Genomic DNA, 113,933 nt, shown 5'->3' on the forward strand with positions numbered 1-113,933 from the left:
CTTCCTGATTATGTAGACGTACCGGGTTGTAGTACGCGACGGCATAGTTACAATTTAAAAAATATGCAGCAATACAATTAGTTGTGAATTTTGTTTCACCTTGCCAGTTCATAATGAAGATGAAATACGGGACAATGTGAAATGAGTGAATGAATTCACCATGCTGGCCGATGACGCCCGCGAGGGCGACGATAATACTTTTCAATTAGGGTTGATAATGAACTCCACCATTTGGCTGGCGCTGGCGCTGGTTTTAGTACTCGAAGGGCTCGGCCCGCTGCTCTATCCTCGCGCCTGGCGCAAAATGGTCGCCAGCCTGAGCCAGTTACCGGATAATTTATTGCGCCGCTTTGGCGGCGGACTTGTGGTTGCAGGGATTGTGATCTACTACATGTTGAGGAAATCGATTGGCTGATCAAAAAGTGGTCGGATTTGCCTTATTTTGGATGCAAAAAGTGCTGTAACTCTGAAAAAGCGATGGTAGAATCCATTTTTAAGCAAACGGTGATTTTGAAAAATGGGTAACAACGTCGTCGTACTGGGCACCCAATGGGGTGACGAAGGTAAAGGGAAGATCGTCGATCTCCTGACAGAACGGGCTAAATATGTTGTGCGCTACCAGGGTGGCCATAACGCAGGCCATACTCTCGTAATCAACGGTGAAAAAACCGTCCTCCATCTTATTCCATCAGGTATTCTCCGTGAGAATGTAATCAGCATCATCGGTAACGGTGTTGTGCTGTCTCCGGCTGCGCTGATGAAAGAGATGAAAGGTCTGGAAGACCGTGGTATCCCTGTTCGTGAGCGTCTGCTGCTGTCCGAAGCCTGCCCGCTTATCCTCGACTATCACGTGGCGCTGGACGTCGCACGTGAGAAAGCACGCGGTGCGAAAGCTATCGGTACGACCGGTCGCGGTATCGGCCCGGCTTACGAAGATAAAGTTGCTCGTCGCGGTCTGCGCGTTGGCGACCTGTTTGATAAAGCCACCTTCGCTGACAAACTGAAAGAAGTGATGGAATATCACAACTTCCAGTTGGTGAACTTCTACAAAGCAGAGGCGGTTGACTACCAGAAAGTGCTGGACGATGTCATGGCGATTGCCGACATCCTCACCGGCATGGTCGTTGATGTTTCCGATCTGCTGGATCAGGCGCGTAAGCGCGGCGACTTCGTGATGTTCGAAGGCGCGCAGGGCACGCTGCTGGATATCGACCACGGTACCTATCCGTACGTAACTTCCTCCAACACCACCGCGGGTGGCGTGGCGACCGGTTCTGGCCTGGGTCCGCGTTATGTGGATTACGTACTGGGTATCATCAAAGCTTACTCGACTCGCGTAGGCGCGGGTCCGTTCCCGACCGAGCTGTTTGATGAAACTGGCGAGTTCCTCTGCAAGCAGGGTAACGAATTCGGCGCCACCACCGGTCGTCGTCGTCGTACCGGCTGGCTGGACGCGGTTGCAGTACGCCGCGCGGTGCAGATTAACTCCCTGTCCGGCTTCTGCCTGACTAAACTGGACGTCCTCGACGGCCTGAAAGAAGTGAAAATCTGCGTCGGCTACCGTATGCCGGACGGCCGTGAAGTGACCACCACTCCGCTGGCTGCCGACAACTGGGAAGGTATCGAGCCTATCTACGAAACCATGCCGGGCTGGTCCGAAACCACCTTTGGCGTGAAAGAGCGCAGCGGTCTGCCGCAGGCAGCGCTGAACTACATCGCTCGTATTGAAGAGCTGACCGGCGTGCCGGTGGATATCATCTCTACTGGTCCAGACCGTACCGAGACCATGATTCTGCGCGACCCGTTCGACGCGTAATCACTCTCAAGGGGCGCCGTTCGGGCGCCCTTGTTTTTGCTGTTCGCCCGCCCCATTTCAAATAAATTAGCGGCCTGAGCGCTGGCTGGTTTATCATCAATAATAATGATGTCGCTCGACATACCCTGTTTTCTTTTCCCTGAGGTTTATGTGCAGTTAACGAGTTTCACCGATTACGGATTACGCGCGCTGATTTATATGGCGTCGCTGCCGGAAGGACGCATGACCAGCATCTCGGAAGTGACCGAGGTCTATGGCGTCTCCCGTAATCATATGGTTAAAATAATCAATCAGTTAAGCCGCATGGGCTACGTGACTGCCGTGCGGGGGAAGAATGGGGGCATTCGCCTCGGTAAACCAGCAGGGCAGATCCGCGTGGGCGACGTGGTGCGCGACCTTGAACCCTTATCGCTGGTCAACTGCAGCAGCGAATTTTGCCACATTACACCAGCCTGTCGTCTGAAACAGGCGCTAGCTGAAGCCGCGCAGAGTTTTCTCAAGGAGCTGGATAACTATACGCTGGCTGATTTGGTTGAGAAGAATCAACCGCTTTATAAATTATTACTGGTGGAGTGACGCCACTCTGCCGGAGATGACAACGGAGGAACCGATATGTCACAAGATCCATTCCAGGAACGCGAAGCTGAGAAGTACGCGAATCCCATCCCGAGCCGGGAATTTATCCTCGAACATTTAACCAAACGGGAAAAGCCTGCCAGCCGCGATGAGCTGGCCATCGAGTTGAATATTGAGGGCGAAGAACAAATAGAAGCGCTGCGCCGCCGCCTGCGCGCGATGGAGCGCGACGGTCAGCTGGTCTTCACACGCCGCCAGTGCTATGCGCTGCCGGAGCGTCTTGATCTCCTCAAAGGTACCGTTATTGGCCACCGTGATGGCTATGGATTCCTGCGCGTTGAAGGGCGCAAGGACGATCTGTATCTGTCGTCAGAGCAGATGAAAACCTGTATTCACGGTGACCAGGTGCTGGCCCAGCCGCTGGGTGCGGACCGTAAGGGCCGCCGCGAGGCGCGCATCGTTCGTGTGCTGGTACCGAAAACCAGCCAGATTGTTGGCCGCTACTTCACCGACGCTGGTGTCGGCTTCGTCGTCCCGGACGACAGTCGCCTGAGCTTCGATATCCTGATCCCGCCTGAAGATATTATGGGCGCGCGGATGGGCTACGTGGTGGTGGTCGAACTGACCCAGCGCCCAACCCGCCGCACCAAAGCGGTCGGGAAAATCGTCGAAGTGCTGGGCGACAACATGGGCACCGGCATGGCCGTCGATATGGCGCTGCGTACCCATGAAATTCCTTACGTCTGGCCGCCGGCGGTGGAAAAACAAGTTTCCGGCCTCAAAGAGCAGGTGCCGGAAGAGGCGAAAGCCGGACGCGTCGATCTGCGCTCTCTGCCGCTGGTCACTATTGATGGCGAAGATGCCCGCGACTTCGATGACGCGGTGTACTGCGAGAAGAAACGCGGCGGCGGCTGGCGTCTGTGGGTGGCTATCGCCGACGTGAGCTACTATGTGCGCCCTGGTACGCCGCTGGACGGCGAAGCGCGTAGCCGCGGGACGTCGGTCTACTTCCCGTCGCAGGTGGTACCGATGCTGCCGGAAGTGCTGTCGAACGGCCTGTGCTCGCTGAACCCGCAGGTCGATCGCCTGTGTATGGTGTGCGAGATGACGATTTCGTCAAAAGGCCGCCTGACCGGCTTTAAGTTCTATGAAGCGGTGATGAGTTCACATGCTCGCCTGACCTACACCAAAGTGTGGCATATGCTGCAGGGCGATCAGGAGCTGCGCGAACACTACGCGCCGCTGGTGAAGCATATTGAAGAGCTGCATAACCTCTACAAAGTGCTGGAGAGCGCCCGCGAAGAGCGCGGCGGTATCTCATTTGAAAGTGAAGAAGCTAAATTCATCTTCAATGCCGAACGCCGTATTGAGCGTATCGAACAGACTCAGCGTAACGATGCGCATAAGCTGATTGAAGAGTGTATGATCCTGGCGAACATCTCCGCCGCGCGTTTCGTTGAGAAAGCGCAGGAGCCGGCACTGTTCCGTATCCACGATAAGCCAAGCACCGAAGCGATTACCTCGTTCCGTACCGTGCTGGCTGAGCTGGGACTGGAGCTGCCGGGCGGCAACAAGCCGGAGCCGCGCGATTACGCCGAACTGTTGACCTCCATTGCCGATCGTCCGGATGCCGAAATGCTGCAAACGATGCTCCTGCGCTCCATGAAGCAGGCGGTCTACGATCCGGAAAACCGTGGCCACTTTGGCCTGGCGCTGCAGTCATACGCCCACTTCACCTCGCCGATTCGCCGCTACCCGGATCTGTCGCTACACCGCGCCATCAAGTATCTGCTGGCAAAAGAGCAGGGACATAAAGGGAATAGCACCGAGACCGGCGGCTGGCACTACAGCATGGAAGAGATGCTCCAGCTGGGCCAGCACTGTTCGATGACCGAGCGCCGCGCCGACGAAGCGACGCGTGAAGTGTCCGACTGGCTGAAGTGCGACTTCATGCAGGATCAGGTGGGCAACACCTTCTCCGGTGTCATCGCCAGCGTGACCGGCTTTGGCTTCTTTGTCCGCCTGAACGATCTGTTTATCGATGGTCTGGTGCATGTCTCCTCCCTGGATAACGACTATTACCGTTTTGACCAGGTTGGCCAGCGGCTGATCGGCGAGTCCGGCGGCCAGACTTATCGTCTGGGCGACCGCGTGGAAGTCCGCGTGGAAGCCGTCAACATGGATGAGCGTAAGATTGATTTCAGCCTGATTTCCAGCGAGCGTGCGCCGCGTAATGTTGGCAAAACCGCCCGTGAGAAAGCGAAAAAGAGTACCTCTGGCAAACCGGGTGGCCGTCGCCGCCAGGTGGGTAAACAGGTGAACTTCGAGCCGGATAGCGCGTTCCGCAAAGAAAAAGACCAGGCTAAAGCGAAGCCCAAAGGCGAGAAGAAAGCGAAAAAACCGTCGGCGAAAACACAGAAAATCGCCGCCGCGACCAAAGCCAAGCGCGCGGCAAAGAAGAAAATCGCCGAGTGATTGACGTCCCTTCACCCCAGCAGTCTGCTGGCGCAGAACGGGGTGAAGGGGACGGATAACAGAACCTAAAACGAGTACATCAATGAGTGAAATGATTTACGGCATCCATGCGGTGCAGGCACTGCTGGAACGCGCACCTGAGCGTTTTCAGGAAGTTTATATTCTGAAAGGCCGTGAGGATAAGCGCCTGCTGCCGCTGATCCATGCCCTGGAAGCGCAGGGCGTGGTGATTCAGGTGGCCAACCGCCAGTTCCTCGATGAGAAGAGCGAAGGCGCGGTGCATCAGGGGATCATTGCCCGCGTGAAGCCAGGACGTCAGTATCAGGAGAACGATCTGCCGGATCTGCTGGCGCAGCACGATCAGCCGTTCCTGCTGATCCTCGACGGCGTAACCGATCCGCACAACCTCGGCGCCTGCCTGCGTAGCGCTGATGCCGCTGGTGTGCATGCGGTGATCGTGCCAAAAGATCGTTCCGCTCAGCTGAATGCGACGGCGAAGAAAGTGGCCTGCGGCGCGGCGGAGAACGTCCCGCTGATCCGCGTGACCAACCTGGCGCGTACCATGCGTCTGCTGCAGGAAGCGGACGTCTGGATCGTCGGGACCGCTGGCGAAGCCGACCATACGCTGTTCCAGAGCAAAATGACCGGCCCGATGGCGCTGGTGATGGGCGCTGAAGGTGAAGGTATGCGTCGTCTGACCCGCGAGCACTGCGATGAGCTGATCAGCATCCCGATGGCGGGTAGCGTCTCCTCGCTGAACGTCTCGGTGGCCACCGGCATCTGCCTGTTTGAAGCGGTACGCCAGCGCAGCTAAGCTGAACCGTCGACGAATCCAAAAAAGCCATCCTCCGGGATGGCTTTTTTGTGACCGCTTTCGCGGGCGAGAATCCCCCTGGAAAACCATACTTATGGCTATCGCCATTGATGGAGGGAGACACGATGCACTGGCAAACGCACACCGTTTTTAATCAACCGACTCCGCTGAATAACAGCAATCTTTTCCTGTCCGATACCGCCTTGCGTGAAGCGGTGGTCCGCGAAGGCGCCGGCTGGGATGGCGATCTGCTCGCCAGCATTGGCCAGCAGCTGGGGACCGCCGAATCGCTGGAGCTGGGACGCCTGGCCAACAGTAACCCACCGGAGCTGCTGCGCTATGACGCCACTGGCGCCCGGCTGGACGACGTACGCTTCCATCCCGCCTGGCACCTGCTGATGCAGGGGCTGTGCGCGAACCGGGTGCATAACCTCGCCTGGCAGGAGGATGCCCGCGAAAGCGCGTTTGTGGCGCGTGCCGCCCGCTTTCTGCTTCATGCCCAGGTGGAGGCCGGGACGTTGTGCCCGATTACCATGACCTTCGCCGCGACGCCCCTGCTGCAGCACGCCCTGCCCGCGCCCTTTCGCGACTGGCTGTCGCCGCTGCTGAGCGACCGTTACGATCCCCACCTCGCGCCTGGCGGCCAGAAGCGCGGCCTGCTGATCGGCATGGGGATGACCGAGAAGCAAGGGGGCTCCGATGTGCTGAGCAATACCACCCGCGCGGAGAAAACGGCGGAAGGGTTTTACCGGCTGGTGGGACACAAGTGGTTCTTCTCAGTGCCGCAGAGCGATGCCCACCTGGTGCTGGCCCAGGCCCCCGCGGGACTGTCGTGCTTCTTTGTGCCGCGTCTGCTGCCCGACGGGCAGCGCAACGGCGTGCGTCTTGAACGCTTAAAAGAGAAGCTCGGCAACCGCTCCAACGCCAGCAGTGAAGTGGAGTTTTATGATGCCTGCGGCTGGCTGGTGGGCGAAGAGGGCGACGGCGTGCGGCAGATCCTCAGGATGGGCGGCCTGACCCGCTTTGACTGCGCGCTGGGCAGCCATGCCCTGATGCGTCGCGCCTTCTCGGTGGCGCTGTATCACGCGCTACAGCGTCAGGCGTTTGGCAAAAACCTGGTCGATCAGCCGATGATGCGCCAGCTGCTGGGGCAAATGGCGCTGCGTCTGGAGGGGCAAACCGCGTTTCTGTTTCGCCTGGCTCGCGCCTGGGACCGTCGGGAGGATGCCCGGGAAAGCGCATGGGTGCGCCTGTTTACGCCGGCGGCCAAGTTTGCCATCTGTAAGGCCGGCATCCCGTTTGTCGCCGAGGCGATGGAAGTGCTCGGCGGCATCGGCTATTGCGAGGAGAGCGAACTCCCGCGCCTCTACCGTGAGATGCCGGTCAACAGCATCTGGGAAGGTTCCGGCAACATTATGTGTCTCGATGTCATGCGGGTGCTCAGCAAGCAGCCGACGGCGATGGAGCTGCTGGCGGCAGAGTGCGCGGAGGTGAAAGGACAGAATCGCCATCTCGACCGCGCGTGGCGTCAACTGCAGCAGCTGCTGAGACGGCCCGCCGAAGAGCAGGGGAGAGAGATTGCCCGGCTGGTCTATCGTCTTGGCGCGGGGGCGCAGATGCTGCGCCACGCTTCGCCGCCGCTGGCTGAAGCCTGGTGTCGGATGATGCTCGACACCCGCGGCGGCATGCGTCTTGATGCGCCGACCCTCGACGACCTGCTGCTGCGGGCCATGGGGCGCGGGCGCCAGGCGCCTCAGGCGTAGAGAATGGCCTGTACGCGCCAGCTGTCCGGCTGTTGTTCTTCGTACATCTGAATAATGCGATACCAGGAGGCGCCTTGCTCGTCCGCTTTGCGGGCAATGGCGTGCTCCACATCCTGTTGGCTGCCGGAAAGATTAGTGACGGAGATCAGACCGATTTCATTCAGGCCAGTGACGCAATCCGCGCTGGCGAATTCGGCTGACTGCGCGGACGTATTGGCCGTCGCAGCGGTAAACAGCAGGCTGGGTAGGGTAAAAGATCGTTTCATCGTCAGCTCCATTTCACGTAGTCCCAAGGGCAGTCCGTTGCTAACGTCCTGCCAGGTGGCTGGCCGAACGTTATTATGCACAGGAGAACGTGAATGGACGCAAAGCTGTGTAAAGCAGATTTAAAGACGCCGCCTCGTCATCGACGATAGAGGATCGCCTGCGAATACCACTGGCCGGGTACCATGGTGTCATCGATCATGATGATGACGTAGTAATCGGCTTTGGCCGCTTCTGCTTTGGCCTTCAGCGCCGCTTCGACATCCATCGGCGAACCGTACATCAGCACACTCACCGTGGCCATTTTCTGCAGGCCAGCCGTCTGGTTACGCTGGATCTCCTGCGGATGGTCGGTGGCGGGCGGCGGGGCTTCCGGCGTTCCCTGCAAGGCACTACACCCGCTGAGGACGATAGCCAGTAACCACGGTGAAAACCTGCGCATAACCATATCTCGTTTCCTGATAGTGATAGTGTAGTGGTAGCCTTAACAGGATTGCCGGGGAATGTTCCCGAACTGTTATCTCTGACGCGATTTTCGAATGAAAATGTTGTGAAAGCGTAACCGGGTTCTCAACATTATGAATCGTAGCAAACTGGGTTGCCCGGTGAATGAATTTTCCCATGACGCCTTACCACGATAGAGAAGGGAGACGATAAATGATTGCACTAGAAATGCGCAACCTCGGCGGCGGTGAAATTTTGCATGCCTGCCCGCAGGAGAGTCTGAATAAACCCTTGCCCTGTATCGTTTTTTATCATGGCTTTACCTCGTCGAAGCTGGTCTACAGCTACTTTGCGGTGGCGTTGGCCGAGGCCGGATTCCGGGTGATCATGCCGGATGCGCCGGAGCATGGGGCGCGTTATCAGGGCGACGAGGCCGGGCGGATGCAGCGCTTCTGGCCGATCCTGCAGCAGAATTTCAGGGAGTTTCCCGCGCTGCGCGAGGCGATTATCGCCGAGGGATGGCTGGAGGGAGAGCGGCTGGCGGTGGCTGGCGCCTCGATGGGAGGGATGACGGCGCTGGGCATCATGACGCACCATCCCGAACTGAACAGCGTCGCTTGTCTGATGGGGTCGGGCTATTTTCGTTCGCTGTCGCAAACCCTGTTTCCCTCGCCTGGCTTTGATGCTGACAGTCTCCGCGAATGGGATGTCAGCCATCAGCTGGCGTCCCTTGCCCGGCGGCCGCTGTTGCTCTGGCATGGGGACGCTGACGATGTGGTGCCGCCGGAAGAGACCTTCCGTCTTGAGCAGGCGCTCCGGCAAGGCGATCTTACCGCCAGGCTGACCTGCGTCTGGCAAAAGGGCGTCCGCCATCGCATTACGCCAGAGGCGCTGGCCGCGACGGTCGCCTTTTTCCGCCAGCATCTTTAAACGCGGATCACGCTGACGCCCTGATCCTCAAGCTGTTTGAGGATTGCGGCATCAGCCTGTTTCCCGGTGATCACCACGTCAATTTGCCCGGCCTGGCTGAATAACATCCCGGCGCGCTCGCCGACCTTGCTGCTGTCGACCAGCACCGCCAGTTTGCCGACCACGTTGAGCATTTTCTGCTCGGCCATGGCGGTCAACATATCGGTTTTGTAGAGCCCTTCGGCGGTGAGTCCTTTGCCGCTGGTGAACATCCAGTGCCCGGCATACAGGCTGTTTTCGCTACCGTGGGGGCTGAGCGTGATGGCGTGGCTGCGGTTATACTGCCCGCCCATGATAATCACGCTGTCGTGCTCCTGATCGATCAGATAATTAGCCAGCGGCAGATAGTTGGTGATGATCTGCACCGGTTTACCGCACAGTTCCCGCCCCAGCAGAAAGGCGGTGGAGCCGCAGTTAATGACGATGCTTTCCCCCGGCGCGATCAGCTGCGAAGCGGCGCGTGCGATACGCACTTTTTCATCCAGATTTTGCGCCTGGTGGATGTTCATTGGCGTCCAGCGGGGGCGCTGCTCACTAATGGCTTCCGCGCCATTGCGAACCTTTTTCAGTTTGCCGCTTTCATCCAGCTTGTTGATATCACGTCGGGCGGTTGCGGGTGAGATCCCGAGCCGCGACATCACCTGCTCTACGGTAACAAACCCCGTTTGGGCGAGCAGATCCAGCAGAATTTGGTGCCTTTGCGCTTCCGTCATGAGCGAATCCGATTAAAAGTGAACGGCAAAGATGATATTTGAAATCATGTGAAAATACTAACCCTGCGGCGGGGTATTTCCGGCAGGCAGTGCCTGCCGGAGGCGGCTTACAGGAAGGATTTGAACGGCAGGTCCGGCTCAATGGTAAAGCAGTCATCGAAGCCGCGCGGGTAGTGATATTCGAAATTGTCTTTATCCAGCGGCCAGGTAAATTTGCCGCCGACCTGCCAGATAAACGGCTTGAAGCCGTACTTCAGACGATCCTTTTTCATCTCCCACAGGACGCGGATCTCCTGCGGATCGGCCTGAAAGTTTGACCAGATATCATGGTGGAACGGGATCACCACTTTAGCGTTGAGCGACTCCGCCATACGCAGGATATCGGCGCTGGTCATTTTGTCGGTGATGCCGCGCGGGTTCTCGCCATACGAGCCGAGGGCGACGTCAATTTGATGCTCGTTGCCGTGCTTCGCGTAGTAGTTGGAGTAGTGGGAATCGCCGCTGTGGTAGAGATTGCCGCCCGGCGTTTTAAACAGATAGTTGACTGCGCGCTGGTCCATGCCGTCCGGCAGCACGCCGGCGGCTTTTTGATCTGCCGGGAGGGTGATCAGCGCTGTGCGATCGAACGCGTCGAGCGCGTGGATCTCAATGTCTTTGATCTTCACCACATCACCGGGCTTCATGACGATACAGCGCGCTTTCGGTACGCCCCAGCCGATCCACAGGTCGACACAGGTTTTCGGCCCAATAAAGGGCACATCGGCCGGGCAGTTCTGCATCACGGCGGCGGCGACGTTGACGTCAATATGATCGTTATGATCATGGGTCGCCAGTACGGCGTCAATCTGGCGAATGGCGAACGGATCGAGCACGAACGGGGTGGTGCGCAGGTTCGGCTGCAGTTTCTTCACCCCCGCCATCCGCTGCATTTGATGGCCGGTTTTCATCAGCGGATTGCCGTGGCTCTGTTTACCGGTGCCGCACCAGAAATCGACGCAGACGTTAGCCCCACCCTCGGATTTTAACCAGATGCCGGTACAGCCCAGCCACCACATGGCGAAGGTGCCTGGCGCAACCTGCTCTTGTTCAATCTCTTCATTCAGCCAGCTACCCCATTCCGGAAAAGTGTTCAGGATCCATGATTCTCGGGTGATGGTTTGGACTTTACTCATCGCGGTCTTCCTCATGCATTTTCAAAAGTGATCAGTATTTGATTGGTTTTGATTTATGTTGTCACTGTGTTTTCAAGATTGCAATCTCGTTTTCCTGCATTTTTGCGAGGCGTCGCGCATAATTTCCGGGCTCCATCCGCTCAAATTGACGTTAGATGTTGTTTTATCTATATGATTTAAAAATGTTTATTTGTGTGTCTACGTACATAATTGGTAATGACCAGAGTGAAAGTGAGGATTATTGCGGCGTACGTCACATTTAATCAAATTCAATCTTGTTGTGATTATTTTTGATTATTAGAGTGAGGGCGACGACAACTGCTGAGCGACATGCGCGTTCAAAGCCTTCCTCTTCTGGAGTGTGTTATGGAGATCCTCTACAACATCTTTACCGTCTTCTTTAATCAGGTCATGACCAATGCCCCGCTGCTGCTGGGTATCGTGACCTGCCTTGGCTATATCCTGTTGCGTAAAAGCGTCAGCGTGATTATCAAAGGTACGATCAAAACCATCATTGGTTTCATGCTGTTACAAGCCGGTTCCGGCATCCTCACCAGCACCTTTAAGCCGGTGGTGGCGAAAATGTCAGAGGTCTATGGCATCAATGGCGCGATTTCCGATACTTACGCCTCGATGATGGCGACCATCGACCGGATGGGCGAGGCCTACAGCTGGGTAGGGTATGCGGTGCTCCTGGCACTGGCGCTGAACATCTGTTACGTCCTGCTGCGCCGCATTACCGGTATCCGCACCATCATGCTGACTGGCCATATCATGTTTCAGCAGGCGGGGCTGATTGCGGTCTCGTTCTTCATCTTTGGTTACGGGATGTGGACGACCATTATCTGCACCGCGGTACTGGTCTCTCTGTACTGGGGGATCACCTCCAACATGATGTTCAAGCCTACCCAACTGGTCACCGACGGCTGCGGTTTTTCCATCGGTCACCAGCAGCAGTTTGCCTCGTGGATTGCTTACAAAGTGGCGCCGTATCTGGGGAAAAAAGAGGAGAGCGTCGAAGACCTCAAGCTGCCCGGCTGGCTGAATATCTTCCACGACAACATCGTCTCTACCGCGATTGTGATGACCATTTTCTTTGGCGCGATCCTGCTTTCCTTCGGTATTGATGTGGTGCAGGCGATGGCGGGCAAAACCCACTGGACGGTCTATATCCTGCAGACCGGTTTCTCCTTCGCGGTGGCCATTTTCATCATTACCCAGGGCGTGCGGATGTTCGTCGCCGAACTGTCCGAAGCCTTCAACGGCATCTCGCAACGCCTGATCCCCGGCGCGGTGCTGGCGATTGACTGCGCCGCGATCTACAGCTTTGCGCCGAATGCGGTGGTGTGGGGCTTTATGTGGGGCACCATCGGCCAGCTGATTGCCGTCGGCATTCTGGTCGGCATCGGCTCTTCAATTCTGATTATTCCAGGCTTTATCCCGATGTTCTTCTCCAACGCGACGATTGGCGTTTTTGCCAACCATTTCGGCGGCTGGCGTGCGGCGCTCAAGATCTGCCTGGTGATGGGCATGGTTGAAATTTTCGGCTGCGTATGGGCGGTGAAGCTCACCGGTATGAGCGCCTGGATGGGGATGGCGGACTGGTCGATTCTGGCGCCGCCGATGATGCAGGGCTTCGCCTCCATCGGGCTGGCGTTTATGGCCGTCATCATCCTGATTGCACTTGCTTATATGTTCTTCGCCGGCCGCGCGCTGCGTGCCGAGGAAGACGCGGAAAAACAACTGGCAGAGGCCTCTGCCCAATAAGGAGTTCTGATTATGACCGTACGTATTCTGGCTGTGTGTGGCAACGGGCAAGGCAGTTCCATGATCATGAAAATGAAGGTGGATCAGTTCCTGACGCAATCCAACATCGACCACACGGTAAACAGCTGCGCGGTAGGTGAATACAAAAGCGAACTGAACGGCGCGGATATCATCATCGCTTCAACCCATATCGCGGGGGAGATTACCGTCTCCGGCAATAAACACGTGGTGGGCGTACGCAATATGCTGTCGCCGGCGGATTTCGGCCCAAAACTGCTGGAGGTGATTAAAACTCACTTCCCGCAGGACGTGAAATAAGGAGCGGCCATGAAACTTCATGAATCGCTGGCGCAGAACCACTCCATTCGCCTGCAGGCGGAAGCGGAAACCTGGCAGGAGGCGGTAAAAATCGGCGTCGACCTGCTGGTGGCCGCCGACGTCGTGGAACCGCGCTATTACCAGGCCATTCTCGACGGCGTGGCCGAGCACGGCCCCTATTTTGTGATTGCCCCCGGGCTGGCGATGCCGCACGGGCGGCCGGAAGAGGGCGTCAGGAAAACCGGCTTTGCGCTGGTCACGCTAAAAAAACCGCTGGTTTTCAACCACGAAGATAACGACCCGGTCGACATTCTGATCACCATGGCGGCGGTTGATGCCACCACTCACCAGGAGGTGGGCATCATGCAGATCGTTAACCTGTTTGACGATGAAGCCAATTTCGACCGTTTACGCGCCTGCCGTAGCGAGCAGGAAGTGCTGGATTTAATCAAAAACGCCACCGCGGCGGCTGTTTAAAAGGAACACCATCATGTCATTACCTATGTTACAGGTCGCTCTGGACAACCAAACGCTGGCCAGTGCCTATGAAACGACCCGCCTGATCGCCGAAGAGGTGGATATCATTGAAGTCGGTACTATTCTTTGCGTCGGCGAAGGGGTGCGTGCGGTGCGCGATCTGAAGGCGCTGTATCCGCATAAAATCGTGCTGGCGGACGCCAAAATTGCCGACGCCGGCAAGATCCTGTCGCGGATGTGCTTTGAAGCCAACGCCGACTGGGTCACGGTGATCTGCTGTGCCGATATCAATACCGCCAAAGGGGCGCTGGACGTCGCCAAAGAATTTAACGGCGATGTGCAAATTGAGCTGACCGGCTTCTGGACCTGGGAACAGGCGCAGGCATGGCGCGAGGCGGGTATTCAGCAGGTGGTCTATCACCGCAGCCGCGACGCACAGGCGGCAGGCGTGGCGTGGAGCGAGGCGGATATCAGCGCGATTAAACGTTTGTCCGATATGGGCTTCAAAGTGACTGTCACCGGCGGTCTGGCGCTGGAAGACCTGCCGCTGTTCGCGGGTATCCCTATTCACGTCTTTATTGCCGGGCGCAGCATCCGCGATGCCGCCTCGCCGGTGGAAGCGGCGCGCCAGTTTAAACGCTCTATCGCCCAGCTGTGGGGTTAAGGAGCGGTTATGTTGGCGAAATCCATTCCGCTCGGCATCTATGAAAAAGCGCTCCCCGCCGGGGAGTGCTGGCTGGAGCGGCTGCAGCTGGCGAAGGCGCTGGGCTTTGATTTTGTGGAAATGTCTCTCGATGAAACGGACGTGCGCCTTGCGCGACTGGACTGGAGCCCCGAGCAGCGTCTGGCGCTGGTCAAGGCGGTGGCTGACACCGGCGTCCGGGTACCATCGATGTGCCTTAGCGCCCATCGCCGTTTTCCGCTGGGTAGTGAAGACGACGCGGTGCGTCATCAGGGGCTGGAAATTATGCGTAAAGCCATCCAGCTGGCGCAGGATGTGGGGATCCGGGTGATCCAGCTGGCAGGCTACGACGTCTATTACCAGCAGGCGAACGATGAGACGCGCCGCCGCTTTCGCGATGGCCTGAAACAGAGCGTCGAAATGGCCAGCCGTGCCCAGGTCACGCTGGCGATGGAGATCATGGATTACCCGCTGATGAACTCGATCAGTAAGGCCTTAGGCTACGCCCATTACCTGAATAATCCGTGGTTCCAGCTTTACCCTGATATCGGCAATCTGTCAGCGTGGGATAACGATGTCCAGATGGAACTGAAGGCGGGGAGCGGGCATATCGTGGCGGTACACGTCAAAGACACGAAACCTGGCGTCTTTAAAAACGTGCCGTTTGGCGAAGGGGTGGTCGATTTTGAACGCTGCTTCGAAACGCTCAAGCAGACCGGCTACTGCGGACCGTATCTGATTGAGATGTGGAGCGAAACCAGCGCTGATCCGCTGGCGGAGGTGGCGAAGGCACGTGACTGGGTGAAGGCGCGGATGGCCCGCGCGGGCCTGATGGAGGCGGCGTAATGCAACAACTGAAACAGCAGGTGTTCGAGGCCAATATGGCTCTGCCGCGCTACGGTCTGGTGACCTTCACCTGGGGCAATGTCAGCGCCATTGACCGGCAGCGCGGGCTGGTGGCGATCAAGCCCAGCGGCGTCGCCTATGAGACCATGAAGGCGGACGATATGGTTGTCGTGGATCTTGAGGGCAACGTGGTGGAAGGGCTGTATCGCCCCTCCTCTGATACCGCCACCCATCTGGCGCTCTATCGTCGTTATCCCGACCTTGGCGGAGTGGTGCATACCCACTCGACGCATGCCACCGCCTGGGCGCAGGCGGGGCTGGCGATCCCGGCGCTCGGCACCACCCATGCGGACTACTTCTTCGGTGATATCCCCTGTACCCGGGCGCTTAGCGCACAGGAGGTGGACGAGGCTTACGAGCTGAACACCGGGCAGGTGATTATCGAAACGCTGGGCGCGTCGAATCCGCTGCATACGCCTGGGATCGTCGTCTATCAGCACGGGCCGTTTGCCTGGGGCAAAGATGCCCACGAGGCGGTACACAACGCGGTGGTGATGGAAGAAGTGGCGCGCATGGCGTGGATTGCCCGCGGCATTAATCCGCAGCTGCAGCCCATCGACAGCTGGCTGATGAAAAAACATTTTCTGCGTAAACACGGGCCAAACGCCTACTATGGGCAGAAGTAAACAGCGTGCTCCGGGGCTTTCACCGTCACGGTGAAGCAACTGGTCTGGCCCCGGAGCCGTTTTTAATCCTGACGATAGGCCGATGGCATCACGCGCATGCCGATGAGCGTGACCATACAAATTATCGCGCCGGCGTAAAACGTCGAGGCGGCGCCGAAGGTTTCCCACAGTACCCCTGCGCCGGTACTGGCCAGCAGCAGCGCCAGGCCGCTCATCAGGTTGAACATACCGAATGCCGTACCGCGTAGTTCCGGCGGCGCGGTATGCGCAACCATCGCTGCCAGCAGGCCCTGGGTCATTCCCATATGAATCCCCCACAGCGCGACGCCGAGCAGCAGCGTACTCCAGTGGCCGCTGAGCGCCAGCACAATATCGGCGAGGATCAGCACCAGCAGTCCCCACTGCAGCAGTTTGCTGTGGCTCATGCTGTCTGAGAGTTTACCGAACGGGTAAGCCGTGAGGCTGTAGACCAGGTTCATCGCCACCATCACCAGCGGGATGGTAAACAGCGGGATCTCCATCTGCTGGGCGCGCAGCACCAGAAAGGCTTCGCTGAAGCGGGCGAGGGTGAAGATGCTGCCGATGGCGACTACCCACCAGTAGGCGGCGGAGAGCTTTTTCAGGTTTTCGCGCTTCAGTGGATTGCTGCGTTTGTGTGCGATGGCAGATTTTGGCTCCTGCAGGCCAAACCCGAGCAGGAGAATGGAGAGCACGGCGGGAATGACCGCCACCCAGAAAATAGCGTGAAAATCGTTGGCCCAGATAAACATCAGCAGCACCGCCAGCAGCGGGCCGAGAAAGGCGCCAACGGTATCCAGCGCCTGGCGGAGCCCGTAGGCGGCGCCGCGGATCTCCGGCGGGGTGACGTCGGCAACCAGCGCATCGCGCGGCGCGCCGCGAATACCTTTCCCTACGCGGTCAATCATGCGGGCGCTAAACACCACTCCGGCGGTGGGGGCGATGGCAAACAGCGGCTTACTGAGCGCGCCCAGGCCGTATCCCAGCAGCGCCAGTCCTTTGCGCTTGCCGACATAGTCGCTGATTACGCCAGAGAAGACTTTCAGGATCAGGGCGGTGGCTTCCGCCAGTCCCTCGATAAGACCGATAATTATCACGCTGGCGCCGAGGGTGGTGGCCATAAACAGCGGTAAGAGGCTGTGGATCATCTCGGAGGAGACATCCATCAGCAGGCTGACGCCGCCGAGTACCCAAACGCCTTTGGGGATACGGCCTAAGGTGGCGAAACGCGGAACCATCAATCACTCCTGATTATCAAATGGCGAGTGGCTGATTAAATCAGGTTGCGATGGCGCTGATAAGTCGGTTTGTAAAATAATTCTCAATTGCGTTTAGGTGAAAACCTCGCTTCGCCCCTCGCAAGGAGAGGCGAAGAATCGGGCAGGCGTTAGCGGTATATCACCGCGCTGGCGCGAAGCGGGCCGTTGGTTTCGGGTTCGTGCATCAGGATAGGCTGAAAGTATTTCGCCCCCTGCGCATCGCTCATCTGGCTAAGGGCCTGCTCGGCCTCGTGCTCAGTGGCCATATTGTGATTGATATAGATAACGCCGAGGCTCTGCACGTCGTCCATGTTGCGGGCCTGACGTTCGGTGATTTGGATAGCTGCCAGCGCGTTGGCGCTGAAGAAAAGCGCAGCCATCATGGCGATGATTTTCAGTTTCATATACTACGCTCCTGACTGACAGTCCTGACGCTGACTCGGGGGCTCTCCTGTGGTCGTTTGGCTCTGATATAAGTGTAATCGCTGCGCGTTCGTCGCATGGCGACCTTTTCTGATGCAGTCGTTCAAAAAAATGCCGCTTCCTTTATTGGTTAATTTTAAATCACCCACTTAGCGCCACTTGGCGCTTAGTGCGAATTATTTGTGCAAATCCGCTTGTGTTCCTGGGGGGGCGCCATTAGAATGACGCGTCAATTTTTCAGCCGCCCTTTAACACGTTCCTTGCCTCCATGGGCCGCGGCTGACCCAGACAGGAGGCTGAATAATCCGTAAGGAGCAATTCGATGCGTCATTACGAAATCGTTTTTATGGTCCATCCTGACCAGAGCGAACAGGTTCCGGGCATGATCGAACGTTACACTGGTGCAATCACTGCAGCAGCAGGTACGATCCACCGTCTGGAAGACTGGGGCCGCCGTCAGCTGGCTTATCCGATCAACAAACTGCACAAAGCTCACTACGTTCTGCTGAACGTTGAAGCACCGCAGGAAGCGATCGATGAGCTGGAAACTAACTTCCGCTTCAACGACGCCGTTATCCGCAGCATGGTAATGCGTACTAAGCACGCTGTTACCGAAGCATCTCCGATGGTTAAAGCGAAAGACGAGCGCCGTGAGCGTCGCGAAGATTTCGCCAACGAAACCGCAGATGATTCTGAAGCTGGGGATTCTGAAGAGTAATCCTGATGACCAACCGTCTGGAGCTGTCCGGCATTATTTGCAGGACTCCACTTCGTAAGGTCAGCCCGTCAGGAATTCCTCACTGCCAGTTCGTGCTTGAGCATCGTTCAGTGCAGGAGGAAGCCGGTTTTCACCGGCAGGCATGGTGTCAAATGCCCGTTATTATTAGCGGTCACGAAAACCAGGCCATTACTCACAGTATAACGGTCGGTAGCGCAGTAACCGTTCGAGGGTTCATCTCTTGCCATAAGGCAAAGAACGGCTTGAGCAAAATGGTTCTGCATGCCGAGCAGATTGAATTGATAGATTCTGGAGACTAGCCATATGGCACGTTATTTCCGTCGTCGCAAGTTCTGCCGTTTCACCGCGGAAGGCGTTCAAGAGATCGACTATAAAGATATCGCTACGCTGAAAAACTACATCACCGAAAGCGGTAAGATTGTCCCGAGCCGTATCACCGGTACCCGTGCAAAATATCAGCGTCAGCTGGCTCGCGCTATCAAACGCGCTCGCTACCTGTCCCTGCTGCCGTACACTGATCGTCATCAGTAATCGGTCACGGTCCATTAATACGACTTTGAGAGGATAAGGTAATGCAAGTTATTCTGCTTGATAAAGTAGCAAACCTGGGTAGCCTGGGTGATCAGGTTAACGTTAAAGCGGGCTATGCTCGTAACTTCCTGGTCCCGCAGGGTAAAGCTGTTCCTGCTACCAAGAAAAACGTTGAATTCTTCGAAGCACGTCGCGCTGAACTGGAAGCCAAACTGGCTGACGTTCTGTCAGCTGCTGAAGCTCGTGCTGCGCAGATCAACGCCCTGGAATCCGTAACCATCGCGTCCAAAGCTGGCGACGAAGGTAAACTGTTCGGTTCCATCGGTACTCGCGACATCGCTGACGCTGTTACTGCAGCAGGCGTTAAAGTTGCTAAGAGCGAAGTTCGCCTGCCGAACGGCGTTCTGCGTAACGTTGGCGAGCACGAAGTGGACTTCCAGGTTCACAGCGAAGTATTCGCTAAAGTTATCATCAACGTGGTTGCTGAGTAATCGGCCTCTGACGTTCTGGTAACAACAAATCGCCGGCCTTGTGCCGGCGTTTTGCTTTTTAGCGCCTTTCATTTTGTTGCGGCGGCGTAACGCTTGCTGTCGTCTTCTTCGCTATCGCGCACGCACAAAGCTGCCGTTCGACTGGCGGGTAAACAGCACCTGCTGGCCGTTGCCGGTATCGATAGTGAGGCCGGTGACTACGCCGTTGGCGTTCTGCCGAATTTGCACCGTCTGTCCGCTCTGCAACGTGCTTAATGGTTTGCCAGCGCCTTCAACCTGCGCCATCGCGTAGACGTCGGTGGCCGGCAGCCCATGATCGCGGAACAGCTGGGCCAGGGTTTTGCCTGACTCGATGCGATAGGTCCGCCACTGCTGCTCAATGCCCGGTGCGGACTGCTGCTGCGAGGATTGATACGGTTGGGAAGCAGGCTGCTGCGTCTGCGCCTGATCTGGCTGCTCGTCCTGAATCGGCTCCGGGGCGACGGGCGCCATCTGATCGGCATCGCTCACGGTCGGCGTATTGGTGATCGGCGGGAGCGGAACGGCCTGATTGCCGCCAGCTTGCGGCTGGGACTGCGACTGAAGATTCAGGTTCGCTTCGCGGCTGTTTGTCGCCGGGCTTTGGCTATCGTCGGAAGGAAGAAGGATACCGATAATGACCAACAGGAAGCCTGCGATGATACCCCGGCGGTGCATCGGGGGAAGCGGGTCCAGGAGGCGAAAATGATCCGGGGCGTGCCAGATCTTCGCCAGGGTAGATGTCAGTTCAAAGCGCCCGGGCATGGCTTTCCTCCTGCTCCGCATATTTTTATCCTGCATATGAGTATAGATGGCTAACGTCCTGATGACCGGAACAAAGTAAAGTTAACCTGCTGCCACCTATTGTTTCTGTTTCGCTGAGATTTGTCATCATCCGCCGACAAAGTTTTACCCATTTCGCTATGGCTGTTATGCTTTCGCACGCTTTTCTCTTGATGTTTATCACCCAAAAAGGAACAAAGATGGCAACCCCAACTTTTGACACTATCGAAGCGCAGGCAAGTTACGGTATCGGCTTGCAGGTTGGACAACAGCTGAGCGAATCCGGCCTGCAGGGGCTGCTGCCGGAAGCGCTGGTAGCGGGTATCGCTGATGCGCTGGAAGGTAACCAGCCGCAGGTGCCGGTAGAAGCCGTTCACCGTGCGCTGCGTGAAATCCACGAGCGTGCTGACGCCGTACGCCGCGAACGTTTCCAGGCCATGGCCGCCGACGGCCAGAAATACCTCGATGAAAACCGCGAGAAAGAGGGTGTGAATAGCACCGAATCTGGTCTGCAGTTCCGCGTACTGACCCAGGGCGAAGGCCCGATCCCGGCACGTACCGACCGCGTACGCGTGCACTACACCGGCAAACTGATCGACGGCACCGTCTTCGACAGCTCCGTCGCCCGTGGTGAGCCTGCTGAATTCCCGGTGACCGGCGTGATTAGCGGCTGGATTGAAGCGCTGACCCTGATGCCGGTCGGTTCTAAATGGGAACTGACGATCCCGCACAACCTGGCCTACGGCGAACGCGGCGCTGGCGCGTCGATTCCTCCGTTCAGCACCCTGATCTTCGAAGTTGAACTGCTGGATATTATCTAAACAGCAGAGGCTTCCTCTTCCCCTGAGGTGGGGGAAGCCGCAAAAATAGCGTAAAATCCTTAAGTTAAAAATTAATTAGAATTATGTTTTGCATTCATCGCGTATGGGTGTATTTTTGTGAGCTATTTCGCGGTGGATGAGTGATATAACACTCACTTTAAACATAAAATTAACATTATATCTAAATCATAGTATTCATCCCTCCGATTCTTACCTAATATCGACTAGCCCTTGCTGGGGTTAATGACAGACGACGGGCCATCAGAGCCTGAACAACACAGACAGGTACAACAGGAAGAAATCACATGGTAGATCAGGTTAAAGTCGCTGCTATTGAGCAGGAGCCGACTGAACAATCGCTACGGCGAAATCTCACAAACCGACATATTCAGCTGATTGCGATTGGCGGGGCGATCGGCACTGGGTTATTTATGGGTTCTGGCAAAACTATCAGCCTTGCCGGGCCATCTATTATTTTTGTTTATATGATTATCGGTTTTATGCTGTTTTTCGTTATGCGAGCCATGGGCGAATTACTGCTGTCGAACCTCGAATATAAATCCTTCAGCGATTTTGCGGCCGATCTGCTGGGGCCGTGGGCGGGTTACTTTACCGGCTGGACCTATTGGTTCTGTTGGGTCGTCACCGGAATGGCGGACGTAGTGGCGATTACCGCCTACGCGCAGTTCTGGTTTCCCGGACTCTCCGACTGGGTCGCCTCGCTGGCGGTGATCCTGCTGCTGCTGGGCCTGAACCTGGCCACCGTCAAAATGTTTGGCGAAATGGAGTTCTGGTTCGCGATGATCAAAATCGTCGCCATTGTGGCGCTAATCGTCGTCGGCCTGGTGATGGTCATGATGCATTTCAAATCGCCGACCGGCGTCGAAGCCTCTTTCGCCCATCTGTGGAATGACGGCGGCTGGTTCCCGAAAGGGCTGAGCGGCTTCTTTGCCGGCTTCCAGATTGCGGTGTTCGCCTTCGTGGGGATTGAGCTGGTGGGGACCACCGCCGCCGAAACCAAAGACCCGGAGAAATCCCTGCCACGGGCGATTAACTCCATCCCGCTGCGTATCATTATGTTCTACGTCTTCGCGCTGATTGTGATTATGTCGGTGACGCCGTGGAGCTCCGTGGTGCCGAGCAAGAGCCCGTTCGTTGAGCTGTTCGTGCTGGTCGGCCTGCCGGCGGCGGCGAGCCTGATCAACTTTGTGGTGCTGACTTCCGCAGCCTCCTCGGCCAACAGCGGCGTGTTCTCTACCAGCCGTATGTTGTTCGGTCTGGCGCAGGATGGTCAGGCGCCGAAGATGTTCGCCAAGCTGTCGAAGCGTGCGGTGCCGGCGAAGGGTTTAACCTTCTCCTGCATGTGCCTGCTGGGCGGTGTGGTCATGCTGATGGTCAACCCGAGCGTGATTGCCGCGTTCACCATGATCACCACGGTGTCGGCGATCCTGTTTATGTTCGTCTGGACGATTATCCTCTGCTCTTATCTGGTCTACCGTAAAAAGCGCCCGCAGCTGCATGAAAAGTCCAAATACAAGATGCCGCTGGGCAAATTCATGTGCTGGGTGTGCATGGCCTTCTTCGTCTTCGTACTGGTGCTGTTGACCCTGGAAGATGATACCCGTGAAGCGCTGATGGTCACCCCGCTGTGGTTTGTTCTGCTGGGCGCGGGCTGGCTGTTTGCCGGCAAAAAACGTCTGGCGAAATAAAAAAGGCCACCCGGAGTGGCCAAAGTAAGACGGACAATGTCGAGGGCGCCTGCGGGCGCCTTTTTCTTTATTTTCCGGCAAGGGCGCGCGGGAACAGTACGTTATTTTCCAGACTGATGTGCTCCATCAGATCGTCAATCATCTCGTTGATACCGTTATACATCGCCTTCCAGGTGGTGCAGGCTTCCGGCGGCGGCGTCACGTTATGGGTGATGTGCTTAATGACCTCCAGCAGTTCACCCGCTTCATCGTGCTCGCTTTCCATTACGCTGATCGGCCCCCCGGCCTGGGTGCCCATCCCCTGTTTGATCATCGGGAACAGGATCTGCTCCTCTTTCATCATGTGGCTGGAGAGTTCCTGATGCAGCATGGTCAGGTATTTGGTCAGCCCTTTCGGCACGTTCGGTTTATCGGCGTGGACACGTTCAACCTTGGTGGCCTGCAGGATCAGCTCCGGCAGCTGTTCGCGGTGCCGGTCGTGATAGCGGACGATGATATGGTCGATAATCTCCGGGAGGGGCGCCGCGCGCCAGTCGCGGGAGAGGGGCTGCTCGGCCAGTTTCGCCAGCTCGGCTTCAATCACCGCGACATCCAGCGCTTTCCGCGATGCGGCGCGCGCCAGGGTCTGTTTGCCGCCGCAGCAGTAATCCATATCGTATTGACGGAACAGGGCGGAGGCGCGCGGGATGGTCAGCGCCAGCTCGCCTAAAGGTTGGTCACGGAAAGCCATAGCAGTTACCTCGTCATCAGGAATATAAGATGTATTTTAAATGCATCTTTTTGGCGAGGGAATACCCCTTAAGGAGGCCTGGCTACTTTTTTTCGTCCGTCAGCGGCTGCAGCATCGGTTTTTCCGGTCTGGCGCGTACGGCGGAGACCACGCCGAGCACCAGCAGCAGGATCCCGCTCAGGGTCAGCAGCGGCGGTAAACTTTGCCGCAGCAGGAAGGTATACAGCAGTCCGGCCAGGGTTTCGAAGACGATTAACGGGCCGAGGATCACCGTCGGCAGCCGCTGGCTGGCGATATTCCAGCACAGCGCGCCGACCCATGAGCAGAGCACCGCGATGGCCAGCATCAGCGTAATGAACACCGCCGGGCGCGGGCCGAAGGGCAGGGGAAACCCGGCCTGCTGGCCGTGCAGCCAGGCGCAGGCGGCGAGATAGCCGGCCAGCGAAACCGGAAGCGTGACCAGTGCCTGAGCGGTAGCCCACATCATCGGCGGCTGATGCGGATTTTCCCGCAACCAGCGGGCGTTGCGCAGGGCATACCAGGCCCAGCAGGCCACCGATCCCAGCGCCAGCGCGATGCCGGAGCCGTAGCGCCACGGGCTAAAATCAGGCAGCCCCTGGCGCAGTTCTGCGACGTTAACGCAGATCAGGCCCACGGCGATGCAGACCAGCGCCGGAAACAGACGCCGCCACGGCAGCTTTCCGTCGCGTTGGCTGTAGAGCAGATTGGCGAACACCGGCAATACCACCGGCAGCGTGCCGATAATCATGGTGGAGACCGGCGCCCCGGTGCGCTGAATAGCACTGGCCAGGCAGACGTAATAGATAAGATTCCCCATCATCGTCAGGCCCAGCGCGGTCCACCAGTCGTTGCGGCTCAGCTGGCGCAAACGCGCGCGCCCGAGCCACGCCAGCGGCAGGGCGATCAGGCCCAGCGCCAGATAGCGCCCCATCGACTGCAGCATCGCCGGGTACTCTGGCACCAGCAGAGGCCCGACAAAAATTAATCCCCACATCAGCCCCGCCAGCAGGGCGTACAGCACACCACTAATCATCATTGCATCCGTTTTCATCACTGTTGGTCTGCAGTGTAGAAGGGGGCCGGGCAGGAATATTGTATGAGATTGCGCATTAGCGCCTGGCGACCTGCTTCTGATAGCGCACCGGCGTAATGCCGTAACGCAGGGTGAAGGCGCGGGTCAGGTGGGACTGGTCGGTGAGGCCGACGGCTATCGCCACTTCGGCGGCGGGCATACCGTGGGTGAGAAACGCTTTGGCGCGCCACAGACGGATGGCCATCAGCATCTGATGGGGCGTCACGTGATAGTGGGCTTTAAACTGGCGCTGAAAGTGGTATGGGCTAAGCGCCGCCACCTGCGCTAGCTCGTCGAGGGTGATGGGGCGCATATAGTTATCGTGCAGGTAGTCGCGCACCCGGTCGAAGCGATGCCCGGCCTCACCCTGCGCAGAGGCATGGTGGGCCAGAGGGCGGAAGGCGTCGATGAGGTCGAGCAGCAGTCCCTGCTGGGCCAGCGGATCGTCGCTATGCCACAGGCCATAAATCAGCTGGCCAATCTGTCGGGAACGCAGGGGATCCTCGCGGACCACCTCGCTGAACCACCAGTCGCGCACCCCGGTGATGGCTTCCAGACGGTCCGGCTCCAGATAAATCATCCGGTAGCGCCAGCCGTCAGCGGTTTCCGCTTCGCCGGTATGCAGCTCGTCGGGATTCATGGTGACAATGGCGTTCGCGGCGGCGATATGCTGGCTGCCGCGGTAGCGAAAGCGTTCAGCGCCTTGCTCAATCACGCCGATGCCGAAGGCTTCGTGGGTATGGGGTTCAAAGGCGTAGCGAGAGATATGGGCGTGGTAAAGCTCCACCCCGGGCAGCTGTTCGAGATGGCGAAAGCGCGCGCGGTCTTTTTCATCACTAAATTGGGGTGGTACGCCCTGCATGCCTGCCTCCCGACGGTTATCCCTTCAATATGAGAGAGGAACCGCCGGGACGCAACCGCAAAAGCTGACAGGGGTGGTTACAGAATGCCTTTCACGCTTTCAGCAAGGGAGGTGGTCGGACGGCCGATCAGCGTACTCAGGGTGCGGCTGTCGTCAAACAGCCCGCCTTTCGACGCGCCGACATCGGAATCCGCCAGCATATCCGCCAGACCCGCCGGCAGACCGACGCTTTTCAGCGCGGCGGCGAAATCGGCTTCGCTGAGGTTCTGGTAGACCACGTTTTTTCCGCTTTGCGTGCTCAGCTCAGCAGCCAGGTCGCTCAGCGTCCAGGCGTTATCACCCGCCAGTTCGTAAATCTTCCCTTCATGGCCTTCACCAGCGATAACGCGGGCGGCAGCGGCGGCATAATCCGCGCGGGTGGCGGAGGCAATTTTACCCTCGCCGGCGGCACCGATAAACACGCCATGCTCCAGCGCCGGCGGTGCGCTGGCCAGATAGTTTTCGGTATACCAGCCATTGCGCAGCAGGGCGTAAGCGATACCAGAGTCGGCCAGCATCTGCTCGGTTTCAATATGCTCTGCGGCCAGGCCCAGCGGCGAGGTGTCGGCGTGCAGCAGGCTGGTGTAGGCGATGAATGTCACCCCAGCGGCTTTGGCGGCGTTGATGACGTTGCGGTGCTGAACGGCGCGCTGACCGACTTCGCTGGAGGAGATTAACAGCAGTTTATCCACGCCCTGCAGCGCGGCGGTTAGTGCCGCTTCATCGCCGTACTCGGCCTGACGGACAACGACGCCCTGCTGGCTGAGGGACTGGGCTTTGGCCGGGTTGCGGACAATCGCCACAATCTGGCTGGCAGGGACGGTTTTTAACAGGTCTTGCAGAACGTAGTGGCCAAGCTGGCCGGTGGCACCGGTAAGGGCGATCATGAGTCTTCTCCTTCGTGTTTAGTGGCAGTTGTGGTAAGCTAACACCTTAACTAACTTTTAGTAAGTACGTACAAAAAGGTAAGTGTGAAAATGGCCGAACCGACGCTGAGCGAGAAACTGCGCAACGGCAACCTGTTTGCGGAACAGTGCCCGTCGCGCGATGTGCTTAAACATGTCACCAGTCGCTGGGGCGTGTTGATTCTGGTGGCGCTGCGCGAGGGGACCCATCGCTTCAGCGATCTGCGCCGCAAAATGGGCGGGGTCAGCGAAAAGATGCTGGCGCAGTCGCTGCAGGCCCTGGAGCAGGATGGTTTTATCGACCGCGTCTCTTATCCGGTGGTACCGCCACACGTTGAATATAGCCTGACGCCGCTCGGCCTGCAGGTGAGCGAGAAAGTGGCGGCGCTGGCGGACTGGATCGAGAGCAATCTGCCTGCGGTGTTGGCTAACCACGGGGAGTGAAAATGTATCACTCCCTGTAGCCCCGCCACCGGGGAGATATTCCCGGATAGCGGCTGGCGTCTTATCCGGGCTACCAGCCAGCCCCGGTTTGTAGCCCCGGTAAGCGCAGCGCCACCGGGGAGATATTCCCGGATAGCGGCTGGCGCCTTATCCGGGCTACCCGTCAGCTCCGGTTTGTAGCCCCGGTAAGCGCAGCGGCACCGGGGAGATGTACCCGGATAGCGGCTGGCGCCTTATCCGGATTACCCGTCAGCCCCGGTTTGTAGCCCCGGTAAGCGCAGCGCCATCGGGGAGATATTCCCGGATAGCGGCTGGCGCCTTATCCGGGCTACCCGTCAGCCCCGGTTTGTAGCCCCGGTAAGCGCAGCGCCACCGGGGAACAGGCATTACTTGCTCAAATCCAGCTGATAAATGGCGAAGCCGATATCATCGGTGGCCACCTGGCGCATTGGATACTGTGCTTTCTCTTTGATAAACGCCGCGGCTTTGTCGCCTGGCGAGGTCTCAAAACGAATATCCAACGGCGTGTTGCTGTGGATCGGCGCCAGACGCCAGTTGTTATCCGCCGCCGGATGGATCGCGCCATCCTTCTTCGATTGCGCACCTATCCATGCCGCCAGCACTGAACGGTTTTCATCCGGTGAGGCAAAGGCGATATGGCTCTCACCGGTGCCGGCGAATTTGCCGCCGTAAGCGCGATAGTTATTGGTCGCGACCAGGAAAGTGGCCTGCGGATCGACAGGTTTACCGTTAAAGGTCAGGTGCTTAATACGCTCTGCCTGCGGATGGATCATCTGACATTCGCCGTCGTAGCGGGCCGGCTGGGTGACGTCAATCTGGTAGTTCACCCCGTCAATGACGTCGAAGTTATAGGTGCGGAAGCCGTCCCAGTTGATCAGCGACTGCGGCTTGCTGCTGGCGGGATCGATCTGGTTAAACTGTCCGGCGGAGCACTCCAGCCACTCCTTGACCTCTTTCCCGCTGACCTTCATCACCACCAGGGTGTTGGGGTAGAGATAGAGGTCGGCGGCATTGCGGAAGGTGAGCTGACCTTTCTCCACTTCGACAAAGCTCGCCGGATCGTTTTTACGTCCGCCGACTTTAAACGGCGCGGCGGCGGAGAGCACCGGCAGCTTCGCCAGATCCGGGTCGCCCTGAATATAGTGTTCTACATAGGCTTTCTGCGCCATGTTGACCACCTGCACCGTCGGATCGTCCTGCACCAGCGCCAGATAGCTGTACATGTTGTCGGCGGACTTGCCGATCGGCTTGCTGACGAATTCGCGAGTGGCGTCGTGGTCGGCTTTCAGCACCGCCACCAGCTTGCCGTCTTCGGCCGCCAGCGATTTCTTCGCCACCGCGTCATAGATTGGCCGCGCTTCCGTTCTACTCTGAGTGACCTGCCATTTGCCGCTGTCGTTGTTCAGCACCAGATCAACCACCCCGAGATGATCGCCCCACATTCCCGGCATCACCGCCGGTACGCCGTTCAGCGTCCCTTTGGCGATATCCGCGCCTTTGATGTTGGCGAAGTCTTTACCCGGGAACACCGCGTGGGCATGGCCGAACATAATGGCGTCCACGCCGGGCACCTGGCTTAAGTAGTAGACCGAGTTTTCGGCCATCGCCTGATACGGGTCGGCGGAGAGGCCGGAGTGCGCGACCACGACCACCACATCAGCGCCTTTCGACCGCATCTCCGGGATATATTTGCGCGCGGTTTCGGTAATGTCGTTGACCGTCACTTTACCGCTGAGATTGGCTTTATCCCAGGTCATGATCTGCGGCGGCACAAAGCCGATATAGCCGATGCGCAGAGTATGGGGTTGACCATCGCTATCCTGAACCTGGGTATCCTGAATCAGATAGGGCGTAAACATCGGTTTGCCAGTTTTGGCATCGATGATATTGGCGTTCACGTAGGGGAATTTCGCCCCGGCCAGCGCCTTATGCAGGAAGTCGAGGCCATAATTGAATTCATGGTTACCCAGGTTGCCGACGGCGTAATTCAGGGTATTCATCGCCTTATACACCGGATGCACATCGCCTTCTTTCAACCCTTTCGCGGCCATGTAGTCGCCTAACGGGCTACCCTGGATAACATCCCCGTTATCCACCAGCACGCTGTTTTTCGCTTCTGCCCGCGCCTGTTCGATCAGGCTGGCGGTACGCACCAGGCCGAATTTCTCCGTGGCGGCATCTTTGTAATAGTCAAAGTCCATCATATTGCTGTGCAGATCGGTGGTTTCCATGATCCGCAGGTCGACCGTCGCGGCGTTGACGCTGGCGGCGATCAGCGTGGCCAGGAGCGTTGCGCTAAACTTAATCATCAGAGGCGTCCTTTTTTTATGAGCGATAGCACAGTAGAAAATGTATTTATATTCTGTTGCTTACAGAAATGTGAATCTTGCCAGAAAAGCGGGCAGAGAAACCGCCATCGTTATCACAGATAGCGGAACTCGCGGTGATGCGATATAAATAAAACAACGAGTTAACGCCACTGTAACCAGACGAGGTGGAGAATGTTAGAACAAGTATGTCAGCTTGCACGGAACGCGGGCGATGCCATCATGGAAGTCTACGATGGAAACCAGCCGATCAACGTCGCCAGCAAGAAAGATGATTCTCCGGTCACGGCGGCGGATATCGCAGCGCACAACGTCATCATCAGCGGTCTGAAAGCGCTGGATCCTGACACCCCGGTTCTTTCCGAGGAGGACCCGCCGGCCTGGGAGGTACGTCAGCACTGGCAGCGCTACTGGCTGGTCGACCCGCTGGACGGCACCAAAGAGTTTATTAAGCGTAACGGCGAATTCACCGTCAATATCGCGCTGATTGAAAACGGCAAGCCGACGCTGGGCGTTGTCTATGCCCCGGTGATGAAGGTGATGTACAGCGCGCAAAATGGCAAAGCCTGGAAAGAAGAGTGCGGGGTGCGCAAGCAGATCCAGGTCCGCGATGCCCGTCCGCCGCTGGTGGTGATCAGTCGCTCTCACGGTAACGATCCGGAGCTGCAGGAGTATCTTGAGCAACTGGGCGAGCATCAAACCACTTCTATCGGATCTTCGCTGAAGTTCTGCCTGGTGGCGGAAGGCCAGGCCCAGCTCTATCCGCGCTTCGGGCCGACCAGCACCTGGGACACTGCCGCCGGCCACGCGGTCGCGGTGGCCGCTGGGGCGCATGTTCACGACTGGCAGGGCAAAACCCTCGACTACACGCCGCGTGAATCCTTCCTCAACCCCGGCTTCCGGGTCTCTATTTATTAAGCAATTTATGCAGCAGGTCGATCACCTGCTGCACCTCCTGCTGGGTCAGCGCACCGTCTTTGGCCCACTGCACACGCCCGTTCTTATCCAGCACCACGATCGCGGAACTCTTCTCGTCCAGTTGCCAGGCTTTACGCACCAGCCCGTTGCTGTCGACGATAAACTGCGACCATGGAAAAAGCTTTTTATTACTCTCAATGCTGCTGCGCACGAACATGCCGGTGCCCGGAATGGCATCGTCGGTGTTAACGATGGTGGTGGTCTGGTAACGATCGTGCGGGAAACCTGCCGCTTTAATCGCCTCGATCAGGTTGGCATTTTTCTCTTTGGCTGATGAGCGACCGGCAATGTGCTGGATAACTCGCACTTTTCCCACCAGCTGCGAGCTGTTCCAGTTTTTATAGCTAAACTTATCCTTATCCAGAATAAGTTCTCCCCGATCCGCGACGCCGACCGGCGCCACACGCTGGCCGTCGACGAAGTTATGCGCTGTGGCCAGCAGCGGGAGAAGCAGTAACGAGGCGGCCAGTATGCTACGTAGGGTCATGCGTAATCCTTAATCATTTTTATGCAGGTGATCCGACCACTTGGTCTCGTTTAATCATAAGTGCGATTGGCGGCGATTACCCGCAATGAGGATGCCAGTTTGCGTGTTGACGCACAAATTAGTAGAAAAACGGCGACTTATACTTACTTCATCGTATGTCCGAAACGAAAATTCTGAATTATTGTCATCAAACGGTAAATAAACTTATACACACTGGGTCCCTCTGAGATTCTGGACTATAGTTTTAGGGCATTAAAATTTGCGCTCCCGATACGTGGGCTAACTGTGGCACCACAGGAGCGTAACCCTGGCAGGAGAGAAGAATGAAAATTTTCCAACGCTACAATCCGCTGCAAGTGGCGAAGTACGTGAAGATCCTGTTTCGTGGACGGTTGTACATCAAGGACGTTGGCGCATTTGAATTTGATAAGGGCAAAATCCTTATCCCGAAGGTCAAGGACAAGCTGCATCTGTCAGTGATGTCCGAAGTCAATCGTCAGGTGTTGCGTCTGCAAACTGAGATGGCATAACCTGAAACGTAGCAGTACGTAGTAGGTAAAAGACGGCTCCCGATGGGAGCCGTTGATGTTTTTAGCCCTTCATTTCCGCATAGCGTTTGCGATATTCGCCCGGTGGGATGCCGTTATGTTTACGAAAAAGGCGGGTGAAATAGACCGGATCGCTGTAACCCACCGATAAAGCAATTTTGTTAAGTGGGAGCGAGGTGCTCTGAATAAGCCACCTGGCGCGGTTGATGCGCTGCGTTTCCCGCCACGCATAGACCGTTTGCCCCAGTTCATTTTTAAAAGGTGCGCCAGACGTGAAGGGGAGATAAACACCATCGCCGCCAGGGTCTCGATTTTTACCTCCTGCGCAATATGGGCGTTAAGATAGTCGCAGATGGCGTTAATCCGTGGGTCGTGGGCATGGCGGTTGCTAATGGGCTGCTGCTGAAAACAGCGGAGAATTAATCTCTCCAGCGCGTTCATTGCCAGCGCTTCTGACAGCGGTACGGACGCAGAGTGGTGGCGTATTACTTCGTAGAAAAGATCGCGCAGCTGCTGGAGCTGGTCGGGATCGTTAATGGTTGTTTTGCCGATACCGTGGGTGGTTTGGTCCCACTTTAGCCAGTCTATCCAGTAGGGGCGGGGGATAAAGTAGATCCACAGATGGTCCCAGTACTCGCTGTGTTCGTCCCTGCCGTAATGATGGGGCACGCCGGGAGGAAACAGCAACAGATCGTTTTCCCGGCACAGCAGGAAGCCATCGCCCGCTTTCGCCCGCGCCTGGCCGCGCAGGGTCAGATTAATGATGTAACCTTTCATCCCCTGCGGGCGATTAATGTAGTAGTCCAGCGTGGAGCCGCGGGTAATCGGCGTGAAGCCTGCGACGACCCAGGCATTGAAGGTAAAGGTCTTCATCAATGGCGAGAAATTGAGTAGCTCATTGATATCCAGTTCCATTCTTTCTCCCACCTGGGCGCCGCCGCGTCGTTAGCTTTCGATGATAGTAAATTCCCAGGCCCTGAGGCGCAACGGCTGGCCGACGTCTACAGCCTCCCCGCTCAGCAGCGCGGTACCCGCGGTCTCGCTGACAACATCCAGCGCCTCGCCGGAGTAATTGAACAGGAAGTGGATAGTATTTCCGGCTCGGTTACGCATCTTTTTAACCACTAACGGATAGCGATAGGCGGAAGTTCGCGAGTTCAGCGTGAGATCCGCCGTCAGGACATCAAACAGCTGGCTAATCAGGCGCTTGTGCGGCAGAAAGCCAACGTACAGGGCGCGTCCCTGACCGTAATCCGCCGCCGTTGCGGCGGCGTATTCGCCCCATGCCGGATGCTGATAGCGCAGCAGTGTGCGGGTTCCGCCATCGGGCGTCAGCAATTCCATCCACAGCTCAGCCTGATTATCATTGCGGCAATCAATCTCTGCGCAGCATGAGCTTACCGTCGTCCCTTCCGGCAGGGTGAACTGGCTGTAGCTGACGCCGCAGCTCTGGCGCAAAATCCCCGGCTGCGCGCTGTTGCGCACCTTGACATTTTCATCGCTAAAGCCTGATTTAAAGCCGATCAGCGCTCTGCCGCCCCGGGCGATATAGTCGTTAATCCGTGTTAGCAGGCCATCATCGGCGGCGTACAGACCAGGAACGATCAGTACCCGGTAGCGCGAGGTTTCCTCGTTCACATCGTGGATGATGTCGAGGCTGATATTGTGGTCATACAGCGCATCGTGGAAGCGGCGGAAGATTTCGTTATAAATGTTGCCCTCGGCATCGCCGGGACGGAAGTGATTGAGGGCGTCCATCGCCTCATTGCTTATTAGCAACGCGACGTCATTTTCGGCCTTCAGCTCCGCCAGCTGCGGCGACAGGCGGGCGAAATCGGCGCCGATGGTGGTGGCTTCCTGCCAGGTTGGGTTGCGCGAGAAGTCGTGGCTGAGCAGCCCCTTCCAGTAGGTTTCGAAGGCGTTATGAATCGAATGCCAGTGCCAGTAGGAGACCATGGCGGCGCCGGAGGCGATATGGCTGAATGCCTGCAGGCGTAGCTGGCCCGGGAAGGGGGTCCACTGGGCGAAGCCCTGAGCCTGGGTTTCCAGTACGAAGTAGTTCTGACCCGGCTTAAGCGAGCGGGTGATGGCGCCGCCAAAGGCGATTTCCCGCCCGGTCAGGTGCGCCTGGCTCGGGTGATAGATATCGACGCCGGCGATATCCAGCGCCTGCGCCGCCGCAAAATGGTCGACCCGCGGCTGCACGCCGTAAGAGTAACCGCGCCATTCGAAATCGAAGTTGTGGGTGACGAACTGGTGCGGCTGGGCGTATTCCCGAACGATGGCCGCCTGCCAGGCCAGATACTCGGTGACCTGCTGACGCTGATAGCGAGAGAAGGCGCAGGCGAGGCTGGCGTTGATGGTGTTTTCCACCGGCGGAAAATCCTGCCAGCGGTCAATGCGGTTGCTCCAGTAATCCAGGCCGAAATCGCGATTCAGCTGCCGGAGGTCAGGATATTTCTCCTGCAGGCTGCGCACGAAGCCCTCCTGCATATAGCGGCCAATATTGTCGTAATGCTTGGTTTCGTTATCCAGTTGCCAGCCGATAATCGCCGGATGGTGCTGCACATGGGCCATCAGCGTGCGGATAATTTTTTCGGCATAGCGGCGAAAGGTCGGATTGACGATATCCATGATCTGCCGCGGGCCATATTTTTGCTGCCCCGCGACGGTGGTGACCAGAATATCGGGATGTTTCGCCGCCAGCCAGGCCGGTACCGCATAGGTCGGCGTCCCGACGATGACCGCAATGCCGGCCTCATGCATCGCCTCCAGCACCCGGTCGATATGGTAGAAATTGTACTGGTCCTCTTCAGGCTCCAGCGTACTCCAGGTGGACTCGGCAATACGCACCACGTTAATGCCGGTTTCGCGCATTAAGGCGATATCCTTAGCCAGCCGATCTTCCGGCATATATTCATCGTAATACGCCACGCCATAAAATAAATGAGACATACACACTACCTCCTGACATTAATTCGCGGGCACCGGTTGTGAAGCGAAGACACGCGCTTTATCCAGCGTAATAAAAGAAATGAGCGTGAAGCACAGAGCGATACCGCCGAGTACGATATAACTGCTGGTAAAGCCCATGCTCTGGTACATATGGCCGATACCGGTCGAGAGAAAAATAGAGCTAAAGCTTTTCGAAAACTGGAAGCCAATTAAGTAAACGGTCGCTGACAGCAGAGGGTTAAAGTTAGCGGTAATATATTTTAGCGCCGCGACGAGGAGCACCGAGCTTTCAAAGCCGTGGAGGAGTTTAATCAGGCTGATGGATACCGGGCCAATAGCCCATGCGGAGCCGATAATGCGCAAGCTCATAATCAGCCCGCAGTATAACAGCGCATTTTTCGGGCCGATTTTATTCACAAACCATGGCGCAAAGAACATCACGATGGCATCAAGGAAAATCTGACCCGTGGTTAAATAACCGAAGACTTCTGCACCCCGGGCTTTACTCTCAAAGAAATGGCTGTAATAGATAGCGAACTGCTGGTCATAGGTTTCATAGACCGCCCCGACGCCAATGACATAGAGGGCGAAGAACCAGAATTTTTTAATTTTTAACAGCGAGACGGCATCGCGGAGGGTAACCGGCGAGGCTTTGCCAGACAGCAACCCCTGCTGCGGGTGGGCGTTGATCTGCATTTTCCAGACAATGACCAGCAGGCAGACACCTGCGCCGCTGGCCAACCAGAAAATCATATTCTGATCAATGCCGTAGAGTTTTCCTGCCGCAAAGGTGCCGATCGCGGCGCCGATGCCGCCGAACATCCGCGCCCGGCCAAATTCGAAACCGGAGGCGCGGCTGACTTTATCAATGTAGGCTTCGCAAACCCCGCAGCCTGCGCCGTAGGCCATGCCAATATAAAGGCCGCCAGCCAGCGCGCCGAGGAACACATTTATTTTTAACAGGGGAGCAAAGACATAGATCCAATAAGGGGCGAATAACGTGATTATAATCGCCAGCATCCACATCAGATTTTTACGATATACCAGTTTATCGGAGATGAAGCCGAATAACGGCTGAACGCAGACGGCGACAATAGCGGTAAAGGAATAGACCAGACCGACGTCCGTATAATTGATGCCGATGGTTTCCGTTAACCACAGTGATAAATAGGGGTAGCAGCATCCCCAGCCTATAAAGAAGAACAGGAAAAACAGACAGCTGATAAAGTAATTTTTATTTGACGTTATCATGGTAACCCTCGCTTCCTTTATTCAGGAATATGATCGTGTAGACGCGGGCAACGTTACCTTTTTGCGTGGCGAGGAGTCATGAACGTTCCGCTATCGAGCAGGAGTAATCTGCTATCGGCAGAGGGGCGTGAGCCGCTTCACATTCGGGACATAAAAAAAGGGCGGATGGTTATCCGCCCTTGAGAGAGAAAAGGTCAGGCTCAGGCGTTCTGGCTTTCCGCCGCTTCGGCCTGCTTGGGCACCAGCACCGTTGGCTTGTTATCGATACGGGTCACCAGCAGCTGGTCGATCCGGTAGTTATCGATATCCACGACCTCAAACTTATACCCGGAGAACTTCACCGCGTCGGTGCGTTTGGGGATTTTACGCAGCATAAACATCATAAAGCCGCCGATGGTCTCGTAATTCCCGGACTGCGGGAACTCGTCGATATCCAGCACACGCATCACGTCATCAATCGGCGTACCGCCATCGATCAGCCACGAGTTTTCATCACGGGCGACAATCTGCTCTTCCAGCCCCTGGCCGACGAGGTCGCCCATCAGGGTGGTCATGACGTCGTTGAGGGTGATGATCCCGACGACCAGCGCGTATTCATTCATGATCACCGCGAAATCTTCGCCGGCGGTTTTGAAGCTTTCCAGCGCTTCTGACAGGGTCAGGGTATCCGGCACGATCAGCGTGTTGCGGATCTGCACGCCGCCGGTCAGGACCAGGCTCTGGTTGGCCAGTACGCGGTTCAGCAGATCTTTTGAATCGACGTAACCGATAATGTGGTCGATATCTTCATTACAGACGAGGAATTTCGAGTGTGGATGTTCGGCCACTTTATTTTTCAGGCTCTGCTCGTCTTCGTGTAAATCAAACCAAATGACGTTTTCGCGCGAGGTCATGGAGGAAGGAACGGTACGGGACTCCAGCTCGAACACGTTCTCAATCAGCTCGTGCTCCTGCTTGCGCAGCACCCCGGCCAGCGCGCCGGCTTCAACGACGGCATAGATATCGTCGGAAGTAATATCGTCTTTACGCACCATCGGCAGTTTGAAGATGCGGAAGATCATGTTGGCCATGCCGTTAAACAACCACACCAGCGGGCGGAAGACTAACAGGCAGAAGCGCATCGGGTTGATGATGCGCAGAGCCACGGTTTCGGGCGCAATCATACCGATGCGTTTCGGAGTCAGGTCAGCAAACAGGATGAACAAGCTGGTGACCAGGGTAAAAGAGATGATGAAGCTCAGCTGCTCGGAGAGCTCCGGCGACATATACCCGCTGAGCAGGCTATGAAACGCCGGGGAGAAGGCCGCGTCGCCCACGATACCGCCAAGAATGGCGACGGCATTGAGGCCGATTTGCACGACGGTAAAGAAGGTGCCCGGGTTCTCCTGCATCTTCAGCACGCGCTGTGCGTTGACGTTGCCTTCATCGGCCAGCAGTTTCAGTTTGATTTTACGTGAGGCGGCCAGTGAGATTTCCGATATCGAAAAAAAGGCACTGACGGCTATCAGACAGAGTATTACTAAAATACTGTTTAACATATCTTTTCTGACCGTTGAGGTCAGATCCTCGGAAGGGAAGTTGATCGAACTATAAGGAAGCTACTTGAACACCCGCCCACAGGCGCGGGCTGGCAATTTCAGAAGGTAGTATAGCGTAACAGTCAGCAAAATCGCCAGAGCATTGATTAATCATTGTTAATTACGCGGTTATCTCTCCGCCACGCGTCAGCGTAAACGCGTACTTATGATGACAGGCGCGCGCCGGTTATTTACCACAACAAGAGCGACTCGCTGCAGGTGAAAGGGAAGGTGATGATCGGCTAATAAAGGGAGCGGAGTCGATCACAGAAATTCACCTGCCATGATAATAACGGATGAAAATTTGTGATGAGAATAGCATCGGTATTTTTACCGTCTTGACCATTCGTATTTAGTAATAGAAATATATCTGTAATTGAAAACGATACTGCAAACGATTTCATATTGATTTGTAAAATATATAGATACGGTCATATTCTTTTCCGTTTTATTTCGAGATGATTAATTTTAGGGATAAAATATGCGTACAAAAACCGCTTTTATTATGTGTTGCGTTCTTGGCATTCCTGCAGCCGGTCACGCGCTGACCTTTGATGTCAGGGGAGGATATCGGGCGGGAAGCCACTCTTACGAGTCCCGCTATAAGGTCAGCCAGGGGTGGGAAACAGGCTGGTGGGCGAGTATGGAGATGGATAACAAAAACAACAAAAATAACCATCAGGGCAACCAGGGTACCGACAGAGCTGATGGTTCCCACTCCTTTGGCGACAGCACGGTCGATTATAATGAAATAGAGGCTAACTATAGCTGGCCATTCGCCGATAAATGGGCCTTGCAGCCTGGCGGCATCTATCACTGGAGCAACAAAGGCACTCAGCTACGGCCTTATCTGCGCGTTAATTATAAAGCCACGCCCGACCTTACCTTTGGGCTGCGTTATCGCTATGACTACAACACTTATGAAACGGTCAATAGTGCCGGTGAGTCGCATCGGGATAGCGTCAATCGTCTGGATTTATATGTTGCCTATAAATTTAATGCACAATGGAGCGCCTTATATCAAGGCACGGTCTATCGCCACGTCAATGACGACTATAAGTATAAAAATGATAAGTCTTCGGCGACAGAAAATGCGCTAACGCTACGCTATAAATGGAATGACTGGTTTAGTCCCTATATCGAATATGATTATCTCGGGAAACAGGGCTACCATGACGGCCAAAATAAAATCTCAGAATCACGGTATCGTATTGGCATGACGTTTACGCTATAACCTCCCCCTGAAGAGCAAGAATCAATATCTGATAACATTAGCTGGCATAATATTAAATACTGCCCCGGCCCTGTCACACCCTTTGGGCCGGGAACCTTCGCCGCTTAGCGATAAGGCCGCGTGGAAGCGCGCGGGATCAGCGTGGGTAGAGAATAGCGCTGAGGATTTTCCACATGGTTGCTTAACAGTAATTCGACAGCATGGCTGGCAAGCTGATCAAGCGGCGTTTTTACCGAGGTTAAGGGGATCGGCAGGCGGCTGACCAAAGGAATATCGTTATAACCCACCAGCGAAACGTCGCGGCCTATCTCCAGCCCGAGTCGATGTGCCGCCGCCATCACGCCGATCGCCAGGTCATCATTGACGGCGAAAATGGCGCTGGGGCGCGCAGGACTATTCAGTATTTCATAACCGGCGTTTTCACCGGCCACAATGGTAAAATCGGAATCTCGCCACCACTGGGGATTCACCTCGGCCTGCGCTTCCTGCATGGCACGCAGGAAACCCTTTTGCCGGTTTAAGGTGCTTGATGAAAAATTCGGCCCGGCAATGATGCCGATTTCCCGGTGCCCTAAATCCAGTAAATGGCGGGTCGCCAGATAACCCCCCAGTTCGTCATCACCAATGGCCGATGGGCTTATACCGTCGGTGCGTAGCGCCAGAACATGATTGATCTGTTTTTCCCGTAGCTGCTGGGGCAGGCGATCGCCCAGGCGGCAGGTGGAAAGGATCAGGCCGTCCACCCGGCGGTCTAACAGAGATTGCGTGGCGCGCTCTTCCGTTTCTGGATCGTTGCCACAGGTGGCCACTACCGTGAAATACCCATGGCGCGCAGCGGCCTGAGAGACGGCTTCATAGAACATCGCCGTCACCGTGTCAGTCAATCTGGGGACCAGGACGCCTATCGTGCCGGTATCGCCCCGGCGCAGACTTGACGCCACATAGTCACGTCGATAACCCAGCTGCTTCGCCGCTTCGCGTATTTTTTCAGCGGAAGGGCTGCGGGACGGGGGGAGACGTTCATCCAGCACGCGTGAAACAGTTGAAACACTCACGCCTGCAGCGCGTGCCACATCCTGCATCGTGATCGTTCTTCCATTTTGCTCTGAAGATGACTGATTTCCCATGACCGATTCCCTGTTTAAATTCAGCTGAGATTGTATTCGTAGTTATTTCGCCCACGCAACTGAATTGGCGTGAGCGGTAACAGGCAATAATGTGGGAAATAGATCACGTAATGCAGATTGATAAACATTTAAGCCGCTCTTTTTTGTGATTCGAATTGCATTTATTCGCAGAGTACCCTTGATCTTGCGGAGTAAAGGGAAGACATTTCAATTCACTTGCAATCGTTCCTGCAATCGATTTCAAGAAGGGGATTTTATCATCTTTATTGTTGAAATGTGTAAGGAGTTAACATGAAAGCACTTGATTTGCGTGGTATTGTTCCAGCCCCCGTTACCCCTTTTACCCGCGATGGACGCATCGATCATCAAGCGATCAAACGCTTAGGTTCCTGGCTTGGCAGCGTGAAAGGCGTGAAAGGTCTGGTGGTGCTGGGACATGCCGGGGAAGGTACCTTCCTGACTCAGCAGGAGCAGGCCGATGTTATCCGTAGTTTTGTGGACTCGACCGAAGGCCGCGTGCCGGTTATCGCCGGTATTACCGGCGAAGGGACGGAAGTGGCGGCGCTGGAAGCACAGCGTGCCGTCGACGCTGGCGCCTCTGCTGGCCTGCTGTATCCCTCCCATGGCTGGCTGCGTTTTGGCTACCAAAAAGGGGCGCCGCAGGATCGTTATCGCGTGGTATACGAAGAGAGCGGCCTGCCGCTTATTCTGTTTCAGTATCCGGATGTCACGAAAGCCACCTATAACCTCGAAACGATGCTGGATATCTCCGCGCAACCGGGAGTCTTTGCGATGAAAAATGGCGTGCGGAATATGCGCCGCTGGGATACGGAAATTCCGGTTATTCGTCGCGAACGCCCCGACTTACAGATCCTCAGCTGCCATGATGAATATTTGCTGCATACCGCTTTTGATATTGATGGTTTCCTGGTGGGGTATGGCAATATTGCGCCGGAACTCCTGTTAGAGCTGCTGGAAGCCGGTAAAGCGCAGGACTATGTGAAGGCCAAAGCGGTTCACGACCGTCTGCTGCCGGTCACCCGGGCCGTTTATCACCGTGGCTCACATATGGAAGGCACGGTCGCGCTGAAACATGCTCTGGTTGAACGTGGCATCCTGGAACACGCGACCGTTCGTTCACCGTTGTTACCGCTGGAACCCGGCGCGGAAGAAGAGATCAAAGCGGCTATCCGTGAAGCAGGTATTAAAAAAGCGGTTATTTAATTCATTATTTGTATGTTAAACCCGTATTCATCATGAATACGGGTTGGTTTTACCAGGGACTATCCGGTTTTATTCAATATATAAGGTTGGCCATATAATATTCTGTAAAGATAATATAATGAGGCTGTCATGAATAATTTAGAAAAAACATCTTCCACTGTACCCGCACAAATAGAAAAACTTCCCTTCTCTCAATTAATTCGCCGTATTGGTCCGGGTATTGTTCTTACCGGGGTCGTTGTCGGTCCCGGCGCTATCACCACCGCGTCGATGTTAGGGGCGGACTATGGCTACTCTTTGCTATGGCTGCTGATCCCCATTGCCTTTATGGGGATCACGTTTATGTTGACGACCTATCGTATCTCGATGCTCATCGGAATGCCGTCAATCGAGGCGATACGTCACTATTACGGTAAAGTCGCCTCGGGGTTTGTGGGGGTGGCTACTTTTTTAGCCTGTCTTTTTTTTACCATGGGGAATATCTCGGGTACCGGGGCCGGCATGAACCTGGTTTTCGGCATTGACTGGAAACTCGGTGCGTTAATTATGATTGCGGTGATGATCTATTGCTATTTCTCTAAAGGCGTTTATTCCAAAGTCGAAAAAGGGATCACTATTTGTATTGTGGCAATGATTATCGCTTTTTATATTACCCTGGTAGGGACGGGGGGACCAGACTGGAAAGCCAGTGGCGAAGGGTTAACGCATTGGATGTTTCCTGCGGGGAGTTTAGTCACCGCCCTGGGCTTTATCAGTACCAATGCCTCCCTGACGACCGGGATCTACGGCACTTACCTTGGCAAAGAGAAAAAATGGAAAAAAGATGACCTCTTTAATGGCGTGATGGTGGCGGATACCGTCGCCCATATTATCGGTGTGCTGCTGATCAGCGGGGCGATTATTCTGGTGGGGGCCATCGTCCTTTTTCCGCAAGGGATATCAATCAATACGCCGACGCAGCTGGCCGATTTGTTAACGCCCAGTATGGGACGGGCGGCAAAATACATTATGGGTGTCGCCCTATTGGGGGCGGGTTTCTCATCTCTACTGGGGAATACTCAGCGTGGGGTTGTGCTGCTCAATTCCGGCTTCAATAAATCTACCGCGCTGGAGAGTAAAGCGGTCCAGTGGGGATCCATGGTGGTGCTGGTGGTGGCGGGGTTAATCTGCTTTAGCTTTGGCGGTTCGCCGGTGCAGTTAATTTACTTAGCGAATGTGGCAACGGCGGTATCCACGCCGGTCGCCGGCTTGTTTATTTGCCTGCTGCTGTGGCGAAAGGATATTAATAAAGGATACAAGGCGCCACGGTTATTACAAATATGCATGGCGATCAGCTATCTCTTTTGTTTGTTGCTCACTCTCGTTGCGCTGATAAATACCTTACCTAAGTTTATGTCCTCTCTTTCAACCCTGTTTTGAGGTGGGGTATGACTGATGCTGCGCGATTAAGCGAAGGCTGGAATCAGATGCGTCCCGGCATGGGCGTTGTGCAAGTACGTATAACAGAGGGAAAATAAAATGGAAGAGACTGTTTTACTGGATGTGCAGAGAATACAGACCTCCGAACAGAGCAGCATTATTCTTCACTCTGTCCGGGCGGTGGATTTAGTGAATCACCTGGTACCTGAGTTACACCTCCTCGATAGCCACAGCGAGCCATACAACGTCCAAAAAACAGTGGTTAACTGCCTTTATGCCGGACAGCAGCTTGCCAGAGAACGGCGGGTTGTTTTGCCATTATTGCCAGAGTCGCTCTATTTGCTGGGTGGGATGGTGATTGCTGCCGGGAAGACCATCGAGAAAAAAGAGGTTATTACCCATAATCGTCTGTGCGAAGAGGCCGGGAGGCTGCTGAAAGACGAGGCGGTATGGGAGAGTATCGACATTATAAGAAGTGTTGCTCTGCCTGTTTACCGCCGGCTGGTGAAAGAGCAGCGCACCCACGTCGCCTCTTTATTACAGGCTCTGCTGCATATCCTTGCCTGGCGTAGCGAGAGTGGCTGGGCGCGGGACCAGGCGCAAAGAATACTATGGGCCGGGGGCGTGTTCGGAACGGCAGGCATCGATTCGCTAATCGCTTTCGATCGGGCATTGGCAGAGAAAGAGATGACGTTTCCGTCATTGCGTGAATGGTTAACCGTGACGGCATTTCTGGCCCACTTCCCTGCGGGCCCGGTCTTTTCTGATTAACCACCACTCCCCGATAGCGCAATCGGGTTGTTACTGAGGCGGCAGGCACACGCCGATGCCGCCGATGCCGCAATAGCCGTGCGGGTTTTTATACAGATACTGCTGATGATCGTCTTCGGCATAGTAGAAGGGTTTGGCGGTAGCGATCTCGGTAGTGATGTGACGAGTATCGTGCGCGTCGTTCATCGCCGCCTGGAAGCGGGCGAGGCTGGCCTTTGCCGCTGCCGTTTGTTCCGGCGTCAGCGGGTAAATCGCCGAACGGTACTGGGTACCGTGGTCGTTGCCCTGTCGCATGCCCTGCGCCGGATCGTGATTTTCCCAGAACACCTGTAATAACTGCTCATAGCTAATGACCTGCGGATCGTAAACCACGCGCACTGCTTCCGCGTGACCGGTCTGGCCGCTGCACACTTCGCGATAGGTCGGATTTGGCGTATAGCCGCCGGTATAGCCTGCGGCGGTGCTGTAAACCCCCGGCAATTGCCAGAACAGGCGCTCCACTCCCCAGAAGCAGCCCATGGCGAACAGCGCCACTTCCATCCCCGCCGGGACGTTGGTCATCGAGTGGCCGTTAACTGCGTGGAGCGTCGCCACTGGCATGGGGGTATTGCGTCCAGGCAGCGCATCCGCCTGGGCGACAAGATGCGTTTTATCAAATAGACTCACGGTTGGCCTCTCAATACAGAAATCGTCGTTAAGGTTGTAACGAAGCGTGTCTTTTAACACAATAAACACGCGTAATACGTCTAGATTAATACATAAGAATTATTTGGGTTATTGCCACTTTTTCAACCCTGGTTGTTAGGGTTTTGTTAAGCCGTGGAGCGGCGCCAGTGTTTCCTGTAGGGGGAAACAGGGAGATTCAGGAGAAAATGTGCTAAAAATCCGCCAGTTATGTATCACCAGCCTTTTGCTGGTCAGCGGGGTCGCCAGCGCAGCGAATGTGCGTTTGCAGGTTGAGGGATTATCCGGGGAGCTGGAGAGAAACGTTCGCGCCCAGCTTTCCACCATCCAGAGTGATGAGGTCACGCCGGATCGTCGCTTTCGCGCGCGCGTCGATGACGCCATTCGCGAAGGTCTGAAAGCGCTGGGTTATTACGAGCCGACGATTGAATTTGATTTACGTCCGCCGCCGAAAAGGGGGCGTCAGGTGCTGATCGCCAAAGTGACCCCGGGTGAACCGGTGCGCATTGGTGGAACCGAGGTCATTCTGCGCGGCGGCGCCCGTACCGATAGCGACTATCTGGCGCTGCTAAAAACGCGTCCGGCCATCGGGACGGTGCTGAACCATGGCGATTATGACGGTTTCAAGAGCTCGTTGACCCGCGTCGCCCTGCGCAAAGGCTACTTTGACAGCGAGTTCAACAAAAGCCAGCTCGGGGTCTCCCTTGACCGCCACCAGGCGTTCTGGGATATCGATTACGACAGCGGCGAGCGCTATCGCTTTGGTCACGTCACCTTCTCCGGATCGCAAATTCGCGATGAATACCTGCAAAACCTCGTGCCGTTTAAAGAGGGCGACTACTACACCTCGCAGGATCTGGCCGAGCTAAACCGCCGCCTGGCGGCGACCGGCTGGTTCAGTTCAGTCGTGGTGGCGCCTGATTTCGCTAAGTCACGGAAAACCAAGGTGCTGCCTCTGCAGGGCGTTGTTTCGCCACGCAAAGAGAACACCGTGGAAACCGGGGTTGGTTTTTCAACCGATGTCGGGCCGCGCGTGAAAGCCACGTGGAAAAAACCGTGGATGAACTCGTATGGCCACAGCCTGACCTCCAGCGTCAGCCTCTCCGCTCCGGAGCAGCAGTTCGACTTTACCTATAAAGTCCCGCTGCTGAAGAGCCCGCTCGAGCAGTACTATCTGATGCAGGGTGGCTTTAAGCGCACCGATCTTAATGACACCCAGGCCGACTCCACCACGCTTGGGGTATCGCGTTTCTGGGAGATGTCGAGCGGCTGGCAGCGGGCGATCAACCTGCGCTGGAGCCTGGACCACTTTACCCAGGCGAACGTCACCAACACCACCATGCTGATTTACCCTGGGGTCTCGGTGAACCGCACTCGCTCTCGCGGCGGTCTGATGCCCACCTGGGGCGATTCACAGCGCTACTCCGTGGACTACTCCAACACCATGTGGGGCTCGGACATCAACTTCATCGTGATGCAGGCCCAGGACGTCTGGATCCGTACCCTCTATGACCGCCACCGCTTTGTGGTGCGCGGCAACCTTGGCTGGATCGAAGCGGATAACTTTGACAAGGTGCCGCCGGATCTGCGCTTTTTCGCCGGGGGCGACCGCAGTATTCGCGGCTATAAATACAAATCTATCTCGCCGAAGGACGATGACGGCAAGCTGATCGGGGCCTCGAAGCTGGCGACCGGCTCGCTGGAGTATCAGTACAACGTCAGTGGTAAATGGTGGGGCGCCGTGTTTGTCGATAGCGGCGAAGCGGTCAGCGATATTCGCGAGAGCGATTTCAAAACCGGCGCCGGGGTGGGCGTGCGCTGGCAGTCGCCGGTGGGGCCGATCAAGCTGGATATCGCCCGGCCGATCGGCGACAAAGAAGAGCATGGTTTACAGTTTTACATCGGTCTGGGGCCTGAATTATGAGTTTATGGAAGAAGATAAGCCTCGGCGTCTTAATCGTGTTGGTGCTCCTGCTGGGCACCGTCGGGTTCCTGGTGGGGACGACCACCGGCTTGCATCTGGTGTTCAAAGCGGCGGATCGCTGGGTACCGGGGCTGGATATCGGCAAAGTCACCGGTGGCTGGCGTGATTTAACCCTCGATAATGTTCGCTACGAGCAGCCCGGCGTGGCGGTCACCGCCGGCCAGTTTCACCTCAGCGTCAGGTTGCGCTGCCTGTGGGACAGCAGCCTGTGCGTGAACGACATCGCGCTGCGCGATATTTACGTCGCTGTCGATACGAAGAAGATGCCGCCCGCCGCGCCGGTCGAGGAAGAAGACAGCGGGCCGCTGAATCTCTCCACCCCTTATCCGATCACCCTCAGCCGCGTCGCACTGCATAACGTCAACGTTAAAATCGACGATACCGCAGTGTCCGTGCGCGATTTTTCCACCGGCCTGAACTGGCAGGAGAAAAACCTGACCCTGACGCCGACCTCGCTGCAGGGGCTGCTGATCGCCCTGCCGAAAGTGGCGAAAGTGGCGCAGGAGCAGGTGGTCGAGCCGAAAATCGACAACCCGAAGCCGCAGGAAAAACCGCTCGGCGAGACGATGACCGACCTCTTCTCGCAGCCGGTGCTGCCGGCAATGACCGATGTCCATCTGCCGCTGAACCTCAATATTCAGGCGTTCCGCGGGGAACAACTACGCCTGACCGGCGATACCGACATCACCGTGTATAACCTGCTGCTGAAAGTCAGCAGTATCGACGGTCAGATGAAGCTCGACGCCCTCGATATCGACTCCGATCAGGGCAAGGTCAGCGCCTCGGGCCACGCGCAATTGCAGGATAACTGGCCGGTGGACATTACCCTCGCCGGAACGCTGAACGTTGACCCGATGAAAGGGGAGAAGGTGCAGCTGAAGGTGGGCGGTGAAGTGCGTAAAACGCTTAAGGTCGGGGTGGACTTAAGCGGGCCAGTCGCGGCCACGCTGCGCGCGGATGCGCAGCTGGCGGAGGCCGGGCTGCCGCTCAATATGGAGCTGAAGAGTAAGCAGCTCGCCTGGCCATTCAGCGGCGAGAAGCAGTTCCAGGCCGATGATGTCCAGCTGAAGTTCAGCGGCAAAATGACCGACTACGCGCTGGCCTTCTCCACGGCGGTGAAAGGTCAGTCGCTGCCGCCGGCGAAAATCACCCTCAACGCCAAAGGCAATGAGCGGCAGATTAATCTCGACAAGCTGACGGTCAACGCCCTGGAAGGGAAAACCGAGCTGAAGGCGCTGCTCGACTGGCAGCAGGCGATCAGCTGGCGCGGCGAGCTGACCCTCGATGGGATCAACACCGCCAAAGAGGTGCCGGACTGGCCGTCGAAGCTCAACGGCATGATCAAGACCCAGGGCAGCCTGTACGGCGGCAGCTGGCAGATGTCGGTGCCGGAGCTGAAAATTACCGGCAACGTGAAGCAGAACAAAGTGGATGTTTCGGGCTCGCTGCAGGGTAACAGCTATCTGCAGTGGAAAATCCCGGGCCTGCACCTGGCGTTAGGCCCGAACAGCGCCGATATCAAAGGTGAGCTTGGGGTGAAGGATCTTAACCTCGACGCCACTATCGATGCCCCGCATCTGGATAATGCATTGCCGGGGCTTGGCGGAACGGCGAAGGGGCTGGTGAAAGTGCGCGGCACTGTCGATGCGCCGCAGCTGCTGGCCGACATCACCGCCCGGGCGCTGCGCTGGCAGGAACTGACGATCGCCCAGGTCAACGTCAAAGGGGACGTGAAATCCACCGATCAGATTGGCGGTAACCTGGACGTGCGGGTAGATCGCATTAGCCAGCCGGGGGTCAATATCAGTTTGGTGCAACTCAATGCCAAAGGTACTGAGAAGCAGCATGAGCTGCGGCTGCGCGTGCAGGGCGATCCGGTTTCCGGCCAGCTGACGCTGGCAGGCAGCTTCGATCGTCAGGCCGAACGCTGGAGAGGCTCGCTGAGCGATACCCGCTTCCAGACGCCGGTAGGGCCGGTAGCGCTGACGCGCAGCATTGCGCTGGACTACCGCAACCAGGAGCAGAAAATCAGCATTGGGCCACACTGCTGGACCAACCCGAACGCCGAGCTTTGCGTCCCGCAGACCATCGACGCGGGCGCCAGCGGGCGGGCGCGAGTGAACCTCAACCGCTTCGATCTGGCGATGCTTAAGCCGTTTATGCCGGAGGCGACCCAGGCCAGCGGCGTGTTTACCGGTAATGCCGATGTGAGCTGGGACACCACCAAAGAGGGGCTGCCGCAGGGCAAAGTGACCCTCAGCGGGCGCAACGTCAAGGTGACCCAGGTGGTCAACGACGCGCCGCTGCCGGTGGCATTCGATACGCTGAACCTCAGCGCCGACCTGCATAACAATCGCGCCGAGCTGGGCTGGCTTATCCGCCTGACCAACAATGGTCAACTGGATGGGCAGGTGCAGGTCACCGACCCGCAGGGGCGGCGTAATCTCGGCGGCAACGTCAATATCAGCAACTTCTCGCTGGCGATGATCAACCCGATTTTCGCTCGCGGCGAAAAAGCCGAGGGGAGGCTCAACGCCCGTCTGCGTCTGGGCGGCAACGTGAAAAGCCCGCAGCTGTTCGGCCAGATGCAGCTGAGCGGGGTGGATATCGATGGCAACTTCATGCCGTTTGATATGCAGCCGAGCCAGCTGGCGATGAACTTCAACGGCACGCGCTCCACCCTGCAGGGGACGGTGAACACCCGCCAGGGGCAAATCGCTCTCAGCGGCAACGCCGACTGGACGCAGATCGATAACTGGCGGGCGCAGATTGCGGCGAAGGGCAGCCGGGTGCGGATCACCGTGCCGCCGATGGTGCGTCTCGATGTGTCGCCGGACGTGGTGTTTACCGCCACGCCGAGCTTGTTCAGCCTTGATGGCAAGGTGGATGTGCCCTGGGCGCGGATCGTGGTCAACGAGGTGCCAGAGAGCGCGGTTGGCGTCTCCTCTGATGAAGTGATGCTGGATAAAAACCTCAAGCCGATTAATCAGCAGAGCGCCGGTATCCCGATCAACAGCAACCTGACGATCCACGTCGGCAACAACGTGCGTCTGGAAGCCTTTGGTCTGAAAGCGCGTCTGACCGGTGATTTGAAAGTGGCGCAGGACAAGCAAGGCTTGGGCCTCAACGGGCAGATCAATATTCCGGACGGCCGCTTCCACGCCTATGGTCAGGATCTGATTGTTCGCAAAGGGGAGCTGCTGTTCTCCGGTCCGCCGGATCAGCCGCTGCTGAATATCGAAGCGATTCGTAACCCGGATGCTACCGAAGACGATGTGATCGCCGGCGTTCGCGTCACCGGCTCCGCCGATCAGCCGAAAGCGGAGATCTTCTCTGACCCGGTGATGTCCCAGCAGGAAGCGCTGTCTTATCTGCTGCGCGGCCAGGGTTTGAGCAGCGGACAGAGCGATAGCGCCGCGATGACCTCAATGCTTATTGGAATGGGGGTTGCACAAAGTGGTCAGGTTGTGGGTAAAATCGGCGAGACGTTTGGCGTAAGCAATTTGGCGTTGGACACCGAAGGGGTAGGCGACTCTTCCCAGGTGGTGGTCAGCGGCTATGTACTGCCGGGTCTGCAGGTAAAATATGGGGTCGGTATTTTCGACTCCCTGGCGACGCTGACTTTACGTTATCGCCTGATGCCTAGGCTATATGTGGAAGCGGTGTCTGGCATTGACCAGGCGCTCGATTTGCTCTATCAGTTTGAGTTTTAGCAATGCGAATATTTGTTTACGGCAGTTTACGACGCAAACAAGGCAACAGCCACTGGATGACCAACGCCCAGTGGCTGGGCGCTCATAGTGTCAACGATTATCAGCTGTACAGCCTGGGCCACTATCCAGGCGCGGTGCCCGGCGAAGGCACAGTACATGGTGAAGTTTATCGTATTGATGCATCGACGCTGGCCGAACTGGATGCGCTACGCACGAAGGGGGGCGAGTATGCGCGCCACCTCATTCAGACGCCTTACGGCAGCGCATGGATGTATGTGTATCAACGTTCCGTTGAGGGATGCACGTTGATAGCGAACGGCAACTGGTTGGATCGCGACCAGTACTAACCACGACAGCGCCACCTTCGGGTGGCGTTGTTTTTTCTGCTCCATGCCTTACCAGAGTGGCAGACGATCCTTCGCCAGCCACATCGCGGAAGCCAGCGTCGTCAGCGCGAGAAAGAATAATCGTCGTGTTGGAGTACTGAACATTACATGATCTCCTCGAGCGCGGTATGGCGGGCCACTCCCTGCAGGTAGCGCCGCATCGCCGAGCGCATCTTCAGCCAGTCAGCTACCCGGTGTGATAATAACCAGGCCGTTGGGCCAATCAGCTCCAGTACCGCCAGGATCCCGCCGAAACTGAGTAATAATAGGGACAGCATGTCCAGTGAATCCTGAACCTGCCACCAGACGCTCCGGCCTGACTGAAGGGCACTGATGAGTTCAACAGCGAGAAATAGCAGATACATCACCAGCGCGAGGCCGTAAAACAGGTAATAGAGCAGCGCCAGTTGTCGGCGACCTGGATAGAGTGGATGGTTTTTTATATAAGCCGCGCCGTCGCTGGCATTGTATAGCGCGTGGATCGCACGGCTGTCGCGCTCGTACACGGCGACGAGGCGATCGCCAATGGCGATAAACGGTGGCTGACGACGATAGAGAACGGGATGCAGCGCGAAATTGGCGCAGCCTGCCTGCCACCAGAAGGCCAGCGGCGCCGTGTCGCATTGTATCCCAACGCCATGGTATTCCCGCGTTGGGTTCCCCGCGAACCACTTCTTAAAAATGATATTGCTAATTTTTCCCGTCCGGACGGCATAGCGTTCCGGCAGGGCTTGCGTAAAAGGCATTGCCGACTGGCGGACGGCCCGCGCCGTTGCAGGTAGCCGCTGGCAAAAGGAAAAGTCGCGGCGGCGGGCCATTGCCATCTTCGTCAGCAGATCGCGCATGGCGGGGTGCCGTTTTAGCACCGGGTGGAACAGTCGCTCATAGAGCCCTGTTAACAGTCCGATGAAGGCCAGTATCGCGATAATGCCGCAGCCGAACCTTCCCCATTCTGAGGTGCTCATCACGAGCGGGATAAGAGCGACGATGAGCGTCAGCAGGCTGATAATCAGCAGCGGACGGGCCCAGCGCGTTACCCGTTGACTGGGTTCAAGGAGCGTTTCGCCATCGCTGAGCCAGTGGATCCAGTAACAGCCGTTGTCCAGGCGGCGGACGCCAAGGTGCAGAGGCTGATTGATCGTCAGGTGGTCAAAAAGCGCGGGGTCGTTAAAATAGCGTTTATCGGTATAAAAGACATGCTCGCCGGCGATAAGGCGCAGATATCCCTGTTTTTCACAGGCGGCGGTGGTGAAACCGGTATAGTTCAGAGTGAAATAGCGAACGCTTTTCACGGGACACCCTCCATGGTGTTATCGCGGCTATCCGTGCCGCAATCAGGCAGGGGATGACCCTGCCTGAGACAGAATTACTTCTGCTTTGCGCGCTCGAAAGAGGCAACGATTTCGGCTTTCGCCGCTTCCGCGTTGTCCCAACCGTCGACTTTAACCCACTTGCCTTTTTCCAGATCTTTGTAGTGCTCAAAGAAATGAGTGATCTGGGCTTTCAGCAGTTCCGGCAGGTCGTTCACATCGTTGATGTGATCGTATTCTTTGCTCAGCTTGGTGTGCGGTACGGCAACCAGTTTCGCATCTTCACCGGATTCGTCGGTCATCTTCAGAACGCCAACCGGACGGCAGCGGATCACGGAGCCCGGCTGCAGCGGGTACGGCGTCGGGACCAGCACGTCAACCGGGTCACCGTCCAGGGACAGGGTGTGGTTGATGTAACCGTAGTTGCACGGATAGAACATTGCTGTGGACATGAAACGGTCAACGAACAATGCACCGCTCTCTTTGTCGACTTCATATTTGATAGGATCTGCGTTCGCCGGGATTTCGATCACGACGTAGATGTCTTCCGGCAGATCTTTGCCCGCAGGTACGTTGAGTAAGCTCATGTCTGTTTCCTTTAAAATGTATGGCAAACAAGTGCTCGGTATTATAGCCAACTCACATCGAAAGTCTTCGCTTCTTTTTCCCGATATCGCCGCGGAGTGCTCCGAATTTTTCGCGTAATAATGACATGAAAATCCATAAACATAGCCACATCATGAATAAATTTATGTAACCGTTTTCATTGCATGTGATTGATTTATCAAACTGCTTAAAAAAACGTCATAAACCGCAACAGCCGCGCTCCCTGCGAAGCCTTATCGGCTCTCCGCTGGGCAGCGAGGCCATCATTAACATCTCATTTACTTTTTTGAAGTGTGATGTAACGCATTCAGTTACATCACCGATTGTCTATAGTTTGTCCGCAGGTGAGACTTTAACCAACAATAACCCTACGAGGATACCCTTATGTGGAAGCGCTTACTTCTTGTCACAGCAGTTTCCGCAGCTATGTCGTCTATGGCGATAGCTGCCCCGCTAACCGTAGGTTTTTCGCAGGTCGGTTCTGAATCCGGCTGGCGTGCGGCGGAAACCAGCGTCGCGAAAGAGGAGGCCGCCAAGCGCGGTATCACCCTGAAGATCGCTGATGGTCAGCAAAAACAGGAAAACCAGATCAAAGCAGTGCGCTCCTTTATCGCTCAGGGGGTCGACGCGATCTTCATTGCACCGGTGGTGGCCACCGGCTGGGAACCGGTGCTGAAAGAGGCGAAAGAGGCCAAGATCCCGGTCTTCCTCCTCGACCGTTCCATTGATGTTAAAGATAAAGATCTCTACATGACCACCGTGACCGCCAACAACGTGCTGGAAGGCCAGCTGATTGGCGACTGGCTGGTGAAAACCGTCGACGGTAAGCCGTGTAACGTCGTTGAACTGCAGGGCACCGTTGGGGCCAGCGTGGCCATCGATCGTAAGAAAGGGTTCGCCGACGCGATTGCCAAAGCGTCGAATATCAAAATTATCCGCTCTCAGTCCGGCGACTTCACCCGCAGCAAAGGGAAAGAGGTGATGGAGAGCTTTATCAAAGCTGAGAATAACGGCAAAAACATCTGCATGGTCTTCGCCCATAACGATGACATGGTAATCGGCGCCATCCAGGCCATTAAAGAGGCGGGTCTGAAGCCGGGCAAAGATATCCTCACGGGCTCCATCGACGGCGTGCCGGATATCTATAAAGCCATGATCGCTGGTGAAGCCAACGCCAGCGTCGAACTGACGCCAAATATGGCCGGCCCGGCGTTTGATGCGCTGGAGAAATACAAAAAAGACGGCACCCTGCCTGAGAAGCTGACCATTACCAAATCGACGCTGTATCTGCCGGATACGGCGAAAGAAGAGTTAGAGAAGAAGAAAAATATGGGCTACTGAGTGGGGAGCCCCTCATTCCATCCCTCTCCCCAGTGGGAGAGGGTAAAAAGCAGCGTTCCAGTAACCCCGGGAAGCCCAGCGCGACCCGGGGTAACCTGACATCATTTGAAGGTGACATCGATTATGAGCGCCGAGGCACACCAGGAGATCCTTCGCACCGAAGGACTCAGTAAATTCTTCCCCGGCGTTAAGGCGCTGGATAACGTCAACTTTAGCCTGCGGCGCGGCGAAATCATGGCCCTGTTGGGCGAAAACGGCGCCGGAAAATCGACGCTGATCAAAGCGCTTACCGGCGTTTACCATGCCGATCGCGGCACCATCTGGCTGGAAGGCCAGGCTATTTCGCCCAAAAATACCGCCCATGCCCAGCAGCTGGGGATTGGTACCGTCTACCAGGAAGTGAACCTGCTACCCAATATGTCGGTGGCGGATAACCTGTTCATCGGCCGTGAGCCGCGGCGGTTTGGCCTGCTGCGACGCAAAGAGATGGAGGCGCGGGCGACGGCGCTGATGGCCTCCTACGGCTTTTCTCTCGACGTGCGCGAACCGCTGAACCGCTTTTCAGTGGCGATGCAGCAGATCGTCGCTATCTGTCGGGCCATCGACCTGTCGGCCAAAGTGCTGATCCTCGACGAGCCCACCGCCAGCCTCGATACCCAGGAGGTGGAGATGCTGTTCACCCTGATGCGCCAGCTCAGGGATAACGGCGTCAGTCTGATCTTCGTCACCCATTTTCTCGATCAGGTCTATGCGGTCAGCGATCGCATCACCGTGCTGCGCAACGGCAGTTTCGTCGGCTGCCGCGAGACTCGCGAGCTACCGCAGATTGAGCTGGTGAAAATGATGCTGGGTCGCGAACTGGACCACAATGCCCTGCAGCGGGCGGGCCGTACCCTGCTGAGCGATAAGCCGGTGGCGGCGTTTGAAGGCTACGGTAAAAAAGGCACCATCGCCCCGTTCGACCTGCAGGTCCGTCCGGGCGAAATTGTGGGCCTCGCCGGCCTGCTGGGTTCCGGACGCACGGAAACCGCCGAGGTGATCTTCGGTATTAAAACGGCGGACAGCGGGAAGGCGTGGATCAAAGGCAAACCGCAGACCCTGCGCTCTCCGCATCAGGCTTCCTGCCTCGGGATCGGCTTCTGTCCTGAAGATCGCAAAACCGACGGCATTATCGCCGCCGCTTCGGTGCGGGAAAATATCGTCCTCGCCCTGCAGGCGCAGCGCGGCTGGCTGCGGCCGATCCCCCGGCGTGAACAGAACGAGATCGCCGAGCGCTTTATTCGCCAGCTGGGGATCCGTACCCCGAGCGCGGAGCAGCCGATCGAGTTTCTCTCTGGCGGCAACCAGCAGAAGGTACTGCTCTCCCGCTGGTTGCTGACCAAACCGCAGTTCCTGATCCTCGATGAGCCGACCCGCGGCATCGACGTCGGCGCCCATGCGGAAATTATTCGCCTGATTGAAACCCTCTGCGCCGATGGTCTGGCGCTGCTGGTTATCTCCTCTGAACTGGAGGAGCTGGTGGGTTACGCCGATCGGGTCATTATCATGCGCGATCGCCGACAGGTGGCGGAGATCCCGCTCGCCGAGCTCTCTGTACCGGCGATCATGAACGCTATTGCGGCATAAGGAGTAACTCATGATGCCTCGATCTCTTTCGCAAACCGGCCCGGAGAAGCGACGCTTCAGCTGGCCGAAGGGTACCCCGCAGATTATTGCCCTGCTGCTGGTGTTGCTGGTCGACAGCCTGGTGGCGCCCCATTTTTATCAGGTGGTGCTCCAGGATGGCCGCCTGTTTGGCAGCCCGATCGATATTCTTAACCGCGCCGCGCCGGTGGCGCTGCTGGCCATCGGCATGACGCTGGTGATCGCCACCGGCGGCATCGACCTGTCAGTGGGGGCGGTGATGGCGATTGCCGGCGCGACGGCCGCCTCGATGACCGTCGCCGGGCACAGCCTGGCGGTGGTGGTGCTGGCCTCGCTGGGGGCCGGTGCGCTGGCCGGGCTGTGGAACGGCATCCTCGTCGCCGTCCTTAAGATCCAGCCTTTTGTGGCGACGTTGATCCTGATGGTGGCCGGGCGCGGGGTCGCGCAGTTGATCACCGCCGGGCAGATCGTCACTTTTGATTCCCCGGCCCTGGCGTGGCTCGGCAGCGGATCGTTTCTGCTGTTTCCAACGCCGGTGATCATCGCTGCCGCCACCCTGCTGTTGTTCTGGCTGTTTACCCGTAAAACGGCGCTGGGCATGTTTATCGAAGCGGTGGGGATTAACATCCGCGCGGCGAAAAACGCCGGTGTGAATACCCGCATCGTGGTGATGCTGGCCTATGTCCTGAGCGGCGTCTGCGCGGCGATTGCCGGGATCATCGTGGCGGCGGACATACGCGGCGCGGATGCGAATAACGCCGGGTTGTGGCTCGAACTGGACGCCATTCTGGCGGTGGTCATCGGTGGCGCCTCGCTGATGGGCGGGCGCTTCAACCTGCTGCTGTCGGTGGTGGGGGCGCTGATTATCCAGGGGATGAATACCGGGATTTTGCTCTCTGGCTTCCCGCCGGAGCTCAACCAGGTGGTGAAAGCGGTGGTGGTGCTGTGCGTACTGATTGTCCAGTCGCCGCGCTTTATCGGTTTACTGAAAGGGGTACGCGGCCATGATAAAACGTAATTTACCGTTGATGATCACCCTGGCGGTGTTTGTGCTGGGCTATCTCTACTGCCTGACGCAGTTCCCCGGCTTTGCCTCAACGCGGGTGATCTGCAATATCCTGACGGATAATGCCTTCCTCGGGATCATCGCCGTGGGCATGACCTTTGTGATCCTCTCCGGTGGGATCGATCTGTCGGTGGGGTCGGTGATCGCTTTTACCGGCGTCTTCCTCGCCAAAGCGATTGGCTTTTGGGGAATATCGCCGCTGGTGGCGTTTCCACTGGTGCTGGTGATGGGCTGCGCCTTCGGTGCGTTTATGGGGCTGCTTATCGACGCGCTGAAGATCCCGGCTTTTATCATCACGCTTGCCGGCATGTTCTTCCTGCGCGGCGTCAGCTATCTGGTGTCGGAGGAGTCGATTCCGATTAACCATCCGGTCTACGACACCTTGTCCGGACTGGCATGGACCATCCCCGGCGGCGGTCGTCTCAGCGCCATGGGGCTATTGATGCTGCTGGTGGTGGTGGCCGGTATTTTTGTCGCCCATCGCACCCGCTTTGGCAACCAGGTGTATGCCATCGGCGGCAACGCGACGTCGGCGAATTTAATGGGGATTTCGACTCGCAGCGCCACGATCCGTATCTATATGCTTTCCACCGGGCTGGCGACGCTGGCCGGGATCGTCTTTTCCATTTATACCCAGGCGGGCTATGCGCTGGCGGGCGTCGGCGTGGAGCTGGACGCGATTGCCTCGGTGGTGATCGGCGGTACGCTGCTCAGCGGCGGTGTTGGCACCGTGCTGGGAACGCTGTTCGGGGTGGCGATCCAGGGGCTGATTCAGACTTACATCAACTTCGATGGCACCCTCAGCTCATGGTGGACGAAAATTGCGATCGGTATTTTGCTGTTTATCTTTATCGCGCTGCAGCGTGGGCTGACGGTGCTGTGGGAAAATCGGCAGAATGCGGCGGTGACGCGGGTGAGCGGAGCGGGGAGTCGCTGACAGGGAACTCCCTTCCCGCAAGGCGGGAAGGGAGGGCAGGGATCAGGCGTCCGGGAATGCTTTAATGAAGTTCTCGACGTCTTCAACCATGTGGTTGTTACCGACAAAGAAGGAGCGGCGCTGGTGCAGGCTTTCCGGGATAATATCCAGAATACGCTCTTTACCGTCGCTGGCCTTACCGCCCGCCTGTTCGGCGAGGAAGGCCATCGGGTTGCATTCATACAGCAGGCGCAGCTTGCCGTCCGGGTGGCTGGCGGTGCTCGGATACAGGTAGATGCCGCCCTTCAGCAGGTTACGGTGGAAGTCCGCCACCAGCGAGCCGATATAGCGTGAGGTATAAGGACGCTGAGTCTCTTTGTCCTCTTCCTGGCAGTACTTAATGTACTTCTTCACGCCCTGCGGGAATTTGATGTAGTTGCCTTCGTTGATGGAGTAGGTATTGCCCTTCTCCGGGAAGCGCATGCGCTCCTGACACAGACAGAAGACGCCGAGGGACGGGTCGTAGGTAAAGGCGTGGACGCCGCAACCGGTGGTATATACCAGCATCGTCGAAGAGCCGTAGACCACATAGCCCGCGGCCACCTGCCTGTTACCCGGCTGCAGGAAGTCTTCTTCTGTCACCGGCGTGCCGACAGGCGTGACGCGGCGGTAGATAGAGAAGATCGTTCCGACAGAGACGTTAACGTCGATGTTAGAGGAGCCATCCAGAGGGTCCATCAGCACCACGTATTTGGCGTGTTCACACCCTTCGAAGACGACAATTTCATCTTCTTCTTCGGAGGCGATCCCGGCAACAATATCGCGTGCTCGCAGTGCGGCTTTTAATTTTTCATTAGCGAACAGATCGAGTTTTTGCTGAACCTCGCCCTGAACGTTTTCAGCACCGCTGGCACCCAGGATATCGACCAGACCGGCCTTGTTGATATCGCGGTGGATGATCTTGGCGCCCAACTTTATTGCTGACAACAAAGCAGTCAGCTCACCGGTGGCGTGGGAGAACTCGTGCTGCTTTTCAACAATAAACTCACCTAACGTTTTCATAACTCGTTCCCTGCATTTTTATGTTGAGTAAAACGAACGCAACAATCTTAACAAAGAATCAAAAAAGTGCGCACTGGTGAATCGCGCCAGCAAAATACAGATTCGCCTGAAATGCATTTCGCCAGGGCCCGGGATATGGGTAAAATGTGCCCCGGATAAGAGAAGGAAATGACGAATGCGCATTCATATTTTAGGAATCTGTGGCACGTTTATGGGGGGCCTGGCCATGCTGGCGCGCTCCCTCGGTCATGAGGTAACAGGGTCGGATGCTAACGTCTATCCGCCGATGAGCACCCTGCTGGAAAACCAGGGGATTGATTTAATTCAGGGTTATGACCCCAGCCAGCTGGATCCCCGGCCGGATCTGGTGATCATCGGTAATGCCATGACTCGCGGCAACCCGTGCGTTGAAGCGGTGCTGGAAAACAATATTCCGTATATGTCCGGCCCGCAGTGGCTGCACGACTTCGTGCTGCGCGATCGCTGGGTGCTGGCCGTCGCCGGGACCCACGGCAAAACCACCACTGCCGGGATGGCAACCTGGATCCTCGAAGCCTGCGGCTATAAACCGGGCTTCGTGATCGGTGGCGTACCGGGGAACTTTGATGTTTCCGCACGCCTGGGCGACAGCCCGTTCTTTGTGATTGAAGCCGACGAATATGACTGCGCCTTCTTCGACAAGCGCTCCAAGTTTGTTCACTACTGCCCGCGGACGCTGATCCTCAACAACCTTGAGTTCGACCACGCGGACATCTTTGACGACCTGAAGGCGATTCAGAAACAGTTCCACCATCTGGTGCGTATCGTGCCGGGCAAAGGCAAAATTATCCTGCCGGAGAACGACATCAACCTGAAGCAGGTGATGGCGATGGGCTGCTGGAGCGAGCAGGAGCTGGTGGGCGAGCAGGGCCACTGGCAGGCGAAGAAGCTGAACGCCGACGCCTCGCAGTGGGAAGTGCTGCTCGACGGCGAAAAGGTTGGTGAAGTGAAGTGGGCGCTGGTCGGCGAGCATAATATGCATAACGGCCTGATGGCGATTGCCGCGGCGCGTCACGTCGGCGTGCTGCCGGCGGATGCCGCGAACGCGCTGGGCAGCTTTATCAACGCCCGCCGTCGCCTGGAGCTGCGCGGCGAAGCCAACGGCGTCACCGTGTATGACGATTTCGCCCATCATCCGACGGCAATCCTCGCCACGCTGCAGGCGCTACGCGGCAAAGTGGGCGGCACCGCGCGTATTCTCGCCGTGCTGGAGCCGCGCTCTAACACCATGAAAATGGGCGTCTGCAAAGACGATCTGGCGCCGTCTCTCGGTCGCGCTGATGAAGTGTTCCTCCTGCAGCCGCAGCATATTCCTTGGCAGGTGGCGGAAGTGGCGGAAGCCTGCGTCCAGCCGGCCCACTGGAGCGCCGACGTCGATACCCTGGCGGAGATGGTGGTCAAAACCGCCCACCCGGGCGACCATATCCTGGTGATGAGCAACGGCGGCTTCGGCGGCATTCATCAGAAGCTGCTGGATAAGCTGGCGCAAAAAGCGGCCGCGGCAGAATAAGCGCGAACGCCTCCGATCACTGCCCTCCGTGTGAGGGCAGTTTTGTTTTCGCCACCAGGGATTGTGCCATGCTGAACTGCGAAAGATTACGTTCTACCGACTCGCCCCATTTCGCCACGCTGGACGCGCTCTACGCGCGCGCCTTTCCGTGGCACGAGCAGCGCGAAAGCGACGCCAAACTTCAGGCGCTGAGCCACCCGCGCTACGCGCTGGAAGCGTGGTTCGATGAGGGCGTATTTATCGGCCTCAGCGGCTGCTGGCAGTTTGCCGGCTACGGTTATATCGAACATCTGGCGATCGACGATACGCTGCGCTCCCGCGGCTATGGTAAACAGCTGCTGGCGCAGATCCTGACGCGCGCGCCGCTGACCATTCTGGAAATCGATCCGCTAACCACGGCAATCGCTCATAAACGGCTGCGCTTTTATCAGTCGATGGGATTTCATGCCAATGCGTGGGCGCATCATCACCCGAGCTATCATCAGGGCATCGCGGATCATGAGTTGCTGGTGCTGAGCTACCCGCAGCCGATCGATGAGCGACAGTACCAGCAGTTTGCCCGGTATCTCGGGCGCGAGGTGATGGGGCGGGAGTAGTCCGGAACGGGGCGTCGCCCCGCTCCGGGAATTCACTGGTTACAACCTTACTCTTTGGCGATCGGCGTCTCGTTCTCCGCGACTTTATTGTCGCCCTGAATCTGCGCGATTTTCTGCTCAACGGCGGCCACCTGAGCGCTGTCGTGCAGCAGGGTGTAGGTCAGATCAAACTGCGCGCTGGCGCCCGGCTGCAGCTGCTTCACGCGTTTTTGTTCGCGTTCAATGGTGACCGGATAGGCGTAGCTGGTGCCCGGTTCGATACCGGTGACGTAGCCCTGTTTGATGGTGTCGGTGTTTTTCCATAGCGTCAGGACCGGCAGCTGACGGGTATCAAACTGAATGGAGGCCCCTTTATCGCCCGCTTTGTTGACCACCGCGGCCAGGGTCTGGTGATTTTCATCGGCCAGCGGCTGAATATTAAATACCATCTCGTCAAAATCTTTGGTCGGTCCCTGATAGGTCTGCCAGGTTTTTAACCCGCTCTTCGCGTAATCATTGAACGGGCTGATGCTGGACATCGGGGCGAGGAAGCGCGCGCCTTCTTCCAGAATCGGGGTGCCGAAGTTGCTGTGGTAGATAATCTGATAATCATGCGGATAGTCAGCATGGTTGGTTAAGACATCATGCAGGCTGAAGCTGTTGCTGCCCGGCACGTAGCGCAGTTCGGTCAGGGTCTGCAGATCGGCTTTTTTGAAGGTGCTCTCTTTCACCAGGCCGCGGATGCGGATTTCATACGGCGCGCTGTCAGCCACCTCGACTTCTACCCGCGAGGCCGGAGTGTTGCCCGCCTTGCCGTGCAGGGTATAAATCTGCCCGTCCGCGGTCACCGGATGGCCGGTCCATTCATAGCCGCAGCGGACCATCATCTCGTTGAATCCTTCCAGCCAGCCGAGTCCATTGCGGCTTTCCAGGTTGATAAACGCCGGGTTGACGACCTCTTTAACCGGCGAATCCCAGCCCATCCGGCTGCCGAAACCCTCAATACGCAGTAAGTTCATGCCGCGGGTTGGGCTGAGAGTGATGGTCAGGCCGTCTTTACTGTGAATGGTGAGGATTTTGCTGCCTTCCTGCTTACCGCCGTGCAGGACTTTTTGCTCAATGCTGAACACATGGTCTTTCACCTTCAGCTGATCGCTGCTGATCTGCCAGTTTCCTTTATCCATCCCCTCTTCAGCGTTCGTCAGCACCCATGTTTTTGCCGCGGCCGAGCCGGAAACCAGCAGGGCGATCGTCGTCAGAACCAATGTCTTTTTCATTTTTATTCCCTTTTTGCTGAATCGATTGTGTCATTGACGTGTGAAATCTACCGGCATGGGGGTGATTAAAATGTGAAGCGCCTCACCTGGTGAGAAAGTGGCCGTTTTTATGATGTTAAATGAGATGAAAGTCGTATTATTTTGCTAAGTAATGCGTATTTATCACCAGGATATGTGATCTACATTGTTTTTAGCTTTAACGATTCAGCTTGATAGGTCAGGCTATAAACAAACGCATCGTTGTGCGGATGAGGGGCCCCAGGCGATACGGAGGGTACATCCCTGCTGGCGCAAACCTTAGAACTGGGGTGAAGGTAGGCCGGATAAGGCGTTAGCCGCCATCCGGCACAACGACGGGAACGGAGTCTGGTACAGATTGCCCGGCGGCGCTGCGCTTGCGCGGGCCTACGAAACAGATTAACCGGTTGATATACAGGGCTCTGTAGGCCGGATAAGGCGTTAGCCGCCATCCGGCACAACGACGGGAACGGAGTCTGGTACAGGTTGCCCGGCGGCGCTGCGCTTGCGCGGGCCTACGAAACAGAGTAACCGTTTGATATACAGGGATCTGTAGCCCGGATAAGGCGCAGCGCGCCGCCATCCGGGAGACGATTGCGGGCAAAAACAGCGGGACTTAGCCTTCGTTTTCCGCCAGTTCACGCAGATACTGGAAGATCAGGCGCGCCGATTTCGGCGGCTTGTTGCCTTCTTTCTCTTTCTTCGCATTGCGGATCAGCGAACGCAGCTGCTGACGGTCAGCATCTGGCCACAGGTTCAGCACTTCAGCGACAGCGTCATCCCCATCGTCAATCAGTCGGTCGCGGATCTGCTCCAGCTTGTGGAACAGCGCAACCTGCTGGTTGTGACGGTTTTTCAGCTTGTCCAGCGCCTGACGAATCGGATCGACATCGCGGTTGCGCAGCATCTTACCGATAAGCTGCAGCTGGCGGCGGCGACCCTCTTTTTTGATTCGCTGGGCGAGTTCGATGGCGTCGCGCAGGTCAGTATCCAGCGGAATTTTATCCAGCGCGTTTTTCCCCAGGTCAACGAGTTCCGCGCCAAGACGCTTCAGTTCTTCCGCGTCGCGCTTAATTTCACTCTTACTGACCCAGATGATTTCATCATCTTCATCTTCAACGTCATCACCGGGCACGTCGTCGAGCCAGTCTTCGGGCTGCTTTGTCATCTCAGGCTCCTTAAAAAAAGAGGCTAATGTTACCAGTTAAGGCGCGCACTGAAAAACGGTTCTCTGTTAGACTTCAGTTAACTCCTTCTTACATTATGGCATTAGCAATGAAAGTCATCTCTCAAGTTGCACAGCAGCGTAAGACGCTGGAAGAAGCCGTTACCACGGCACTGGAACTGGCGGCAGGTAAATCTGACGGTGCGGAAGTCTCCGTCAGCAAAACGACGGGCATCGGCGTCAGCACCCGCTATGGCGAAGTGGAGAATGTAGAATTCAATAGCGATGGGGCGTTAGGCATTACGGTTTACCATCAGAACCGCAAGGGCAGCGCCTCTTCCACCGATCTTAGCCCGGACGCCATCGCCCGCACCGTACAGGCGGCGCTGGATATTGCGCGCTACACCTCCCCGGATCCGTTTGCCGGTGTGGCCGATAAAGAGCTGCTGGCCTTTGACGCCCCGGATCTGGACCTGTTCCACCCGGCGGAGGTCTCCCCGGACGAAGCCATCGAACTGGCCGCCCGCGCGGAGCAAGCGGCGCTGAAGGCCGATAAACGCATCACCAACACCGAAGGCGGCAGCTTTAACAGCCACTACGGCATCAAAGTGTTCGGTAACAGTCACGGCATGCTGCAAAGTTACTGCTCGACTCGCCATTCGCTCTCCAGCTGCGTCATCGCGGAAGATGATGGCGATATGGAGCGCGACTACGCCTACACCATTGGCCGGGCGATCGAGGATCTGCAGTCCCCGGAATGGGTCGGGGAAGAGTGCGCTCGCCGCACCCTGTCGCGTCTGGCGCCGCGTAAGCTGTCGACCATGAAGGCGCCGGTTATTTTCGCCAACGAAGTGGCGACCGGGCTGTTTGGCCACCTGGTCGGAGCGATTGCCGGTGGTTCGGTATACCGCAAATCCACCTTCCTGCTCGATTCGCTGGGCAAACAAATTTTGCCTGAGTGGCTGACCATCGAAGAGCATCCGCACCTGCTGAAAGGGCTGGCCTCCACGCCGTTCGACAGCGAAGGCGTGCGCACTGAGCGTCGTGACATCATCAAAGACGGCGTGCTGACCCAGTGGCTGCTGACCAACTACTCGGCGCGTAAGCTGGGGATGAAAAGCACCGGCCACGCCGGGGGCATCCACAACTGGCGCATTAACGGCCGCGGCCTGAGTTTTGCAAAGATGCTTAAAGAGATGGGCACCGGTCTTGTGGTTACCGAACTGATGGGGCAGGGTGTCAGTGGCGTCACCGGCGACTACTCACGCGGCGCATCCGGCTTCTGGGTAGAAAACGGCGAAATTCAATATCCTGTCAGTGAGATCACCATTGCAGGAAATCTGAAAGAAATGTGGCGTAATATCGTGACCATTGGCGATGATATTGAAACGCGCAGCAACATTCAGTGCGGTTCTGTGCTGCTGCCGGAGATGAAAATCGCCGGGCAATAACACCTGTTTGCTTAAATAATAAAAAGGAAGTGAGCAATGCGTAAAAAACTGTTAGCGATGCTGGCTGTCTCTGCTTTTGCGCTCGGTTCAGCGTCGGCCTTGGCCGACCTGGGCGAAGACATGGACACTCTGGCAGAAAACCTGCAAGTGGTACAGAAGACCTCCGACGCCGGCGAGCTGAAAGCGGCGCTGAATAAGATGCGTACCGCCGCGGTCGATGCCCAGAAAGAGACCCCGCCGAAGCTGGAAGGCAAAGCGGCCGACAGCGCTGAGATGAAAGATTACCGTCATGGTCTGGATATTCTGATCGGCCAGATCGACGGTGCGCTGAAGCTGGCGAACGAAGGCAAGGTGAAAGAGGCACAGGCCGCCGCGGAGGAGTTTAAAACCACCCGCAACACCTACCATAAGAAGTACCGCTAACCGTTCTTTTCGGGAGGCATCAGCCGATGCCTCCCGCCTGAAAGCCTACCGATATCACATTTTTCCACTCTCTTTTTCCGGCCTTTCCGCTGCCGCGGGCGCCTTGTCCACGCTCATTGTTGTGATACATCTCACGTCATAGCCGTCGTTTTTGCCTTTTCCCTGTGAATATGTGGGGTCGATCACGCCTGCCGTCTCCCTTTCCACTTCGAAGTGGAAAACAACTCGCTACAAACTCCCATCCCCCGGCGCTACCTTGATTTCCAGAGACATCAGCGGGGTATCAGAAGTGAATAACGGAGCGGTAATACACGACGAAGGGGAGCAGGCAGCGCAGACTGAACGGCTGGCTGACAAGATGCTGCAGCAGGTTTACGCCTTGTTAAACCGTCACGGCATCGTCCCTAACGACGTTCAGGAGCAAATGCTGACTTCCCACGTGCGGGCCATGGCCCACCGGTCAATCAGTGGTGAACCGCTGCCGGAAGTGGATGCCAGCCTGTTCGAAGAGATTTCACCAGATTCAATGACGCTGGCCCGCGAAGTGGTCGCGCAGTTCGGCAACCTGCCCGATGAAGAGGCCTGGCTGCTGTCCGTCCATTTCGAAGTCGCAAAAGAAAACCTGTAAGGAGCAAAACATGGAACAAATCACCGTAGTCATTGGCGACCGTCTGGGTAAAGGCCAAAAAGTCGCTGCAGGCGCTGAGAAAGCGGGCGCACGTGCTGTGGTCGTCCCTGGCGTTGCTGCCGATATGAAGCTTGGCGACATGATGAAAGCGGAAAACGCTACCTTCGGCATCTCCTTCTGCGGCAGCGGCGGCGCCGGGGCCATCACCGCCCAGACCAAATACGGCTACAAAGCGAAATATGGCATGCGTTCGGTGGAAGAGGGCGTCACTGCCATCAACGAAGGGTGCAACGTGCTGGGCTTCGGCTTTATGGATAAAGAAGAGCTGGGCGAGCGCCTGGTAGAAGCCTGGAAAAAGAAATACGGCGCATAAGTATGAAAGAGCAATTCACCACCACGGTGAGGGTTGCCGGCAAAGGCGAAAGCAAATCACGGGCCTTCGCCGATGCCCTGAACCATGTGCAGGCTGCGGTGATGAAAACCTCATCGCACATTCTGCTGCGTATTGAGCCACAGGACGTGACGGTTGTTCATGCGCGCGAAGCGGTACGAAAAGAGGCCTTCCTGTTCTTCTTTTTGCGCCGTGAACGACGGACCTACAGCGTGGAGCTGGACGTCACCGTCAACGTGACCGCCATCGATCTCGATAAAGTGGATTTCGTCACGCAAACCTGATTGTTAGCAAAGGGTCTGACTATGTTCCTGATAATTTTAATAAAATCGCTCATCATCGGCGGCCTGGTCGGCGTCGGCGTGGGCGCCGGAGCGGCACGCATGTTTCACGCCCCTACCACCCAGGGGATGGGGGCGTTTCGAACCTTGGGCGAGCTGAATTCCTGCGAAGGCGATCCGGCTTCCCACTTCTCCTTTGGCCTCGGTTTCTTCTTTAACGCCTGGGCCTCTTCCGTGGCAGCAGGCTCCTTCACCCAGGATGTTGACCACCGCATTATCCCCAACTGGGGCGCGGCGGCGCTAATGCTGAAAAATCGTAACGTCGGCGAAACGCTGCACGATCCGAAAAAAATGGCCATCTCCTGCGGCATCATCGGCATGATTGTCGTCGCCTTCCTCAACCTCACCGCCTCGTCCGTACCGGAAGCGCTGCAGGTGACCGCGGTTAAGGTCCTGGTGCCGGCGGCAAACCTGCTGGTGAACACCGTGATGCCGGTGATCTTCTGGCTGGCGGCTATCGATGCCGGTAAGAAATCAGGCTTCTGGGCGACGATTTTCGGCGGCGCCGCGCAGCTGATTATGGGTAACGCCGTACCGGGTCTGGTGCTGGGGATCCTGATCGGTAAAGGCGTCGAAGAGAGCGGCTGGAACCGGGTGACTAAAGTGATGATGGTGGCCATCGTCGCGCTGTTTGTCCTCAGCGGCTTCTTCCGCGGCTTCGACATGAAGATGATCGAATCCTTCCATCTGACCGTGCCGAACTGGCTGGACATGATCCACAACTCACTCAGCGGCAAGTAACGGGAGCCTGATAATGGAACAGAATAAAGGTTTTTGGTATGCCGACTGGTCGTTCCCGATCTTTGTTGGCCTGCTCTCCTCCGGCGTCTTCGCCGGGACGCACATGTACTACCTGTACGGCATCGGCGCCTTTAACGAAGTGGCCTTCGTGGCCATGCTGAAGTCGGGGATTGATACCGGCGTTTACGGCGCGGTGGCGGCGTTTGGCGCCAGCTTCCTGTTCGCCCGCATCATCGAAGGGTCGCTGGTGGGGATCCTCGATATCGGCGGAGCGATACAGACCGGTATCGGTCTTGGCGTACCGGCGCTGCTGCTCGGCGCGGGCTTTGTCTTCCCGGTGGCGAACTTCGCCGCCTCGCTGGTCACCGGCCTGGTCCTTGGTCTGGCAGTGGGTTACATCATCATTCTGGCGCGTAAGTTCACCATTAACCAGAGCGATTCCACTTACGGCGCCGACGTGATGATGGGGGCCGGTAATGCCTCCGGCCGCTTCCTCGGTCCCTTGATTATCCTCAGCGCGATGACCGCCTCGATTCCTATCGGGGTTGGCTCGCTGGTTGGCGCACTGCTGTTCTACATCTGGCAGAAACCGATCACCGGCGGCGCCATCCTCGGCGCGATGATCCTCGGCTCCATCTTCCCGGTGGCGATTAGCTAATCGCCCGATGGCGCTGCGCTTATCGGGCCTACACGTCAGCGCGATTGGTAGGCCGGATAAGGCGGTACGCCGCCATCCGGCAACAGATTCACCCTTTTCATCAGGAGATAGCTATGTTTGATTTACTCCTGCGCCGTGCGCGCCTCGTCGACGATACCCTGACTGATATCGCCATCCAGGACGGGAAAATCGCGGCGCTGGGCGAGATTAGCGCGCCCTCCCGCAACACCCTCGATCTGCACGGCAACAGCTACGTCAGCGCCGGCTGGATTGACTCCCACGTTCACTGCTACCCGAATTCGCCGATTTATCACGATGAGCCGGACAGCGTCGGCATCGCCACCGGCGTCACCACCGTGATTGATGCCGGCAGCACCGGCGCCGACGACGTCGATGACTTCTATCAACTGACCCGTAACGCGGCGACGGAAGTTTATGCGTTGCTCAATATCTCCCGCGTCGGGCTGATTGCGCAGAATGAACTGGCCAATATGGCCAATATCGACGCCGCTGCGGTGAAGCAGGCGGTGCAGCGTCATCCTGATTTTATCGTCGGCCTGAAGGCGCGGATGAGCAGCAGCGTCGTCGGCGAAAACGGCATTACGCCGCTGGCGCGCGCCAAGGCCATTCAGCAGGAAAACGGCGATCTGCCGCTGATGGTGCACATCGGCAATAACCCGCCGAACCTCGATGAAATCGCCGATCTGCTGAGCCGCGGCGACATCATTACCCACTGCTATAACGGCAAGCCGAACCGCATTCTGAATCCCGCCGGCGAACTGCGTAGCTCGATTACTCGCGCTCTGCAGCGCGGCGTGCGCCTCGACGTTGGGCACGGCACCGCCAGCTTCAGCTTTGAAGTGGCGCGGCGGGCGATTGCGCTGGGCATTCTGCCGCACACCATCAGCTCCGATATTTACTGCCGTAACCGTATCGATGGCCCGGTGCGCTCGCTGGCGCTGGTGATGTCGAAATTCCTCGCCATCGGCATGACCCTGCCGCAGGTCATTGCCTGCGTGACCGTCAGCGCCGCCGAGGGGCTGCGCCTGTCGCGTAAAGGGCGGCTGGAAGTGGGCTTCGACGCCGATTTAACGCTATTTCGCCTGGAGCACCGGCCCACGCTGCTGGTGGATGCCGAAAAAGAGAGCCTCCAGGCTGACAACATTCTGGTGCCGCTGGCCGCGATCCGCGCGGGCAAAGGCTATCTGACCGAACAAGGGAGCGCGGAACATGCCTTCGATTTTTGAGAAATACCATTTAAAACAGGTGATTAATACTTCGGGCCGCATGACGGCGCTGGGCGTTTCCACGCCGCGCCCGGAAGTGGTGGAAGCCGCGATGGCCGGTATGAACCAGTACTTTGAAATGAAAGACCTGGTGAATAAAACCGGCGAGTACATCGCCAGGTTGCTGGATGTGGAAGGGGCGACCGTTGTCTCCTGCGCGTCGGCGGGGATTGCCCAGTCGGTGGCGGCGGTGCTGGTGAAAGACAGCGACTGGCTGCTGGAGAACCTGCACGTTACGCCGATTGAGAATAACGAAATCGTGTTGCCGAAGGGCCACAACGTCAACTTCGGCGCGCCGGTTGGCACCATGGTGGCGCTGGGCGGCGGTAAGCTGGTGGAAGCGGGCTACGCCAACGAATGTTCCGCCCAACAGCTGGCGGCGGCAATCACCCCGCGCACCGCGGCGATCCTGTACATCAAATCCCACCACTGCGTACAGAAAAGCATGCTCAACGTCGCGCAGGCTGCGGAAGTGGCGCGCCAGCATGGCTTGCCGCTGATTGTCGATGCGGCGGCGGAAGAAGATCTGCAGTGCTACTACCGCATGGGCGCCGACCTGGTGATCTACAGCGGCGCAAAAGCCATTGAAGGGCCGACCAGCGGGCTGGTGATCGGCAAAACGCAGTACGTCGAGTGGGTTAAACGCCAGTCGATGGGGATTGGCCGGGCGATGAAAGTGGGTAAAGAGGGCATTCTCGGCCTGACCTGCGCCATTGAACACTACCTGACGGCGAGCAAAGAGAGCGGCGAGCAGATGGTGGCGAAGATGACGCCGTTTATCGAACAGCTCAACACGCTTAACGGCGTGACCGCCCGGGTGGTGTGGGATAGCGCGGGTCGCGATATCGCCCGCGCCGAAATCAAATTCAACGAAGCGGTGACCGGCGTGAAGACCGGCGATCTGGTTAACGCGCTGAAGCAGGGCGAATACGCCATCTACTTCCGCGGCTATAAAGCGAATGAAGGCATTATCGAAGCCGATGTCCGCAGCGTGAACGCGGAGCAGCTGGCGGTGATCGCCCGCCGCATCGCGGAAGTGCTGAACAAGGAGAAACAAGCATGAAACTGACCCCAAACTTTTACCGTGATCGCGTGTGCCTGAACGTCCTGGCGGGCAGCAAAGACAACGCCCGCGAAATTTACGACGCGGCGGAAGGTCACGTCCTGGTCGGCGTGCTCTCCAAAAACTATCCGGATGTCGCCAGCGCGGTGGCCGATATGCGTGACTACGCGAAGCTTATTGATAACGCGCTCTCCGTCGGGCTGGGCGCAGGCGATCCAAACCAGTCGGCGATGGTGAGCGAGATTTCTCGCCAGGTGCAGCCGCAGCACGTCAACCAGGTCTTCACCGGCGTGGCTACCAGCCGCGCGCTGCTCGGGCAGAATGAGACCGTGGTGAATGGCCTGGTCTCGCCGACCGGTACGCCGGGAATGGTGAAGATCTCCACCGGCCCGCTGAGCAGCGGCGCGGCGGATGGCATTGTGCCGCTGGAAACCGCCATCGCGCTGCTGAAAGACATGGGCGGCAGCTCCATCAAATACTTCCCGATGGGCGGCCTGAAGCACCGCGCCGAATTCGAAGCCGTCGCCAAAGCCTGCGCTGCGCACGATTTCTGGCTGGAACCGACCGGCGGTATCGATCTGGACAACTACAGCGAGATCCTGAAAATCGCTCTCGATGCCGGGGTGAGCAAAATCATCCCGCATATCTACAGCTCGATTATCGATAAAGCCAGCGGCAACACCCGCCCGGCCGATGTGCGCCAGCTGCTGGAGATGACTAAACAGTTAGTGAAGTAGTGCTATTGCCGCTCATCCTAACTTTCTCCCGGAGGGAGAGGGAACCATCTGGTTTTCTCCCTCTCCCTTTGGGAGAGGGCCGGGGTGAGAGGCAACTTATCCCACCGAACCATCAAGGAGTTGCTATGCCTGTCGCTCGTCATCTGCTTGTCGCTTCACTGTCCCTGTTTGCCGCCGCCGCGGGCGCCGCGCAAACCCACTATGCCTGGGTAGGTACCTATAATCCCAATGGCGAAGGTCTGTACCGCTTTACCGTCGATGCCAACACCGGCGCGCTGCGTGACAGGGCGCTGGTGAGCGCGTTGCCAAACGTCGCGCAGCTGACCGTGTCGCGCGATGGCAAAACGCTGTATGCCGCCAGTGAAGTCGAAAAAGGCGTCGTGCAGGCGTGGCGCATTGAGAAGAATGGCGAGCTGACCGCGCTCAGCCAGGTTGCCTCCGGCGGCGCCGGGCCGGTGTATCTCTCCCTGACGCCGGATGGTAAACATCTGCTGGTGGCCAACTACGTCAGCGGGAGTATCGCCGTGCTACCGGTGAAAGAAGATGGTAGCCTGGGCGAGGCAGTGGACAGGCATCAGGATGAAGGCCCGGCAGGCGCCGAACGCCCGGCGGCGGCCGTCGAGGGCAGCTTCGCCATTAGCGATCACAATGGCCCGCACGCCCATATGATCGCCGCCGATCCCAGCGGGAAATTTGTTTATTCCACCGATCTGGGGCTGGATCGGATCTATCAGTACCGGCTGGATAGCGCCAGCGGCAAGCTGACGCCGAACGATCCGCCGTTCATCGCCGCTTCGTCGCCGGGCGCCGGCCCACGCCACTTCGTCTTTACGCCAAAGGGCGACGGCCTGTGGCTGATCAACGAAGAAGCGTCGACGCTGACTTTCTATCATCTGGATAAGCAAAGCGGCTTGCTGCGCGAAGGCAAAACCGTCTCCGCGCTGCCGAAAGAGTATAAGGGCACCAGCTTTGCCGCCGGTCTGGCGCTGAGCAACGATGGTAAGCAGCTGTATGTCGCCAACCGCCTGCATAACAGCATCGCCCACTTTACGGTGCAGGCCGACGGCCGCCTGAGCCACCAGGAGGATATCTGGACGCGTGGGGATTACCCCCGTACGCTGACCCTGGATAATCAGGGGCAGTGGCTGTACGTCATGAACCAGCGTAGCGATAATATTACCCGCTTCAGCGTGGCGCCGAAGGATGGCAAATTAACCTTTGCCTCCGACTACACGCCGGTTGGTAGCCCATCGCAGATGGTGATATCCGCCCAACCCTGAGCCGTAACCACAAGGAACTGACATGCGATTTCCCAACCAACGCTTAGCGCAACTCTTCACCCTGCTGCGGAATGAAACGCTGCCGCAGGATGAGCTGGCGCAGCGGCTGTCGGTTTCCACCCGTACCGTGCGCGCCGATATTACCGCCCTGAATGCGCTACTGGCGCAGTATGGCGCGCAGTTTATCCTCAACCGCGGCAGCGGTTATCAACTGAAAATTGATAACCCGGCGAGCTTTCAGGCGCTGGAGGAGACGGCGCCGAAGACGCAGCACGTGCCGCGAACCGCCCAGGATCGCATCACGTTTCTGCTGGTGCGCTTCCTGACGTCGGCGTTCTCCATCAAGCTGGAAGATCTGGCGGATGAGTGGTTCGTCAGCCGCGCGACGCTGCAAAATGATATGGTCGAGGTGCGTGAGCGCTTCCAGCGCTATCAGCTTACCCTTGAAACCCGCCCTCGCCACGGCATGAAGCTGTTTGGTAGCGAGGTGTCGATTCGCGCCTGCCTGACCGATCTGCTGTGGGAGCTGGCCCAACAGGGCGGTATCAATCCGTTGATCGGCGCCGAGGCGCTGGAGGCGGAAGTGCCTGCGCTGCTGGAGCCGATGCTGCAGGAGACGCTCACCCGGCACCATATTCGCCTCACTGATGTCGGTGAGCGCTTTATCTGCCTGTACGGCGCAGTGGTGGTGCGCCGCGTCAGCGAAGGCTATCCGCTGGCCGATTTCAGCGCCGAAGATGTGGCGCAAAACGTCCGCGACGCCGCGCGCGATTTGGCGGGAGAGCTACAGCGGCTGGCCGGAAAGCCCTTCTCGCCCGCTGAAGAAGAGTGGCTGTGCGTGCATCTCGCCGCCCGTCAGGTGCAGGACGTCGACCCGGAAACCATCAGCGCCGACGATGACGAAGCGCTGGTCAATTATATTCTGCGCTACATCAACAGCCAGTATAACTACAACCTGCTGGACGACGCCCAGCTGCACGCCGATCTGCTGACCCACATTAAGACCATGATCACCCGCGTGCGCTACCAGATCATGATCCCCAATCCGCTGCTGGATAACATCAAACAGCACTACCCGATGGCCTGGGATATGACCCTCGCCGCGGTCTCCAGCTGGGGGAAATATACTCCGTACACCATCAGCGAAAACGAAATCGGCTTTCTGGTGCTGCATATCGGCGTCGGGCTGGAGCGTCACTACAACATTGGCTACCAGCGTCAACCACAGGTGCTACTGGTCTGCGATACCAGCAATGCGATGGTACGGATGATCGAAGCGATCCTGCAGCGCAAATATCCGCAGCTGGAGATCGCCGCCACGATTTCCCAGCGCGAGTATGAACAGCGGGATGCGATCGAGGCGGATTTTGTTATCTCCACGGTGCGCATCAGCGAAAAAGACAAACCGGTGGTGACCATCGCGCCGTTTCCCACCGACTATCAGCTGGATCAGATTGGCAAGCTGGTGCTGGTGGACCGTACCCGTCCGTGGATGCTGAATAAGTACTTCGATGCCGCCCACTTCCGGGTGGTCGATAAGCCGATGGATCAGCAAACGCTGTTCGCCGAGCTGTGCCAGCAGCTGCTGGAGGAAGGCTTTGTTGACGCCGAGTTTCATGCTTCGGTGGTGGAGCGTGAGGCGATTGTCAGCACCATGCTCGGCGATGGCATTGCGCTGCCGCACTCCCTGGGACTGCTGGCCAAAAAGACGGTGGTTTATACGGTTATCGCCCCGCAGGGCATCGCCTGGGGCGACGAAACCGCCCATATCATTTTCCTGCTCGCCATCAGTAAGCGCGAGTACGAAGAGGCGATGGCGATCTACGATATTTTCGTGACTTTCCTGCGCGAGCGCGCCATGAGCCGCCTTGCCACGACCCGCAGCTTCAATGAGTTTAAAACGGTGGCGATGGAGTGCGTCAGCCGGTTTTGAGAGGCTGACGGAGGGGATTAACGCAAATGATGTACCACCTGGTTGCTGCTGCCGCGCCAGATCAGCGCCGGGTCTTTTAAATCCTGCACAAACTTACCGTCGACCAGCACGTTGATCAGGTTCACTACCTGCATCTGCGCCTCATTCAGCTCATCCAGTTTATAGCCGGTCCAGACCCAGATATCTTTGCCGGGGCATTCGGCGCGCACGCGCTGAACCAGCTTGAGGATCTCCGCGACGTTCTGCGGATGCAGCGGATCGCCGCCGGAGAGTGAAATCCCCTGGCGCTTGATGCGGGTATCGTTGAGGTCGGCAATGATGCGGTCGGCCATCTCAGCGGTAAAAGGCATACCGGAGTTCACCCGCCAGGTGCTCTTGTTGTAGCAGCCTGGGCACTCGTGGACGCAGCCGGAAACAAACAGGGTGCAGCGGGTGCCGGGGCCGTTGACGATATCTACCGGGTAGTACTGATGGTAATTCATTTTTCGCTTCTCAATTAACGCCATAGCCGAGTTGGCTGCGCTCGCTCACCCCAGTCACGTACTGAATGTACGCTCCCGGGGATTCCCTCGTTTGCCGCCTTGCTCTGACGCTAATTGCTTTGCGAAAACGGAGGAATGCGGCCATTTCCCGGGTCGCGGCGTTCCGCCTTACCCGGGCTACCGGACGGTGCAAAACAGTAGCCCGGATAAGGCGCTGCGCGCCGCTATCCGGGAAAAGCGCATTGGTCTTTAACCGATTTGCCCATTGCCCAGGTGCTTAACGCGGCGCTTCACCTCTTCCTGCTTGCCGGCGTTGAACGGGCGCGCGTCCGGACTGCCGAGATAACCGCATACCCGACGAGTAACCGACACGCGAGCGGCATCGTGGTTACCGCATTTCGGGCAGGTAAAGCCCTTGCTGGTGCACTCGAACTCGCCGGTAAAACCGCACTCGTAGCATTCATCGATCGGCGTGTTGGTGCCGTAGTACGGCACGTGCTCATAGCTGTAATCCCACACGTCTTCCAGCGCCTTCAGGTTGTGCTGGATATTCGGGTACTCGCCGTAGCAAATGAAGCCGCCGTTGGCCAGCGGCGGGTACGGCGCTTCGAAATCGATCTTGTCGTACGGGTTGACCTTCTTCTCGACGTCAAGGTGGAAGCTGTTGGTGTAGTAGCCTTTATCGGTCACGCCCTCCACTATGCCAAACTCGGCGGTGTCGAGACGGCAGAAGCGGTCGCACAGGTTTTCGCTCGGCGTGCTGTACAGACTAAAGCCGTAGCCGGTTTCTTCCTTCCACACATCGACGGCGTCGCGCAGGCGCTGGACGATGGCCACACCTTTCTCACGCAGCGCCTCGCTGTCGTACATATGCTGATTACCGTACAGCGCATTGATGGTCTCATGGATACCGATGTAACCCAGTGAAATGGACGCGCGGCCGTTTTTGAAAATCTCGGAGACGTCATCGTCGGCTTTCAGCCGCACGCCGCAGGCCCCTTCCATATACAGGATCGGCGCCACGCGGGCCTTCACCCCTTCCAGACGGGCAATACGGGTCATCAGCGCTTTGCGCGCCAGCTGCAGGCGCTCGTCCAGCAGCGCCCAGAAGGCGGCTTCGTCGCCTTTCGCTTCCAGTGCGATACGCGGCAGGTTGAGGCTAATCACGCCGAGATTGTTGCGCCCGTCATGCACCTGCTCACCGTTCTCGTTTTCCCACACCCCGAGGAAGCTGCGGCAGCCCATCGGCGTTTTAAACGACCCGGTCACTTTCACCACCTGATCGTAGTTGAGGATATCCGGGTACATGCGCTTGCTGGCGCACTCCAGCGCCAGTTGCTTGATGTCGTAGTTCGGATCGCCGAACTTATGGTTCAGACCGTCGCGAATGGCGAAGACCAGTTTCGGGAATACCGCGGTTTTGCGATTTTTACCGAGGCCAGCGATGCGGTTGCGCAGAATCGACTGCTGGATCATGCGCGACTCCCAGCTAGTGCCGAGGCCAAAACCAAAGGTGACAAACGGCGTCTGACCGTTGGCGGTATGCAGCGTGTTGACTTCATACTCCAGCGACTGGAAGGCGTCGTAGCACTCTTTTTCGGTACGGGCGCGGGCATAGCCTTCGGCGTCCGGGATCTGCCACTCTTCGGCGATTTTACGATGCTTTTTGAAGCTTTCGGTGACGAACGGCGCCAGCACTTCATCGATACGGTTGATGGTGGTGCCGCCATAAATATGGCTGGCGACCTGGGCGATGATCTGCGCCGTCACCGCGGTGGCGGTAGAGATAGACTTCGGCGGCTCGATCTCCGCGTTGCCCATCTTAAAGCCCTGGGTCAGCATCCCTTTCAGATCGATCAGCATGCAGTTGAACATCGGGAAGAAGGGCGAGTAATCGAGGTCGTGATAGTGGATCATGCCGCGCTCATGGGCCATCACCACATCGTGGGGCAGCAGGTGCTGCCGCGCATAGTGCTTGGCGACGATACCAGCCAGCAGGTCGCGCTGGGTCGGGATGACTTTACTGTCCTTGTTGGCATTTTCGTTGAGCAGCGCGGAGTTGGTCTGCTCGACGAGGCCGCGGATCTCCTGATTGAGGCGGCCGCGCTTCTCGCGCTGGCTATCGCGGTCATGGCGATACTCAATGTAGGCGCGCGCCAGCTGCTTATAGGGGCCGGACATCAGCTGGTTTTCTACCGCAGTCTGGATCTCGTTGATGTCGACCTGGGCGCGGCCCTGCATTTGTTGGCTAACGACTTCTGCGACGGTGGCGCAATAGTCTGCGTCATCGACTCCCGCTGCTTTAGCTGCACGTAGAATTGCTTCCTGAATGCGCTCTGATTTGAACGGCACTTTACAGCCATCACGTTTCATCACATGCGGTGTCATGATCACTCCATATATAGAACAGGTTATCCACAGAGGCGGAGGTTATCCCGAAGGCGCTGCACGCTACGGCTCGTGCTGTTTGCCTTCAGATCCGGCCCGTTTTATCCACATCTCATCACCGCCAGACATCGACAAGATATGGTGACATAATAGACGATTAATACAACATGTAGGGCCGGGACGCATTTTAAGTTCTATATGTAGTGATTTGCATCAAAGATGTTTGCGATTTTATTGACCCAGAACAAGGTAAAAAGGTGAGAGTACGGATGATGGGCGCTGGCGATAAATGTAAATTTATCTGGCTGGAAAATAAGCAAAAATGCCTGGCATCCACCTCCGATGCCAGGCATTACGCTCCGGTTTCTGTCGGGCAAGAAGTACCTTACGCCTGCAGCCACCATATGGCTTCGAACGGCCGCAGCGTCAGACCGGTCGGGCGGGGCGTGGTTTCGGCATAGTTGCTGATGATCATCTTCCAGTCGCCCTGGGCTTCCTCTGGCTGCCAGGTCTGCAGGTCGCGGCTCAGGTTGGCGGCCACCACCAGCGTTTGCCCCTGCCACTGACGGCGATAGCACCACAGCGATGGATGTTCCGGCAGGAGATCCTGGTAATCGCCCCAGGTCAGCAGTGGCAGGGTTTTGCGCAGCATAATCAGCTGCTGATAGGCATAAAACACCGAATCGGGGTCCGCCAGCGCCGCCTCAACGTTGATCTCCCGGTAGTTATCGCCAAGGCCGATCCACGGCTCACCGTCGCTGAAGCCGCCGTTCTCCCCGGCGTGCCATGGCATCGGCGTGCGGCTGTTGTCGCGCGACTTACTGGCGAGGATTGCCAGCAGTTCGTCCGGGCTTTGCCCCTGCGCTGCGCGCTCGATAAACATATTGTGACTTTCGACGTCACGGTAATCGCTGATGCTGCTGAAGTGCGGATTGGTCATGCCGATCTCTTCGCCCTGGTAGATATAGGGCGTGCCCTGCATGCCGTGCAGCACCATCGCCAGCATCTTCGCCGCCGGCACCCGGTACTCGCCTTCGTCGCCAAAGCGCGACACGATGCGCGGCTGATCGTGGTTACACCAGAACAGCGCGTTCCACGCCCGATTGTGCATCCCCTGCTGCCAGTGACGGAACAGCGCTTTCAGCGCCACATAGTCCGGGCGGGCGAGGGTCCATTTTTCACCGCCGGGATAATCGACCTTTAAATGGTGGAAGTTAAAGGTCATCGACAGCTCGCGGCCGTCCAGCGCGGCGTACTGCTGGCAGTGCTCCAGCGAGGTGGAGGACATCTCGCCGACGGTCATCAGGTTACGGGGAGTAAAGACATCGCGACTCATCTCCTGCAGGAATTCATGCACCCGCGGGCCGTCAGTGTAGAAGCGGCGGCCATCACCCTCCGCATCGCAGGGGAAGGTCTGGTCTTTCGAGATCAGGTTGACGACGTCGAGGCGCAGACCGTCGACGCCGCGGTCGGCCCAGAATTCGCAGACCTTTTTCAGCTCAGCGCGTACCGCCGGGTTCTCCCAGTTGAGATCCGCCTGTTCAATGGCGAACAGGTGCAGATAATACTGCCCGCTGTCGGCATGCCACTGCCAGGCGTTGCCGCCAAACTTGGAGCGCCAGTTGTTCGGCAGCGCGTCCGGTTCGCCGTCGCGCCAGATATAGAACTGCCGGTAGGGACTCTCCTTATTCAGCGACTGACGGAACCATTCATGCTCGGTCGAGGTATGGTTCAGTACCATATCCAGCACGATGCGGATACCACGGGCCTTCGCCTCCGCCACCAGGGCGTCAAAGTCGGCCATCGTGCCGTAGGAGGGATCGATAGCGGTGTAGTTCGCCACATCGTAGCCGTTATCCACCTGCGGTGAGACATAGAACGGCGTCAGCCAGATGGCGTCGACCCCAAGCTTCTGCAGATAGTCGAGGCGGGAAGTGACGCCGCGCAGATCGCCGGTACCGCTGCCGGTGGTATCCTGAAAACTCTTCGGATAGATTTGATAAATAACGCCGTTTTGCCACCAGTGGGGAAGATGATTCATAGTGCTTTCCTGCTGCAACGAGGGGCGCCAAAGGCGCCCCGAAAGAAGAAGTTAGACAATCTGCAAGGTGCCCTGACGGTACTTGCGCTGATACACCACGGTGGTCAGGATAATCGGCACCACCACCGCGATAGCCATCGCCATGGCGTACACCTGCCAGTAGGTTGGCTGGATGGAGAGGATGCCCGGCAGGCCGCCGACGCCGATGCCGTTCGCCAGCACGCCGTTCAGGCCGCACAGCAGGCCGGCGAGGCCGGAGCCGATCATCGCGCACAGCATCGGGAAGCGGTACTTCAGGTTGATACCGTACATCGCCGGTTCGGTAACCCCGAGGTAAGCAGAAATTGCCGCCGGCACCGAGATTTCGCGTTCATTCTGTTTACGGCTGGCAATAATAATGCCGACTACCGCCGATGCCTGGGCAATGTTGGATAGCGCAATCAGTGGCCACACCGGGGTGCCGCCCATGCTCTGGATCATCTGCATATCGATAGCGAGGGTGGTCTGGTGGACACCGGTAATCACCAGCGGCGCGTAGAGGAAGCCGAACAACGCGGCGCCGATCGGCGCAAAGCTGCCGGTTAACAGGTGGCGTACCGCGAAGGCCACGCCGTCGCCGATCAGGCGGCCGAACGGACCGATAATGGCGTGCGCGAGGAACACCGCGAGGATCAGCGAGCAGACCGGGACAATGACCAGGTAGAGGTAGTCAGGCACGATGCGCTTGAGGCGCGTCTCGATAAAGCCGAGCGTCAGGCCCGCCAGCAGGGCCGGGATCACCTGCGCCTGGTAGCCGACTTTGGCAATGGTAAACAGGCCGAAATTCCACACCTCCGGCACCTGCTGGCCGAGGAGATAGGCGTTCATCAGCTGCGGGGAAACCAGGGTGACGCCAAGGACGATCCCGAGGATCGGCGTGCCGCCCATTTTCTTCACCGCTGACCAGCAGATCCCCACCGGCAGATAGAAGAAGATCGCCTCGCCAATCAGCCACAGGAAGTCATAGATGGTTTTCAGCGACGGGTGCATCTGAGCCAGCGTCTGGCCGTTGCTCATGGGTAAGTCGCCGATGACGTTACGGAAACCGAGGATCAGACCGCCGCTGATCAGCGCCGGCAGCAGCGGGAAGAAGATCTCGGCAAAGTGCGAGATCAACTGCTCATGCCACTTCATATTTTGCCGCGCGGCCTGCTTGACCTGCTCTTTATCGGCGGAGGTCTGGCCGGTGGTGGCCAGCAGGGCCTTGTAGTAATCGCCCACCTCGGTGCCGATGACCACCTGGAACTGACCGGCGTTAGTGAAGCATCCCTTCACCATGCGCAGCTGTTCAATCTCTTTTGGTTTGGCGATGGCCGGGTCGTTCAGCACAAAGCGCAAACGGGTAATACAGTGGCTGACGGTGGCGATGTTGCCGCGCCCGCCCACCAGTTCGATCAGTTTATCGATGTCCTGCTGGTTTACTTTGCTCATGATGAAGCCTCAAAAACAGAGGGGAGAGATGCCGTTTTTACCTTGAGGGCATCCTAACCGTTTCGTTTGCTTTGCAAAATGGGAACGTTCCCGAAACCCGGCGACGATCACATAAATCGTCCGAACGAGATTAATTCAGGGCGGCGGGAATCACGATCTGGCGGGGTTCGACGCTGCCGGCGATCTGCTCGATCAACTGCCGGGCGGCCCGGCGTCCGGACTCGGCATAGCCGGGATCGACGGTCAAGATTTCCGGGTGGAGAAACTTCATTAGCGGCGTGCTACCGACGCTGGCGAGCTGCAGCGCAGCGCGGCCCTGCTGCTGGAGGTACTTGCTGGCGCCGAGGGCGAGGGTATCCGTCGCGCAGACCAGGGCGCTGGTTTCGGCCGTCAGCACGCTGGCGACGGTGTCATACCCCTGCTTCATGCCCAAGCCCGGCAGAGCGGCGGTGGGCGTCAGGCGATGCTTTTTACAGAAAGCGAGGTAGGCGAGATGGCGGCGTTCGCCGGTGGTGACGTCGCTGTGCGGGACGCCAAGAAAACTGATGTGGCGATGTCCGCGATCGTAGAGCCGCTGCATCAGCAGCGTGATGGCGCCTTCGTCGTCATAGCACACCGAGGCGAAACCGGGGGCGTCGCGGGCCATCAGCACCAGCGTATCGCGCCAGGGGGCGAGCATCGCCTCATCAATGCCGGTAAATCCGAACAGCACTACGCCGTCAATATTACGCCGGGCGAGCATGCCGAGATGCTCTTCAACCAGTCCCGGGGAGAACTGGCTCTCCATCATAATCGGATCGTAACCCTGTTCATAAAAGGCGGGCAGCATGGTCTGCACGGCAAGGTTTTCCGACAGGGAATCCAGACGGGTAACGATAATCGCCACCACTTTATCGCTCTGGCCGCGCATGGCGCGGGCGGAGCGGGAGGGTGAGAAACCGTGCTGCTGCATCACCGCTTCGACGCGCTCGCGGGTCCGTTCGCTGACCCCGCTCTCGTTGTTAAGGACGCGGGATACCGTCGATTTTCCTACGCCGCTTAAACGCGCGATATCTTTGATGGTCAGCCGGTTCTGCATGCGGAATTCTCGTCAGGGATGGTAGAAGTGAGCCTAATGCTACTCAACCAAACCGCAATGAGCAAAGTCTGGTTTACGTTCGGTTTAGTTGCGCGGGCTTATCATCGCCATAAATGCCACACATGTCTCAACGAGCGCGCTATAATCCGCGCCGTTTATATTCACTTACCGGAGAATTTATGGACCCCGATCCCACTCCTCATCCTCGATGGAGCAACCTTTCTTTCCGGTAAGCCTGTTTAACACTGCTTTACCGGAAAGCGTAAAGCAGTGACGTCCTTGATGTCCCTGCCATAAAAATTACATGCCTGACAGGTAGGCTTTGCTACGCCTGTTGGCAACGCTGCGTTCGCTCGCGCGAGCGCGGAGGGACTGTTTATGTTGAAAAATTATACCCGGCAGCTGTTCGCGCAGCTTAGCCGCCATCTGCCACGCCGTTTGGTCCAGCGCGATCCGCTGCCTGATGCCCGTAACCTGACCAGCGTGCCGATCCCGGACTCGCTCGGCCAGCGCTGCCTGGACGTTGCGGCGATGGATGACCAGGAGATCTGGCGTGCCTTTGACAGCCACCCTGAAGGGCTCAATGAAGGCGAAGTGGCGGCAAAGATCCTCAAACATGGTGACAATCAGATCCCGGCGCAGAAGCCCTCGCCGTGGTGGGTGCATCTGTGGACCTGCTATCGCAACCCGTTCAACCTGCTGCTGACGGTGCTCGGCATCGTCTCCTATTCCACCGAAGATCTGTTCGCCGCGGGCGTTATCGCGCTGATGGTCGGCATCTCGACGCTGCTTAACTTCATCCAGGAAGCGCGCTCGACCAAAGCGGCGGATGCGCTAAAGGCGATGGTCAGCAATACCGCCACGGTGCTGCGGGTGGTGAACGAGCAGGGGGAGAGCCGCTGGCTTGAACTGCCTATCGACCAACTGGTGCCAGGAGATATCGTCAAGCTGTCGGCGGGAGATATGATCCCGGCGGACCTGCGCATTATTCAGGCGCGCGACCTGTTTGTCGCTCAGGCCTCGCTGACCGGCGAATCGCTGCCGGTAGAGAAAGTCGCGCGCAGCCGCGACCCGCTGCAGCAGAACCCGCTGGAATGCGACACCCTGTGCTTTATGGGGACCAACGTGGTGAGCGGCTCGGCGCAGGCTATCGTCTACGCCACCGGCGGCAACACCTGGTTTGGCCAGCTGGCCGGGCGCGTCAGCGAGCAGGAAAGCGAGCCGAACGCCTTCCAGAAAGGCATCAGCCGGGTCAGCATGCTGCTGATCCGCTTTATGCTGGTGATGGCCCCGGTGGTGCTATTGATTAATGGCTACACCAAAGGCGACTGGTGGGAAGCGGCGCTGTTTGCACTGTCGGTGGCGGTCGGCTTGACGCCGGAGATGCTGCCGATGATCGTCACCTCGACGCTGGCGCGCGGGGCGGTGAAGCTGTCGAAACAAAAAGTGATCGTCAAACACCTCGACGCCATTCAGAACTTTGGCGCGATGGATATTCTCTGCACCGATAAAACCGGCACCCTGACTCAGGACAAGATCGTGCTGGAGAACCACACCGATGTCTCCGGTAAGTCCAGCGAGAGAGTGCTGCATACCGCCTGGCTCAACAGCCATTACCAGACCGGGCTGAAAAACCTGCTCGATACCGCGGTGCTGGAAGGCGTGGAACTGGATGCCGCCCGCGGCCTCGCGGAGCGCTGGCAGAAGGTGGATGAGATCCCGTTCGACTTCGAACGCCGCCGCATGTCGGTGGTGGTAAAAGAGCAGGGCGACGCGCATCAGCTGATCTGTAAAGGGGCGCTGCAGGAGATCCTTAACGTCTCGACCCAGGTGCGCTACAACGGCGAAATCGTACCGCTGGACGACACCATGCTGCGCCGCATCCGTCGGGTCACCGATACTCTGAACCGTCAGGGACTGCGGGTGGTGGCGGTAGCAACCAAATACCTGCCGGCGCGCGAGGGCGATTACCAGCGCGCCGATGAATCCGATCTGATCCTCGAAGGCTACATCGCCTTCCTCGATCCGCCTAAAGAGACCACCGCCCCGGCGCTGAAGGCGCTGAAGGCCAGCGGTATCACGGTGAAAATCCTCACCGGCGATAGCGAACTGGTGGCGGCGAAGGTGTGCCATGAAGTGGGGCTGGATGTGGGCGAAGTGGTGATTGGCAGCCAGATTGAAGCCATGAGCGACGACGAGCTGTCGGCGCTGGCGAAGCGCACCACTTTGTTTGCGCGTCTGGCGCCACTGCATAAAGAGCGTATCGTGACGCTGCTGAAACGCGAAGGTCACGTGGTGGGCTTTATGGGCGATGGCATCAACGACGCCCCGGCGTTACGCGCGGCGGATATTGGCATTTCCGTTGATGGCGCGGTGGATATCGCCCGCGAGGCGGCGGATATCATTCTGCTGGAAAAAAGCCTGATGGTGCTGGAGGAGGGGGTGATCGAAGGCCGCCGCACCTTCGCCAACATGCTCAAGTACATCAAAATGACCGCCAGCTCCAACTTCGGTAACGTCTTTAGCGTGCTGGTGGCCAGCGCCTTCCTGCCGTTTCTGCCGATGCTGCCGCTGCACCTGTTGATTCAGAACCTGCTGTACGATGTCTCCCAGGTGGCGATCCCGTTCGATAACGTCGATGATGAGCAGATCCGTAAACCGCAGCGCTGGAACCCGGCCGATCTCGGGCGCTTTATGGTCTTCTTTGGACCGATCAGCTCGATTTTCGATATCCTCACCTTCGGCCTGATGTGGTGGGTGTTCCACGCCAATACCGTGGAGATGCAGACTCTGTTCCAGTCCGGCTGGTTTATTGAAGGGCTGCTGTCGCAGACGCTGATTGTGCACATGATCCGCACCCGGCGCATTCCGTTCGTTCAGAGCCGCGCCGCGTGGCCGCTGTTCGCCATGACTCTGGTGGTGATGGCCGTGGGCATTGCCCTGCCGTTCTCGCCGCTGGCGGGCTACCTGCAGCTGCAGGCGCTGCCGCTCAGCTACTTCCCGTGGCTGGTGGTGATCCTGGCGGGCTATATGGTGCTGACCCAGACCGTTAAAGGTTTCTACAGCCGTCGCTACGGCTGGCAGTGAAGGGCGCATTTTCGGATGAGCCACGTAAAAAAGGCAGCCACTGGCTGCCTTTTTTCCTGCCAACCAAAGCGATCAGCGACGTACGGCGATGGCTTCGATCTCGATCTTCACGTCTTTCGGCAGACGAGCGACTTCCACGCAGGAGCGCGCCGGGAAGGTGGCATTGTGCTCGGTGAAAAACGCTTCGTAGGTGGCGTTAACGGTAGCGAAATCGTTGAGATCTTTGACGAATACGGTGGTCTTGACGATGTCGCCGACGGTGAGGCCAGCGGCTTCAACGATCGCTTTCACGTTGTTCAGCGACTGACGCGCCTGCGCGGACACGTCTTCCGGGACGCTGCCGGTTTTCGGGTCGACCGGGATCTGGCCAGAGGTGATGATCATGCTGCCCAGATCAACGCCCTGAACGTATGGGCCAATCGCTGCTGGTGCATTTTCCGTCGCAATAGTTTTGCTCATGTTATCTCCAGATGAACTGAGTAATGTTACGCAAAATCATTCAGGTTGCCGCCAGAGGGTAAGCGCTGTGCCGCCGGCGCAGACGCCGCCTGAAGGACGAAGCGTAGGGTGGTAGCCATTATAGGGAGGCCTACCACCAATACCAACCGCATTTAGTTGGCCAGCACCACATAATGAGAAAACTCTTTTTCACAGTATTTGCATTTGAGTGCGATGTCATCGGCGCGTTTTTTCACTGCAAAACTGGAAGAAACCGGTTCGGCGTGGCTGATACAGTTGCTGTTCGGGCAGACCAGCACGCTGTCAATGCGATCCGGCAGGCTCGGGCGGGATTTGCCCACCACTTCGTAATCATCAATGCGGTTTACCGTCGCCTGCGGGGCGTACAGCGACAGCTGGTTAACCTGCTCGTCGGTCAGGAAGGTGTTCTCGATTTTAATCAAATCCTTGCGGCCCATCTCGCCGGAGGGCAGGTTCAGGCCGATGGTGATGCGCTGGTCGGTTTCGGTCAGTTTGAACAGGGTGAGCAGCTTAAAGCCGACCTGCGCCGGGATATGGTCGATCACGGTGCCGCGTTTAATGGCTTCTACTTGCAGTTTATTGTCGTGTGTCATCTCTCATTCCCCCTTACAGTGCCAGCTCGCTATTCAGTACCAGTGCCAGTAACGCCTGGCGGGCGAAGATGCCGTTACCGGCCTGCTGGAAGTACCAGGCGTGCGGTGTTTTATCGACATCGGTGGTGATTTCGTCAATGCGCGGCAGCGGGTGCAGCACCTTCATGTTGGCGCGCGCCCCTTCGAGGTCGGCGGCGCGCAGGACGAACTGCGCTTTCACGTTGGCGTATTCCGACGGATCCAGACGCTCTTTCTGCACGCGGGTCATGTACAGAATATCCACTTCCGCCATCACGTCGTCGATGGCGCTATGCAGGCTCCAGGCGATACCTTTTTCATCCAGCATATCGAGGATGTACTGCGGCATGGCCAGCGCGTCCGGGGCGATAAAGTAGAAGCGGTTGCCGCTGAATTTGGCCAGCGCCTGGGTCAGGGAGTGGACGGTACGGCCATACTTCAGATCGCCGACCATCGCCACGTTGAGGTTTTCGAGGCGGCCCTGGGTCTCCTGAATGGTGAACAGGTCGAGCAGGGTTTGGGTCGGGTGCTGGTTAGCGCCGTCGCCAGCGTTCAGTACCGGCACGCCGCCGGAGAATTCGGTCGCCAGGCGCGCGGCGCCCTCCTGCGGATGACGCATCACGATGGCGTCAACGTAGGTGCTGATAACGGAGATGGTATCCGCCAGGGTTTCCCCTTTTTTGCCCAGCGAGGTATTGGCGCTGTCAGAAAAGCCGACCACGCTAGCGCCCAGGCGGTGCATCGAGGTTTCAAAAGAGAGGCGGGTGCGAGTCGAGGCTTCAAAGAAACAGCTGGCGATAACCTTATGCTTCAGCAGCTCGGGTTGCGGATTGGCTTTCAGCTTTGCCGCCGTCGCCAGCACCAGTTCGAGGTCTTCGCGGCTGAGATCGTTTATGGAAATGATATGTTTTTGATATAGCGGGTTAGCCATGCTTATCTCCTGACGCCTGGGCAAAAAAAAGCCCCTTAAATAAGGGGCTTCGGGAATCCAATGAGCAACGGAAAGAAAAACGCCAGGCCAGCGTCTGCGTTCAGACGCGCTAAGACAGAATGTCGTACGCAATTGGCCATGCTTCCTCCCGGCAAAACGACTGGCATTATACGCAGACCGTTATGACGATCAAGCGATTCATTCACAAACAGGTAATCGTTTGCCTGCAGAAAAGTGCGTCAGCGCAAAGAACGGTGAAACTGTACTGGTATGGCAGTGGCGATGGGGGTATAAAGTTATAAAATGAAATGCTGTTTTATATTCGAGGTAAGTGATGATTATTGGCAATATCCACCATCTGCAGCCATGGCTGCCTGCCGCGCTGCGCGAGGCCATTGAGCACGTCATCGCCCATGTCAGCGAGGCGACGCCGCAGGGTAAACACGATATCGACGGCAATAACCTGTTTTATCTGATTTCCGAAGACACCACCGAGCCGCAGGCCGCGCGCCGCGCGGAATACCATGCCCGCTATCTCGATATTCAGATTGTGCTCCGCGGCATCGAGGGGATGACCTTCAGTACCTTGCCGGCTGGAGAGCCGCAGACCGACTGGCTGGCGGAGAAAGACATCGCTTTTCTGGCCGAAGGCCAGCAGGAGAAAACGGTGATCCTCAACGAAGGGGATTTTGTGGTGTTTTATCCCGGCGAAGTGCATAAACCGCTATGCGCCGTAGGCGCCCCGGCGAAGGTGCGCAAAGCGGTAGTGAAGATGCTGATGGCGTAAAATGGCGAGCCATATCCCGGATAAGCGCCGTGCTATCCGGGATGTGGCCACACGCGAAGGACTACTTGCTCAGCGTCGCCACCATCACCGCTTTGATGGTGTGCATCCGGTTTTCCGCCTGATCGAAAACCACGCTCGCCGCCGACTCAAACACCTCGTCAGTCACTTCCATACCGCCGTGCAGGCCGTAATCGGCGGCCATCTGTTTGCCCAACGTGGTCTGGTCGTCATGGAATGCCGGCAGGCAGTGGAGGAACTTGACCTGCGGATTGCCGGTCAGCGCCAGCATCGCGCTGTTAACCTGATAGTCGCGGAGCAGGGCGATACGTTCGGCCCATTTTTCCTTCGCCTCGCCCATCGAGACCCAGACGTCGGTATAGATAAAATCGGCGCCTTTCACTCCTGCGGCGATATCTTCCGTCAGGGTGATGTTGCCGCCCTGCTGTTTGGCCAGCGCGGTACAGGTCTCCACCAGCTGAGACTCCGGCCAGCAGGCCGATGGCGCTACCAGGCGCAGATCCAGACCGGTCAGCGCTGCGGCTTCCAGCATCGAATTGCCCATGTTGTTGCGCGCGTCGCCGGCGTAGACCAGCGTCATCTGGTTAAAGGCTTTGCCCGGCAGGTGCTCTTTCATGGTCAGCAGGTCCGCCAGCAACTGGGTGGGGTGGAACTCGTTGGTGAGGCCGTTCCACACCGGCACGCCGGCGTATTGCGCCAGGGTCTCCACCACCTCCTGGCCGTGGCCGCGATACTGAATGCCATCGTACATCCGCCCGAGCACGCGGGCGGTGTCTTTGATCGACTCTTTATGGCCAATCTGGCTGCCGCTTGGCCCCAGATAGGTCACGCGGGCGCCCTGATCGTATGCGGCAACTTCGAAAGAGCATCGTGTACGGGTTGAGTCTTTTTCGAAGATGAGCGCGATGTTTTTCCCTGCCAGTTTCTGGACTTCGATACCGTTTTTCTTATCGGCTTTGAGCTTTGCCGCCAGCTCGAGCAGGGCGGTGATTTCTGCAGGCGTAAAATCGAGTAACTTTAAAAAATGCTTCTGGTAAAACGCAGACATGGTTCCCTCACCTGGCATAGGCCACTAATTGAATTAAAATTCAATTTATATGTATGAATATTCATTTGCAAGTCTGTGATCGAAATCTTTCACTGAGAAGTGGAGGCAATGACGGCGGTATGTGACAATAGGGACAACTGCCGCACATTATGAGGAACGAGCCATGGCAAACCCGGAACACCTGGAAGAACAGCGTGAAGAGACGCGTCTGATTATCGAAGAGCTGCTGGAGGATGGCAGCGATCCGGACGCACTGTACACGATTGAGCATCACCTCTCTGCAGACGATTTCGAAACGCTGGAGAAAGTGGCGGTGGAAGCGTTCAAGCTGGGCTATGAAGTGACCGAGCCCGAAGAGCTGGAAGTGGAAGAGGGTGACATGGTCATCTGCTGCGATATTCTCAGCGAATGCGCGCTGAACGCAGACCTGATCGATGCCCAGGTGGAACAGCTGATGACGCTGGCAGAAAAATATGACGTCGAGTATGACGGTTGGGGTACCTATTATGAGGACCCGAACGGTGAAGAAGACGGCGACGATGACGAAGATTTTGTCGATGAAGACGACGATGGTGTTCGCCACTAAGTTGCAGATGGATACGGCGGTGCCTGCCGCCGTATAGCAAGGAACTTCCATGGATTACCCGCAGATACTCTCCCCGATTATCAACTTCCTGCACTGCCCGACGCCGCAGGCGTGGATTGATGAAGCCCGCAAGCCGGAAAACCTGCCGCTGCTGCTGACCGACCATATGGTGTGCGAACTGAAAGCGGCGCAGAACGCCATGCTGCTGGTGCGTCGCTACGTCGCGGATAAAGCCGACGCCGACGAGCTGCTGGCCTGCCTGAAGCCGTATGAAGACTTCACCTACCGCTGGGGGCCGGAGCCGGATTTTGTCGCTCTGCATAAGCGGATCAACAAAAGCGCCATGCCGCAGACCGACGACCCGTGGGGCCGCCAGTTGCTGGACAGCATGATTTTGCTGATTAAAGAGGAGCTACATCACTTCTGGCAGGTGCGGGAGATGATGCTGGCGCGCGATATCCCCTACGTCAAAATCACCGCCAGTAACTATGCCCGCGGCATGCGGCGGGAGGTGCGTTCGCACGAGCCGGTGATGCTGATCGATAAGTTGATCTGCGGGGCCTATATCGAGGCCCGCTCCTGCGAACGCTTTGCGGCGCTGGCGCCGTGGCTGGACGACGATCTGCAGAAGTTTTATCTGTCGCTGCTGCGCTCTGAAGCGCGTCACTATCAGGACTATCTGGATCTGGCGCAGAAGATTGCCGGAGACGATATTAGCGAGCGGGTGCGCCAGCTCGGCGAGGCGGAAGCGGCGCTGATCCTCAGGCCGGAGGCCGAGTTCCGCTTTCACAGCGGTGTGCCGGTAGCGGCGTAACCCTCGGTATTCGGGCCCTGTAGCCCCGGTAGCCACTAACACCGGCAGTTTCAGTAACCATGGGGAGAGAGATAGCGTTGAGAGCTTCAGCTCGCAATGGTACGGGCCGTAGGTCGGGTAAGGCGTTAGCCGCCACCCGACAAAAAAACGGCACCGCGAGCAAGGGTAAGGTGCAAGCGGTGCCATCCGGGACATACCCCGGCTTGCGCTACGCTTAGCCGGGCTACCGAACTGTAGCCCCGGTAAGCGTAGCGCTACCGGGGACGCCTGCGATATCGAGGCGCTACAGCGTTTTCAGCATCCGCACTTCACAGTCAACGTGGCCGGTGCAACCCAGCGGCCCGTCAATGTGCTCAAAGCCGAGATGTTCATATAAGCCGATCGCCTCCGTCAGGAAGGCGGTAGTTTCCAGATAGCAGCGTTTAAAGCCCTGCTCGCGGGCGTAGTCCAGCGCCAGCAGCGCCAGCTTCTTCGCCAGCCCCTGACCGCGCGCGCTGGTCATAAAATACATTTTCTGTAACTCGCAGATATCCGGCTCGCTGCAGGCGAGCGGCGCGACGCCACCGCCGCCAACCACTTCGCCCTCTTTCTCCACCACCCAATAGGCAGAGCCCGGCTGGCTGTACAGCTCATACAGTTCATCGAGATTCGGGTCGGCGACCGTATAGCCTTTATCGGCGGTCAGGCCATATTCAGCCGAGACCTGGCGGATGACCCTGGCGATGGCGGCATTGTCTGCCGCCGTAATGCGACGCAGCAACGTCGCCGCGGGGACGCTCGTATTCATACAATGACTCATTACCCAAAAAAGACGAATGATGATGTTAATAACATCGCGACAGGGGAGAGCGCAAGCGAGGATGTTTCATAAAAAAACGCCCCTTGCCGGGTGGCAAGGGGCGGGAGGATCACAGCGCGGCGATCACCGCCTGCTGCTCAATCAGCTTCGCTTTCGCTTCCGCGTAGCCTTCCAGCTTCTCGCGCTCTTTAGCGATCACCGCTTCCGGTGCGCGGGCGACAAAGCCTTCGTTGGACAGCTTGCTCTCGATGCGGCCAATTTCACCTTCGATTTTGGCCACTTCTTTCGCCAGACGCGCCAGCTCATCTTCTTTATTGATGAGGCCCGCCATCGGGATCAGCAGCTCGGCGCCGTCGATAATCTTGGTCACGGAGACCGGACCTTTATCATCGGCAGGCAGCACGGTAATGCTTTCCAGACGCGCCAGGTTCAGCAGGAAGCTGCGGTTGTCGTTCACACGACGCTCGGCCTCTTTGCTGCAGCCGCGCAGCAGCAGTTCCAGCGGTTTGCCCGGGGCGATGTTCATTTCCGCACGGATGTTACGCACGGCGACGATCGCCTGCTTCAGCCATTCGGTATCGGCCAGCGCCGCGTCATCCACCTGAGAGGCATCGTACTGCGGGAACGGCTGCAGCATGATGGTGTCGGCGGTGATACCGCAGATCGCTTTCACGCGCTGCCAGATGGTCTCGGTGATGAACGGAATGATCGGATGCGCCAGGCGCAGCAGACCTTCCAGCACGATCACCAGCGTATGACGCGTCCCACGCAGCTCTGCTTCGCTGCCACCGTTCATCACCGGTTTGGTCAGCTCCAGGTACCAGTCGCAGAACTGGTTCCAGGTGAACTCGTACAGGATGCCGGCGGCGATATCGAAGCGGAAGTTATCCAGCGCTTCGCGGTACGCTTTCACGGTGTGGTTGAATTCCGCGAGGATCCAGCGGTCGGCCAGGGAGAGCACCATCTCGCCGCCGTTGAAGCCGCAATCCTGATCTTCGGTATTCATCAGTACGAAGCGGCTGGCGTTCCACAGCTTGTTGCAGAAGTTACGGTAACCTTCCAGACGCTTCATATCCCAGTTGATGTCGCGGCCGGTAGAGGCCAGCGCCGCCAGGGTGAAACGCAGGGCGTCGGTGCCGTGCGGCTCGATGCCGTTCGGGAACTGTTTCTCGGTGCGCTTACGGATTTTTTCCGCCAGCTGCGGCTGCATCATGTTGCCGGTACGTTTCTCCAGCAGCTCCGGCAGGGTGATGCCGTCAACCATATCCAGCGGGTCGATAACGTTACCCTTGGATTTGGACATCTTCTGGCCTTCGTCATCGCGGATCAGACCGGTCATGTAGACGGTCTTAAACGGTACCTGCGGCTTGCCGTTTTCATCTTTGATGAAGTGCATGGTCATCATGATCATGCGGGCGATCCAGAAGAAGATGATGTCGAAGCCGGACACCATCACGCTGGTCGGGTGGAACTGACGCAGGGCGTCGGTGTTTTCCGGCCAGCCGAGGGTGGAGAAGGTCCACAGCGCGGAGGAGAACCAGGTATCGAGAACGTCTTCATCCTGACGCAGGGCAACGTCGGCGCTCAGGTTGTTTTCCTGACGCACTTCGTCTTCGCTACGGCCCACGTAGACGTTGCCGTCGTTGTCATACCATGCCGGGATGCGGTGACCCCACCACAGCTGACGGGAGATACACCAGTCCTGAATATCGCGCATCCAGGAGAAGTACATGTTTTCGTACTGCTTCGGCACGAACTGAATGTCGCCATTCTCAACGGCTTCCACCGCCGGCTTGGCCAGCACGTCCGCACGCACGTACCACTGGTCGGTGAGCATCGGTTCGATAACCACGCCGCCGCGATCGCCGTAAGGGACGGTCAGGTCGTGCGGTTTGATCTCTTCCAGCAGGCCGAGGGCGTCAACCGCCGCAACGACGGCTTTACGCGCCGCGAAGCGTTCCAGTTTCTGGAACTCCGCCGGGATCTCGCTGGAGTAGACGTCGGATTCATTGCCTTTGGTGTCGTAGACTTCCGCGCTTTCGCGGATGTCGCCGTCAAAGGTCAGGATGTTGATCATCGGCAGCTGATGACGACGACCCACTTCGTAGTCGTTAAAGTCGTGCGCCGGGGTGATCTTCACGCAGCCGGTGCCTTTTTCCATGTCGGCGTGTTCGTCGCCCACGATCGGGATGCGACGGTTAACCAGCGGCAGCACCACGAATTTACCAATCAGGTCTTTGTAGCGCGGATCTTCCGGGTTAACGGCCACGCCGGTATCGCCCAGCAGGGTTTCCGGACGGGTGGTGGCGACCACCAGGTAATCTTTACCGTCAGCGGTTTTCGCGCCATCGGCCAGCGGGTAGCGGATGTGCCACATGGAACCTTTCGATTCGCGGTTTTCCACTTCGAGGTCGGAAATGGCGGTGCGCAGTTTCGGGTCCCAGTTAACCAGGCGTTTACCGCGGTAGATCAGATCTTCTTTGTACAGGCGAACAAAGACTTCTTTCACGGCATTGGAAAGCCCCTCGTCCATGGTGAAGCGCTCGCGCTCCCAGTCCACGGAGTTGCCGAGGCGGCGCATCTGGCGGGTAATGGTGCCGCCGGATTCCGCTTTCCACTGCCAGATTTTGTCGATGAAGGCATCGCGGCCGTAGTCGTGACGGGTTTTCCCTTCTTCCGCGGCAATCTTACGCTCAACCACCATCTGGGTGGCGATACCCGCGTGGTCGGTACCGGCCTGCCACAGGGTGTTTTTGCCCTGCATGCGCTGGTAGCGAATCATGGTATCCATGATGGTTTGCTGGAAGGCATGACCCATATGCAAACTGCCGGTGACGTTCGGCGGCGGGATCATGATGCAGAAGCTCTCCTGGCTTTCATCACCATTCGGTTTGAAATAGCCCTGCTTTTCCCAGTGCTCGTAAAGCGGCTGTTCGATATCTTGTGGGTTGTATGTCTTTTCCATTATTTCCAGGTTGCCGTGTTCAGGTTGAAACCAGCCATGCGGTACGCTTTATAGCGTTCGCGCGCCAGTTGTTTCAGATTTTCTTCGTAAGGGACAAAGTCTATCACTTCTGTGAAAGCGGTGGCAAAATCTGCAAAGTTAAGCCGCAGACTGATCAGAATGTCCCGCGGGCTGCTGTTGCGTTTCTGCGGCCAGGCAATCTCCACTGGCGCACCGCCTCTCGGGCCTTCGCCCGCCAGATTATGCGGCACAAAGCTCTCCGGCGGCCGCGACCACAGCGCCTCGTCGAGACGAATCGCCTGCTGCTCATCTTCACAGGCGATCAGGACGCGCTTGCCGTTGCGCCAACGTTCTGCGGCAATGTCACACACCAGCTGCTCGACGGCGCTCAGGCCTTCGACGGTGTTTTCGTTGTCCAGAAGGTAGAACGTTGCATTCTTCATATATGGGGCTTCTTGTCGTGGATTTAAATGCAAAGCCGGGTGGCGCTACGCTTACCCGGCCTACAAACGGCATCTTTCCGTAGGCCCGGTAAGCGTAGCGCCACCGGGCATCAGACGGCAATCACTCTTCGCCGTTAAAACCCGCACGATTGAGCAGGAACTGCGACAGCAGGGCGACCGGACGACCGGTGGCGCCTTTGGCCTTACCGGAACGCCAGGCGGTACCGGCGATGTCGAGGTGCGCCCAGTTGTACTTACGGGTAAAGCGCGACAGGAAGCAGCCGGCGGTAATTGCGCCGCCAGGACGACCGCCGATGTTCGCCATATCGGCAAAGTTGGACTCCAGCTGATCCTGGAACTCGTCGGCCAGCGGCAGACGCCAGGCGCGGTCGCCCGCCAGTTCGGAGGCGCCGATCAGCTCATGGGCCAGCGGGTTATGGTTCGACATCAGGCCGGTGATGTGATGGCCGAGGGCAATCACGCAGGCGCCGGTCAGCGTCGCGACGTCGATAACCGCTTCCGGTTCGAAACGCTCAACGTAGGTCAGGACGTCGCACAACACCAGGCGGCCTTCGGCGTCGGTGTTCAGGACTTCCACCGTCTGGCCGGACATGGTGGTCAGGACGTCACCCGGACGATAGGCGCGACCGCCAGGCATGTTTTCACAGCCCGCCAGCACGCCGATGACGTTCAGCGGCAGCTGCAGCTCGGCAACCATCCGCATCACGCCGTACACCGCCGCGGCGCCGCACATGTCGTACTTCATCTCGTCCATGCCTTCGGCAGGCTTGATGGAGATGCCGCCAGAGTCGAAGGTCAGGCCTTTACCGACCAGCACGATAGGGCGCGCGTCCTCAGACGGGTTGCCTTTATACTCGATGACCGACATCAGCGACTCGTTCTGCGAGCCGTTGCCGACGGCGAGATAGGAGTTCATCCCCAGCTCGCGCATCTGCTGTTCGCCGATCACGCGGGTAATGACGTTCTTGCTGTAGGTATCGGCCAGCTGACGCGCCTGGGAAGCCAGATAGGCGGCGTTACAGATGTTCGGCGGCATGTTGCCAAGATCTTTCGCCGCTTTGATGCCGGCGGCGATCGCCAGGCCATGCTGAATGGCGCGTTCGCCGCTGGTCAGCTCGCGACGGGTCGGCACGTTAAAGACCATTTTACGCAGCGGGCGACGCGGCTCGCTTTTGTTGGTCTTCAACTGATCGAAGCTGTACAGCGTCTCTTTGGCGGTTTCAACGGCCTGGCGAACTTTCCAGTAGTTGTTGCGGCCCTTGACGTGCAGCTCGGTCAGGAAGCAGACGGCTTCCATTGAACCGGTATCATTCAGGGTATTGATGGTTTTCTGGATGACCTGCTTATACTGACGTTCATCCAGCTCGCGCTCTTTGCCGCAGCCAATCAGCAGAATGCGCTCAGACAGAATGTTTGGCACATGGTGCAGCAATAACGTCTGGCCAGGTTTGCCTTCCAGCTCGCCGCGACGCAGCAGGGCGCTGATGTAGCCGTCGCTGATTTTATCGAGTTGTTCGGCGATGGGGGAGAGGCGACGTGGTTCAAAGACGCCGACCACGATACAGGCGCTCCGTTGCTTCTCCGGGCTACCGCTTTTTACACTGAACTCCATGCACTATGCTCCTGAATCTTAAAGACAACAGTGGTGGCTACGGCTATACTCGTCGCCTTTCAAGTTGCAGATGCGCCGGCTGCGCCTGCTTACCTGATGCGGGCCTAACGCGCGCGCCAGGGGTCACAGCCCTGCTGCCTTCTTACAACTCGAAATCCATTGAGTATATAATTGCAAGCTTTCGTAACTCATGTCCGCTGTTGCGGTGACTTCGTGTTAATCTTAACGTTATTAAGGCCTGGGTTCGTCAGAAAAGATCCTGACATGCAGAACCGATGAGTCATTTAATCTTAGCGATGTTTTCAACGACCAAAGAGAATAAATGACGTTTAAGCCATGAAACAAGCAATTTTCCTGCAATAAAACGGGTTTTTACGGGCGTATTTATAGTGATAATCATAAGATATCTGGTTCGTGAGACGCTGAAAAGCCAGTTGGCGATCCTATTCATCCTGTTACTGATTTTCTTTTGTCAGAAATTAGTCAGGATCCTCGGCGCCGCGGTGGATGGCGATATCCCAACCAATCTGGTGCTCTCGCTGTTGGGGCTCGGCATCCCGGAGATGGCGCAGCTTATCCTGCCGTTAAGTTTGTTCCTTGGCCTGCTAATGACCCTGGGCAAGCTGTACACCGAAAGTGAAATTACGGTGATGCACGCCTGCGGTCTGAGCAAAGCCGTGCTGATCAAGGCGGCGATGATCCTCGCGCTGTTCACCGGCGCGGTGGCGGCGGTCAACGTCATGTGGGCGGGGCCGTGGTCGTCGCGCCATCAGGACGAAGTGCTGGCCGAAGCCAAAGCCAACCCCGGCATGGCGGCGCTGGCCCAGGGCCAGTTCCAGCAGGCCAGCGATGGTAACGCGGTGATGTTTATCGAGAGCGTCAACGGCAACCGCTTCCATGACGTCTTCCTTGCCCAGCTGCGTCCGAAAGGCAATGCGCGCCCCTCGGTGGTGGTGGCGGATTCCGGCGAGCTGTCGCAGCAGAAAGACGGTTCGCAGGTGGTAACCCTCAACAAGGGCACCCGCTTTGAAGGCACCGCGATGCTGCGCGATTTCCGCATTACCGACTTCAATAACTATCAGGCCATTATCGGCCACCAGGCAGTGACCTCCGATCCGGACGACACCGAACAGATGGATATGCGCACTCTGTGGCAGACCCATACCGACCGCGCGCGTGCCGAACTGCACTGGCGCTTCACGCTGGTGGCGACCGTCTTCATTATGGCGCTGATGGTGGTGCCGCTCAGCGTGGTGAACCCGCGTCAGGGGCGCGTGCTGTCGATGCTGCCGGCGATGCTGCTTTACCTGGTGTTCTTCCTGCTGCAAACGTCGATTAAGTCGAACGGCGGCAAAGGCAAAATGGACCCGGCTATCTGGATGTGGGCGATTAACCTGCTCTATTTTGCGCTGGCGGTGCTGTTAAACCTGTGGGACACGGTGCCGATGCGCCGCTTCCGCGCCCGTTTTAATAAAGGAGCGGCCTGATGCAGGCGTTTGGCGTACTTGACCGTTATATCGGTAAGACGATTTTCAACACCATCATGATGACCCTGTTCATGCTGGTGTCGCTCTCCGGCATTATCAAGTTTGTCGATCAGCTGAAAAAGTCCGGGCAGGGTAGTTACGATGCACTGGGCGCTGGTCTCTACACCATCCTCAGCGTGCCGAAGGACATCCAGATCTTCTTCCCGATGGCGGCGCTGCTTGGCGCGTTGCTGGGGCTGGGGATGCTGGCCCAACGCAGCGAGCTGGTGGTGATGCAGGCATCCGGTTTCACCCGGCTGCAGGTGGCGCTGGCGGTAATGAAAACTGCGATCCCGCTGGTGCTGCTGACCATGGCGATCGGCGAGTGGGTGGCGCCCCAGGGCGAGCAAATGGCGCGCAACTACCGCGCCCAGCAGATGTACGGCGGTTCGCTGCTGTCGACTCAGCAAGGGTTGTGGGCGAAAGATGGCCACAACTTTGTCTATATCGAACGCGTGAAAGGCAACGATGAGCTGGGGGGCGTCAGCATCTATGCCTTCAATCCGGAGCGTCGTTTAGAGTCGGTGCGCTATGCCGCCTCGGCAAAGTTCGATAGTGAAAATAAAGTGTGGCGCCTGTCGCAGGTGGATGAATCCAACCTGACCGATCCAAAGCAGGTGACCGGGTCGCAGATGGTGAGCGGCACCTGGAAAACCAACCTCACGCCGGATAAGCTCGGCGTGGTTGCCCTGGATCCGGATGCGCTGTCGATCAGCGGTCTGCACAACTATGTAAAATACCTGAAGTCCAGCGGCCAGGATCCGGGACGCTACCAGCTCAATATGTGGAGCAAAATCTTCCAGCCGCTGTCGGTGGCGGTGATGATGCTGATGGCGCTGTCGTTTATCTTTGGTCCGCTGCGTAGCGTGCCGATGGGCGTGCGGGTGGTGACGGGGATTAGCTTCGGCTTTATCTTCTACGTACTGGATCAGATTTTCGGCCCGCTGACCCTGGTCTACGGCATCCCGCCGATCATCGGCGCGCTGTTGCCGAGCGCCAGCTTCTTCCTGATAAGCCTCTGGCTGATGATGCGCAAGGCCTAGCGGGTGAAGCCCGGAACGTATAAGCCCCCTCAACGATGAGGGGGCTTTTTTTTAGCGCTTGCGTCCGCCCAGCAGGCTGCCCAGCATGCCGCGGACGATCTGATTGGTGACCTGGCGAACCGCGCTTTTCGCCGCGGTCTGCACGATACCGTCGCGTTTGCCGCCGCGCGGGCCGGTGCTGCCGAACAGAATATCTTTCAGGCCGCCGAGTAGCCCATCGTCATCGCCGCTCTGCTGGCCCTTCGCCGGCGGAGCCGACTGCTGCCCGGTGGCGACCTGCACCCCTTGCTGCAGCATCTCAAAGGCCGACTCGCGGTCCACCTCCTCCTCATACTTGCCGTACAGCGGCGAGTGATTCAGCAGGCCATTGCGCTCGTCATCGCTGACCGGACCCATTCGCGAGCAGGGGGCGATAACCATAGCCCGCTCGACCACCGACGGACTGCCTTTCTCATCGAGGAAGGAGATCAGCGCCTCGCCGGTGCCCAGCTCCTGGATCGCCTGCTCGGTACTGAAGGCCGGATTGGCGCGCATGGTCTGGGCGGCGGTTTTCACCGCCTTCTGGTCCTTCGGCGTAAAGGCGCGCAGGGCATGCTGCACGCGGTTGCCCAGCTGGCCGAGCACGGCGTCGGGAATATCCGCCGGGTTCTGCGAAACGAAATAGACGCCGACGCCCTTGGAGCGGATGAGGCGGATCACCTGTTCGATTTTATCCAGCAGTACCTGCGGCGCGTCGTTGAACAGCAGATGCGCCTCATCGAAGAAGAACACCAGCTTCGGTTTTTCGAGGTCGCCAGCTTCCGGCAGGCGCTCGTAGAGTTCGGAGAGCATCCACAGCAGGCTGGCGGCATAGAGCTTCGGCATCTGGTAGAGTTTTTCGGCGCTGAGGATATTGATCACCCCTTTACCACTGGCATCGACGCGCATCCAGTCGGCAATATCCAGCATCGGCTCGCCGAAGAAGTGCTCGGCGCCCTGCTGCTCCAGGGTTAACAGCCCGCGCTGGATGGCGCCGATCGAGGCGCTGCTGATATTGCCGTACTGATTCTGGAACGCTTTGGCGTTGTCGCCGATAAACTGGGTGATGGCGCGGAGATCTTTGAAGTCGAGCAGCAGCAGGCCGCGGTCGTCCGCGATACGAAAAATAATGTTCAGCACGCCGCTCTGCACCTCGTTGAGATTGAGCAGGCGCGCCAGCAGCAGGGGGCCAAGATCGGAGACCGTCGCCCGAACCGGGTGACCCTTCTCGCCAAAGATATCCCAGAGCACCACCGGGTTGGCGTGCGGCTCCCAGTCGCTGACGCCGATCTTCTCCAGCCGCGCCTGCAGTTTCTCTGAGCTCTGCCCCGCGGCGGCAATGCCGGTCAGGTCGCCCTTGACGTCCGCCATAAATACCGGCACGCCAATCTCCGAGAACGACTCAGCCAGCTTTTGCAGGGTGACGGTTTTACCGGTGCCGGTCGCACCGGTGATCAGCCCATGGCGGTTGGCCATCGCGGGCAGCAAATACAGCGCGTTATCCAGCGTGCGCGCAATCAACAAGGGTGAGCTCATGATCGATTCCTCCATTTATCCTGCGACGATTATAGGCAACCTCGTCGTCCGGCGTTGGGGAAATTGTCACGTGCCGCGCATGCTGTCCAGAGCAGTCTTCAGGCGCAGTGGCGCTGGATAAGCGCGATGCTCTGCTCAATTTCGCGCTCGATATCCGTTTCGCTCCACTGCGCCAGTTCGGGCGCGAAGGGCTCAAAAGCGTATACCCCTTGATAGCCGCGGGCTTCCAGCGCTTTAACCTGCTCGCAGGTGCCGAGACGATCCTGCGGGGTTAGCATGATGCGCTCGGCATCGGTGAGCTGCTCGCGCGGACGGGTATCTTCCACCCCGGAAAGGTGCACCAGACCGATGTCCGCCACCTCCACCTGGCTGAACTCGTCCGCCGCCTGCGGGTAGAGATGGTGATGGAAGGTGTCGATCAGCAGCTTAAACGGCACGCGGGCGTCGTGGATCAGCGTCTGCGCCTGGAGTGCCGAACGCAGCGAGCTTTGCGGGAAGCCCAGCGGCTCCACCAGGCCGTGGATGCCGTAGAAGGCGAACAGTGGCGCCAGGTCGCGCAGGGCGCTCAGGGTTTCGCTGGCCGGCACTTCGCTGCCGTCGTTGAGCGGACAGAGCACCAGCGATTTGGCGCCGATGGCCTGGGCCTCTTTCAGCAGCGATTCGGTCAGCTGCCGCACCTCTTCGCTACGACGGTTAAAGGGGTAGACCGCGTTAATCGTCAGGATCTCGATGTGGTAGCGCGCCGCCAGCTCGCGCACCTGCTGATGGCTCAGATCGTCGGTCACTTTTCCGCTGGGTAAATCGTTGCGCAGCTCGACCTTATTCAGGCCCAGACGGTTCACCAGACGGAAAAACGCTTCAATGCTGAGCGCTGGCGCGATTTTGCGGTTAATACAAAAACGTTGCATTGCGATGGCCATAGGACACTCCTGACGGAAGAGGGGGTAGGTTCGTTCAATTGGCTAACAGTCAAAACGTTTATTCCAAAATTAGCAAGAATGGAAATGATGAATGTTTGAGCTGTCTCGCAAAATATCACTGGCCCCGACTACGGAGGCGACAGCGGCGGGAAGCCGGGCGTCTTGAGGCGACGAGGCGGGATGCGGGAAGCACACAGGCAATCCGTCGGCGCAAAATGCGACTGTTATCACCAAAATGAAATTTCATTTCACGACAATGTTGAAATATAAATTTCATTTTACTACGGTTATAGCACAGCAGAATCAGCGACGGGCCGGTGTGCGCTGGCCCCCTTCACTATGAGGCGAGAACATGACGATCACAGGAAACTTTATTGGCGGGAAAACCGTTATCAGCAGCAGCAACGAAACGATGCCGGTATACGACCCGGCGACGGGCAAAGCGGTGCGCGAAGTCACGGTGTCAACCGCGCAGGAAGTCTCCGAGGCGATTCAGGTTGCTCGCGATGCGTTTGACAGCTGGTCCCGTACCACGCCGCTGCGCCGCGCCCGCGTGCTGTTCAACTTCAAAATGTTGCTGGAGCAGCACGTGGAAGAGCTGGCGGGGATCATCGTCAGCGAGCACGGCAAAGTGTGGTCGGATGCGCTGGGCGAGCTGACCCGCGGCATGGAAGTGGTCGAATTCGCCTGCGGGATCCCGCACCTGATTAAAGGCGAATACTCCTCTGACGTCGGCACCGGCGTCGACAGCTATTCGCTGATGCAGCCCCTGGGCGTAGTGGCTGGGATCACCCCGTTCAACTTCCCGGCGATGGTGCCGATGTGGATGTTCCCGCTGGCGCTGGCCTGCGGCAACAGTTTCGTTCTCAAGCCGCCGGCGCTGGCGCCGACGGCCGCCGTGCGTCTGGCAGAGCTGCTGAAAGAGGCCGGTCTGCCGGACGGCGTGTTTAACGTCGTGCACTGCAGCAATGAAGATGCCGAGCAGCTGTACACTGACCCGCGTATTGCGGCGGTGAGCTTCGTCGGCTCCTCCGGCGTGGCGGAGTATATCTACAAGACCGCCAGCGCCCACGGCAAGCGCGTACAGGCCTTCGGCGCCGCCAAGAACCACGCGATTGTGATGCCGGATGCCGATCTCGACGCCACCGTTAACGCCATTATGGGCGGCGCTTTTGGCTCCGCAGGCGAGCGCTGCATGGCGCTGCCGGTGGTGGTGGCGGTGGGAGATGAAACCGCCGACAAACTGATCGCCCGCCTGAAGCCGCTGGTGGAAGCGCTGAAAGTGGGGCCGGGCTGCATGCGCGGCCAGGAAGAGAACGAGATGGGACCGGTGGTGTCTGATACCCACCAGAAAAAAGTGCTCGGCTATATTGATAAAGGCGAAAGCGAAGGGGCAAAACTGGTGGTCGATGGCCGCAAACTGCGCGTGCCGGGTTACGACGCGGGCTATTATGTCGGCGGCACCCTGTTCGATCACGTCACCCCGGAGATGACCATCTGGCGCGAAGAGATCTTTGGACCAGTGCTGGGGATTGTGCGCGCGGCGGACTATGACAGCGCCCTGGAGCTGGTCAACAGCCACGAGTTTGGCAACGGCAGCGCCGTTTTCACCAGCAACGGCCACACCGCGCGTGAATTTGTCCACGACGTGCAGGCGGGGATGGTTGGGGTGAACGTGCCGGTCCCGGTGCCGATGGCGTTCCACAGCTTCGGCGGCTGGAAGCGCTCGGTGTTTGGCGCGTTGAACGTCCACGGGCCGGACGGCGTGCGCTTCTACACGCGCATGAAGACCGCCACCGTACGCTGGCCGGCAGGGCAGCAGACCGTATCTGAATTCAGCATGCCGACATTAGGTTAATCGGCGAAGGAGAGCGCCATGTCGTTACTGGCTAAATCGCGAAAAGAGGGACAGATCCAGCATATTACGCCGCAAAGCGCCGGTTGGCGCTATATCGGCTTTGATGTCTGGATGTTGAAAAAAGGGCAGACCGTGACGCTGGAGAGCGGCGATCGCGAGCTATGCCTGGTGCTGGTCGCCGGGCTGGCGTCGGTGAAAACGCAGCATGCCGATTTCCCGAATCTCGGTAAACGGATGTCGCCGTTTGAACGCACCCCGCCGTGGTCGGTCTACGTCCCGCCGCAGGATAAAGTCGAGGTAACCGCCGATTCCGATCTGGAGCTGGCGGTATGCAGCGCGCCGGGCAAAGGCCGCTTCCCGGCACGACTCATTCGGCCGGAAGACGTCGGCGTAGAGCATCGCGGGAAAGGGCGCAACCAGCGCCGGGTGCATAATATTCTGCCGGACAGCGCCGAGGCTGACTGCCTGCTGGTGGTGGAAGTGTACACCGACGAGGGGGCCACCAGTTCGTGGCCATCGCATAAGCATGATACCGCCCTGCCGGGCAAAGAGACGCAGCTGGAAGAGACTTACTATCACCGCTTCGATCCGCCGCAGGGCTTTGCCTTCCAGCGGGTCTACACCGACGACCGTAGCCTGGACGCCTGTATGGCGCCCTACAACCACGATGTGGTGATGGTGCCGCGTGGTTACCACCCGGTGGCGGCGATTGCCGGTTACGACAGCTACTATCTGAACGTGATGGCCGGGCCGGATCGGAAATGGTTGTTCACCTGGGAAGATGACCACGCCTGGATCAACACGCCGGAGTACCCGCGCCACGACTGACGCGCTTTGCAGAAGCGGATAAAAAAGGCCGGTTAGCGATGCTAACCGGCCTTCTTGTTTGAGGGCGGCGGGTGTTTGTTAGCGAAACGCTCCGCGGAATCTCACTCTCCGACCCGGCAAGCGCAGCGCCGCCGGGCAGGACACTTCGGGCGCCATACCCGTCTTGTGCCGGATGGCGCTACGCTTATCCGGCCTACGGCATCCTCCCGTAAGCTCATATATCGTAGGCCCGGCAAGCGCAGCACCGCCGGGCGATGACCGCGGGCACGGAGCCGCTTTTATGCCGGGCGGCGGCTCACGCCTTGCCCGTCCAGGGGGTCGTGCGACCTGCCGTTGATTGACCCACTTGTGCGACTGAAACTGCCGGTGCTGACGGCCTCAAAATCGCTGAGACGTTCCCGGAAGGCCGGGGCAGCCCGCATGGATGCGGGCTGAGGGCCGTGTTTTGCAGGGATGCTGCCTCGGCCCGACCCGAAGCCTGCAGGGATAAGTCGAAGGTACCACGCAGTGGCGATTTTGCTGGCCGGAGCCCGGGGGTACAGGGGGCGGCGGCGACTGGCCGCCCCCTGTGCGCTCCCTGCGCCATGCCAGGCATAACGTAGACGATTAACCGGGAGCGCAATGTGCGCTGAAATCACATGCGACAAACGCTTTTCCCGGATTAATAAAGTTGCATACCAATAACATTATCTCTGGCACCCCGCAGGCGCATATACCTTAGGCCCGGCAAGCGCAGCGCCGCCGGGCAGTCAGGCACCGTACCCGTGGCTGTGCCGGATGGCGGCATAAATGCCTTATCCGGCCTACGAGATCTCGCGTAAGCCCCTATACTCCAGGCCTGGCAAGCAACAGCGCCGCCGGGCAGTCAGGCACCGTACCCGTGGCTGTGCCGGATGGCGGCATAAATGCCTTATCCGGCCTACGGGATCCTCCCGTAAGCCTATACAACTCCGCCGGGTCACAAACGCCAGGCGACTTATCTCACGCCTTCTGCTTGGCCTCGGACTCCTGACTGCTGTTCAGCGCCAGCGAAACCGCCAGCGTCTGGGCCAGACACAGGGAAGCAACCTGCGAACGGAAGCCATCCACCTGCGCTTCACGCACCACAAAGCAGACATCGCTGAAGGCCGCCAGCGGGCTGACCTGGCTGTCGGTAATCGCGATCTGTCGCGCTTTGCGCTGCGCGCCCAGCTCTACCAGCTCGACCACTTCCCGGGCGTACGGCGAGAAGCTCACCGCCACCACCACGTCTTTCGGGCCGACCAGACTCAGCTGCTCGGTGAACATGCCGCCGAGGCCGTCGATCAGAAAGGCTTTGCGATCGAGGTGGCGCAGCGCATAGGTCAGATAGGAGGCGACGCTGAACGACCGGCGCAGGCCAATGACGTAGATATTTTCCGCTTCGCCCAGCAGGGCCACCGCGCGCTCCAGATCATCGCTGGAGGTCTGCATCGCCAGCTGCTGCAGGGCCTGGTTGTTCACCATCGTGAACATATTGAGGATTTCCGTCGGCGTTTCCGGCGGGCTGGACTCATCGCTGGTGGTCTGGCGGAACAGACGGGCGCGCTCGGTATAGTTGGCGGTCTCTTCCATCAAATGTTGCTTGAACATCTGTTTCATTTCGTTAAAGCCGCTGAAGCCGAAGGCGTTGGCAAAACGAATCAACGTGGAAGGGGGAACATCCGCCTGTTGCGCAATGGAGGCCACGGTATCGAAAGCCACGCTATTGCTGTTATCAAGGATATAGCGGGCGACCTGTTTCAGGCGTTTGCTTAACGTATCGTAGCGACGCCTGATTTCATCCTGCAGGATGGTCAGCTGTGTTGGGTTATTGGCCATAGAGTGCGCTCTGAGAAAATGGAAGGAATATGGCTTCCAGTGTACCAAATGAAGCGAATTTTTCATTTATTGCGACGAAATACGCGATTCATTTCACGAAGAAACAGAAAAACGCCCGCTCCGCAAGGTGACGGAGACGGGCGTCGGGGGATCAGCGGCGGGCTTCGCGCCAGTAGCCAATAAGCGTCAGGTAGTTGCGTTTCACTTCCTCTATCAGGGCCTCATCGCTGAGCTCACCCTGCATCCAGCGCCGCGACGGCAGGCCAAAGATGGTGCGCCCAACGGCGAAACCTTTGATCATCGGGTGTGCGGCCGCCTCGGCGAAACCGGCGCGCAGTTTGTCGGAAGGCGCGTCGAGGCCGAGGATCAGGATCCCGCGGCTCCACGGATCTTCGCGCTCGATAAGGGCGGTGATCTGCTGCCAGCTGGCGCTGGAGAGCGGCGGCAGCTTCCACCAGTCCGGCTTGATCCCCAGCTGATAGAAGTGTTCCAGCATGGTGTGGTAATGGCGCTCGTCTTTGTCCGGGCCATTTTCCGGCAGGATCACCTCCAGCAGCAGCTCATGGCCTGACTTGTTACAGGCCTGCCACACCTCGAGCAGCAGGGCGTCCTGCTCTGCACGCAGCGCCGCCGGGTCGGCAGGATGATAGAAGACCAGGCATTTGACGACATGCTCCAGCGGCCAGTCGATCAGCTGCGAGCCGATGTTGCCATGCTCCAGACGCAGCGGTCGCGAGCTGGGCAGCTCGATGGGGCGCCCGATCCACCAGCCCTTGCCGGTAATGGCGTTGAGCGCACGCTGGCCATAGGTGCCGTCGGCCAGAATGCCGCTGCGCTGATCGAGACCCGCCTCCTGCGCCGCCGCTTCGGCCGCGGCTAACAACAACAGCTTGAGCTGCGGAATGCAGGCTTCATCGCGCCCGGTCTCCCGTGCCAGGTCGGCCAGCTGTTTGCGATGGTCGAAGGCGAAAATGCACAGCTCCGGCCACTGCTGACGGCGGCTGGTGATCCGGTGCAGGTGGTTGAGGCGCTCGTCGACGTCCGGGCGCGGCACCGATTCGGCGCGCAGCAGGTAGTCATCGAGTTCGACTTTGGTGGGCATCGCTGGCGCGCAGCCGTGGCGGGAAACCACCAGCGCGCCGCAGGCGTTGGCGTAACGGCAAGCCTGCTCCCAGCCTTCGTCGTTGAGCCAGCCGCGCAGCAGGCCCGACATAAAGGCATCCCCGGCGCCCAGCACATTGAGAACCTCCACGCGCACGCCCTGCTGCAGCGGCACCTGGTCCCAGCTGTCCGGGATATCGCCTTCCAGCACCACGCAGCCCATCGGCCCGCGTTTGCAGACGAGGGTGGCTTTGGTGGCATTGCGCACATTTTTCAGCGCGGTCAGGGTATCGGTGCTGCCCCCGGCAATATGAAACTCTTCTTCGGTTCCCACCACCAAATCGAACAGATGCAGCACTTCCTGCAGCTGGCTGGTGACCGGCCCGGACTCAATGAAACGGGTTTCGCCATCGCCGAGCGAGGTGAGCCCCCACAGCACCGGACGGTAATCGATATCCAGCGCGGTACGCAGGCCGTGACGGCGGGCGTATTCCAGCGCCTTCAGCACCGCGGCGCGGGTGTTGGCGTGCGACAGGTGGGTGCCGGTCACCGCCAGCGCCCGGGAGGAGGCAATATACTCCTCGCTGATGTCGTCAGGCGTTAAGGCCATATCGGCGCAGTTATCGCGGTAGAAAATCAGAGGGAAGGTCTCCTGATCCTTAATCCCCAGCATCACCAGCGCGGTCAGGCGGGATTTGTCGGTGATCAGATACTCCGTATCCACCCCGGCGCGGTTGAGCGTTTCACGCAGAAAACGGCCGTTGTGTTCATCGCCAACGCGCGCCAACATGGCCGATTTCAGCCCCTGAATCGCGGTGCCAAAGGCCACGTTGCCGGAGGAGCCGCCCAGATATTTAGAGAAACTGGCAACGTCTTCTAGCCGCGAACCGATCTGCTGGGCATAGAGGTCGACGGCCACCCGACCTATACAGATGATGTCGAGCCGCTTTACTGCTGCATTCATAGCTAGGATTTCCTTTTTGGTGTCTGCTGCCTGGAAGGGTCGGGATCCCGACGTCGACTCCGTGAACAGCCTGAGGGTTATTGGTTACCCTTAGTTTGAGAAATAAATATTTCATTTGCAAACTCGTTCGAAATTAAAAAACCAAAAGTGTGAGGGATCTACCACTCTGCCGCACTGAGCCTCGCGCGAGCGCGGATCGCCCCCTCTGTCGCCCCAGGGGAAAGTGAAACGCCGGAAGCGGTTTCTTTACCTATGATTTTTAAGGGGATATTGTCGTGTGGCGCGGCAAAAACGGGTCCGAAAACGTGTCAGGAATGTAAGTGAAACGTATGAAATGGGTAGAGAGTTTGATCCCTCTCGCAAAATGAAATATTTCTTCTGTATTTGTATTTAATGAAAAAAATGTTTGCCTATAATCCACAGGTATTCCAGTGACGTGAACGACGGCCCCGGCGGCATCGGCGCGACGCCACACACAAATACTGAACAATAAGGATTGTGCATCATGGGCAAACTGAGACTGACAACGGCGCAGGCGCTGGTGAAGTTCCTCGATAACCAGTACCTGGAAGTGGATGGCGTAGAGCTGAAATTCGTGAAAGGCATTTTCGCGATTTTCGGCCATGGCAACGTCCTGGGGCTGGGGCAGGCGCTGGAGCAGGACAGCGGCGATATGCGCGTCTATCAGGGGCGCAACGAGCAGGGAATGGCCCACGCGGCCACCGGTTTTGCCCGCCAGGCCCTGCGCCGGCAGATTATCGCCTGCACCTCCTCCATCGGTCCGGGAGCGGCCAACATGATCACCGCCGCCGGCACCGCCAGCGCCAACCGCATCCCTCTGCTGCTGCTGCCGGGCGATGTCTTCGCCACCCGCCAGCCGGATCCGGTGCTCCAGCAGATTGAACAGAGCTACGATCTCAGCATCAGCACCAATGATGCTTTCCGCGCAGTCAGCAAATACTGGGACCGCATTACCCGCCCGGAACAGCTGATGAGCGCCTGCATCAACGCCATGCGCGTCCTGACCGACCCGGCGGAAACCGGCGCGGTGACGCTGTGCCTGCCGCAGGATGTGCAGGGTGAAGCCTGGGACTACCCGGAATCCTTCTTTGCGCGCCGCGTGCACCGTCTCGACCGCCGCCCGGCCAGCGCCGCGCAGCTGGCGGACGCCGTGGCGGCCATCAAAGCCAGCCGTAAACCGCTGATCGTTTGCGGCGGTGGGGTGAAATACTCCGGCGCGGGCGAAGCGCTGTCCCGTTTCGCCGAGCGCTACGGGGTGCCCTTCGCCGAAACCCAGGCCGGGAAGGGGACGGTGGTCTCGTCTCACCCCCTGAACGTCGGCGGCGTCGGCGAGACGGGCTGTCTGGCGGCGAACCTGCTGGCGAAAGAGGCCGACCTGGTGATCGGCGTCGGCACCCGCTTCAGCGATTTTACCACCGCCTCGAAATGGATTTTCCAGCACCCGGAGGTGCGTTTCCTGAATATTAACGTCAGCAACTTCGACGCCTGGAAGCTGGACGGCATTGCCATGCTGGCGGACGCCCGGGAAGCAATGACCGCCCTCGACGCGGCGCTGGCGGACAGCGGCTGGCAGGCCGGCTGGGGCGCGCAGATCGAGAGCGTGCAGAGCCGTCAGTTAAAAGAGACCCAGCGCGTCTACCAGGCGGTGTGGCAGGAAAAATCCTTTGTGCCGGAGATCGACGATCATCTCGATCGCGAATCGGTGTATCGCGAGTTCCGCCAGATCACCGACTCCACCCTGACCCAGAGCAGCGTCCTTGGGGTACTGAATGAAACGCTGCCGGCCGAGGCGGTGATCGTCGCGGCGGCGGGCAGCCTGCCCGGCGATCTGCAGCGCGTCTGGCGCAACCGCGCGGAAAACACCTACCACGTGGAGTACGGCTACTCCTGCATGGGATACGAAGTCAACGCCGCGCTGGGCGTGAAGCTGGCGCAGCCGCAGAGCGAAGTCTACTCCCTGGTCGGCGATGGCTCCTTCATGATGCTGCACTCTGAGCTGGTCACCTCCCTGCAGGAGCGGGCGAAGATCAACGTCGTGCTGTTCGACAACATGGCCAACGGCTGCATCAACAACCTGCAGATGGAGCACGGGATGGACAGCTTCGGCACCGAGTTCCGCTACCGCCAGCCGGAAACCGGCCAGCTGCAGGGCGGCCTGGTGCCGGTGGACTTCGCCACCATCGCCGCCGGCTACGGCTGCAAAACCTGGCGCGTCACCACCCTGGACGAACTGCGCCACGCGCTGGACGCCGCCCGTCGCGAAACGGTCAGCACTCTGATTGATATTAAAGTGCTGCCGAAGACCATGGTGCACAAATACGGCAGCTGGTGGAACGTTGGGGTCGCCCAGACGGCGCTCTCTGAGCGGATCCGCAAGGTGGCGCAAATGATTAATGAAAAGCGCGCCCAGGCGCGTGATTACTAAAACGAACCTCTACCCTGAATCCTACAGACTTACGGAGAAAACCATTATGTCGCTCAAATTAGGTGTCATCGGCGCTGGCGCTATCGGTAAAGAACACATCCGTCGCTGCACCCAGGTTCTGCAGGGCGCCACCGTTGTGGCGGTGTCTGATATCAATGCCGACAACGCCCGTGCGGCGGTCGCGCTGCCGGGCGTGCAGGCGGAAGTCTACGCCGACGGCCACGACGTGATTAACGCCAGCGATGTCGATGCCATCCTGGTCACCTCCTGGGACCCGACCCACGAAGAGTACACCCTGGCCGCCATTGCCGCCGGTAAGCCGGTGTTCTGCGAAAAACCGCTGGCGATGTCTGCGGAAGGCTGCCGCCGCATCGTCGATGCTGAAATGAAGGCCGGCCGTCGCCTGGTGCAGGTTGGCTTTATGCGCCCCTACGACGAAGGCTATCTGGCGCTGAAAAAAGTGATCGACGATGGCGATATCGGTGCGCCGCTGATGCTGCGCTGCGCCCACCGCAACCAGTCGGTCGGCGAGAACTACACCACCGATATGGCGATCACCAACACCCTGATCCACGAGCTGGACGTGCTGCGCTGGCTGCTGAACGATGACTACCGTTCCGTGCAGGTGCGCTTCCCGCGCTCCACCTCGCACACCCATGCGCGCCTGAAAGATCCGCAGATCGTCTCCTTTGAAACCAAAAAAGGCACCCTGATCGACGTCGAAGTGTTTGTGAACTGCCAGTACGGGTATGACATCCAGTGCGAAGTGGTCGGCGAAACCGGGATTGCCCGTCTGCCGGAGCCGTCTGCCGTCCAGATGCGCAAGTCCGCCAGCCTGTCGACCGCCATTCTCACCGACTGGAAAGACCGCTTTATCAAAGCCTACGACGTCGAGCTGCAGGCCTTTATCAACGACGTCAAAGCCGGCCAGCTGCACGGCCCGTCGGCCTGGGACGGCTACGCGGCATCGGTGGCGGCGGACGCCTGCATTAAAGCGCAGGGAACCAGCGAGCCGGTTGAGGTGACGCTGCCTGAGTGCCCGGCATTCTACAAACGTTAAGCGCGTTTTGCTGACGGAACTTCTTTGCACAGGTAACGACGATGAAAATTGCCTTTGATGTGGATGTCATTAAGGACCTCGGGATCACCCGCATGGTCCATCAGGTAGCGGAGTGGGGCTACAAGTACATTGAACAGTCGCCGCACCCGCAGATTAACCCGTTCTACAAGCACCCGCGCGCCAGCCGGGAGATCATGGCGGAGTACAAGCAGGCGCTGCGCGATACCGGCCTTGAGCTGTCGTCGTTTATCTGCGTCTACCGCTGGTCTGGCCCGGACGAACTGCGCCGTCAGGCGGCGGTGAAAAACTGGAAACGGCTGGTGGAAATTGCGGTGGAGATGGGCGTTCAGGTGATCAACACCGAGTTCTCCGGCGATCCGAATCAGCCCGAAATCTGCGATGAAATGTTCTATCGCTCCATGGAAGAGCTGTTGCCGATTTTTGAGCGGGAAGGCATCCGCGTGGAGATCCAGGCGCATCCCTGGGATTTCTGCGAAGAGAACAATGAAACCGTCGATATTGTGAAATCGTTCCGCAGCGATAACGTGAAGTACGTCTACAGCGTGCCGCACACCTTTTTCTACGACAAAGGCGTCGGCGACGTGGCGAGCATGCTGCGCTATGCCGGGAGCGATCTCTCCCATGTCCTGATTGCGGACACCCGCAATCATACGAAACATTGCCGCTATATCGTTAACCCGCCGGGCGTGGATGCCGTGGTGCACCAGCATGTAGGCGTCGGGGAAGGGGATGTGGATTTCGACGCGCTGTTCCGCACCCTGCGCGAAATGAAATTCGCCGAGCAGACCTTCAAGGTCGGCGGGGAGCCGATTGTCGCCACCTCGCTGTTTGGCTACCCGGAAAAAATGAAATACCAGGCAGTGGAAACCCGTGAACTTATTGAACGTGAATTGCTGCGCCGCTAAGGCGCAGCGGCAGGAGCCCTACTATGAACAAAGATAACGTCAAACTGGCTATCGCCCCGATCGGCTGGACTAACGATGATATGCCGGAGCTCGGCAGCGAAAACACTTTCCAGCAGATCGTCAGCGAAATGGCGCTGGCCGGCTTTACCGGCAGCGAAGTCGGCAGCAAATATCCGCGCGACCCGGCGGTCCTCAAGCCGATGCTGGATATCCGCGGCATTCAGATCTGCAACGCCTGGTTCAGCACCTTTTTCGCCAACGGCCAGCGGGAAAAAACCATTGATGAATTCGTCAATCACATGAACTTCCTTCATGCGATGGGGGCGAAAGTGATTGGCTGCTCCGAGCAGAGCGGCAGCATCCAGGGGCTGGATAAACCGATCCTCGGCGATGCGAAGCCGTGCTTCAGCGACGAAGAGTGGCAGCGGGTAGCGGAAGGCTATAACACCCTCGGCCGCCTGGCGGCGGAGAAGGGGATGCAGGTCTGTCTGCACCACCACATGGGCACCGGCATTCAGACCACCGCGGAAATCGACAAATTTATGTCGCTGGTGGACGAGCGCGTCTTCCTGCTGTTCGATACCGGCCATGCCTGGTATTCCGAAGGCGGCGAAGCGCCGATGCTGGCGATCCTCAAAAAGTATCTGCCGCGCATCAACCACGTTCACCTGAAAGACGTCCGTCCGCCGGTGATCGACCAGGTGCGCCGCGACGGCCTGTCGTTCCTCGACGGCGTGAAAAAAGGCACCTTCACCGTCCCGGGCGACGGGGTGATCGATTTCCGTCCGGTGTTCAAGCTGCTTGACGACTTTGGCTATAAAGGCTGGATGGTGGTGGAAGCCGAGCAGGATCCTGCTCTGGCCAATCCTTTCGAATACGCCGTCAAAGCGCGCAAATATATCCGCGAAACGGCAGGGATCTAATCGTTGTGACATTTTCAGGCCATACCGGGTATGGCCTGCTTTTTTTCCTTTCACAACCGGACTCAGGGCTTAACCACGGCGCCGTACCGTCCCCTCTCCCGGATTCAGGGCTCAACCACGGCGCCGGACAGTTCCCTCTCCCGGATTCAGGGCTTAACCACGGCGCTGTACCGTCCCCTCTCCCTCAGGGAGAGGGCCAGGGTGAGGGTGACGATGACGGGTAAAGCGTCACTTCACTTCCGCCAGCGCGGTCTTATCCACATAAGGTTTCATCAGCGCGTCGGCTTCCTTCTGCGCTGCCTGAACCGCCGCTTCCGGCGTCACTTTGGCATCATTGACCACCGCCGCCAGCTGGTTCTCCATCGCCTTACGCACCGCCACGGTCTCCCAGGTGGAGTACCACGGATGGGCGTACTTCAGCTGCTCAAGCGCGATCGCCGCCCGCGGATCCTGCTGCAGATAGTCCTTCATCTCCGGCGTATCATATGACGCCTTGCGCGGCGAGAAGTAGCCGGTAAAGCGGCTCCACGCGCCGTTCACGTCGGGGCTCACCAGATAGGTCAGGAACTGATACGCCGCTTTCTTCTGCGCCTCGTTGATGCCTTTAAAGCTCACCAGGCTGGCGCCGCCGATCGGCACCGCACGCTGCTCTTTGGCCGGCAGCATCGCTACCCCAAGCTCAAAATCTTTGCTGTTCTCGCGCATAAAGCCCAGCGCGCCGGTGCTGAGCATCGCCATCCCGAGCTTGCCGGAGAAGAACGCGGCGCTGATCTGCTTCGAGTTCAGCACCCCGGACGGCATCACCTTGTCCCTGTAAATCAGATCCTGCCAGAAGCGCAGGGCGCCGATGGCGGTCGGCGAGTTGTAATAGACCTCGCCCGGATAGTCTTCGTTAAAATATTTCCCGCCGTTGGCGCGCACCAGTGCCGAGAAGATCCAGCCGCCGTAGTCGTCGTTGGTCGACGGCAGCATGATCCCCCACTGGCCTTTGCTTTCGTCGGTCAGCTTTTTGGCATCGGCCAGCAGCTCGGCCCAGGTCTGCGGCGGCTGTTTGATCCCGGCCTGATCGAACATCGTCTTGTTGTAGTAGAGGATCGGCGTCGAGTTATGGAACGGGATCGCATAGGTGGTGCCCATCACCTGGGCGTTCTTATGCATCGCGGGCCAGAATTCCTTTTGCAGAAAATCGCCGGCCTTTTGATCGCCATATTTAAACAGCTCGTCCATCGGCAGGATCTCATCCTTCAGCGCCAGATCGGTGGTGAAGTTGGCGGACATGATCACCAGCGCCGGCGGCTGGCCGGCCTTCTGCGCCGATTCGGCTTTGATCTTGGTGGTGTCGTAGTTGCCGGTGAAGATGCCGCGCACTTCGACATCCTGCTGCGAGTCGTTGAATTGCTTAATGACGCGGGTCATCTCCATGGTCAGCTTGCCGTCCACCGGCGCCGGGAACATGAAGTCTATTTTCTCTTTTGCCAGCGCCGCGCCGCTCAGGGCAAGACTGAGGCCAACCGCGACTACCGTAAGAGGTTTAAACATGATTACACTCCATCAGTAAATTATGCTGGGTCTCAGCATGAAAAAGATGCACATCGGCAGGCGAGAAGCCGACCAGTAGCGACTCGCCTTTCTCCGGCACCGTGCCGCGGTGGCGGCGGCTAAAGCGCAGGGTGCCGATCGGGGTGCTGACGTGGAGCAGGTAATCGGCTCCCATCAGTTCTCGTTGCAGAACGGTGGCCGGCAGGCGCAGATGGCCCTCCTCCACGCGGTCGGTAATATGTTCCGGGCGAACGCCCAGCCAGACGCGGGTCTGATCCCGGTGGCGCGGCGGCAGCGGATGGCGCTGTTCTCCCAACAGTACTGCTCCGTCGACGCAGGGCAGCGACAAGAGGTTCATCGCCGGCGAACCGATAAATCCGGCGACGAACAGGTTGGCCGGATTGGCATACAGATACTCCGGACGCCCGACCTGCTGTACGTGGCCACCGTTCATTACCACGATGCGGTCGGCCATCGACATCGCCTCGGTCTGGTCGTGGGTCACATAGATGGTGCTGGTTTTCAGCTGCTGGTGGAGGGCCATAATGCTGTCGCGCACTTCGCTGCGCAGGCGGGCGTCGAGGTTGGAGAGCGGCTCGTCCATCAGGAACAGCCGCGGATTGCGCACAATCGCCCGGGCCATCGCCACCCGCTGGCGCTGGCCGCCGGAGAGCTTCGCCGGTTTGCGGTCAAGCAGCGCCTCCAGCTGCAGCATCTGCGCCACTTTATCCACCCGTGGCTGCCAGCTGCTTTTCTCTTCCTTGCGCACTTTCATGCCGAAGGTGATGTTGTCGCGCACCGACAGATGCGGAAACAGGGCATAGTTCTGGAAGATCATCGCGAAGTTGCGCTCGCGCGGCGTGGTGGCGGTGATGTTCTCATCATGCAGCCAGATTTGGCCTTCGCTGACCGGCTCCAGCCCGGCGAGCAGGCGCAGCAGGGTGCTTTTCC

General features: G+C 58.0%; 106 protein-coding genes and 1 pseudogene (1 of these 107 only partly in view). 61 read left to right on the top strand and 46 right to left on the bottom strand.

Annotated elements, in window-relative coordinates:
* Window positions 1-217 precede the first annotated feature (217 nt).
* The 6 genes from SPE70_RS01905 (at window position 218) to SPE70_RS01930 (ending at window position 7,444) form a co-directional block, all read left to right on the top strand.
* On the top strand, window positions 218-415 hold the full coding sequence (locus SPE70_RS01905; protein ID WP_002885664.1) for a DUF2065 domain-containing protein: 198 nt from the start codon (window positions 218-220) through the stop codon (window positions 413-415).
* A 102-nt stretch (window positions 416-517) separates the two neighbouring features.
* Complete coding sequence (locus SPE70_RS01910; protein WP_008807190.1) at window positions 518-1,816, top strand: adenylosuccinate synthase; 1,299 nt, start codon at window positions 518-520, stop codon at window positions 1,814-1,816.
* 150 nt (window positions 1,817-1,966) lie between these two features.
* Window positions 1,967-2,392 carry a nitric oxide-sensing transcriptional repressor NsrR gene (gene nsrR, locus SPE70_RS01915; protein ID WP_002885667.1) on the top strand — a complete coding sequence of 142 codons (426 nt, stop codon included), beginning with the start codon at window positions 1,967-1,969 and terminating at the stop codon, window positions 2,390-2,392.
* A gap of 36 nt (window positions 2,393-2,428) precedes the next feature.
* Window positions 2,429-4,867 carry a ribonuclease R gene (gene rnr, locus SPE70_RS01920; RefSeq protein ID WP_008807189.1) on the top strand — a complete coding sequence of 813 codons (2,439 nt, stop codon included), beginning with the start codon at window positions 2,429-2,431 and terminating at the stop codon, window positions 4,865-4,867.
* Between the two features lie 82 nt (window positions 4,868-4,949).
* Window positions 4,950-5,681, top strand: a complete 732-nt coding sequence (rlmB, locus tag SPE70_RS01925) for a 23S rRNA (guanosine(2251)-2'-O)-methyltransferase RlmB (RefSeq protein WP_022064854.1) — start codon at window positions 4,950-4,952, stop codon at window positions 5,679-5,681.
* 125 nt (window positions 5,682-5,806) lie between these two features.
* Window positions 5,807-7,444 carry an isovaleryl-CoA dehydrogenase gene (locus tag SPE70_RS01930; protein ID WP_324726445.1) on the top strand — a complete coding sequence of 546 codons (1,638 nt, stop codon included), beginning with the start codon at window positions 5,807-5,809 and terminating at the stop codon, window positions 7,442-7,444.
* On the opposite strand, the gene yjfN is transcribed toward SPE70_RS01930, so the two are convergent.
* Both yjfN and bsmA read right to left on the bottom strand, forming a co-directional pair.
* Window positions 7,435-7,710, bottom strand: a complete 276-nt coding sequence (yjfN, locus tag SPE70_RS01935; protein WP_008807186.1) for a DUF1471 family protease activator YjfN — start codon at window positions 7,708-7,710, stop codon at window positions 7,435-7,437. The genes SPE70_RS01930 and yjfN overlap by 10 nt on opposite strands.
* Before the next feature lie 137 nt (window positions 7,711-7,847).
* Entirely contained in the window at window positions 7,848-8,156 is a 309-nt protein-coding gene (gene bsmA, locus SPE70_RS01940; RefSeq protein WP_008807185.1) for a biofilm peroxide resistance protein BsmA, read from the bottom strand.
* Between the two features lie 209 nt (window positions 8,157-8,365).
* On the opposite strand from bsmA, the gene yjfP reads away from it, so the two are divergent.
* Window positions 8,366-9,082: an esterase gene (gene yjfP / locus SPE70_RS01945; RefSeq protein WP_023296924.1), complete on the top strand. Its 717-nt coding sequence runs from the start codon at window positions 8,366-8,368 to the stop codon at window positions 9,080-9,082.
* On the opposite strand, the gene ulaR is transcribed toward yjfP, so the two are convergent.
* Window positions 9,079-9,834: an HTH-type transcriptional regulator UlaR gene (ulaR, locus tag SPE70_RS01950; protein WP_008807183.1), complete on the bottom strand. Its 756-nt coding sequence runs from the start codon at window positions 9,832-9,834 to the stop codon at window positions 9,079-9,081. The two genes, yjfP and ulaR, sit on opposite strands and share 4 nt — an antisense overlap.
* Window positions 9,835-9,941: 107 nt before the next feature.
* Complete coding sequence (gene ulaG / locus SPE70_RS01955; RefSeq protein WP_008807182.1) at window positions 9,942-11,006, bottom strand: L-ascorbate 6-phosphate lactonase; 1,065 nt, start codon at window positions 11,004-11,006, stop codon at window positions 9,942-9,944.
* Between the two features lie 366 nt (window positions 11,007-11,372).
* On the opposite strand from ulaG, the gene ulaA reads away from it, so the two are divergent.
* The 6 genes from ulaA to SPE70_RS01985 are packed head-to-tail and all read left to right on the top strand — an operon-like array spanning window position 11,373 to window position 15,782.
* Window positions 11,373-12,773, top strand: a complete 1,401-nt coding sequence (ulaA, locus tag SPE70_RS01960) for a PTS ascorbate transporter subunit IIC (protein ID WP_012543107.1) — start codon at window positions 11,373-11,375, stop codon at window positions 12,771-12,773.
* Between the two features lie 12 nt (window positions 12,774-12,785).
* Entirely contained in the window at window positions 12,786-13,091 is a 306-nt protein-coding gene (gene ulaB, locus SPE70_RS01965) for a PTS ascorbate transporter subunit IIB (protein WP_023291723.1), read from the top strand.
* Between the two features lie 9 nt (window positions 13,092-13,100).
* Window positions 13,101-13,568, top strand: coding sequence for a PTS ascorbate transporter subunit IIA (gene ulaC / locus SPE70_RS01970; RefSeq protein ID WP_023323509.1), 468 nt, complete (start codon window positions 13,101-13,103; stop codon window positions 13,566-13,568).
* Between the two features lie 13 nt (window positions 13,569-13,581).
* Window positions 13,582-14,232: a 3-keto-L-gulonate-6-phosphate decarboxylase UlaD gene (ulaD, locus tag SPE70_RS01975; RefSeq protein ID WP_008807179.1), complete on the top strand. Its 651-nt coding sequence runs from the start codon at window positions 13,582-13,584 to the stop codon at window positions 14,230-14,232.
* Window positions 14,233-14,241: 9 nt separating this feature from the next.
* Window positions 14,242-15,096 (top strand): L-ribulose-5-phosphate 3-epimerase, encoded by an 855-nt coding sequence (locus SPE70_RS01980; RefSeq protein WP_008807178.1) that lies wholly within the window; start codon window positions 14,242-14,244, stop codon window positions 15,094-15,096.
* Window positions 15,096-15,782 (top strand): L-ribulose-5-phosphate 4-epimerase, encoded by a 687-nt coding sequence (locus SPE70_RS01985; RefSeq protein WP_048964020.1) that lies wholly within the window; start codon window positions 15,096-15,098, stop codon window positions 15,780-15,782. Before SPE70_RS01980 ends, SPE70_RS01985 begins: the two co-directional genes overlap by 1 nt.
* 62 nt (window positions 15,783-15,844) lie before the next feature.
* Here the strand turns inward: SPE70_RS01985 and SPE70_RS01990 are convergent, their stop codons facing one another.
* Complete coding sequence (locus tag SPE70_RS01990; RefSeq protein WP_048964019.1) at window positions 15,845-17,038, bottom strand: MFS transporter; 1,194 nt, start codon at window positions 17,036-17,038, stop codon at window positions 15,845-15,847.
* Window positions 17,039-17,187: 149 nt separating this feature from the next.
* Complete coding sequence (locus SPE70_RS01995; RefSeq protein WP_002885689.1) at window positions 17,188-17,463, bottom strand: YdgH/BhsA/McbA family protein; 276 nt, start codon at window positions 17,461-17,463, stop codon at window positions 17,188-17,190.
* A 341-nt stretch (window positions 17,464-17,804) separates the two neighbouring features.
* On the opposite strand from SPE70_RS01995, the gene rpsF reads away from it, so the two are divergent.
* From rpsF to rplI, 4 genes are read left to right on the top strand one after another with little or no spacing between them, the layout of a single operon-like run.
* Window positions 17,805-18,200, top strand: coding sequence for a 30S ribosomal protein S6 (rpsF, locus tag SPE70_RS02000; RefSeq protein ID WP_008807174.1), 396 nt, complete (start codon window positions 17,805-17,807; stop codon window positions 18,198-18,200).
* 5 nt (window positions 18,201-18,205) lie between these two features.
* The gene (priB, locus tag SPE70_RS02005) at window positions 18,206-18,520 is read left to right on the top strand and encodes a primosomal replication protein N (protein ID WP_002885722.1); all 315 of its coding nucleotides are present in this window, start codon (window positions 18,206-18,208) and stop codon (window positions 18,518-18,520) included.
* 4 nt (window positions 18,521-18,524) lie between these two features.
* Window positions 18,525-18,752 carry a 30S ribosomal protein S18 gene (rpsR, locus tag SPE70_RS02010; protein WP_000135199.1) on the top strand — a complete coding sequence of 76 codons (228 nt, stop codon included), beginning with the start codon at window positions 18,525-18,527 and terminating at the stop codon, window positions 18,750-18,752.
* 41 nt (window positions 18,753-18,793) lie between these two features.
* Entirely contained in the window at window positions 18,794-19,243 is a 450-nt protein-coding gene (gene rplI, locus SPE70_RS02015; protein WP_008807173.1) for a 50S ribosomal protein L9, read from the top strand.
* Window positions 19,244-19,354: 111 nt separating this feature from the next.
* Here the strand turns inward: rplI and SPE70_RS02020 are convergent, their stop codons facing one another.
* Window positions 19,355-20,026 carry a LysM-like peptidoglycan-binding domain-containing protein gene (locus tag SPE70_RS02020; RefSeq protein ID WP_022064856.1) on the bottom strand — a complete coding sequence of 224 codons (672 nt, stop codon included), beginning with the start codon at window positions 20,024-20,026 and terminating at the stop codon, window positions 19,355-19,357.
* Window positions 20,027-20,244: 218 nt separating this feature from the next.
* On the opposite strand from SPE70_RS02020, the gene fklB reads away from it, so the two are divergent.
* Complete coding sequence (gene fklB / locus SPE70_RS02025) at window positions 20,245-20,865, top strand: FKBP-type peptidyl-prolyl cis-trans isomerase (RefSeq protein ID WP_064170536.1); 621 nt, start codon at window positions 20,245-20,247, stop codon at window positions 20,863-20,865.
* A 305-nt stretch (window positions 20,866-21,170) separates the two neighbouring features.
* On the top strand, window positions 21,171-22,574 hold the full coding sequence (gene cycA / locus SPE70_RS02030; protein ID WP_008807170.1) for a D-serine/D-alanine/glycine transporter: 1,404 nt from the start codon (window positions 21,171-21,173) through the stop codon (window positions 22,572-22,574).
* Window positions 22,575-22,641: 67 nt separating this feature from the next.
* Here the strand turns inward: cycA and ytfE are convergent, their stop codons facing one another.
* The 4 genes from ytfE to SPE70_RS02050 form a co-directional block, all read right to left on the bottom strand.
* Window positions 22,642-23,304, bottom strand: a complete 663-nt coding sequence (gene ytfE, locus SPE70_RS02035; protein ID WP_008807169.1) for an iron-sulfur cluster repair protein YtfE — start codon at window positions 23,302-23,304, stop codon at window positions 22,642-22,644.
* Between the two features lie 82 nt (window positions 23,305-23,386).
* On the bottom strand, window positions 23,387-24,358 hold the full coding sequence (locus SPE70_RS02040; RefSeq protein WP_023323512.1) for a DMT family transporter: 972 nt from the start codon (window positions 24,356-24,358) through the stop codon (window positions 23,387-23,389).
* Window positions 24,359-24,434: 76 nt separating this feature from the next.
* Window positions 24,435-25,259, bottom strand: coding sequence for an AraC family transcriptional regulator (locus tag SPE70_RS02045; RefSeq protein ID WP_012543102.1), 825 nt, complete (start codon window positions 25,257-25,259; stop codon window positions 24,435-24,437).
* A 77-nt stretch (window positions 25,260-25,336) separates the two neighbouring features.
* Window positions 25,337-26,185, bottom strand: coding sequence for an SDR family oxidoreductase (locus tag SPE70_RS02050; protein ID WP_022064859.1), 849 nt, complete (start codon window positions 26,183-26,185; stop codon window positions 25,337-25,339).
* Between the two features lie 90 nt (window positions 26,186-26,275).
* Here SPE70_RS02050 and SPE70_RS02055 point away from each other — a divergent pair, with 90 nt between their 5' ends.
* Window positions 26,276-26,647, top strand: coding sequence for a winged helix-turn-helix transcriptional regulator (locus tag SPE70_RS02055; RefSeq protein ID WP_012543100.1), 372 nt, complete (start codon window positions 26,276-26,278; stop codon window positions 26,645-26,647).
* 386 nt (window positions 26,648-27,033) lie between these two features.
* On the opposite strand, the gene cpdB is transcribed toward SPE70_RS02055, so the two are convergent.
* Window positions 27,034-28,977 (bottom strand): 2',3'-cyclic-nucleotide 2'-phosphodiesterase, encoded by a 1,944-nt coding sequence (gene cpdB, locus SPE70_RS02060; protein ID WP_064170535.1) that lies wholly within the window; start codon window positions 28,975-28,977, stop codon window positions 27,034-27,036.
* A 192-nt stretch (window positions 28,978-29,169) separates the two neighbouring features.
* Between cpdB and cysQ the strand changes: the two genes are divergently transcribed.
* Entirely contained in the window at window positions 29,170-29,913 is a 744-nt protein-coding gene (cysQ, locus tag SPE70_RS02065; protein WP_064170534.1) for a 3'(2'),5'-bisphosphate nucleotidase CysQ, read from the top strand.
* Here the strand turns inward: cysQ and SPE70_RS02070 are convergent.
* The gene (locus tag SPE70_RS02070) at window positions 29,903-30,460 is read right to left on the bottom strand and encodes a YtfJ family protein (protein ID WP_032731792.1); all 558 of its coding nucleotides are present in this window, start codon (window positions 30,458-30,460) and stop codon (window positions 29,903-29,905) included. The genes cysQ and SPE70_RS02070 overlap by 11 nt on opposite strands.
* Window positions 30,461-30,783: 323 nt before the next feature.
* Between SPE70_RS02070 and SPE70_RS02075 the strand changes: the two genes are divergently transcribed.
* Window positions 30,784-30,990, top strand: coding sequence for a DUF1107 domain-containing protein (locus tag SPE70_RS02075; protein ID WP_002886707.1), 207 nt, complete (start codon window positions 30,784-30,786; stop codon window positions 30,988-30,990).
* A gap of 61 nt (window positions 30,991-31,051) precedes the next feature.
* On the opposite strand, the pseudogene araC reads toward SPE70_RS02075, so the two are convergent.
* The 4 genes and pseudogenes from araC to SPE70_RS02095 all read right to left on the bottom strand — a co-directional run bounded on the left by araC (window position 31,052) and on the right by SPE70_RS02095 (window position 36,752).
* Window positions 31,052-31,923: pseudogene (araC, locus tag SPE70_RS02080) on the bottom strand (arabinose operon transcriptional regulator AraC).
* 30 nt (window positions 31,924-31,953) lie between these two features.
* Entirely contained in the window at window positions 31,954-33,963 is a 2,010-nt protein-coding gene (locus tag SPE70_RS02085; RefSeq protein ID WP_064170533.1) for a beta-galactosidase, read from the bottom strand.
* A gap of 18 nt (window positions 33,964-33,981) precedes the next feature.
* Window positions 33,982-35,214: an oligosaccharide MFS transporter gene (locus tag SPE70_RS02090; RefSeq protein ID WP_039102753.1), complete on the bottom strand. Its 1,233-nt coding sequence runs from the start codon at window positions 35,212-35,214 to the stop codon at window positions 33,982-33,984.
* 200 nt (window positions 35,215-35,414) lie between these two features.
* Window positions 35,415-36,752 carry a polyamine export protein PaeA gene (locus SPE70_RS02095; RefSeq protein ID WP_008807158.1) on the bottom strand — a complete coding sequence of 446 codons (1,338 nt, stop codon included), beginning with the start codon at window positions 36,750-36,752 and terminating at the stop codon, window positions 35,415-35,417.
* A gap of 520 nt (window positions 36,753-37,272) precedes the next feature.
* Between SPE70_RS02095 and SPE70_RS02100 the strand changes: the two genes are divergently transcribed.
* A complete protein-coding gene (locus SPE70_RS02100; protein WP_064166995.1) occupies window positions 37,273-38,025 on the top strand; it encodes an oligogalacturonate-specific porin KdgM family protein in 753 nt (250 codons plus the stop codon).
* Window positions 38,026-38,129: 104 nt separating this feature from the next.
* On the opposite strand, the gene SPE70_RS02105 is transcribed toward SPE70_RS02100, so the two are convergent.
* A complete protein-coding gene (locus SPE70_RS02105; protein WP_023339457.1) occupies window positions 38,130-39,152 on the bottom strand; it encodes a LacI family DNA-binding transcriptional regulator in 1,023 nt (340 codons plus the stop codon).
* A gap of 291 nt (window positions 39,153-39,443) precedes the next feature.
* Between SPE70_RS02105 and SPE70_RS02110 the strand changes: the two genes are divergently transcribed.
* The 3 genes from SPE70_RS02110 (at window position 39,444) to SPE70_RS02120 (ending at window position 42,566) form a co-directional block, all read left to right on the top strand.
* The gene (locus tag SPE70_RS02110) at window positions 39,444-40,376 is read left to right on the top strand and encodes a dihydrodipicolinate synthase family protein (RefSeq protein ID WP_038422032.1); all 933 of its coding nucleotides are present in this window, start codon (window positions 39,444-39,446) and stop codon (window positions 40,374-40,376) included.
* A 129-nt stretch (window positions 40,377-40,505) separates the two neighbouring features.
* Window positions 40,506-41,795, top strand: a complete 1,290-nt coding sequence (locus SPE70_RS02115; protein ID WP_064170532.1) for an Nramp family divalent metal transporter — start codon at window positions 40,506-40,508, stop codon at window positions 41,793-41,795.
* A 99-nt stretch (window positions 41,796-41,894) separates the two neighbouring features.
* Window positions 41,895-42,566 (top strand): hypothetical protein, encoded by a 672-nt coding sequence (locus SPE70_RS02120; RefSeq protein ID WP_008807153.1) that lies wholly within the window; start codon window positions 41,895-41,897, stop codon window positions 42,564-42,566.
* Between the two features lie 30 nt (window positions 42,567-42,596).
* Here the strand turns inward: SPE70_RS02120 and msrA are convergent, their stop codons facing one another.
* Entirely contained in the window at window positions 42,597-43,232 is a 636-nt protein-coding gene (gene msrA / locus SPE70_RS02125) for a peptide-methionine (S)-S-oxide reductase MsrA (RefSeq protein WP_008807152.1), read from the bottom strand.
* Between the two features lie 208 nt (window positions 43,233-43,440).
* On the opposite strand from msrA, the gene tamA reads away from it, so the two are divergent.
* From tamA to SPE70_RS02140, 3 genes are read left to right on the top strand one after another with little or no spacing between them, the layout of a single operon-like run.
* Complete coding sequence (gene tamA, locus SPE70_RS02130) at window positions 43,441-45,174, top strand: autotransporter assembly complex protein TamA (RefSeq protein ID WP_008807151.1); 1,734 nt, start codon at window positions 43,441-43,443, stop codon at window positions 45,172-45,174.
* Complete coding sequence (tamB, locus tag SPE70_RS02135) at window positions 45,171-48,947, top strand: autotransporter assembly complex protein TamB (RefSeq protein WP_008807150.1); 3,777 nt, start codon at window positions 45,171-45,173, stop codon at window positions 48,945-48,947. Before tamA ends, tamB begins: the two co-directional genes overlap by 4 nt.
* 2 nt (window positions 48,948-48,949) lie before the next feature.
* Window positions 48,950-49,294 carry a gamma-glutamylcyclotransferase family protein gene (locus SPE70_RS02140; RefSeq protein WP_008807149.1) on the top strand — a complete coding sequence of 115 codons (345 nt, stop codon included), beginning with the start codon at window positions 48,950-48,952 and terminating at the stop codon, window positions 49,292-49,294.
* 143 nt (window positions 49,295-49,437) lie between these two features.
* Here SPE70_RS02140 and SPE70_RS02145 read toward each other — a convergent pair whose 3' ends face one another.
* Together SPE70_RS02145 and ppa are read right to left on the bottom strand one after the other, a co-directional pair.
* Entirely contained in the window at window positions 49,438-50,625 is a 1,188-nt protein-coding gene (locus tag SPE70_RS02145) for a hypothetical protein (RefSeq protein ID WP_022065394.1), read from the bottom strand.
* A 74-nt stretch (window positions 50,626-50,699) separates the two neighbouring features.
* Window positions 50,700-51,230, bottom strand: coding sequence for an inorganic diphosphatase (ppa, locus tag SPE70_RS02150; protein ID WP_002886766.1), 531 nt, complete (start codon window positions 51,228-51,230; stop codon window positions 50,700-50,702).
* Between the two features lie 403 nt (window positions 51,231-51,633).
* Here ppa and ytfQ point away from each other — a divergent pair, with 403 nt between their 5' ends.
* The 4 genes from ytfQ to yjfF all read left to right on the top strand — a co-directional run bounded on the left by ytfQ (window position 51,634) and on the right by yjfF (window position 56,237).
* Complete coding sequence (gene ytfQ, locus SPE70_RS02155) at window positions 51,634-52,590, top strand: galactofuranose ABC transporter, galactofuranose-binding protein YtfQ (protein WP_008807147.1); 957 nt, start codon at window positions 51,634-51,636, stop codon at window positions 52,588-52,590.
* A gap of 123 nt (window positions 52,591-52,713) precedes the next feature.
* Window positions 52,714-54,216, top strand: a complete 1,503-nt coding sequence (ytfR, locus tag SPE70_RS02160) for a galactofuranose ABC transporter, ATP-binding protein YtfR (RefSeq protein ID WP_008807146.1) — start codon at window positions 52,714-52,716, stop codon at window positions 54,214-54,216.
* Between the two features lie 10 nt (window positions 54,217-54,226).
* On the top strand, window positions 54,227-55,252 hold the full coding sequence (ytfT, locus tag SPE70_RS02165) for a galactofuranose ABC transporter, ATP-binding protein YtfT (RefSeq protein WP_032734072.1): 1,026 nt from the start codon (window positions 54,227-54,229) through the stop codon (window positions 55,250-55,252).
* A complete protein-coding gene (yjfF, locus tag SPE70_RS02170; protein WP_002886825.1) occupies window positions 55,239-56,237 on the top strand; it encodes a galactofuranose ABC transporter, permease protein YjfF in 999 nt (332 codons plus the stop codon). The genes ytfT and yjfF overlap by 14 nt, the downstream gene beginning before the upstream one ends.
* A 42-nt stretch (window positions 56,238-56,279) precedes the next feature.
* On the opposite strand, the gene fbp is transcribed toward yjfF, so the two are convergent.
* Complete coding sequence (gene fbp, locus SPE70_RS02175; protein ID WP_008807144.1) at window positions 56,280-57,278, bottom strand: class 1 fructose-bisphosphatase; 999 nt, start codon at window positions 57,276-57,278, stop codon at window positions 56,280-56,282.
* Window positions 57,279-57,453: 175 nt separating this feature from the next.
* Here fbp and mpl point away from each other — a divergent pair, with 175 nt between their 5' ends.
* Together mpl and SPE70_RS02185 are read left to right on the top strand one after the other, a co-directional pair.
* Window positions 57,454-58,827 (top strand): UDP-N-acetylmuramate:L-alanyl-gamma-D-glutamyl-meso-diaminopimelate ligase, encoded by a 1,374-nt coding sequence (gene mpl, locus SPE70_RS02180; protein WP_023296931.1) that lies wholly within the window; start codon window positions 57,454-57,456, stop codon window positions 58,825-58,827.
* A gap of 68 nt (window positions 58,828-58,895) precedes the next feature.
* Window positions 58,896-59,423, top strand: coding sequence for a GNAT family N-acetyltransferase (locus tag SPE70_RS02185; protein WP_060876402.1), 528 nt, complete (start codon window positions 58,896-58,898; stop codon window positions 59,421-59,423).
* A gap of 47 nt (window positions 59,424-59,470) precedes the next feature.
* Here the strand turns inward: SPE70_RS02185 and SPE70_RS02190 are convergent, their stop codons facing one another.
* Window positions 59,471-60,679: an aldose 1-epimerase family protein gene (locus SPE70_RS02190; protein WP_060876401.1), complete on the bottom strand. Its 1,209-nt coding sequence runs from the start codon at window positions 60,677-60,679 to the stop codon at window positions 59,471-59,473.
* A gap of 184 nt (window positions 60,680-60,863) precedes the next feature.
* On the opposite strand from SPE70_RS02190, the gene SPE70_RS02195 reads away from it, so the two are divergent.
* Window positions 60,864-60,980, top strand: a complete 117-nt coding sequence (locus SPE70_RS02195; RefSeq protein WP_049139579.1) for a hypothetical protein — start codon at window positions 60,864-60,866, stop codon at window positions 60,978-60,980.
* A gap of 333 nt (window positions 60,981-61,313) precedes the next feature.
* On the opposite strand, the gene yjgA is transcribed toward SPE70_RS02195, so the two are convergent.
* A complete protein-coding gene (gene yjgA / locus SPE70_RS02200) occupies window positions 61,314-61,865 on the bottom strand; it encodes a ribosome biogenesis factor YjgA (protein WP_004177664.1) in 552 nt (183 codons plus the stop codon).
* Between the two features lie 95 nt (window positions 61,866-61,960).
* Between yjgA and pmbA the strand changes: the two genes are divergently transcribed.
* Window positions 61,961-63,313, top strand: a complete 1,353-nt coding sequence (gene pmbA, locus SPE70_RS02205) for a metalloprotease PmbA (RefSeq protein WP_008807141.1) — start codon at window positions 61,961-61,963, stop codon at window positions 63,311-63,313.
* 36 nt (window positions 63,314-63,349) lie between these two features.
* Complete coding sequence (gene cybC / locus SPE70_RS02210; RefSeq protein ID WP_063105907.1) at window positions 63,350-63,736, top strand: cytochrome b562; 387 nt, start codon at window positions 63,350-63,352, stop codon at window positions 63,734-63,736.
* Between the two features lie 54 nt (window positions 63,737-63,790).
* Here cybC and SPE70_RS02215 read toward each other — a convergent pair whose 3' ends face one another.
* Window positions 63,791-63,922: a hypothetical protein gene (locus tag SPE70_RS02215; protein WP_012543089.1), complete on the bottom strand. Its 132-nt coding sequence runs from the start codon at window positions 63,920-63,922 to the stop codon at window positions 63,791-63,793.
* A gap of 103 nt (window positions 63,923-64,025) precedes the next feature.
* Here SPE70_RS02215 and SPE70_RS02220 point away from each other — a divergent pair, with 103 nt between their 5' ends.
* The 10 genes from SPE70_RS02220 (at window position 64,026) to SPE70_RS02265 (ending at window position 72,794) form a co-directional block, all read left to right on the top strand.
* Window positions 64,026-64,364: a PRD domain-containing protein gene (locus SPE70_RS02220; protein ID WP_008807140.1), complete on the top strand. Its 339-nt coding sequence runs from the start codon at window positions 64,026-64,028 to the stop codon at window positions 64,362-64,364.
* A gap of 10 nt (window positions 64,365-64,374) precedes the next feature.
* Window positions 64,375-64,737, top strand: a complete 363-nt coding sequence (locus tag SPE70_RS02225; protein ID WP_004206501.1) for an SFCGS family glycine-rich protein — start codon at window positions 64,375-64,377, stop codon at window positions 64,735-64,737.
* 2 nt (window positions 64,738-64,739) lie between these two features.
* Window positions 64,740-65,039, top strand: a complete 300-nt coding sequence (locus SPE70_RS02230) for a DUF4312 family protein (RefSeq protein ID WP_004206503.1) — start codon at window positions 64,740-64,742, stop codon at window positions 65,037-65,039.
* Window positions 65,040-65,060: 21 nt separating this feature from the next.
* On the top strand, window positions 65,061-65,837 hold the full coding sequence (locus SPE70_RS02235) for a DUF4311 domain-containing protein (protein WP_002886897.1): 777 nt from the start codon (window positions 65,061-65,063) through the stop codon (window positions 65,835-65,837).
* Window positions 65,838-65,850: 13 nt separating this feature from the next.
* Window positions 65,851-66,495 carry a DUF4310 family protein gene (locus tag SPE70_RS02240; RefSeq protein WP_064170531.1) on the top strand — a complete coding sequence of 215 codons (645 nt, stop codon included), beginning with the start codon at window positions 65,851-65,853 and terminating at the stop codon, window positions 66,493-66,495.
* Between the two features lie 113 nt (window positions 66,496-66,608).
* On the top strand, window positions 66,609-67,742 hold the full coding sequence (locus SPE70_RS02245) for an amidohydrolase/deacetylase family metallohydrolase (protein WP_012969089.1): 1,134 nt from the start codon (window positions 66,609-66,611) through the stop codon (window positions 67,740-67,742).
* The gene (locus tag SPE70_RS02250) at window positions 67,726-68,844 is read left to right on the top strand and encodes a DgaE family pyridoxal phosphate-dependent ammonia lyase (RefSeq protein WP_064170530.1); all 1,119 of its coding nucleotides are present in this window, start codon (window positions 67,726-67,728) and stop codon (window positions 68,842-68,844) included. Before SPE70_RS02245 ends, SPE70_RS02250 begins: the two co-directional genes overlap by 17 nt.
* Window positions 68,841-69,581 carry a 2-dehydro-3-deoxy-phosphogluconate aldolase gene (gene dagF / locus SPE70_RS02255; RefSeq protein ID WP_008807137.1) on the top strand — a complete coding sequence of 247 codons (741 nt, stop codon included), beginning with the start codon at window positions 68,841-68,843 and terminating at the stop codon, window positions 69,579-69,581. The genes SPE70_RS02250 and dagF overlap by 4 nt, the downstream gene beginning before the upstream one ends.
* A 125-nt stretch (window positions 69,582-69,706) precedes the next feature.
* Window positions 69,707-70,861 carry a lactonase family protein gene (locus SPE70_RS02260; RefSeq protein WP_012543086.1) on the top strand — a complete coding sequence of 385 codons (1,155 nt, stop codon included), beginning with the start codon at window positions 69,707-69,709 and terminating at the stop codon, window positions 70,859-70,861.
* Window positions 70,862-70,883: 22 nt separating this feature from the next.
* Window positions 70,884-72,794 (top strand): BglG family transcription antiterminator, encoded by a 1,911-nt coding sequence (locus SPE70_RS02265; RefSeq protein WP_032731805.1) that lies wholly within the window; start codon window positions 70,884-70,886, stop codon window positions 72,792-72,794.
* Window positions 72,795-72,811: 17 nt separating this feature from the next.
* Here SPE70_RS02265 and nrdG read toward each other — a convergent pair whose 3' ends face one another.
* The 5 genes from nrdG to treR form a co-directional block, all read right to left on the bottom strand.
* Window positions 72,812-73,276 carry an anaerobic ribonucleoside-triphosphate reductase-activating protein gene (nrdG, locus tag SPE70_RS02270; RefSeq protein WP_012969085.1) on the bottom strand — a complete coding sequence of 155 codons (465 nt, stop codon included), beginning with the start codon at window positions 73,274-73,276 and terminating at the stop codon, window positions 72,812-72,814.
* Window positions 73,277-73,525: 249 nt separating this feature from the next.
* On the bottom strand, window positions 73,526-75,664 hold the full coding sequence (nrdD, locus tag SPE70_RS02275; RefSeq protein ID WP_012969084.1) for an anaerobic ribonucleoside-triphosphate reductase: 2,139 nt from the start codon (window positions 75,662-75,664) through the stop codon (window positions 73,526-73,528).
* A gap of 385 nt (window positions 75,665-76,049) precedes the next feature.
* Window positions 76,050-77,705, bottom strand: a complete 1,656-nt coding sequence (gene treC, locus SPE70_RS02280) for an alpha,alpha-phosphotrehalase (protein WP_012969083.1) — start codon at window positions 77,703-77,705, stop codon at window positions 76,050-76,052.
* Window positions 77,706-77,756: 51 nt separating this feature from the next.
* Window positions 77,757-79,175, bottom strand: coding sequence for a PTS trehalose transporter subunit IIBC (treB, locus tag SPE70_RS02285; RefSeq protein WP_008807131.1), 1,419 nt, complete (start codon window positions 79,173-79,175; stop codon window positions 77,757-77,759).
* 130 nt (window positions 79,176-79,305) lie between these two features.
* Complete coding sequence (treR, locus tag SPE70_RS02290; RefSeq protein ID WP_008807130.1) at window positions 79,306-80,253, bottom strand: trehalose operon repressor TreR; 948 nt, start codon at window positions 80,251-80,253, stop codon at window positions 79,306-79,308.
* Window positions 80,254-80,432: 179 nt separating this feature from the next.
* On the opposite strand from treR, the gene mgtL reads away from it, so the two are divergent.
* Window positions 80,433-80,486: a mgtA regulatory leader peptide MgtL gene (mgtL, locus tag SPE70_RS26365; RefSeq protein WP_219340445.1), complete on the top strand. Its 54-nt coding sequence runs from the start codon at window positions 80,433-80,435 to the stop codon at window positions 80,484-80,486.
* A gap of 145 nt (window positions 80,487-80,631) precedes the next feature.
* Window positions 80,632-83,340: a magnesium-translocating P-type ATPase gene (gene mgtA, locus SPE70_RS02295; protein WP_064170529.1), complete on the top strand. Its 2,709-nt coding sequence runs from the start codon at window positions 80,632-80,634 to the stop codon at window positions 83,338-83,340.
* Window positions 83,341-83,412: 72 nt separating this feature from the next.
* Here mgtA and ridA read toward each other — a convergent pair whose 3' ends face one another.
* The 4 genes from ridA to SPE70_RS02315 all read right to left on the bottom strand — a co-directional run bounded on the left by ridA (window position 83,413) and on the right by SPE70_RS02315 (window position 85,502).
* Window positions 83,413-83,799, bottom strand: coding sequence for a 2-iminobutanoate/2-iminopropanoate deaminase (gene ridA / locus SPE70_RS02300; protein ID WP_002886926.1), 387 nt, complete (start codon window positions 83,797-83,799; stop codon window positions 83,413-83,415).
* Window positions 83,800-83,951: 152 nt separating this feature from the next.
* Entirely contained in the window at window positions 83,952-84,413 is a 462-nt protein-coding gene (gene pyrI, locus SPE70_RS02305; protein WP_002886927.1) for an aspartate carbamoyltransferase regulatory subunit, read from the bottom strand.
* A 13-nt stretch (window positions 84,414-84,426) separates the two neighbouring features.
* Window positions 84,427-85,362, bottom strand: coding sequence for an aspartate carbamoyltransferase (gene pyrB / locus SPE70_RS02310; protein ID WP_004206522.1), 936 nt, complete (start codon window positions 85,360-85,362; stop codon window positions 84,427-84,429).
* 35 nt (window positions 85,363-85,397) lie between these two features.
* A complete protein-coding gene (locus SPE70_RS02315; protein WP_012969080.1) occupies window positions 85,398-85,502 on the bottom strand; it encodes a pyrBI operon leader peptide in 105 nt (34 codons plus the stop codon).
* A gap of 194 nt (window positions 85,503-85,696) precedes the next feature.
* On the opposite strand from SPE70_RS02315, the gene SPE70_RS02320 reads away from it, so the two are divergent.
* Window positions 85,697-86,149, top strand: a complete 453-nt coding sequence (locus SPE70_RS02320; RefSeq protein ID WP_064170528.1) for a YhcH/YjgK/YiaL family protein — start codon at window positions 85,697-85,699, stop codon at window positions 86,147-86,149.
* 61 nt (window positions 86,150-86,210) lie between these two features.
* Here the strand turns inward: SPE70_RS02320 and argF are convergent, their stop codons facing one another.
* Entirely contained in the window at window positions 86,211-87,215 is a 1,005-nt protein-coding gene (argF, locus tag SPE70_RS02325) for an ornithine carbamoyltransferase (protein ID WP_012543079.1), read from the bottom strand.
* Window positions 87,185-87,280 carry a putative translational regulatory protein ArgL gene (gene argL, locus SPE70_RS26370; protein WP_370736902.1) on the bottom strand — a complete coding sequence of 32 codons (96 nt, stop codon included), beginning with the start codon at window positions 87,278-87,280 and terminating at the stop codon, window positions 87,185-87,187. Before argL ends, argF begins: the two co-directional genes overlap by 31 nt.
* A 98-nt stretch (window positions 87,281-87,378) precedes the next feature.
* Between argL and rraB the strand changes: the two genes are divergently transcribed.
* Both rraB and miaE read left to right on the top strand, forming a co-directional pair.
* Window positions 87,379-87,801, top strand: coding sequence for a ribonuclease E inhibitor RraB (gene rraB / locus SPE70_RS02330; protein WP_008807126.1), 423 nt, complete (start codon window positions 87,379-87,381; stop codon window positions 87,799-87,801).
* Window positions 87,802-87,850: 49 nt separating this feature from the next.
* The gene (gene miaE / locus SPE70_RS02335; RefSeq protein ID WP_008807125.1) at window positions 87,851-88,615 is read left to right on the top strand and encodes a tRNA isopentenyl-2-thiomethyl-A-37 hydroxylase MiaE; all 765 of its coding nucleotides are present in this window, start codon (window positions 87,851-87,853) and stop codon (window positions 88,613-88,615) included.
* Between the two features lie 283 nt (window positions 88,616-88,898).
* Here miaE and SPE70_RS02340 read toward each other — a convergent pair whose 3' ends face one another.
* From SPE70_RS02340 to pepA, 4 genes are all read right to left on the bottom strand, one after another.
* Window positions 88,899-89,402 (bottom strand): GNAT family N-acetyltransferase, encoded by a 504-nt coding sequence (locus tag SPE70_RS02340; protein WP_008807124.1) that lies wholly within the window; start codon window positions 89,400-89,402, stop codon window positions 88,899-88,901.
* Window positions 89,403-89,523: 121 nt separating this feature from the next.
* Window positions 89,524-92,379: a valine--tRNA ligase gene (locus SPE70_RS02345; protein ID WP_012543078.1), complete on the bottom strand. Its 2,856-nt coding sequence runs from the start codon at window positions 92,377-92,379 to the stop codon at window positions 89,524-89,526.
* Complete coding sequence (holC, locus tag SPE70_RS02350) at window positions 92,379-92,822, bottom strand: DNA polymerase III subunit chi (RefSeq protein ID WP_008807122.1); 444 nt, start codon at window positions 92,820-92,822, stop codon at window positions 92,379-92,381. Before holC ends, SPE70_RS02345 begins: the two co-directional genes overlap by 1 nt.
* A 121-nt stretch (window positions 92,823-92,943) precedes the next feature.
* A complete protein-coding gene (gene pepA / locus SPE70_RS02355; protein WP_008807121.1) occupies window positions 92,944-94,455 on the bottom strand; it encodes a leucyl aminopeptidase in 1,512 nt (503 codons plus the stop codon).
* A gap of 389 nt (window positions 94,456-94,844) precedes the next feature.
* On the opposite strand from pepA, the gene lptF reads away from it, so the two are divergent.
* Window positions 94,845-95,942 carry an LPS export ABC transporter permease LptF gene (lptF, locus tag SPE70_RS02360; RefSeq protein WP_012969078.1) on the top strand — a complete coding sequence of 366 codons (1,098 nt, stop codon included), beginning with the start codon at window positions 94,845-94,847 and terminating at the stop codon, window positions 95,940-95,942.
* Entirely contained in the window at window positions 95,942-97,024 is a 1,083-nt protein-coding gene (gene lptG / locus SPE70_RS02365) for an LPS export ABC transporter permease LptG (protein ID WP_008807120.1), read from the top strand. The genes lptF and lptG overlap by 1 nt, the downstream gene beginning before the upstream one ends.
* Window positions 97,025-97,075: 51 nt before the next feature.
* On the opposite strand, the gene SPE70_RS02370 is transcribed toward lptG, so the two are convergent.
* The gene (locus SPE70_RS02370; protein WP_008807119.1) at window positions 97,076-98,578 is read right to left on the bottom strand and encodes a helicase HerA-like C-terminal domain-containing protein; all 1,503 of its coding nucleotides are present in this window, start codon (window positions 98,576-98,578) and stop codon (window positions 97,076-97,078) included.
* 98 nt (window positions 98,579-98,676) lie between these two features.
* Window positions 98,677-99,498 (bottom strand): TIM barrel protein, encoded by an 822-nt coding sequence (locus tag SPE70_RS02375; protein ID WP_022065406.1) that lies wholly within the window; start codon window positions 99,496-99,498, stop codon window positions 98,677-98,679.
* Window positions 99,499-99,850: 352 nt separating this feature from the next.
* On the opposite strand from SPE70_RS02375, the gene SPE70_RS02380 reads away from it, so the two are divergent.
* Window positions 99,851-101,356: a CoA-acylating methylmalonate-semialdehyde dehydrogenase gene (locus tag SPE70_RS02380; RefSeq protein WP_004146794.1), complete on the top strand. Its 1,506-nt coding sequence runs from the start codon at window positions 99,851-99,853 to the stop codon at window positions 101,354-101,356.
* Between the two features lie 18 nt (window positions 101,357-101,374).
* On the top strand, window positions 101,375-102,184 hold the full coding sequence (gene iolB / locus SPE70_RS02385; protein ID WP_022065407.1) for a 5-deoxy-glucuronate isomerase: 810 nt from the start codon (window positions 101,375-101,377) through the stop codon (window positions 102,182-102,184).
* 981 nt (window positions 102,185-103,165) lie between these two features.
* On the opposite strand, the gene SPE70_RS02390 is transcribed toward iolB, so the two are convergent.
* On the bottom strand, window positions 103,166-104,023 hold the full coding sequence (locus SPE70_RS02390; protein ID WP_004152190.1) for a MurR/RpiR family transcriptional regulator: 858 nt from the start codon (window positions 104,021-104,023) through the stop codon (window positions 103,166-103,168).
* A 151-nt stretch (window positions 104,024-104,174) separates the two neighbouring features.
* Entirely contained in the window at window positions 104,175-106,088 is a 1,914-nt protein-coding gene (locus SPE70_RS02395) for a bifunctional 5-dehydro-2-deoxygluconokinase/5-dehydro-2-deoxyphosphogluconate aldolase (RefSeq protein WP_064170689.1), read from the bottom strand.
* Between the two features lie 505 nt (window positions 106,089-106,593).
* On the opposite strand from SPE70_RS02395, the gene iolD reads away from it, so the two are divergent.
* The 4 genes from iolD to iolE are packed head-to-tail and all read left to right on the top strand — an operon-like array spanning window position 106,594 to window position 111,443.
* Window positions 106,594-108,534 (top strand): 3D-(3,5/4)-trihydroxycyclohexane-1,2-dione acylhydrolase (decyclizing), encoded by a 1,941-nt coding sequence (iolD, locus tag SPE70_RS02400; protein WP_004152191.1) that lies wholly within the window; start codon window positions 106,594-106,596, stop codon window positions 108,532-108,534.
* A gap of 46 nt (window positions 108,535-108,580) precedes the next feature.
* On the top strand, window positions 108,581-109,594 hold the full coding sequence (locus SPE70_RS02405) for a bifunctional inositol 2-dehydrogenase/D-chiro-inositol 1-dehydrogenase (RefSeq protein ID WP_004152192.1): 1,014 nt from the start codon (window positions 108,581-108,583) through the stop codon (window positions 109,592-109,594).
* A 41-nt stretch (window positions 109,595-109,635) separates the two neighbouring features.
* Window positions 109,636-110,520 (top strand): sugar phosphate isomerase/epimerase family protein, encoded by an 885-nt coding sequence (locus tag SPE70_RS02410; RefSeq protein WP_004152193.1) that lies wholly within the window; start codon window positions 109,636-109,638, stop codon window positions 110,518-110,520.
* Between the two features lie 23 nt (window positions 110,521-110,543).
* Complete coding sequence (gene iolE / locus SPE70_RS02415; protein ID WP_002886970.1) at window positions 110,544-111,443, top strand: myo-inosose-2 dehydratase; 900 nt, start codon at window positions 110,544-110,546, stop codon at window positions 111,441-111,443.
* 228 nt (window positions 111,444-111,671) lie between these two features.
* On the opposite strand, the gene SPE70_RS02420 is transcribed toward iolE, so the two are convergent.
* Both SPE70_RS02420 and SPE70_RS02425 read right to left on the bottom strand, forming a co-directional pair.
* Window positions 111,672-112,982 carry an ABC transporter substrate-binding protein gene (locus SPE70_RS02420; protein WP_064170688.1) on the bottom strand — a complete coding sequence of 437 codons (1,311 nt, stop codon included), beginning with the start codon at window positions 112,980-112,982 and terminating at the stop codon, window positions 111,672-111,674.
* On the bottom strand, window positions 112,975-113,933 hold the 3' portion of the coding sequence (locus tag SPE70_RS02425; protein WP_064170687.1) for an ABC transporter ATP-binding protein. 115 nt of this gene lie beyond the right edge of the window; only the last 959 of its 1,074 coding nucleotides appear in the window; the start codon falls outside the window, past its right edge; the stop codon is at window positions 112,975-112,977. Before SPE70_RS02425 ends, SPE70_RS02420 begins: the two co-directional genes overlap by 8 nt.

The sequence above is a fragment of the Klebsiella sp. ZJOU C1 genome, from assembly GCF_035620215.1.
Taxonomy (GTDB): Bacteria; Pseudomonadota; Gammaproteobacteria; order Enterobacterales; family Enterobacteriaceae; genus Klebsiella; species Klebsiella variicola.

Excerpts from the sequence above, each read along its gene's own strand:
- fbp (WP_008807144.1), bottom strand. The coding sequence starts at position 57,278 with ATGAAAACGTTAGGTGAGTTTATTGTTGAAAAGCAGCACGAGTTCTCC.
- miaE (WP_008807125.1), top strand. The coding sequence starts at position 87,851 with ATGGATTACCCGCAGATACTCTCCCCGATTATCAACTTCCTGCACTGC.
- SPE70_RS02410 (WP_004152193.1), top strand. The coding sequence starts at position 109,636 with ATGAAAATTGCCTTTGATGTGGATGTCATTAAGGACCTCGGGATCACC.
- pmbA (WP_008807141.1), top strand. The coding sequence starts at position 61,961 with ATGGCATTAGCAATGAAAGTCATCTCTCAAGTTGCACAGCAGCGTAAG.
- SPE70_RS01905 (WP_002885664.1), top strand. The coding sequence starts at position 218 with ATGAACTCCACCATTTGGCTGGCGCTGGCGCTGGTTTTAGTACTCGAA.
- SPE70_RS02245 (WP_012969089.1), top strand. The coding sequence starts at position 66,609 with ATGTTTGATTTACTCCTGCGCCGTGCGCGCCTCGTCGACGATACCCTG.
- ytfT (WP_032734072.1), top strand. The coding sequence starts at position 54,227 with ATGATGCCTCGATCTCTTTCGCAAACCGGCCCGGAGAAGCGACGCTTC.
- treB (WP_008807131.1), bottom strand. The coding sequence starts at position 79,175 with ATGAGCAAAGTAAACCAGCAGGACATCGATAAACTGATCGAACTGGTG.
- iolB (WP_022065407.1), top strand. The coding sequence starts at position 101,375 with ATGTCGTTACTGGCTAAATCGCGAAAAGAGGGACAGATCCAGCATATT.
- SPE70_RS02320 (WP_064170528.1), top strand. The coding sequence starts at position 85,697 with ATGATTATTGGCAATATCCACCATCTGCAGCCATGGCTGCCTGCCGCG.
- fklB (WP_064170536.1), top strand. The coding sequence starts at position 20,245 with ATGGCAACCCCAACTTTTGACACTATCGAAGCGCAGGCAAGTTACGGT.
- treR (WP_008807130.1), bottom strand. The coding sequence starts at position 80,253 with ATGCAGAACCGGCTGACCATCAAAGATATCGCGCGTTTAAGCGGCGTA.
- rpsF (WP_008807174.1), top strand. The coding sequence starts at position 17,805 with ATGCGTCATTACGAAATCGTTTTTATGGTCCATCCTGACCAGAGCGAA.
- SPE70_RS01990 (WP_048964019.1), bottom strand. The coding sequence starts at position 17,038 with ATGGTTCCGCGTTTCGCCACCTTAGGCCGTATCCCCAAAGGCGTTTGG.
- SPE70_RS02260 (WP_012543086.1), top strand. The coding sequence starts at position 69,707 with ATGCCTGTCGCTCGTCATCTGCTTGTCGCTTCACTGTCCCTGTTTGCC.
- yjfF (WP_002886825.1), top strand. The coding sequence starts at position 55,239 with ATGATAAAACGTAATTTACCGTTGATGATCACCCTGGCGGTGTTTGTG.
- SPE70_RS02090 (WP_039102753.1), bottom strand. The coding sequence starts at position 35,214 with ATGATAACGTCAAATAAAAATTACTTTATCAGCTGTCTGTTTTTCCTG.
- argF (WP_012543079.1), bottom strand. The coding sequence starts at position 87,215 with ATGTCTGCGTTTTACCAGAAGCATTTTTTAAAGTTACTCGATTTTACG.
- SPE70_RS02265 (WP_032731805.1), top strand. The coding sequence starts at position 70,884 with ATGCGATTTCCCAACCAACGCTTAGCGCAACTCTTCACCCTGCTGCGG.
- SPE70_RS02110 (WP_038422032.1), top strand. The coding sequence starts at position 39,444 with ATGAAAGCACTTGATTTGCGTGGTATTGTTCCAGCCCCCGTTACCCCT.
- nrdD (WP_012969084.1), bottom strand. The coding sequence starts at position 75,664 with ATGACACCGCATGTGATGAAACGTGATGGCTGTAAAGTGCCGTTCAAA.
- SPE70_RS02055 (WP_012543100.1), top strand. The coding sequence starts at position 26,276 with ATGGCCGAACCGACGCTGAGCGAGAAACTGCGCAACGGCAACCTGTTT.
- ulaD (WP_008807179.1), top strand. The coding sequence starts at position 13,582 with ATGTCATTACCTATGTTACAGGTCGCTCTGGACAACCAAACGCTGGCC.
- SPE70_RS02225 (WP_004206501.1), top strand. The coding sequence starts at position 64,375 with ATGGAACAAATCACCGTAGTCATTGGCGACCGTCTGGGTAAAGGCCAA.
- ppa (WP_002886766.1), bottom strand. The coding sequence starts at position 51,230 with ATGAGCTTACTCAACGTACCTGCGGGCAAAGATCTGCCGGAAGACATC.
- priB (WP_002885722.1), top strand. The coding sequence starts at position 18,206 with ATGACCAACCGTCTGGAGCTGTCCGGCATTATTTGCAGGACTCCACTT.
- SPE70_RS02235 (WP_002886897.1), top strand. The coding sequence starts at position 65,061 with ATGTTCCTGATAATTTTAATAAAATCGCTCATCATCGGCGGCCTGGTC.
- ridA (WP_002886926.1), bottom strand. The coding sequence starts at position 83,799 with ATGAGCAAAACTATTGCGACGGAAAATGCACCAGCAGCGATTGGCCCA.
- SPE70_RS02045 (WP_012543102.1), bottom strand. The coding sequence starts at position 25,259 with ATGCAGGGCGTACCACCCCAATTTAGTGATGAAAAAGACCGCGCGCGC.
- rnr (WP_008807189.1), top strand. The coding sequence starts at position 2,429 with ATGTCACAAGATCCATTCCAGGAACGCGAAGCTGAGAAGTACGCGAAT.
- yjfP (WP_023296924.1), top strand. The coding sequence starts at position 8,366 with ATGATTGCACTAGAAATGCGCAACCTCGGCGGCGGTGAAATTTTGCAT.
- ulaB (WP_023291723.1), top strand. The coding sequence starts at position 12,786 with ATGACCGTACGTATTCTGGCTGTGTGTGGCAACGGGCAAGGCAGTTCC.
- SPE70_RS02075 (WP_002886707.1), top strand. The coding sequence starts at position 30,784 with ATGAAAATTTTCCAACGCTACAATCCGCTGCAAGTGGCGAAGTACGTG.
- SPE70_RS02250 (WP_064170530.1), top strand. The coding sequence starts at position 67,726 with ATGCCTTCGATTTTTGAGAAATACCATTTAAAACAGGTGATTAATACT.
- SPE70_RS01980 (WP_008807178.1), top strand. The coding sequence starts at position 14,242 with ATGTTGGCGAAATCCATTCCGCTCGGCATCTATGAAAAAGCGCTCCCC.
- SPE70_RS02230 (WP_004206503.1), top strand. The coding sequence starts at position 64,740 with ATGAAAGAGCAATTCACCACCACGGTGAGGGTTGCCGGCAAAGGCGAA.
- SPE70_RS02095 (WP_008807158.1), bottom strand. The coding sequence starts at position 36,752 with ATGTTAAACAGTATTTTAGTAATACTCTGTCTGATAGCCGTCAGTGCC.
- SPE70_RS01995 (WP_002885689.1), bottom strand. The coding sequence starts at position 17,463 with ATGAAACTGAAAATCATCGCCATGATGGCTGCGCTTTTCTTCAGCGCC.
- SPE70_RS02375 (WP_022065406.1), bottom strand. The coding sequence starts at position 99,498 with ATGGCCATCGCAATGCAACGTTTTTGTATTAACCGCAAAATCGCGCCA.
- SPE70_RS02105 (WP_023339457.1), bottom strand. The coding sequence starts at position 39,152 with ATGGGAAATCAGTCATCTTCAGAGCAAAATGGAAGAACGATCACGATG.
- ulaC (WP_023323509.1), top strand. The coding sequence starts at position 13,101 with ATGAAACTTCATGAATCGCTGGCGCAGAACCACTCCATTCGCCTGCAG.
- SPE70_RS02395 (WP_064170689.1), bottom strand. The coding sequence starts at position 106,088 with ATGAATGCAGCAGTAAAGCGGCTCGACATCATCTGTATAGGTCGGGTG.
- SPE70_RS02315 (WP_012969080.1), bottom strand. The coding sequence starts at position 85,502 with ATGGCCAATTGCGTACGACATTCTGTCTTAGCGCGTCTGAACGCAGAC.
- SPE70_RS02100 (WP_064166995.1), top strand. The coding sequence starts at position 37,273 with ATGCGTACAAAAACCGCTTTTATTATGTGTTGCGTTCTTGGCATTCCT.
- rlmB (WP_022064854.1), top strand. The coding sequence starts at position 4,950 with ATGAGTGAAATGATTTACGGCATCCATGCGGTGCAGGCACTGCTGGAA.
- SPE70_RS01985 (WP_048964020.1), top strand. The coding sequence starts at position 15,096 with ATGCAACAACTGAAACAGCAGGTGTTCGAGGCCAATATGGCTCTGCCG.
- SPE70_RS01910 (WP_008807190.1), top strand. The coding sequence starts at position 518 with ATGGGTAACAACGTCGTCGTACTGGGCACCCAATGGGGTGACGAAGGT.
- SPE70_RS02040 (WP_023323512.1), bottom strand. The coding sequence starts at position 24,358 with ATGATTAGTGGTGTGCTGTACGCCCTGCTGGCGGGGCTGATGTGGGGA.
- SPE70_RS02185 (WP_060876402.1), top strand. The coding sequence starts at position 58,896 with ATGCTGAACTGCGAAAGATTACGTTCTACCGACTCGCCCCATTTCGCC.
- pyrI (WP_002886927.1), bottom strand. The coding sequence starts at position 84,413 with ATGACACACGACAATAAACTGCAAGTAGAAGCCATTAAACGCGGCACC.
- rplI (WP_008807173.1), top strand. The coding sequence starts at position 18,794 with ATGCAAGTTATTCTGCTTGATAAAGTAGCAAACCTGGGTAGCCTGGGT.
- mpl (WP_023296931.1), top strand. The coding sequence starts at position 57,454 with ATGCGCATTCATATTTTAGGAATCTGTGGCACGTTTATGGGGGGCCTG.
- pepA (WP_008807121.1), bottom strand. The coding sequence starts at position 94,455 with ATGGAGTTCAGTGTAAAAAGCGGTAGCCCGGAGAAGCAACGGAGCGCC.
- nrdG (WP_012969085.1), bottom strand. The coding sequence starts at position 73,276 with ATGAATTACCATCAGTACTACCCGGTAGATATCGTCAACGGCCCCGGC.
- dagF (WP_008807137.1), top strand. The coding sequence starts at position 68,841 with ATGAAACTGACCCCAAACTTTTACCGTGATCGCGTGTGCCTGAACGTC.
- cysQ (WP_064170534.1), top strand. The coding sequence starts at position 29,170 with ATGTTAGAACAAGTATGTCAGCTTGCACGGAACGCGGGCGATGCCATC.
- SPE70_RS02120 (WP_008807153.1), top strand. The coding sequence starts at position 41,895 with ATGGAAGAGACTGTTTTACTGGATGTGCAGAGAATACAGACCTCCGAA.
- ytfR (WP_008807146.1), top strand. The coding sequence starts at position 52,714 with ATGAGCGCCGAGGCACACCAGGAGATCCTTCGCACCGAAGGACTCAGT.
- argL (WP_370736902.1), bottom strand. The coding sequence starts at position 87,280 with ATGAATATTCATACATATAAATTGAATTTTAATTCAATTAGTGGCCTA.
- ytfQ (WP_008807147.1), top strand. The coding sequence starts at position 51,634 with ATGTGGAAGCGCTTACTTCTTGTCACAGCAGTTTCCGCAGCTATGTCG.
- rpsR (WP_000135199.1), top strand. The coding sequence starts at position 18,525 with ATGGCACGTTATTTCCGTCGTCGCAAGTTCTGCCGTTTCACCGCGGAA.
- cycA (WP_008807170.1), top strand. The coding sequence starts at position 21,171 with ATGGTAGATCAGGTTAAAGTCGCTGCTATTGAGCAGGAGCCGACTGAA.
- pyrB (WP_004206522.1), bottom strand. The coding sequence starts at position 85,362 with ATGGCTAACCCGCTATATCAAAAACATATCATTTCCATAAACGATCTC.
- bsmA (WP_008807185.1), bottom strand. The coding sequence starts at position 8,156 with ATGGTTATGCGCAGGTTTTCACCGTGGTTACTGGCTATCGTCCTCAGC.
- SPE70_RS02070 (WP_032731792.1), bottom strand. The coding sequence starts at position 30,460 with ATGACCCTACGTAGCATACTGGCCGCCTCGTTACTGCTTCTCCCGCTG.
- SPE70_RS02370 (WP_008807119.1), bottom strand. The coding sequence starts at position 98,578 with ATGAGCTCACCCTTGTTGATTGCGCGCACGCTGGATAACGCGCTGTAT.
- treC (WP_012969083.1), bottom strand. The coding sequence starts at position 77,705 with ATGAATCATCTTCCCCACTGGTGGCAAAACGGCGTTATTTATCAAATC.
- SPE70_RS02190 (WP_060876401.1), bottom strand. The coding sequence starts at position 60,679 with ATGAAAAAGACATTGGTTCTGACGACGATCGCCCTGCTGGTTTCCGGC.
- SPE70_RS02340 (WP_008807124.1), bottom strand. The coding sequence starts at position 89,402 with ATGAATACGAGCGTCCCCGCGGCGACGTTGCTGCGTCGCATTACGGCG.
- lptG (WP_008807120.1), top strand. The coding sequence starts at position 95,942 with ATGCAGGCGTTTGGCGTACTTGACCGTTATATCGGTAAGACGATTTTC.
- SPE70_RS02380 (WP_004146794.1), top strand. The coding sequence starts at position 99,851 with ATGACGATCACAGGAAACTTTATTGGCGGGAAAACCGTTATCAGCAGC.
- tamB (WP_008807150.1), top strand. The coding sequence starts at position 45,171 with ATGAGTTTATGGAAGAAGATAAGCCTCGGCGTCTTAATCGTGTTGGTG.
- ytfE (WP_008807169.1), bottom strand. The coding sequence starts at position 23,304 with ATGGCTTTCCGTGACCAACCTTTAGGCGAGCTGGCGCTGACCATCCCG.
- ulaA (WP_012543107.1), top strand. The coding sequence starts at position 11,373 with ATGGAGATCCTCTACAACATCTTTACCGTCTTCTTTAATCAGGTCATG.
- SPE70_RS02240 (WP_064170531.1), top strand. The coding sequence starts at position 65,851 with ATGGAACAGAATAAAGGTTTTTGGTATGCCGACTGGTCGTTCCCGATC.
- SPE70_RS02420 (WP_064170688.1), bottom strand. The coding sequence starts at position 112,982 with ATGTTTAAACCTCTTACGGTAGTCGCGGTTGGCCTCAGTCTTGCCCTG.
- holC (WP_008807122.1), bottom strand. The coding sequence starts at position 92,822 with ATGAAGAATGCAACGTTCTACCTTCTGGACAACGAAAACACCGTCGAA.
- SPE70_RS02390 (WP_004152190.1), bottom strand. The coding sequence starts at position 104,023 with ATGGCCAATAACCCAACACAGCTGACCATCCTGCAGGATGAAATCAGG.
- iolE (WP_002886970.1), top strand. The coding sequence starts at position 110,544 with ATGAACAAAGATAACGTCAAACTGGCTATCGCCCCGATCGGCTGGACT.
- SPE70_RS02115 (WP_064170532.1), top strand. The coding sequence starts at position 40,506 with ATGAATAATTTAGAAAAAACATCTTCCACTGTACCCGCACAAATAGAA.
- SPE70_RS02405 (WP_004152192.1), top strand. The coding sequence starts at position 108,581 with ATGTCGCTCAAATTAGGTGTCATCGGCGCTGGCGCTATCGGTAAAGAA.
- SPE70_RS02345 (WP_012543078.1), bottom strand. The coding sequence starts at position 92,379 with ATGGAAAAGACATACAACCCACAAGATATCGAACAGCCGCTTTACGAG.
- SPE70_RS02050 (WP_022064859.1), bottom strand. The coding sequence starts at position 26,185 with ATGATCGCCCTTACCGGTGCCACCGGCCAGCTTGGCCACTACGTTCTG.
- iolD (WP_004152191.1), top strand. The coding sequence starts at position 106,594 with ATGGGCAAACTGAGACTGACAACGGCGCAGGCGCTGGTGAAGTTCCTC.
- mgtA (WP_064170529.1), top strand. The coding sequence starts at position 80,632 with ATGTTGAAAAATTATACCCGGCAGCTGTTCGCGCAGCTTAGCCGCCAT.
- SPE70_RS02020 (WP_022064856.1), bottom strand. The coding sequence starts at position 20,026 with ATGCCCGGGCGCTTTGAACTGACATCTACCCTGGCGAAGATCTGGCAC.
- SPE70_RS02085 (WP_064170533.1), bottom strand. The coding sequence starts at position 33,963 with ATGTCTCATTTATTTTATGGCGTGGCGTATTACGATGAATATATGCCG.
- ulaR (WP_008807183.1), bottom strand. The coding sequence starts at position 9,834 with ATGACGGAAGCGCAAAGGCACCAAATTCTGCTGGATCTGCTCGCCCAA.
- yjfN (WP_008807186.1), bottom strand. The coding sequence starts at position 7,710 with ATGAAACGATCTTTTACCCTACCCAGCCTGCTGTTTACCGCTGCGACG.
- ulaG (WP_008807182.1), bottom strand. The coding sequence starts at position 11,006 with ATGAGTAAAGTCCAAACCATCACCCGAGAATCATGGATCCTGAACACT.
- SPE70_RS02140 (WP_008807149.1), top strand. The coding sequence starts at position 48,950 with ATGCGAATATTTGTTTACGGCAGTTTACGACGCAAACAAGGCAACAGC.
- rraB (WP_008807126.1), top strand. The coding sequence starts at position 87,379 with ATGGCAAACCCGGAACACCTGGAAGAACAGCGTGAAGAGACGCGTCTG.
- cpdB (WP_064170535.1), bottom strand. The coding sequence starts at position 28,977 with ATGATTAAGTTTAGCGCAACGCTCCTGGCCACGCTGATCGCCGCCAGC.
- SPE70_RS01930 (WP_324726445.1), top strand. The coding sequence starts at position 5,807 with ATGCACTGGCAAACGCACACCGTTTTTAATCAACCGACTCCGCTGAAT.
- cybC (WP_063105907.1), top strand. The coding sequence starts at position 63,350 with ATGCGTAAAAAACTGTTAGCGATGCTGGCTGTCTCTGCTTTTGCGCTC.
- yjgA (WP_004177664.1), bottom strand. The coding sequence starts at position 61,865 with ATGACAAAGCAGCCCGAAGACTGGCTCGACGACGTGCCCGGTGATGAC.